This is a genomic window from Mesonia mobilis DSM 19841, from assembly GCF_000423405.1.
In the GTDB taxonomy this organism is placed as follows: domain Bacteria; phylum Bacteroidota; class Bacteroidia; order Flavobacteriales; family Flavobacteriaceae; genus Mesonia; species Mesonia mobilis.
The window spans coordinates 57,672-173,014 of record NZ_AUHX01000005.1 but is presented as its reverse complement, the minus strand read 5'-3'; the positions used below and the strand labels follow the sequence as shown (position 1 = coordinate 173,014).

General features: G+C 35.9%; 96 protein-coding genes, 2 tRNA genes and 2 pseudogenes (2 of these 100 cut by a window edge). 51 read left to right on the top strand and 49 right to left on the bottom strand.

Annotated elements, in window-relative coordinates:
- From G551_RS0105175 to G551_RS0105140, 7 genes are all read right to left on the bottom strand, one after another.
- Nucleotides 1–937, bottom strand: the beginning of a protein-coding gene (locus G551_RS0105175; RefSeq protein WP_027884551.1) for an alpha-ketoacid dehydrogenase subunit alpha/beta. Its footprint begins 1,475 nt before the window's first position; 937 of the gene's 2,412 nt are visible here — the first part of the coding sequence; the start codon lies at nt 935–937; its stop codon lies off the left edge, out of view.
- Between the two features lie 182 nt (nt 938–1,119).
- Nucleotides 1,120–3,870 (bottom strand): gluzincin family metallopeptidase, encoded by a 2,751-nt coding sequence (locus G551_RS0105170; protein ID WP_229797314.1) that lies wholly within the window; start codon nt 3,868–3,870, stop codon nt 1,120–1,122.
- 146 nt (nt 3,871–4,016) lie between these two features.
- A complete protein-coding gene (locus G551_RS0105165) occupies nt 4,017–4,712 on the bottom strand; it encodes an LOG family protein (protein ID WP_027884549.1) in 696 nt (231 codons plus the stop codon).
- Between the two features lie 21 nt (nt 4,713–4,733).
- Complete coding sequence (gene uvrA / locus G551_RS0105160) at nt 4,734–7,565, bottom strand: excinuclease ABC subunit UvrA (RefSeq protein ID WP_027884548.1); 2,832 nt, start codon at nt 7,563–7,565, stop codon at nt 4,734–4,736.
- Between the two features lie 104 nt (nt 7,566–7,669).
- Nucleotides 7,670–8,263: an acyl carrier protein phosphodiesterase gene (locus tag G551_RS0105155; RefSeq protein WP_027884547.1), complete on the bottom strand. Its 594-nt coding sequence runs from the start codon at nt 8,261–8,263 to the stop codon at nt 7,670–7,672.
- 1,435 nt (nt 8,264–9,698) lie between these two features.
- A complete protein-coding gene (locus G551_RS0105145) occupies nt 9,699–10,796 on the bottom strand; it encodes a transposase (RefSeq protein WP_027884546.1) in 1,098 nt (365 codons plus the stop codon).
- A 1-nt stretch (nt 10,797) separates the two neighbouring features.
- Entirely contained in the window at nt 10,798–11,589 is a 792-nt protein-coding gene (locus G551_RS0105140) for an RNA polymerase sigma factor (protein WP_036243400.1), read from the bottom strand.
- A 164-nt stretch (nt 11,590–11,753) separates the two neighbouring features.
- On the opposite strand from G551_RS0105140, the gene G551_RS0105135 reads away from it, so the two are divergent.
- The 6 genes from G551_RS0105135 (at nt 11,754) to G551_RS0105110 (ending at nt 18,832) form a co-directional block, all read left to right on the top strand.
- Complete coding sequence (locus G551_RS0105135; RefSeq protein WP_027884544.1) at nt 11,754–11,969, top strand: helix-turn-helix domain-containing protein; 216 nt, start codon at nt 11,754–11,756, stop codon at nt 11,967–11,969.
- A 274-nt stretch (nt 11,970–12,243) separates the two neighbouring features.
- Nucleotides 12,244–12,678, top strand: coding sequence for a hypothetical protein (locus G551_RS0105130; protein ID WP_156876757.1), 435 nt, complete (start codon nt 12,244–12,246; stop codon nt 12,676–12,678).
- A 207-nt stretch (nt 12,679–12,885) separates the two neighbouring features.
- On the top strand, nt 12,886–14,511 hold the full coding sequence (locus tag G551_RS0105125) for a S41 family peptidase (protein WP_027884542.1): 1,626 nt from the start codon (nt 12,886–12,888) through the stop codon (nt 14,509–14,511).
- Nucleotides 14,512–14,642: 131 nt separating this feature from the next.
- Entirely contained in the window at nt 14,643–15,257 is a 615-nt protein-coding gene (locus G551_RS15460) for a hypothetical protein (RefSeq protein ID WP_051191278.1), read from the top strand.
- 363 nt (nt 15,258–15,620) lie between these two features.
- Nucleotides 15,621–17,540, top strand: a complete 1,920-nt coding sequence (locus G551_RS16825) for an AAA family ATPase (protein ID WP_027884541.1) — start codon at nt 15,621–15,623, stop codon at nt 17,538–17,540.
- Nucleotides 17,537–18,832 carry a 5-methylcytosine restriction system specificity protein McrC gene (locus G551_RS0105110; RefSeq protein WP_051191276.1) on the top strand — a complete coding sequence of 432 codons (1,296 nt, stop codon included), beginning with the start codon at nt 17,537–17,539 and terminating at the stop codon, nt 18,830–18,832. Before G551_RS16825 ends, G551_RS0105110 begins: the two co-directional genes overlap by 4 nt.
- A 25-nt stretch (nt 18,833–18,857) precedes the next feature.
- Here G551_RS0105110 and G551_RS16935 read toward each other — a convergent pair.
- The 11 genes and pseudogenes from G551_RS16935 to G551_RS0105050 all read right to left on the bottom strand — a co-directional run.
- A pseudogene (locus G551_RS16935) lies at nt 18,858–19,361 on the bottom strand (reverse transcriptase domain-containing protein); the annotation flags it as partial.
- A gap of 24 nt (nt 19,362–19,385) precedes the next feature.
- Entirely contained in the window at nt 19,386–19,892 is a 507-nt protein-coding gene (locus G551_RS16930) for a reverse transcriptase domain-containing protein (protein WP_051191271.1), read from the bottom strand.
- A gap of 188 nt (nt 19,893–20,080) precedes the next feature.
- A complete protein-coding gene (locus G551_RS0105100; protein ID WP_027884539.1) occupies nt 20,081–20,362 on the bottom strand; it encodes a hypothetical protein in 282 nt (93 codons plus the stop codon).
- Nucleotides 20,363–20,365: 3 nt separating this feature from the next.
- Nucleotides 20,366–21,316 carry a phosphoribosyltransferase-like protein gene (locus G551_RS0105095; protein ID WP_027884538.1) on the bottom strand — a complete coding sequence of 317 codons (951 nt, stop codon included), beginning with the start codon at nt 21,314–21,316 and terminating at the stop codon, nt 20,366–20,368.
- Nucleotides 21,317–21,330: 14 nt separating this feature from the next.
- Nucleotides 21,331–22,569, bottom strand: coding sequence for a restriction endonuclease subunit S (locus G551_RS15450; protein WP_262492855.1), 1,239 nt, complete (start codon nt 22,567–22,569; stop codon nt 21,331–21,333).
- Nucleotides 22,570–22,572: 3 nt separating this feature from the next.
- The gene (locus tag G551_RS16180) at nt 22,573–22,881 is read right to left on the bottom strand and encodes a restriction endonuclease subunit S domain-containing protein (protein ID WP_156876756.1); all 309 of its coding nucleotides are present in this window, start codon (nt 22,879–22,881) and stop codon (nt 22,573–22,575) included.
- Nucleotides 22,872–23,159, bottom strand: a complete 288-nt coding sequence (locus G551_RS15440; protein ID WP_036243357.1) for a hypothetical protein — start codon at nt 23,157–23,159, stop codon at nt 22,872–22,874. Before G551_RS15440 ends, G551_RS16180 begins: the two co-directional genes overlap by 10 nt.
- Nucleotides 23,160–24,590, bottom strand: coding sequence for a class I SAM-dependent DNA methyltransferase (locus tag G551_RS0105075; RefSeq protein ID WP_027884536.1), 1,431 nt, complete (start codon nt 24,588–24,590; stop codon nt 23,160–23,162).
- The gene (locus tag G551_RS0105070) at nt 24,591–26,087 is read right to left on the bottom strand and encodes an RNA-binding domain-containing protein (protein WP_027884535.1); all 1,497 of its coding nucleotides are present in this window, start codon (nt 26,085–26,087) and stop codon (nt 24,591–24,593) included.
- Nucleotides 26,088–28,463: pseudogene (hsdR, locus tag G551_RS16925) on the bottom strand (EcoAI/FtnUII family type I restriction enzme subunit R). It lies immediately after the preceding gene.
- Between the two features lie 1,478 nt (nt 28,464–29,941).
- A tRNA-Ser gene (locus G551_RS0105050) sits at nt 29,942–30,026 on the bottom strand.
- A 157-nt stretch (nt 30,027–30,183) separates the two neighbouring features.
- Between G551_RS0105050 and G551_RS0105045 the strand changes: the two genes are divergently transcribed.
- Nucleotides 30,184–31,194: a M28 family metallopeptidase gene (locus G551_RS0105045; protein WP_084626381.1), complete on the top strand. Its 1,011-nt coding sequence runs from the start codon at nt 30,184–30,186 to the stop codon at nt 31,192–31,194.
- A gap of 89 nt (nt 31,195–31,283) precedes the next feature.
- Here the strand turns inward: G551_RS0105045 and G551_RS0105040 are convergent, their stop codons facing one another.
- From G551_RS0105040 to nhaC, 4 genes are all read right to left on the bottom strand, one after another.
- Nucleotides 31,284–32,384 (bottom strand): hypothetical protein, encoded by a 1,101-nt coding sequence (locus G551_RS0105040; protein ID WP_027884532.1) that lies wholly within the window; start codon nt 32,382–32,384, stop codon nt 31,284–31,286.
- Between the two features lie 129 nt (nt 32,385–32,513).
- A tRNA-His gene (locus G551_RS0105035) sits at nt 32,514–32,589 on the bottom strand.
- 92 nt (nt 32,590–32,681) lie between these two features.
- A complete protein-coding gene (bshB1, locus tag G551_RS0105030; RefSeq protein WP_027884531.1) occupies nt 32,682–33,398 on the bottom strand; it encodes a bacillithiol biosynthesis deacetylase BshB1 in 717 nt (238 codons plus the stop codon).
- A gap of 74 nt (nt 33,399–33,472) precedes the next feature.
- Nucleotides 33,473–34,963: a Na+/H+ antiporter NhaC gene (gene nhaC, locus G551_RS0105025; RefSeq protein WP_027884530.1), complete on the bottom strand. Its 1,491-nt coding sequence runs from the start codon at nt 34,961–34,963 to the stop codon at nt 33,473–33,475.
- Nucleotides 34,964–35,204: 241 nt separating this feature from the next.
- Between nhaC and G551_RS0105020 the strand changes: the two genes are divergently transcribed.
- A complete protein-coding gene (locus G551_RS0105020; protein WP_027884529.1) occupies nt 35,205–36,689 on the top strand; it encodes an autotransporter outer membrane beta-barrel domain-containing protein in 1,485 nt (494 codons plus the stop codon).
- Nucleotides 36,690–36,833: 144 nt separating this feature from the next.
- Nucleotides 36,834–38,213: a hypothetical protein gene (locus tag G551_RS0105015; protein WP_027884528.1), complete on the top strand. Its 1,380-nt coding sequence runs from the start codon at nt 36,834–36,836 to the stop codon at nt 38,211–38,213.
- Nucleotides 38,214–38,262: 49 nt separating this feature from the next.
- On the opposite strand, the gene G551_RS0105010 is transcribed toward G551_RS0105015, so the two are convergent.
- Nucleotides 38,263–39,462 (bottom strand): aminotransferase class I/II-fold pyridoxal phosphate-dependent enzyme, encoded by a 1,200-nt coding sequence (locus G551_RS0105010; RefSeq protein WP_027884527.1) that lies wholly within the window; start codon nt 39,460–39,462, stop codon nt 38,263–38,265.
- 159 nt (nt 39,463–39,621) lie between these two features.
- On the opposite strand from G551_RS0105010, the gene G551_RS0105005 reads away from it, so the two are divergent.
- From G551_RS0105005 to G551_RS0104980, 6 genes are all read left to right on the top strand, one after another.
- Complete coding sequence (locus G551_RS0105005) at nt 39,622–40,083, top strand: Lrp/AsnC family transcriptional regulator (protein WP_027884526.1); 462 nt, start codon at nt 39,622–39,624, stop codon at nt 40,081–40,083.
- An 89-nt stretch (nt 40,084–40,172) separates the two neighbouring features.
- On the top strand, nt 40,173–41,573 hold the full coding sequence (gene lpdA / locus G551_RS0105000) for a dihydrolipoyl dehydrogenase (RefSeq protein WP_027884525.1): 1,401 nt from the start codon (nt 40,173–40,175) through the stop codon (nt 41,571–41,573).
- 72 nt (nt 41,574–41,645) lie between these two features.
- Nucleotides 41,646–42,188 carry an NADPH-dependent FMN reductase gene (locus G551_RS0104995; protein ID WP_027884524.1) on the top strand — a complete coding sequence of 181 codons (543 nt, stop codon included), beginning with the start codon at nt 41,646–41,648 and terminating at the stop codon, nt 42,186–42,188.
- Nucleotides 42,189–42,314: 126 nt separating this feature from the next.
- Nucleotides 42,315–43,610 (top strand): aminodeoxychorismate synthase component I, encoded by a 1,296-nt coding sequence (gene pabB, locus G551_RS0104990; protein WP_027884523.1) that lies wholly within the window; start codon nt 42,315–42,317, stop codon nt 43,608–43,610.
- Nucleotides 43,611–43,777: 167 nt separating this feature from the next.
- Nucleotides 43,778–45,094 (top strand): tRNA lysidine(34) synthetase TilS, encoded by a 1,317-nt coding sequence (tilS, locus tag G551_RS0104985; RefSeq protein WP_027884522.1) that lies wholly within the window; start codon nt 43,778–43,780, stop codon nt 45,092–45,094.
- Nucleotides 45,084–47,126, top strand: a complete 2,043-nt coding sequence (locus G551_RS0104980; RefSeq protein WP_027884521.1) for a protein-disulfide reductase DsbD family protein — start codon at nt 45,084–45,086, stop codon at nt 47,124–47,126. Before tilS ends, G551_RS0104980 begins: the two co-directional genes overlap by 11 nt.
- A gap of 2 nt (nt 47,127–47,128) precedes the next feature.
- Here G551_RS0104980 and G551_RS0104975 read toward each other — a convergent pair whose 3' ends face one another.
- From G551_RS0104975 to G551_RS0104965, 3 genes are read right to left on the bottom strand one after another with little or no spacing between them, the layout of a single operon-like run.
- Nucleotides 47,129–47,521 carry a hypothetical protein gene (locus tag G551_RS0104975; protein ID WP_027884520.1) on the bottom strand — a complete coding sequence of 131 codons (393 nt, stop codon included), beginning with the start codon at nt 47,519–47,521 and terminating at the stop codon, nt 47,129–47,131.
- Nucleotides 47,522–47,523: 2 nt separating this feature from the next.
- Nucleotides 47,524–49,011, bottom strand: a complete 1,488-nt coding sequence (locus tag G551_RS15430; protein ID WP_051191267.1) for a COG3014 family protein — start codon at nt 49,009–49,011, stop codon at nt 47,524–47,526.
- A gap of 11 nt (nt 49,012–49,022) precedes the next feature.
- Nucleotides 49,023–49,610, bottom strand: coding sequence for a penicillin-binding protein activator LpoB (locus G551_RS0104965; protein ID WP_027884519.1), 588 nt, complete (start codon nt 49,608–49,610; stop codon nt 49,023–49,025).
- 182 nt (nt 49,611–49,792) lie between these two features.
- Here G551_RS0104965 and G551_RS0104960 point away from each other — a divergent pair, with 182 nt between their 5' ends.
- Together G551_RS0104960 and G551_RS0104955 are read left to right on the top strand one after the other, a co-directional pair.
- Nucleotides 49,793–51,649, top strand: a complete 1,857-nt coding sequence (locus G551_RS0104960) for a CocE/NonD family hydrolase (RefSeq protein WP_027884518.1) — start codon at nt 49,793–49,795, stop codon at nt 51,647–51,649.
- Between the two features lie 6 nt (nt 51,650–51,655).
- Entirely contained in the window at nt 51,656–53,494 is a 1,839-nt protein-coding gene (locus G551_RS0104955) for a DUF885 domain-containing protein (protein WP_027884517.1), read from the top strand.
- A 76-nt stretch (nt 53,495–53,570) separates the two neighbouring features.
- Here the strand turns inward: G551_RS0104955 and G551_RS0104950 are convergent, their stop codons facing one another.
- The 4 genes from G551_RS0104950 to G551_RS0104935 form a co-directional block, all read right to left on the bottom strand.
- Nucleotides 53,571–56,378, bottom strand: coding sequence for an alpha-amylase family glycosyl hydrolase (locus G551_RS0104950; RefSeq protein ID WP_027884516.1), 2,808 nt, complete (start codon nt 56,376–56,378; stop codon nt 53,571–53,573).
- Nucleotides 56,379–56,511: 133 nt separating this feature from the next.
- A complete protein-coding gene (locus G551_RS0104945; RefSeq protein ID WP_027884515.1) occupies nt 56,512–57,576 on the bottom strand; it encodes a SusE domain-containing protein in 1,065 nt (354 codons plus the stop codon).
- A gap of 12 nt (nt 57,577–57,588) precedes the next feature.
- The gene (locus tag G551_RS0104940) at nt 57,589–59,214 is read right to left on the bottom strand and encodes a RagB/SusD family nutrient uptake outer membrane protein (RefSeq protein WP_027884514.1); all 1,626 of its coding nucleotides are present in this window, start codon (nt 59,212–59,214) and stop codon (nt 57,589–57,591) included.
- 10 nt (nt 59,215–59,224) lie between these two features.
- Nucleotides 59,225–62,155 (bottom strand): SusC/RagA family TonB-linked outer membrane protein, encoded by a 2,931-nt coding sequence (locus G551_RS0104935; protein ID WP_027884513.1) that lies wholly within the window; start codon nt 62,153–62,155, stop codon nt 59,225–59,227.
- A gap of 229 nt (nt 62,156–62,384) precedes the next feature.
- Between G551_RS0104935 and G551_RS0104930 the strand changes: the two genes are divergently transcribed.
- The 11 genes from G551_RS0104930 (at nt 62,385) to pgi (ending at nt 78,436) form a co-directional block, all read left to right on the top strand.
- Entirely contained in the window at nt 62,385–63,404 is a 1,020-nt protein-coding gene (locus G551_RS0104930) for a LacI family DNA-binding transcriptional regulator (RefSeq protein ID WP_027884512.1), read from the top strand.
- Between the two features lie 223 nt (nt 63,405–63,627).
- A complete protein-coding gene (locus G551_RS0104925) occupies nt 63,628–65,151 on the top strand; it encodes an MFS transporter (RefSeq protein WP_027884511.1) in 1,524 nt (507 codons plus the stop codon).
- Entirely contained in the window at nt 65,135–65,797 is a 663-nt protein-coding gene (gene pgmB / locus G551_RS0104920) for a beta-phosphoglucomutase (RefSeq protein WP_036243352.1), read from the top strand. The genes G551_RS0104925 and pgmB overlap by 17 nt, the downstream gene beginning before the upstream one ends.
- 4 nt (nt 65,798–65,801) lie before the next feature.
- Nucleotides 65,802–68,102, top strand: a complete 2,301-nt coding sequence (locus tag G551_RS0104915) for a glycoside hydrolase family 65 protein (RefSeq protein ID WP_027884509.1) — start codon at nt 65,802–65,804, stop codon at nt 68,100–68,102.
- An 18-nt stretch (nt 68,103–68,120) separates the two neighbouring features.
- A complete protein-coding gene (locus G551_RS0104910; protein ID WP_027884508.1) occupies nt 68,121–70,232 on the top strand; it encodes a glycoside hydrolase family 97 protein in 2,112 nt (703 codons plus the stop codon).
- Nucleotides 70,233–70,505: 273 nt separating this feature from the next.
- Entirely contained in the window at nt 70,506–72,371 is a 1,866-nt protein-coding gene (locus G551_RS0104905) for a glycoside hydrolase family 13 protein (RefSeq protein WP_051191265.1), read from the top strand.
- An 11-nt stretch (nt 72,372–72,382) separates the two neighbouring features.
- Nucleotides 72,383–73,837, top strand: coding sequence for an alpha-amylase family glycosyl hydrolase (locus G551_RS0104900; RefSeq protein ID WP_027884506.1), 1,455 nt, complete (start codon nt 72,383–72,385; stop codon nt 73,835–73,837).
- A gap of 128 nt (nt 73,838–73,965) precedes the next feature.
- A complete protein-coding gene (pfkA, locus tag G551_RS0104895; RefSeq protein ID WP_027884505.1) occupies nt 73,966–74,952 on the top strand; it encodes a 6-phosphofructokinase in 987 nt (328 codons plus the stop codon).
- Nucleotides 74,953–74,964: 12 nt separating this feature from the next.
- Entirely contained in the window at nt 74,965–75,972 is a 1,008-nt protein-coding gene (gene gap / locus G551_RS0104890; RefSeq protein ID WP_027884504.1) for a type I glyceraldehyde-3-phosphate dehydrogenase, read from the top strand.
- A 6-nt stretch (nt 75,973–75,978) separates the two neighbouring features.
- Nucleotides 75,979–76,842: an N-acetylglucosamine kinase gene (locus G551_RS0104885; protein ID WP_027884503.1), complete on the top strand. Its 864-nt coding sequence runs from the start codon at nt 75,979–75,981 to the stop codon at nt 76,840–76,842.
- Nucleotides 76,832–78,436, top strand: a complete 1,605-nt coding sequence (pgi, locus tag G551_RS0104880) for a glucose-6-phosphate isomerase (protein ID WP_027884502.1) — start codon at nt 76,832–76,834, stop codon at nt 78,434–78,436. The genes G551_RS0104885 and pgi overlap by 11 nt, the downstream gene beginning before the upstream one ends.
- Before the next feature lie 231 nt (nt 78,437–78,667).
- Here pgi and G551_RS0104875 read toward each other — a convergent pair whose 3' ends face one another.
- Together G551_RS0104875 and mqo are read right to left on the bottom strand one after the other, a co-directional pair.
- Entirely contained in the window at nt 78,668–79,486 is an 819-nt protein-coding gene (locus G551_RS0104875; protein WP_027884501.1) for an alpha/beta hydrolase, read from the bottom strand.
- 193 nt (nt 79,487–79,679) lie between these two features.
- Nucleotides 79,680–81,176, bottom strand: coding sequence for a malate dehydrogenase (quinone) (mqo, locus tag G551_RS0104870; RefSeq protein WP_027884500.1), 1,497 nt, complete (start codon nt 81,174–81,176; stop codon nt 79,680–79,682).
- A 271-nt stretch (nt 81,177–81,447) separates the two neighbouring features.
- Between mqo and G551_RS0104865 the strand changes: the two genes are divergently transcribed.
- Genes G551_RS0104865 through G551_RS0104840 form a run of 6 tightly spaced genes read left to right on the top strand, consistent with a single transcriptional unit; the run spans nt 81,448 to nt 87,142 of the window.
- On the top strand, nt 81,448–82,986 hold the full coding sequence (locus tag G551_RS0104865) for a YifB family Mg chelatase-like AAA ATPase (RefSeq protein WP_027884499.1): 1,539 nt from the start codon (nt 81,448–81,450) through the stop codon (nt 82,984–82,986).
- Nucleotides 82,987–82,996: 10 nt separating this feature from the next.
- Nucleotides 82,997–84,148 (top strand): DUF2891 domain-containing protein, encoded by a 1,152-nt coding sequence (locus tag G551_RS0104860; protein WP_027884498.1) that lies wholly within the window; start codon nt 82,997–82,999, stop codon nt 84,146–84,148.
- 10 nt (nt 84,149–84,158) lie between these two features.
- On the top strand, nt 84,159–84,890 hold the full coding sequence (pxpA, locus tag G551_RS0104855) for a 5-oxoprolinase subunit PxpA (protein ID WP_027884497.1): 732 nt from the start codon (nt 84,159–84,161) through the stop codon (nt 84,888–84,890).
- Nucleotides 84,891–84,893: 3 nt separating this feature from the next.
- Nucleotides 84,894–85,628, top strand: coding sequence for a 5-oxoprolinase subunit PxpB (gene pxpB / locus G551_RS0104850; RefSeq protein WP_027884496.1), 735 nt, complete (start codon nt 84,894–84,896; stop codon nt 85,626–85,628).
- Nucleotides 85,618–86,478 carry a 5-oxoprolinase subunit C family protein gene (locus G551_RS0104845; protein ID WP_027884495.1) on the top strand — a complete coding sequence of 287 codons (861 nt, stop codon included), beginning with the start codon at nt 85,618–85,620 and terminating at the stop codon, nt 86,476–86,478. The genes pxpB and G551_RS0104845 overlap by 11 nt, the downstream gene beginning before the upstream one ends.
- A complete protein-coding gene (locus tag G551_RS0104840) occupies nt 86,468–87,142 on the top strand; it encodes an SGNH/GDSL hydrolase family protein (RefSeq protein WP_027884494.1) in 675 nt (224 codons plus the stop codon). Before G551_RS0104845 ends, G551_RS0104840 begins: the two co-directional genes overlap by 11 nt.
- Nucleotides 87,143–87,145: 3 nt before the next feature.
- Here the strand turns inward: G551_RS0104840 and G551_RS0104835 are convergent, their stop codons facing one another.
- Genes G551_RS0104835 through panB form a run of 4 tightly spaced genes read right to left on the bottom strand, consistent with a single transcriptional unit; the run spans nt 87,146 to nt 89,514 of the window.
- A complete protein-coding gene (locus G551_RS0104835) occupies nt 87,146–87,841 on the bottom strand; it encodes an RluA family pseudouridine synthase (protein ID WP_027884493.1) in 696 nt (231 codons plus the stop codon).
- A gap of 1 nt (nt 87,842) precedes the next feature.
- A complete protein-coding gene (locus tag G551_RS0104830) occupies nt 87,843–88,193 on the bottom strand; it encodes an SdpI family protein (protein ID WP_027884492.1) in 351 nt (116 codons plus the stop codon).
- The gene (locus G551_RS0104825; RefSeq protein WP_027884491.1) at nt 88,193–88,696 is read right to left on the bottom strand and encodes a cupin domain-containing protein; all 504 of its coding nucleotides are present in this window, start codon (nt 88,694–88,696) and stop codon (nt 88,193–88,195) included. The genes G551_RS0104830 and G551_RS0104825 overlap by 1 nt, the downstream gene beginning before the upstream one ends.
- Nucleotides 88,696–89,514, bottom strand: coding sequence for a 3-methyl-2-oxobutanoate hydroxymethyltransferase (gene panB, locus G551_RS0104820; protein ID WP_027884490.1), 819 nt, complete (start codon nt 89,512–89,514; stop codon nt 88,696–88,698). The genes G551_RS0104825 and panB overlap by 1 nt, the downstream gene beginning before the upstream one ends.
- Before the next feature lie 63 nt (nt 89,515–89,577).
- Here panB and G551_RS0104815 point away from each other — a divergent pair, with 63 nt between their 5' ends.
- Together G551_RS0104815 and G551_RS0104810 are read left to right on the top strand one after the other, a co-directional pair.
- Nucleotides 89,578–90,033, top strand: a complete 456-nt coding sequence (locus tag G551_RS0104815; RefSeq protein ID WP_027884489.1) for a hypothetical protein — start codon at nt 89,578–89,580, stop codon at nt 90,031–90,033.
- 43 nt (nt 90,034–90,076) lie between these two features.
- The gene (locus G551_RS0104810; RefSeq protein WP_027884488.1) at nt 90,077–91,249 is read left to right on the top strand and encodes a GlmU family protein; all 1,173 of its coding nucleotides are present in this window, start codon (nt 90,077–90,079) and stop codon (nt 91,247–91,249) included.
- Here G551_RS0104810 and G551_RS0104805 read toward each other — a convergent pair whose 3' ends face one another.
- Both G551_RS0104805 and purB read right to left on the bottom strand, forming a co-directional pair.
- Nucleotides 91,250–91,813 (bottom strand): pentapeptide repeat-containing protein, encoded by a 564-nt coding sequence (locus G551_RS0104805; protein WP_027884487.1) that lies wholly within the window; start codon nt 91,811–91,813, stop codon nt 91,250–91,252.
- 69 nt (nt 91,814–91,882) lie between these two features.
- Nucleotides 91,883–93,217, bottom strand: coding sequence for an adenylosuccinate lyase (gene purB, locus G551_RS0104800; RefSeq protein ID WP_027884486.1), 1,335 nt, complete (start codon nt 93,215–93,217; stop codon nt 91,883–91,885).
- A 162-nt stretch (nt 93,218–93,379) separates the two neighbouring features.
- Between purB and G551_RS0104795 the strand changes: the two genes are divergently transcribed.
- A complete protein-coding gene (locus G551_RS0104795; RefSeq protein WP_027884485.1) occupies nt 93,380–93,565 on the top strand; it encodes a hypothetical protein in 186 nt (61 codons plus the stop codon).
- Between the two features lies 1 nt (nt 93,566).
- On the opposite strand, the gene G551_RS0104790 is transcribed toward G551_RS0104795, so the two are convergent.
- Together G551_RS0104790 and G551_RS0104785 are read right to left on the bottom strand one after the other, a co-directional pair.
- The gene (locus tag G551_RS0104790) at nt 93,567–94,115 is read right to left on the bottom strand and encodes a hypothetical protein (RefSeq protein ID WP_027884484.1); all 549 of its coding nucleotides are present in this window, start codon (nt 94,113–94,115) and stop codon (nt 93,567–93,569) included.
- A gap of 15 nt (nt 94,116–94,130) precedes the next feature.
- A complete protein-coding gene (locus G551_RS0104785; protein WP_027884483.1) occupies nt 94,131–94,814 on the bottom strand; it encodes an SIR2 family NAD-dependent protein deacylase in 684 nt (227 codons plus the stop codon).
- A gap of 114 nt (nt 94,815–94,928) precedes the next feature.
- Between G551_RS0104785 and G551_RS0104780 the strand changes: the two genes are divergently transcribed.
- Together G551_RS0104780 and G551_RS0104775 are read left to right on the top strand one after the other, a co-directional pair.
- Nucleotides 94,929–96,140, top strand: coding sequence for a CHRD domain-containing protein (locus G551_RS0104780; RefSeq protein ID WP_229797312.1), 1,212 nt, complete (start codon nt 94,929–94,931; stop codon nt 96,138–96,140).
- Nucleotides 96,141–96,203: 63 nt separating this feature from the next.
- Nucleotides 96,204–96,863, top strand: coding sequence for a TrmH family RNA methyltransferase (locus G551_RS0104775; RefSeq protein WP_027884481.1), 660 nt, complete (start codon nt 96,204–96,206; stop codon nt 96,861–96,863).
- On the opposite strand, the gene G551_RS0104770 is transcribed toward G551_RS0104775, so the two are convergent.
- The 6 genes from G551_RS0104770 to G551_RS0104745 all read right to left on the bottom strand — a co-directional run bounded on the left by G551_RS0104770 (nt 96,842) and on the right by G551_RS0104745 (nt 102,424).
- Nucleotides 96,842–97,705 (bottom strand): SdiA-regulated domain-containing protein, encoded by an 864-nt coding sequence (locus G551_RS0104770; RefSeq protein WP_027884480.1) that lies wholly within the window; start codon nt 97,703–97,705, stop codon nt 96,842–96,844. The genes G551_RS0104775 and G551_RS0104770 overlap by 22 nt on opposite strands.
- Nucleotides 97,706–97,751: 46 nt before the next feature.
- A complete protein-coding gene (locus tag G551_RS0104765) occupies nt 97,752–98,525 on the bottom strand; it encodes a carboxypeptidase-like regulatory domain-containing protein (protein WP_027884479.1) in 774 nt (257 codons plus the stop codon).
- 76 nt (nt 98,526–98,601) lie between these two features.
- Complete coding sequence (locus G551_RS0104760; RefSeq protein ID WP_027884478.1) at nt 98,602–100,389, bottom strand: DEAD/DEAH box helicase; 1,788 nt, start codon at nt 100,387–100,389, stop codon at nt 98,602–98,604.
- Between the two features lie 75 nt (nt 100,390–100,464).
- The gene (locus tag G551_RS0104755) at nt 100,465–101,037 is read right to left on the bottom strand and encodes a non-canonical purine NTP diphosphatase (RefSeq protein WP_027884477.1); all 573 of its coding nucleotides are present in this window, start codon (nt 101,035–101,037) and stop codon (nt 100,465–100,467) included.
- A 62-nt stretch (nt 101,038–101,099) separates the two neighbouring features.
- Nucleotides 101,100–101,573 carry a 23S rRNA (pseudouridine(1915)-N(3))-methyltransferase RlmH gene (rlmH, locus tag G551_RS0104750; RefSeq protein ID WP_027884476.1) on the bottom strand — a complete coding sequence of 158 codons (474 nt, stop codon included), beginning with the start codon at nt 101,571–101,573 and terminating at the stop codon, nt 101,100–101,102.
- Entirely contained in the window at nt 101,573–102,424 is an 852-nt protein-coding gene (locus G551_RS0104745; protein ID WP_027884475.1) for a hypothetical protein, read from the bottom strand. The genes rlmH and G551_RS0104745 overlap by 1 nt, the downstream gene beginning before the upstream one ends.
- 42 nt (nt 102,425–102,466) lie before the next feature.
- Here G551_RS0104745 and nadC point away from each other — a divergent pair, with 42 nt between their 5' ends.
- Genes nadC through G551_RS0104725 form a run of 4 tightly spaced genes read left to right on the top strand, consistent with a single transcriptional unit; the run spans nt 102,467 to nt 105,265 of the window.
- Nucleotides 102,467–103,324, top strand: coding sequence for a carboxylating nicotinate-nucleotide diphosphorylase (gene nadC / locus G551_RS0104740; protein ID WP_027884474.1), 858 nt, complete (start codon nt 102,467–102,469; stop codon nt 103,322–103,324).
- Nucleotides 103,325–104,245: a YihY/virulence factor BrkB family protein gene (locus G551_RS0104735; protein ID WP_027884473.1), complete on the top strand. Its 921-nt coding sequence runs from the start codon at nt 103,325–103,327 to the stop codon at nt 104,243–104,245.
- Between the two features lie 28 nt (nt 104,246–104,273).
- A complete protein-coding gene (locus tag G551_RS0104730) occupies nt 104,274–104,837 on the top strand; it encodes a chalcone isomerase family protein (protein WP_027884472.1) in 564 nt (187 codons plus the stop codon).
- Nucleotides 104,838–104,842: 5 nt separating this feature from the next.
- Nucleotides 104,843–105,265, top strand: coding sequence for a DUF2147 domain-containing protein (locus tag G551_RS0104725; RefSeq protein WP_036243348.1), 423 nt, complete (start codon nt 104,843–104,845; stop codon nt 105,263–105,265).
- A 52-nt stretch (nt 105,266–105,317) separates the two neighbouring features.
- Here G551_RS0104725 and G551_RS0104720 read toward each other — a convergent pair whose 3' ends face one another.
- Complete coding sequence (locus G551_RS0104720; RefSeq protein ID WP_027884470.1) at nt 105,318–105,728, bottom strand: OsmC family protein; 411 nt, start codon at nt 105,726–105,728, stop codon at nt 105,318–105,320.
- Between the two features lie 134 nt (nt 105,729–105,862).
- On the opposite strand from G551_RS0104720, the gene priA reads away from it, so the two are divergent.
- Nucleotides 105,863–108,313, top strand: coding sequence for a replication restart helicase PriA (priA, locus tag G551_RS0104715; RefSeq protein WP_027884469.1), 2,451 nt, complete (start codon nt 105,863–105,865; stop codon nt 108,311–108,313).
- A 23-nt stretch (nt 108,314–108,336) separates the two neighbouring features.
- Here the strand turns inward: priA and G551_RS0104710 are convergent, their stop codons facing one another.
- The gene (locus G551_RS0104710) at nt 108,337–109,050 is read right to left on the bottom strand and encodes a LytR/AlgR family response regulator transcription factor (RefSeq protein WP_036243344.1); all 714 of its coding nucleotides are present in this window, start codon (nt 109,048–109,050) and stop codon (nt 108,337–108,339) included.
- 157 nt (nt 109,051–109,207) lie between these two features.
- Between G551_RS0104710 and rpsF the strand changes: the two genes are divergently transcribed.
- The 4 genes from rpsF (at nt 109,208) to G551_RS0104690 (ending at nt 110,862) form a co-directional block, all read left to right on the top strand.
- Entirely contained in the window at nt 109,208–109,546 is a 339-nt protein-coding gene (gene rpsF / locus G551_RS0104705; protein ID WP_027884467.1) for a 30S ribosomal protein S6, read from the top strand.
- A 5-nt stretch (nt 109,547–109,551) separates the two neighbouring features.
- Nucleotides 109,552–109,848: a 30S ribosomal protein S18 gene (gene rpsR / locus G551_RS0104700; protein ID WP_027884466.1), complete on the top strand. Its 297-nt coding sequence runs from the start codon at nt 109,552–109,554 to the stop codon at nt 109,846–109,848.
- Between the two features lie 13 nt (nt 109,849–109,861).
- Complete coding sequence (gene rplI / locus G551_RS0104695; RefSeq protein ID WP_027884465.1) at nt 109,862–110,311, top strand: 50S ribosomal protein L9; 450 nt, start codon at nt 109,862–109,864, stop codon at nt 110,309–110,311.
- Nucleotides 110,312–110,382: 71 nt separating this feature from the next.
- Nucleotides 110,383–110,862 (top strand): DUF6495 family protein, encoded by a 480-nt coding sequence (locus G551_RS0104690; RefSeq protein ID WP_027884464.1) that lies wholly within the window; start codon nt 110,383–110,385, stop codon nt 110,860–110,862.
- 4 nt (nt 110,863–110,866) lie between these two features.
- Here G551_RS0104690 and G551_RS0104685 read toward each other — a convergent pair whose 3' ends face one another.
- Nucleotides 110,867–112,108: an ABC transporter permease gene (locus tag G551_RS0104685; protein ID WP_027884463.1), complete on the bottom strand. Its 1,242-nt coding sequence runs from the start codon at nt 112,106–112,108 to the stop codon at nt 110,867–110,869.
- 98 nt (nt 112,109–112,206) lie between these two features.
- Here G551_RS0104685 and hisS point away from each other — a divergent pair, with 98 nt between their 5' ends.
- The 3 genes from hisS to G551_RS0104670 form a co-directional block, all read left to right on the top strand.
- Nucleotides 112,207–113,577, top strand: a complete 1,371-nt coding sequence (gene hisS / locus G551_RS0104680; protein WP_027884462.1) for a histidine--tRNA ligase — start codon at nt 112,207–112,209, stop codon at nt 113,575–113,577.
- A 59-nt stretch (nt 113,578–113,636) separates the two neighbouring features.
- A complete protein-coding gene (locus tag G551_RS0104675; RefSeq protein WP_027884461.1) occupies nt 113,637–114,632 on the top strand; it encodes a 2-hydroxyacid dehydrogenase in 996 nt (331 codons plus the stop codon).
- 286 nt (nt 114,633–114,918) lie between these two features.
- On the top strand, nt 114,919–115,343 hold the start of the coding sequence (locus G551_RS0104670; protein WP_027884460.1) for a tyrosine-type recombinase/integrase. 907 nt of this gene lie beyond the right edge of the window; 425 of the gene's 1,332 nt are visible here — the first part of the coding sequence; its start codon is at nt 114,919–114,921; its stop codon lies beyond the right edge, outside the window.

The following is a 115,343-nucleotide window of genomic DNA, read 5'->3' as shown; positions in this document are numbered from 1 at the left end:
CCTTTTCCCACTGCAAACGCGCTTCAGATTTGTAACGCTCGTGAGAACCGGAAGTAGAATGCCCTTGCGGTTGCGTAAGCTCGATCACGTGAATTAATACCGGAATATGTTGCTCTCTAGAGATTTGTCCGGCTTTTTGGTAAGCTTCCATCAATTCTGGATAGTTCCAACCTTTTACAACGATAATTTCGTAACCGTCATTTTCTTCATCACGCTGAAATCCTTTTAAGATCTCAGAGATATTTTCTTTGGTAGTTTGGTATTTTGCAGGAACAGAAATTCCGTATTCATCATCCCAAACGCTAATCACCATCGGTACTTGCATAACCCCGGCGGCATTGATGGTTTCCCAAAACAAACCTTCGCTGGTACTCGCATTACCAATGGTACCCCAAGCAACTTCGTTACCGCTTACAGAAAAATTTTCAGCAGCGATACCTTCTACATTTCTATAAATTTTAGAAGCTTGTGCCAGTCCTAATAATCTCGGCATTTGTCCTGCAGTAGGAGAGATGTCTGCACTAGAGTTGGGTTGTTGGGTAAGGTTTTTCCAGGTGCCATCTTCATTTAAACTATGCGTTCCGAAGTGACCACCCATTTGGCGACCTCCCGCCATCGGTTCTTTTTCAATATCGGTATTGGCATAAAGTCCGGCAAAAAACTCTTCCACAGAAAGTAAGTCTAACGCCATCATAAAGGTTTGATCGCGATAGTAACCTGAACGAAAATCTCCGTTCTTAAAAGCTTTTGCCATCGCAAGTTGAGGGACTTCTTTCCCGTCCCCAAAGATTCCGAATTTAGCTTTACCGGTTAATACTTCACGACGACCTAGCAAACTACATTCTCTACTTACAACAGCAGTGGTGTAATCTTTAATTACTTGTGCTTTAAATTCTGCAAAAGAAATATCAGTTTTTTCTAAGACCTTTTCTTCCATACTCGATTTTTTAATAGGTCACGAATATAGTAAAAATTAAGGAGAAAATCAATTTCAAAAAATGCCTAAAATTATGAAATCGTGACTATTTTCCAATTTTAATGAAAATTACATAATTTAACGTTAAATTATTAGATATAATTTAAAAATATGTAATAAATAATAAGATAGTGATTTTGAGGTTAATACCATCTTCTGGTGAATAGTTTGATTAAAGTATTAAAATCCAGCGATACAATAAATCTAATTTTTTGATCGTAATTATCTTGTGCAGGTTCCCAACCTAAACTGGAATACATAGGGAAGAAAATTTCAAAATAATCTTGTACTAGATTTACCCGAATCCCAGAATCGTATAAAAACTCAGGGTTTTGCCCAGCATTTTTCACGACTCCGGCATCACCATAGGCGTGAATCCAGTTCCAGATCGTAAAACTTCCGTTGAGCGTAGAAATAAATTGATTGGCAAAAGCGGGCTGTAATTTCGATTTAAATCCACCTTCAGCTTCGATAAATTGCTGACTAAATAAACCGGTAGATTCACTTCTTCCGTAGTAATTATAGTCAAACAGGTAATCGGTCGGGCGGTCTAAAGCAAAGCTGAAATAGTCTGAATTTTTACTGTCGTTAAATAAAAATAATCCGGTAAATGCTCTCAACTCGATCTGGCGATTGTTCAGAAATAATTTACGCCATTTAGTGGTCACCGAAACCTTACTGAATTGTTTGGCAATTTGATAATCGACATTCGTCGTGAAATAATCTCTAAAATTTCGATCGCTATAATTATACTGAATATCGACCACGCTATAATCTGGGTCGTCTATAGGATTGGCAGGTGCGCGATCACGGAATACATTTACGCTACGAATACCAATGGCTTGACTTTCATTACTTCTTAAATACTTATTTCTGAAGTAAATATTGAAGTAAGGCGTTAGTCGATGATAAAATAAATCTTCTGCATACGAATAGCGATTGGCAGAAACTCCATAAGTGACTTGATGAAGCTTTTCATTTTGAAATTGATGCGTATTCGAAGCAGAAACCGAACCGATGAAAGCCTGACTTCGTAAACCTAAACGCGGAGCAATTCTAAAATTAAAATTACGGCGTAAAATGGTATTGTTATAAAGTTTAGGACCTATGATAAACCCATCGTAAAGATTATAATCAAACTCGGGGATTAAAAATAGCTGGTTGTATCTTGGGTCTTCAATATCTTCTAATAACCGAAATTGTATAGGCTTGTTTAATAAAGTGGTGACGCTTTTATAATTATTTCGCTGGTTATATTCTGGGATTATGGCTTCATAATTTAAAGCTAAACGCTCAATATCATCTCTGGGGATGGTGATCGTCGCTAACGAATCTGGCGTTTCTACCCAATATTTCGAAATGGCTTGTTTGTCTTTTAATCCGTAAAGAGAAACTGGCATATGGTTGTTCTCTTTATTTTCGATCGTTACAGTGAGTGAATCCTTAGATTTTTCAACTTTTTTAATGCTGAAGTCGATTCGAGCATTGGTGTTTACGTAATCTTCAAAAAACCAGTCGAGATCTTTTTCGGCATTTTCCTCAATTAAATTTTTAAAATCATCCACCTCGACATCATCGTCAAGTTGGTATTGTGAATAAAAAGATTTTAAAGCTTGATAAGTGGTTTTCTTTTCACCTAAATAATCGTTGATATACGCTAAACCTACACCGGCTTTATAAGGATTCGCAATATTTTTGTTGAATTTAATTAACGAATCTTGACTGGCGCTTAACCGCTCGTCTAAATTTAACCGAGACATGTTTAAGGCAAAAAAAGGATAGCGGTCATTAAATTTTAAATCGGCCGCGTGAAACCATCGAATCCCGATAAACTCACTAAAACCACCCAAAAGTTTGGTATTTGGGTAATAGGCATCTACATATTCCATCATTAAATATACCAAAATGGCATCTTTAAGCCAAGCTTCTTTCCTCGGGTTGAGCAGTAAGGTATTATCTAAATAATTTTTAGTGATGCTTTTAAACGATTTAATGTCGTACTGAAAACCATCGGGAAAAGGTCGAATAAAAGACGGCAATTGATTTAAACCGTAAATAGGATTGTCAAGATATTCATCTTGGGTCACCATTAAATTTTCTAACGGATATTCCCCTAACCGATAATTTAAAAACTGAACAATACGATCGATCGTTAAAGCTTTAATTTGCGGCGTAACATCATCATCTTCAAGATTGGTAATGATCTTTACCTGATCGGTTTTGATCGTTCTAAATTCATTTTCTTTCAGCAAATAAATTTTTTGATCGATATAATTTTTGCCGCTAAGCTGCGTAGTTCTTAAAGAATCATTTTCAGTTTTAATGATGGTATTTAACGGAGAAACTAGTTGGTAAGTTTTAGGATGGGTAAATTCAATCTCCACATCAACTAACGGAGAAAATAGATCGTTTAGGTTTTTATTGCTGTAAATTTCCCAGCCCTTATCAGTGTAAACTGAAGGAACCAGCATCCAGTATTTCAGCTTAAATTTCTGATCGCTATAACCATAACGGGTAAACTTGTCGTTAGGAAGTTTTACCTGATAATTAAGCTGAAGGGTATAAGCTTCGCCTGGAAGTAGATTTTCCTTTAATGGAATTTGGATAATATCGGGAAAGCCTTCCGGCCGCTTCCAAGCCAGATCTTTCTTTTGTAGATTTTGAAGATTTCGAATAATAGTTCCACCACGCTCATAATCGGGAGCGTAGTGAAATTTTCTAGAAAATTCTTCAGCAAAGCGTTTGGCGAGCGGAGTCGTTTTACTGCTAAAACTATTGGCCCAATCTGATAAGTAAATTTCTTGTAAAGTATCTTTACTCGTGTTTTGATATACGATTTCTTGTTGAATATCGATCAACCTTTTTTTATCATCTAAAGATGCCTTTACATTCATAGTTGTTTGAGCAATATGAAGCAAAGGCAGACATAAAAATATAGATAATAAAAGTCGTTTTATAATCAATCTACTTTAAATTTTAATTTAGAATATGGGGTTGGGCAGTAATTATATAACGTTTTTTTTGATTTGTATTGTATAAATTAAAAGTTCGGACTTAAGTTATATTGGTTATAGAACTTATTAAGAATATCGATCACTTCATCTGCAGAATCTACAACTTGTACCAAATCCATATCGCCAGCACTAATGTTTTTAAAACTGTCTAATAATGTAGTTTTTACCCAATCTAATAACCCATCCCAAAATTCGTGACCTACCAAGATAATTGGGAATTTGTCGATCTTATGGGTTTGTATTAAGGTAATCGCTTCAAACAATTCATCTAAAGTTCCAAAACCTCCTGGCATTACTACAAAACCTTGAGAATATTTTACAAACATCACTTTACGAACAAAAAAGTAATCAAAGTCTAAGCTTTTGTCTTTATCGATATACGGGTTGTCGTGTTGCTCAAAAGGAAGATCGATATTTAAGCCTACCGAAGTTCCGCCGGCTAAATGCGCTCCTTTATTACCGGCTTCCATAATCCCGGGACCGCCGCCAGTAATTACTCCGTAACCGTGTTCAACAATTTTTTCAGCAACCTCTGTAGCTAGTTTATAATATTTATGTTCAGGATTTGTTCTTGCTGAACCAAAGATAGAAACACAAGGCCCAATGGCACTCATACGTTCGTAACCGTGCACAAATTCGCTCATAATTTTGAAGAGCGCCCAGCTATCGTTAATTTTTATCTCGTTCCAGCTTTTATGATTGCTATTTCTTAATGTACTCATAGTTTAAAATTTTAAGGGTGGCTAATTTAGTTCTTTTCTTAAAAACTTAGCCGTAAAACTTTTTTTGTGTTTAGCTACTTCTTCCGGAGTCCCTTTAGTGATCACTTGACCACCATTTTTACCACCTTCGTAACCAATGTCGATAATATGATCGGCAAGTTTGATCACATCTAAATTATGCTCGATAATTAAAACCGTATTGCCTTTATCGGCTAATTTATTCAAGACTTCCATCAAGACACGAATATCTTCAAAATGAAGTCCAGTGGTAGGTTCATCTAAAATATAGAACGTATTTCCGGTATCGCGTTTAGAAAGTTCGGTGGCTAATTTTATGCGTTGCGCCTCACCTCCCGAAAGTGTAGTGCTTTGTTGCCCAAGCGTAATATAACCCAGTCCCACATCTTGAATGGTTTTTAACTTACGATAAATCTTTGGAATCGGTTCAAAAAACTCGGTCGCTTCATCTATCGTCATCTCTAACACATCGCTAATCGATTTACCTTTATAGCGAATTTCTAAGGTTTCTCGATTAAAGCGTTTACCCTGGCATGTTTCACACTCCACATAAACGTCGGGTAAAAAGTTCATTTCGATTACTCGAAGTCCGCCACCTTTACAGGTTTCACATCTTCCGCCTTTTACGTTGAAACTAAACCTTCCCGGTTTATAGCCTCTAATTTGGGCTTCGGCAGTTTTAGCAAACAAGTTTCGAATCTCAGAAAATACGCCGGTATACGTAGCCGGGTTAGAACGTGGCGTTCTTCCGATAGGTGATTGGTTAATATCGATCACTTTATCGCAATGATCTAAACCTTTAATGCTTTTGTAAGGCATCGGTTCTTTTACGCCATTAAAATAATGCGCGTTCATGATCGGGTAGAGGGTTTCGTTGATCAACGTAGATTTTCCACTACCGGAAACGCCGGTCACCAAGATCATTTTTCCTAACGGAAATTTCACCGAAACATTCTTTAAATTATTTCCTGTAGCACCTTTTAGTTCGATAAACTTTCCGTTGCCTTCGCGTCGTTGCTCGGGGACTTTAATTTCTTTCTTTCCATTTAAGTAAGAAGCGGTTAAGGTGTCGTGTTTTTTGATTTCTTCCGGTGTTCCTTCACTAATAATTTCACCACCATGTTTACCGGCAAACGGACCAATATCGATCACGTGATCGGCACGTTCGATCATATCTTTATCGTGTTCCACCACAATCACAGAATTCCCTACATCACGTAAAGATTCTAGAGAATTGATCAGTTTCTCATTATCACGCTGATGCAATCCAATACTCGGTTCATCTAAAATATAAAGCACACCCACCAATTGAGAACCAATTTGGGTCGCCAATCGAATACGTTGCGCTTCTCCTCCCGAAAGTGATTTAGAACCGCGATTCAGCGATAAATAAGTCAAGCCTACATCCACTAGAAACTGTAGGCGAGTGGTAATTTCTTTTACGATTTCTTCAGCGATCTTCCACTGGTTTTTGCTGAGTTTCTTCGGAAGTTTTTCAAACCAATCGGTAAGTTCGAGAATATCTTTTTCTGCTAACTCGGCAATATTTTGCTCGTTAACTTTAAAGTAAAGCGATTCTTTTTGTAATCGGCTGCCTTCACAGGTCGGGCATTTTACCTTATCCATATAGGCTTTTGCCCAACGTTTTAACGAAGAAGAATCGTTGTTGTTATAGGTGTTTTCGATAAACGTAGCGACTCCTTCAAAATCGATTTTGTAAGAACGGGTCACGCCCAATTCTTTCGATTGAATGTTGAATTTTTCCTTTCCGCCGTGCAAGATCATCTCTAATCCTTCTTTCGGGATGTCTTTGATCGGGTCTGAAAGTTTAAAGTCGAAACGTTGTGCAATCAATTCCATCTGTTTAAACGCCCAGTTTTTCTTTTGTGCGCCGTGAGGTTCTAAACCACCATTTTTGATCGATTTCGTATCGTCAGGAATTATTTTTTTCAAATTCACCTCATACAAAGAGCCAATCCCATTACATTTTGGGCAAGCGCCTTTAGGTGAATTAAATGAGAAATTATTAGGTTCAGGATTTGGGTAAGAAATTCCGCTGGTAGGGCACATTAAATTCCTACTAAAATACCGAATCTCCTCAGAATCTTGATCAAGAATCATCAACACATTATCTCCTTGATTCATCGCGGTATTGATGCTTTGCGATAAGCGTTTGTCGATTTTTTCGTCATCGCTCACCTTCATTCGGTCGATCACGATCTCAATATCGTGTGTTTTGTAACGATCGAGTTTCATTCCCTTTTCGATATCACGCACTTCACCATCGGTTCTTACTTTTAAGAAACCTTGCTTGGCAATTTGCTCGAATAACTCGCGGTAATGACCTTTTCGGGAGCGGATCACCGGAGAAAGAATATTGATACGTTTACCGGTAAAATCTTTTTTGATGAGGTCTTTTATCTGCTCATCGCTATAGCTTACCATTTTCTCTCCCGTCTTATAGCTGTAAGCATCGCTGGCGCGCGCAAACAGAAGACGCAAAAAGTCATACACTTCGGTAATCGTTCCCACGGTACTACGCGGACTTTTACTCGTCGTTTTTTGCTCAATCGCAATGACGGGAGAAAGCCCATCGATCTTATCGACATCGGGCCGTTCTAAACCGCCTAAAAATTGACGAGCGTAAGCGGAAAAAGTTTCTATATAGCGGCGTTGCCCTTCCGCATAAATCGTATCAAACGCCAAAGAAGACTTTCCGGAGCCCGAAAGCCCGGTAATCACTACTAATTTTTCTCTGGGAATGGTAACATCTATATCTTTTAGGTTGTGCACACGGGCACCCAGTACTTCTATGTTTTCGTCGAAATTTGCCATAATTTTCTGCAAGATTGCGAAGTTACTCAAAGTCTTGAAATTAAGAAAGAACCTCTCTTAAAGCTTTGGTAAAATTAACCGGAAATAGAAAGTGAAAAGTAAAGTTAAATTAGCAGCTCTTTTTTCTTCTGTGCAGCAAAAGCTTCAAGTTCTTTAAAAAAAGTAACGAACTCCTGTTCAAAATCTTCATAATACTGCTCTAATTCTACAATCGCATCTTGTAACTTTACTTTGCCACGAACACGACTGCTCATTTGGCTAAGAATTTTATGAAGTCCATCTAGATCGGCATAACTTAATAACCAATTGTCACTCACCATATACGGATAAAAATTCTGAACCCGTTTCGGGAGAAGTTCAAAATTATACTTCAGCAGTAAATAAAAATCTTCCACATAAACGGGAAGTTGGGTAGAGTGGTAGTCTTGCCAGTTTTTAGCTAAAAAATGATCGTAAAACATATCGACGATCACCGAAGAATAATGCCGGTATTTTTTGAAGAGACGATGTTTACTTTCAAAAACAATCGGGTGTGTATCGGTAAAAGTATCGATCTCACGATGCAGTAAAATTCCCTGCTGTAGGGTCTGCGGAAATTTTTTATAAGCTTTCCCTTTAATCGAATCGGCAGCAAAATTTCCAATTTTTAATAAAGGGAGATCATCCCCCGAGAGGTAAATATGGGCAAGGTAATTCATAACCTCTAAAGTACGTTGAATAATAAGTTTGTACAAGAAGGGGAGAAGTAAAAGTTTAGAATTCGACTTCAACTTCCTCAAAAAGCTCCCATCCTTTCGAAGGAGGGGGCCCGATAAGGCGGGGTGGATGTCAAAAAGTCTAGGTTCTAGTCTCTATATTCTATGCTCTAAATTGTCATCCTGAGCCCGCCGAAGGGCATAACCCTTACCGTCATGCTGAACTTGATTCAGCATCTCATCCTGCACTTCCCGCTTCTACAGTATACATGCTACAATCTATAAACCCTCAACTGAAAATTGCCTACCGAACACTCCTTACAGAACAATGCCTACTGAACACTACAACCTCACCACTCACCTCTAAAAACTCCCAACTCCCAACTTCCCCCTAAAAAAGTCTATGCTCTAACCTCTAACTTCTATTCTCTAAATTGTCACCCTGAGCTTGTCGAAGGGCAAACCCGCATCCTCAAATACCTCTCATAAGTGTACCCGCGCGTTGCAGATGAGCAAAGCTCACTTAGTGAGTGCAACAAAGACCTCACCTTACGGGTGTGCAAGCACCCTCGTTTTTTATATAAACTTCCAAATCCCAAATTTCACCCTGAGCTTGTCGAAGGGCAGTCAAGCTGAACTCGCTTCAGCATCTCATCCTACTATAATAAACTGCCTACTGAGCACTGAACACCGCCAATTCCTGAGCCTGCCGAAGGATCATCTCCCAACTTCTACAGTCTACAATCTACAATTTATACTCTACAACCTCACCACTCACCTCTAAAATCTCCCCACTACAAGCTGTCATTCCGACGCAAGGAGGAATCTCTCAGTTTCAGTTTCAATTTCGACTTCAACTTCAATTTCAACTTCAATTCATGTTCTTTTCTTTTGCATCGCCCAAAAGAAACAAAAGTCTAGGCTTACGAAGCTTCCTCTAAATTTATCGTTCGACACCTAAATTTCAGGAACTCGCTATCGCTCAAACAGCCTGAAATTTTACGGTATTTTCACTTCAAATTTAACGACTCATCTTCGATAGGCCGGATGTTATTCAAAATTCAACTTCTGAATACCAACCGTCATGCTCAACTTGCTTCAGCACCGCATCCTGCACTTCTCACTTCTACAGTATACATGCTACAATCTACAACCCCTCAACTAAAAACTGACCACTGTCATCCTGAGCCTGCCGAAGGATCAACTTCTCCCTAAAAAAGTCTATGCTCTAACCTCTATATTCTATACTCTAAAAGTCATCCTGAGCCTGTCGAAGGAAACATTCCCAACCTTTACAACCTACAGTATACACACTACAATCTACACCCTCACCACTGCCTACTAAACACTGCTTACTGAACACTCCCAACTCCCCACCAAAAAGTCTAACCTCTAAAAACTCCCCATTTCCTACCACCTAAAACCCACCACCTAAAACCTACCCAACCACCACCTCAATCCCCGCTTTCGCAGCCTTATATTGGATCAACGTCAGCAATTCATCATAGCTCCAATTCCGAAGCACAAACTCCTCCTGCTTAGCGATCCCAATTTTATCCGCTTGCTCTAGCAGTAGCAAAGTACCCGCCTGGTGCTTGAGGCAAAAATCAATCAAACGCCGGCTGTACAGGTGTAGGCGAGAGCGCACATAATTCCGTTCCGTTTCCTTTAATTTGGCAACCGCTTTCAGTTTCCGTCGGCGCCCTTTTCCCGATTTTGCATAGGTAACCCCTTGCTGCGCACGCTTTCGTGCCGCTTGTATCGCTAGGCGTCGGTATAAAAATTCTTCCTTCGTTCCAATCGTTAATCGGTGTTTACCCACCTTCACCACCAGTGGGTATGCTAACGAGAACGAAGCCTCAGCCACCACTCCCGGTTGTAGAGGAGGGCTAGTTTTTTCCAATTCAAAAACAGGCAGCCAATAGATCTTTTTGTTTTTCAGCTGAAGTTTAGACGTACAAAGAGGGAGTTCCCCTTGGGCTAGCTGTTGCAGTAGCCGACGTTTATCACTAAAATCCCTACCCAAATAGGTCTTGAGCGGAATCCCAAACAGCCTAAAACAAAAAGCTTTTTGTGCAGGCACATAGGCAAATTGGCGCAGCTCTTCCCGACTAAAGGGAAAAGGCATATCCTTCCTAAAATTAGGCAGTGAGCGTTCCCCGAGTCGGTAGGCCGCTCGAGATTTGGTAAACTCACTATACAGGCTTCCTTTCAGGCAAGAGATAATATTGGTAGGCATCTCACCTTTAAAGCGGCGGGAAGCCACCTGATAAATTGTATTCATCCGCGAGGTAATAAAAATCCCGGCAGGATCTTTACGCTCATCCCATAACTTCACCCGGGTGCCTTCGCTCAAATAGAAAAAATCTTCCATCATTTCCTGCGCATACAGGTGCGAGACCATCAGGTTCGCCGTTCGGTAACAGCAGGTCTGCCAGTGGTACAGCTTTCCGATCTCTGCCTGGCGCTCTTCTGCCGTTGGCAAATCGCCCACTAGCTGAATTTTTCGTGTAAGTTTCATCGTCTTCTTCTTCATCTTAGTGCTTTTGGGATGGAGTGTGCTGCGTGTGCTGCGTGTGCTGCAGCAACAGATAGGCCTTCATAAATTCCTGCTGCGCTTCTTGCGGCGAGCAATCTAGGGCTTTCGCAATACGGGCAAAAGAGTAGGCTTCTTCGCAACGCAAGGAAAATACCTTCGCTTGAGCGGGCGTAAGTTCGCGAGGCTTGCTTTTTGTTACAGGCGCTGCTTCCAAATCAAGATTGGGGTCTTGCTGTAGCAGGCGTTGCAGCTCAGCGATGCTACGTTTCACTTCGTTAGCGGTTTCCGTCATTCCTTTCCCCAGTGCTTGTGCAATGGGGAGGTAACGAAAGCCATAGCGAAGGCAAAGCTCGATCAGCCGCCGCCGCTCGGCACTCAATAACGGCAAGACCTGTTGCACCTGTTCAAAGGCGTGTTGCTGCGCAGCATGCTTCGCGAGGTGTTCCTCGTGCATCGATCGATCGTCTTGGAGTAAGTAATCGTTATAATTCTCGTACTGCTCCAAGCGGTGAAGGCTTCGGTTAAACTGTTGCTGGGCTTGGGTAAAGTGCGAAATACAACCGCGCTTCATCACCAAACGTAGAAAAAAGAAAATATGTTGCGTACTCTCCAGCGTCTCCCGCTGCTGCCACAACTTGATAAAACAGTCTTGTACTAGGTTTTCCACTACAAAATGATCCTTCAGCCAGCGCCGTCCGAAATAGAAGAGCATCTGCTGGTATCGATCATACCAATAAGCCAAGGCTTCCGAAGAGCCGAGTTGTAACTGGGTATAGAAATGAGTTTGCATAGGTGACATTTTAAGAAATTGACTAATAGTTAACAGATTAGAAAACTTAAGTAACATTATAAATGTTAAATTGTCGTATTATTATATGACAAATATATAAAATTATTTTGAGTGTCAATTTAAAATATGACAAAACTGTAGTGTATTTGATTGACATTTGTTATATGACAAAGGATCAATTGAAAAAGAAAGTTGGTAATCGGATTATCGAATTGCGTTTGAAAAAAGGCTGGAATCAATCTGATTTAGCACGAGAATGCGGTAAAGATCGGCAAGCAATTGAGAAACTAGAAAATGGCAAAGTTAATCCTACCGTCTATTCTTTGTATGAAATTTCAAAAGCATTGAAAGTTGACTTCTACCAACTTTTAAAATTTTAAATCATAGCTGTAGGCTAGTTAGATTTATATTTCTTTTTTAGGCTTAGCAAAAGGTTTAGAAATACATTCAAAAAAGCATTTAATTTTCTGGTTCTTAATTTGAATACTTAATAAATATCTGTTTTACAGATACTCGTAAAGCAGATATGCTAAATAATACTTAAATTTAGGGGCATAGACCTTCTTTTGAAGATGACTAATCCTCAAAATAGTGGGATAATACAACGTTTACAAAATCTACACAATGAATGTTAATCTGACGATACTTATATTTTTGATAACGATAAATGTGGTAGGGCAAAATGATTCCGATTTAAAAAATTATGGCGTAGATAAATATGATTGGGAACAACTAAAACAGGTAACCATCAACAATGATGACAATACCAGGTATGATGCTGATGAAATAATGATCGCAGACTTAGAAAATAAAGCTAAACAGGTCGTTTGCGGTAACATACAAAAATGGAAATTAGCATTTGCAACATTGCCTTTGGGGCCTAACAAAGACATTAGAAATGAAAAAACCTATATACTGCTTTGTGAATTCCAAGGCGGACATAAAATACCATTCCGGTATTTTCCCGAACAGTATGCTATTTATGATATGCGCAAAGAATTTCATTACTTTTATGCATTTCCTGAATTCAATAAAAGAATGAAAATTGTGGCAAGCGAATGTATCCATTCGTTGGAGAATTTACGTTAATCAAGGAATTGATAGCGAGTTAAATAGGGGTAAACCTATAAAAATAGAAGCGGAGTAGGTAAAAGTGGCTGTAATACAACTCGAGTTTTATAGTCTTTAGATCAACAAGTATAGATAGAAAACAACTATAAACGATGAGAAATCCCTAAATGAACCGAGATCTACATCTTAAAATGTCTAGCAGAAATAGGGGGAAAACGATAAAAAATGATAAAAAAAGCAATTCTTTCGATCCTGCTAATCTTGGGTTATACTGCTGGGATCACGGCGCAACAGTCAATTTCAGAAACAGAAAAATTAGCTTCCCTGGGGAAGATCTATGGCTTTCTCAAGTATTACCACCCCGAAGTTGCCAAAGGAGAATTCGATTGGGATCAACAATGCATAGCACAACTTCCAAAGGTGCTCAAAGCGACAGACAAAAATGCCCTTTCAAAGGTGTATAGCGATTGGATTCAAAGCTTAGGCAAAATTAAAAAATGCAGAAAATGTGATACTCAGGAAGACTATTTCGATAAAAATTTCGACCTGTCTTGGACGCAAGACCCAAGGCTTTTTACGACTGAACTTTCCGAAACACTAACATATATCGAGAACAATAGAAATCAAAAAAAGAGTTTCTACGCTGCTAAAGAACGGGTCGGTAAAATAAAAATCACTAACGAACCAAATTATAAAAATTTTGAATATCCGGAAGAAGCCTATCGCTTATTAGGCCTATTCAAATATTGGAACATCATCGAATATTTCTATCCTTATAAATACCTTACCGATCAAAATTGGGACGCTGTCTTAATCGAAATGATCCCAAAAATCAAAGAGGCCGCAAATAAAGAGGCTTATCAATTAGCCATCAAAGAACTGATTGCCAAATTAGACGATGCGCACGCGTGGGTCAATTTTTCGAATCAAAGTCAAAAATACCTGCCCCTACAACTATCGCACCTAGAAAATAAAGCGGTAGTGTCAGGTTTCTACAACGATTCACTGGCAAAGCTGAATAAACTAAAATTAGGAGACGTTATCCTAAAAGTGAATGGGAAAGACTTCGCTAAAGAAGCAGAGAAAAACCTAAAGTATGTTTCGGGTTCCAATACCAATAATAAAATTAAAAGAGCCTACATCTATACCTTAAATGGCTCAGAAGATCAGGTGGTATTAACCATCGAAAGAGAAGGAAAGCGGCAACAACTGCCCGTGAATAGATACGATTTTAGAGATTTTGAGTATTGGAACACTCCACAAGTAAAATCAAAATCATTTGATGAGAACGTAGGCTACATCAATATGGCAAGGCTTAAAGGGGAAGACGTCGAAGCGGTATTTGAATCTTTTGAAAATAAGAAGGCCATCATCATCGACCTAAGAAATTATCCGGCCTTTATTTATAAACGTTGTACCAGGTATTTAAATTCAGAAAAAAGAGATTTTACTAAAATTTATACACCAAGTTTAGGGTATCCGTCTAGGTTTCAATTCAAAAAGCCTTTACAGACCAACAGCAGCAATAAAGCGTTTAAAGGTAAAATTATTGTATTGGTGAACGAAAGTACGATGAGCAGGGCAGAGTTTACCGCCATGGCTTTTCAAACGGCAGATAACGTAGTAACCGTAGGAAATCAAACTGCCGGAGCAGATGGCGATGTGGTAAGATTCGAATATCTAGGAGGTTTTCAAACGGCCATGTCGGGCAACGGCGTAGTATATCCAGACGGTACCGAAAGCCAAAGAAACGGAGTGAAAATTGACATAGAAGTAAAACCCACCATCGACGGCTTACGAGCAGGGAGAGATGAGGTCTTAGAAAAAGCCTTAGAGATCGCAAAGCAATAAAAAGACAGTTGAAATCATTTGTAATAATTACAGTTTCCTACTTGGCGAACATAAACTAAGTTAAAAGTCAGTAATTTGAACTAGCTTAGAGAAACTAACATACACCGAACAGCAAAAACCTTGAGCAGCCGATGAAAAAATGGATACGATACTTAGTCGCAATCATAGCCTTAACAATAATTTTTTCTTGTAAATCGAATTCGTATACCACCGAACTTCGTGCAAATTTCACAAAACAAGAAATAGCCGATTTAAAAAAGATCACCGAGTTCTTTAAAACAGAAATGTGTGTACAGCGAGATACCGATTTTAAAACCTGCTACGAGCAAATCCCTCACGAAAGTTTAATGGCAGCAGGGAATCCGTTTTGGTTAAGGATCGATTTTGAAAAACAAAAAGAACTGTATAAGCATATTTCTCCATCGACTTTTAACAAAATTTGGAGTTTTGGGAAAACCACATACCCCGATAGTGAGGTGGTCTATAAAAGTATTGGAGCCGTATATAACGGAGCCTACCAAAAGTTTTTAAGCGATATAGGGAAAACCAACGACCCTATCAATAAATACGCGATTAAAATTGCCGAAACGGGAGATGTTAACTTCCTCTATTTAAATTATGGAATCATTTTAAGACACAAAAAAAAGTTCAACTTAGAGAACCCCCATATTCAATTAATCCTCGCCATTCATTACTTATCCTTAAACGACGAGGCAAAAAGAAAAGAGAAGTGGGAAGCGGAATAAGATACGCTACACAACAAGACATAACGAATAGCTAGCTTTTATATAAATTCTTGCCCGGTGAACTGACATCGAAATTTAAAGTCAAGATGCTTGGGGTTCATTACAAAACGCTGACTATTTTGCTGATAGTCGTTGGTTTTATGGAGTAAATCATACAACTTCTTCAGAAATAAAACCTACTCTACATAATCTTCAAAGTCTTGATCTTTGGTAAAGGAATCTTTGTTGTAGTTGTGTCCCATAAAGGCTATTGTTTCAGTATAGGTATAAAGAATAATAATAAAATGATTAAAAATGCGGGATTCCTCATTAAAAAGTTTTTTAATATCTGTAGTTTTAAGTTTTCACTTAATCAAATAAGTTATGAACTATTGGCATATGATGCTTCACCCAAGTGATGAAGAAACTGTAAATCGAAGTGTGGTAACAGAAATTTTGATGAACCATCAAATTATAGGGATGGGTGAATCTTGGGATAATGACAGAGGACAACCTCAGAAGTTCAAAAATGACGTCAAAATAGGAGATATCGTTCTAGTCAGAAGTGGTGGTCCTTTAGCTTTAGTTCAAATAACTGGTTCAAGTGAGCCAAACACTAATAAGGATATCTGGTTTGATATTAAGCGAGATATCAAAATAATCTCAATGGAAGGAGATAAATATAAAGAAGAATATAAATCATTAGCTCAGAAATGGAATGATAGCTTATACCTTCCCACAACTTTAGAAAGTGCAAATAATTCTGAATTTATCAATTTTTGGTACACAACAATAAAATCAAAATTAATGTTAGAAAGTATCCAAACTGTATTAAATTACAAAAAACAAATTATCCTTCAAGGGCCTCCCGGTACCGGAAAGACCTATCTAGCAAAGAAAATTGCTGATGCACTAACAAAAGATACCGTAAAATTTAATCCACTAGATAAGATTGACGTTTTCTTTAAGAATTACAAAGTTAATGATGATATTCTTGAACATCGTAATTTTGTTAACGGGCTTAATAAGACGTTTTTAAACAGATTTGAAAAACAAGAATTATCAAATTTGAAACTAGATGATTATGTATTGGGAATTGAAAGTAATGATACTTTTTGCTATTGGATTGAATATAAATTAGTAGACACTGGAAAGTATGCTGGTAGAGCTACTAAAGGTAAAATTTATTGGGATGCTAAAAATGAAGAATATAAAAAGAATGGTTTTATACGTGATATTGAAGACAATTCAGAGGCTATGAAAAAAGTAGCAAAATTGTTAGAGGATATTGTTTTTGAAAACATTTACGACTATCCCATAGGTAAAGGTTTTGTGCTAAAAGTACTTTATCAATATCATCCAGACAAGTATTTCCCTATTAATAGTGAATCTTGTTTAAATAACGTTTTAAGGTTAATTAAACAAGAATACAAGAATCTTAACTATATAGAAAAAAATAAAAAAGTCCAGCAGTTCTTTTTAGATTTGAAACATAAATATAATTCCGATATTACGAATTATGAGTTTATGTATTTTTTGTTTGAAAATTTTGATTTAAAAGGAAAGTTAATATTAGAGAATGATGAAATTGTTACTAAAGGCGATAAGAAAATAATTCAATTTCATCCTTCCTATACCTATGAAGATTTTGTAAGAGGTATTACAATTAAGACTAATGAAAATGGAGCTCTCGAATATGAACCTGAAAATAAATCACTAGCGAAATTTGCAGAAAGTGCGTTGAATAATAAAACAGCAAATTATGTTCTCATCATCGACGAAATCAACCGAGCAAATTTACCAAGTGTAATGGGGGAGTTAATATATGCCTTAGAATACCGCGGGGAGGCTGTAGAGAGTATGTATTCGATCGATGAAGATTCTAAAATTACAATCCCACCTAATTTATATATCATCGGAACGATGAACACCGCTGACCGCAGTGTGGGGCATATTGATTATGCTATCCGCAGACGTTTTGCTTTTGTAGACGTATTACCCGATGAAGGTGTTATTTCGAATGCAAAGGCAAAAGATTTATTCAGTAAAGTATCCGAACTTTTTGTAGAAGCTGTAGATGGTAAGCAACAAAACTCCAAATACCTTACAGCAGATTTTGATTACAAGGATATACACTTAGGACATAGTTACTTTCTTCTTAAATCTGGTTCTGAAGATGAACAGCGGAAAGAATTAGAGCTGCGTTTGGAATATGAAATCAAACCAATACTGCTAGAATACGTAAAAGATGGTATTCTGCAAGAAGATGTGAAGAAACATATTGAAGATCTTAAAGTCGTATGATGCTTCAATTTTCAGAACACGAAGGTTTTAAGGAAATCGCTCCCGTTACTCACGAATTTCTTAATGCAATAGAAGGGAAGTCCTTTTTTAAAACTTTTAAAAAAACACACCGAAACAGAGAGCAGTTGGAGCGTTGCTATGAAATTAATTGTATTGATCAAGAGCTTGGAGAGTATGCCATTAAGACTAATTATTACATCGGTGTAGATTGGGTTATACAAAATAAATTACCAATACAGATATCTCCAAAGATTGATAAAGATACCGACAAGCAGACCGATTACTTGAAGATGCTGCTGCACTGTATGAAGCACCCTGAGGTTACTCAGGAGATAAAGGAGCTTGTTGAGGTAAAGTGGGAAGAGCCAAAAATTGAAATAGAACAGCATCAGGACTTTTTGACTCCCTTTTTGATTATCGAATTCTTAGGTATTTTAAGACGTATCGTAAAAAAAGGCCTTAAAAAGTCATATTATAAAGTTGAACATAATTTACAGAGCCGAGTAAAAGGTAAAGTACTGGTATCAAAAACAATCAAACATAACCTAGCTCAAAATAAAAACTTACATACCTATTGTCAATTTGAGGAATTTGGTGTGAACACCCCTGAAAATAAACTCCTGAATAAGGCTTTTGAATTATCGAAAGCTTATTTACCGACTTTTAATAAACTTACCGAGGCCAAGGGGCTAAAGGATTTGTATAATTATATTAATCCTGCTTTTAATCAGGTTGCTACTCAGGTAAGCCTTAAAGAGATGCCTCAAGGAAAATCTAGAAGTTTATTTAAAGAATATGATGAGGCTTTAACATTAGCTAGCTATATTATCAAGCGCTATGGCTATAGCATTAAATCGCAAACTAAAGAGAAAGTAGAAACCCCACCTTTTTGGATAGATATGAGTAAGCTTTTTGAACTCTATACACTTAGTTTGCTCAAAGAACATTTTGGAACAGCTGTTTTTTTTCAATTTAAAAATAGGGGTAGTGAGCTTGATTATTTGCTAAATACGGAGACGTATAAAATGGTGATTGATGCGAAATATAAACCTAGCTATTTAAATGGCAGAAATAATCGAGATATGCGCCAAGTGAGTGGTTACGCTCGTCTTAAAAAAGTTTATGATGTACTTTATAATGATAAAGAATATAATAAGCTTATAGACTGTTTAATTATTTACCCTGATCAGAAAACAGGTTTAAAAAAAATAACTGGGAATGATCTAAAGCAAAACCTTATACCCGATTATATGAATATTTATAAATTGGGTGTTGTTCTGCCGACTGTTTAATATTTTTTGTCCTCAATTCATAAAGTTATTCTTGATTAGTTTGTAATGCTTCATTGTACATCCAATTTATTTTCTTGATAGTATTACTTACATATTGATTTTCTGGTTCAATCTGTTTCCAATAACTTAATCTACCAAGTATCCTATCAATATAGAAAATGTCGTTATATCTTTTAACTTGATCTAATATTCCAAATTTTAAAATAAAGTGAGCTTGTTGTTTGACTTCGCGTCTAAAATCTTTTGGAAGCCTTATTGAGTCTTTTTTTACGACAATTCCAGTTATAAGCTTTCTCTGGTTTGCTGAGTATTCTATTGTTTTATCAGGATTTGCTAAAAAACCTTCATCCTCGATATTCATCATAACTAAAGTACTGAAATCGTGAGGAATTGATTTGTCTGAAAAAATTAAATCGTCTGCATACCGGGTATAAGTTATATTATTATTTGAAGAGAATTTCGCTAATCTTTTGTCCAGATTGAATAGAATTATATTGCTAATAACAGGACTGGTAGCGGCTCCTTGTGGTAATTGATCTTTTAAGCAACAGAGTTAACTTAGATAATAGGTGACCTCTTTACTATAACCTAATCTTTTAAAAAGCTCTCGTACTCTTGGTATTTTTATTGAAGGAAAAAAATCTTTTAGATCAATTTTCAACATCTCTTTAGACCCAATGTGTGACTTAGCATTTTGAGCGATATTTTTTCCTTTTACATAAGCATAAGCTGAAGGATGTATATCAAAACTAGAGAGTATATGTTTAGCTATCCATTGTTGCACTTCTAATAATGAAGTATACGGTGTTACGATATCACGATAGCCGCCTTTTCTTTTGGGTATTTTAAACTCTCTATAAAAACTTGATGGAGCTTGTACCATATTATTTAATACTCCTAATTTTAGACCAAGTAATTTAGAAAGGTGCTGTGTGTCAATAATGACTGGAACATTATTTTTGAAAGCGCTTTTGACATACTGCATTCTTTTAACCCTCTCAATCTCGGAGAGATTTGAAGTATCGATAGCCTTTTCCCAATCATGTATAGTATAGCTCAAAACTTTAATTTAAAGAGAAGAAGAATTACACAATAATTCATAAAATAGAGATCCATTTTAATATAATGAATTATTGTACCTGAAATCATTTTTCTGATTTCAGTTCCAACAAATCATCATAATGGATAAAACAGCCTTAACTGTCCTGAGGCGACTTCGCCTCATTTACTAATCCTTCTTCCCTTTTTTTACATATATGGTTTATTAATTTCGGTTTGATCTGCCTTCATATATGAAGGCTTTTCACTTTTTTTTCTTTTTAACTTATTTTTTGAAATAAGAATCTTTTCTACATCTAATTTTTTAATTATTAACTTTTTATCCCAATCAACCTCAACTATTCCTGTCTCACTAAGTGAATCTAATATCTCTGCCAAATCTTTAGGATTAAAAAGTTCTTTAAAATAAGAAATACGAAATGATGTTTCTTCTGTTGCTAAAAGATACGTTGTGAAATCTCTCCTCTCCATAGTCTATTGCATTCTATTAAAAAGAGGTTTTCTCGATTTACCATTACTATATCGATTCCACCAAAATATTGGAGAATTATTATTTGGTAAATTGAATCTATTCCAAGCATAGATAGCCTCTGACTTACCATAACCAAGACTGAATTTTTCAAGTTGTTCGGGTTCGACTCCTTCATAAAGAATTTTTTCCATATTGATTATTCTTTTTTTTATCTTCTTTCTTTCATAAAATGGCCAGATAGTTTTAGTAGCTTTTTCTAACTTATAACAAGTGGACATTGGAACTTTTAAAGGTTCTAAAGTTTTTATTCCAGATTTCATAGCAGCTAGGGAAAACAAGTTCAAAGTAAAGTCTTTTTGTTTATCATTTATTAATTTTTGAATATGTTCAATATTTTTTTTTGCCGTTCCACCTGTACCAATAAAATCATCAACTATAACAATCTGTTTCAAGTTCAAGCCATCCCTCGGAAAGCCATCTTTTTTGATTCGATCAATACCATAATGAAAATTAGGTAATAAATTATGTTCTTTCCAAAGAGGGTTTATTTCTGTAAGAATAGACTTCATAAAATTCAAAATAATTTGTGAACCATCTGGATATTTGTGTTTTTGAAAACCTATAAAGAGTGTAGTTTCAGGACTCAATTGCCAATTCTTAATACATTTCCTTAAAGTATTTCTCACATATAAAGAAGCATCTTCTTGTATTACATATTTAAAATTATTAATTAAAGAAGCTATTATTTGCTTACTATTAATATCATCATATTCTAACCATAAATTCTTTAAACCTTCGCTATTCGCTTCCTGACGTAACCATTTATTTTTATAATAAAGTTCGCAAAGAGATTCATAATCAAAGTCTGTGTACTCAATTGTTTCTTCCGTGGTATTCTTGCTCGCTGCTTCATTGGATTTTTTAGCAAATATTTTGGTTAGCCAGTTTAACATTCTGTTTAGACCTATTAGTTTTTATACTCATAATTATTCTCCGGCTCCGCAGCCATAGGTAAAGTATCTTGCTTGTCTTCTTGCCTACCCTCAAAAACCTCCCTCAACACACTCTCCATCAATTGCTCTAGTTGTTCTTCACCAGTTTGTACCTCCTGTTCTAATGCATCACAAAGACCCATCAAAACATTTACTTTTTCTACAATGGCTTTTTGTTCTTCTAGTGGTGGAAGACATACTATTATATCTCTAATAGTTCCCATAGAAAGACTTGGTTGCGCTGTGGATTTAATATGCTTGAAAAGTTCTTTTCGACCAATTGGGGAAAGTAAATAAAACAATAAGTAATCAATTTCTAGATTATGATTAAACTCATTGAAAGGTTCTAATTTAGCAACATTAGGTGCTAAGTGCCATCTTTTCTTTTTTCTAAACACAGCTACTTCACCAATTCCAGCACCAATGAACGTAATTAGCAATGATTCTTTAACTAACTCACAACGACTCAACAATTTTGATGTTTCTAAATCAATATATTTTAATTTAGTTTCGTCAATTCTGTTTGGTTTTACATTTTGAGCTCTAATAACAGGAACTTCTCCTACATCTTGAAGATTTATATATTTAGAATACTCAAAACCAGCAAGTTTTGTGATAAAGCCTAAATCGACTGTTTTAGCTTTTGTCCAAGAATCTGGCAAATCCAAATTAAATTCGTCTTCTAAAATATTACCTTTTTCCCTTGTTTTCTTTAATTTCTTTTCTGCTATTAATTTATTTCTTTCTGATTTTATACGTTTTAAAAGCTCACTTGCGTGATGTTCTCCAGAAACAAGCTTAGGGTGACGGGCGCGCCAATCTGCAGTGAGTTTACCTTGTACGGCCAATTGTAAAATAGTTTCCCGTAGTTTTTTAATGTTGGTGACATCATCAAAAAAAGTTGAGAAGTGCGGAGTCAACTCTTGCCAGGCTGTTTGCGTGCTTTGAGTGGCCAAATGATGTAAAGCCGAAGCAACATAATCTTGTTTAAGTTGAATACGCTTGTGTGTGAGAGTTTCCAATTGCTCCACTTCTTTAAAAAGGATTTCGACAACTCGAACAATTTCTTTTTGTTCTTCTAAAGAAGGCAAAGGAACAGCAATATCACAAAATCTTGATATTGAAACTCCACCAATTATTCCAGTCATTTGAGACTGAAACTGTTCAAAAAATTTAGGGGTTAGATATAGCGATAGGAGAAAGGTAGGTTCGATGTTTTAAAATGGCTCAATAGCATATAACTTATTCCCAAAGCATACATCTTTATTTACAATACCACATTTCTTTCCTGCGCTTCCGCCTTCAGAACAAATTAGCACAGCACCTTTATGAGCGACTTTAAATTTATCTTCATTTTTGGGTATTTTTACTCCATTTTCATAGTTTATAGACTCAAAACCATAACCAATATCTTTAGTTCCTAAATATGGATAGCCATTATCAAGGCCTTCATACTTAGCTTGCTTAACGCTTTTATTTACACTGTTGCCATTAAATATAGCTCCAAGCTCTCCTATTATATCCATTCCCAATTTTCAGGTGTATCTATGTAATAGTCATTTTTTCTAAAAGCAGATGTTTTAATATTTCTAATTAATTTCTTTTTAATTAGTGTTATTTTTTCAGCCTTAATCGATTTTTTAAGCCTTTCAGCTGAGTTCAAACCGCTGATAAGTTCTGGATTTTCTTTTCTCCAGTCTGCTGTTAATTTTCCTTGTACCGCTAACTGGAGAATCAGCCCTTTAAGGGCATTGGCATTTTTAGGATGAATGCTGAGCTTATGAAAGTGTTTGAGTAACTGCATCTATTGTAAAGCTTCGGTTAGTACTTTAACAATCTCATCCTGTATGCTAGTAATTTTAGCTTCCGTTTTACGGTACTTTTCTAGAATTACCTTTGGTGCCTCTAAAGAATCTACTTCTTCATGCGGGTTTTTAAAATCTAGGTTATAGTTTTTCGCCTTGATCTCATCTAAGGTAATTTTCCACGCAAGTGGTGAACCTTTTCGCTTTTTCCACCAGTCTTTTTCAGCGTCAAATTCCTTGATGTTAATAGGCTTGGTTTTATTATAACTCTTTACGCCTTCGGGATAGGGATGCTCATAATACCAAATCTCCTTAGTAGGTCTACCTTTTTCAAAGAATAACAAGTTGGTATTGATACCGGTATAGGGATTAAAAACCCCGTTAGGCAAACGCACAATAGTATGCAGATTACACTTCGCCAACAGTTCTTCTTTAACCCGCGTTTTTACACCTTCACCAAATAAGGTTCCGTCAGGTAAAACCACTGCCGCGCGCCCACCGTCTTTAAGCAATCGTATAATTAAAGCTAAGAATAAGTCCGCGGTTTCTTTGGTTCTAAACTTTTGAGGGAAGTTGGTTTCGGTACCGTCTTCTTCAACACCGCCAAAAGGGGGATTGCTCAAGATGATATCTACTTTATCTTTGGCTCCCCAATCGCTATAGGGTTTACTCAGTAAGTTATCCCTACGAACTGCGGGCAAGTCAAAACCGTGTAACATCAGGTTGGTCGTACACAGTAAATGGGGTAGGGGTTTCTTCTCAATACCACGAATCGAGTTTTGCAATTTGTCACGGTCTTGTGGGGTATTCACCTGCTTACGGATATGATCAATACTACATGTCAAAAAACCACCAGTACCACAAGCGGGGTCTAGAATGGTCTCACCCAGTTGAGGATCTATCATATCTACCATAAATTGGGTTACAGCACGGGGGGTATAATATTCCCCAGAAGAACCGGCAGACTGTAGCTCTTTTAAAATGGTCTCGTAAATATCATTAAAAAGGTGGCGGTCTGTAGAGCTGTTAAAGTCAATCTGATTAATGGTATTGATCACCTGACGGAACAGGGTTCCGTTTTTCATATAATTATAGGTGTCCTCAAATACCGAACGAATGATATTAGCCTGTGGGCTAATGGTAATATCCAGATCTTTAAGAACGGGAAACAGCTCATTATCGATAAAGTCCATCAACTGGTCTCCAGTCAACCCTTCTTCATCAGCTGCCCAGTTTTGCCATTTAAGCTTTTCCGGAATAGGGCTTTCGTAGTTATCAATTGTAATTTCCCATTCTTCTTCCTTATCGGCAAAAATCTTCATAAAAAGCATCCATACCATTTGTGAAATACGCTGTGCGTCACCGTCAACACCGGTGTCTTTACGCATAATATCGCGGATGGATTTTATATTTGAAGTGATGTTACTCATTTATTTATTTTTATTAAGCAGTTGCAAAAATACAATTCCTTTCTCTGTTATTTTATATTGTTGTTTAGAACTACTAGGCTTATCAGGTATTGTCCGTTCTATTAATAGGTCTTCAATTAGTTTATTAGAAATAATATTCAATTGACTGGATATTGATTTTTGATTTAACGTAACAGAGATTTCTTTCTTTGAAGATGTTTTTTCTTTTAGAATTAGCAATATTTTAGTATACAAGGACTCTTGCTGTAACTCTTGCTGTAACTCTTGCTGTAACTCTTGCTGTAACTCTTGCTGTAACTCTTGCTGTAACTCCTGCTGTAACTCCTGCTCTTGTTGATAATTTGCTTTTATAAAAGACACTCGGAACGCTATGCCGGGTTCTTTCCATTGGAGGTCTATTTCAGGGTACCGTTTTAAATCATCAGCTATTAATTGTAGGCCATTACCCCATTGTTCAATAATTCCTAAACGTTTAAATACAGGGGCTAAGACTTTATTTCTCACATCAGATTGTCCGGCGTCCATGTCGTCAAAATCAATCGTGGATAATAATTTTCCGGGGCTCGTTATTTCTAACTTATCATCAAAAATAGCAATTTTAATATCTTTTCCTGTAAGCGAGTAATCTCTATGGATCACAGCGTTTCTAATAACTTCTCTAATAGCAACTATAGGGTATTCCCAACGATCGTTTCTATATACTCCCTCATAATCTTTGGTGCCTTGGGAGATATGACGCAAGATGAATTGATAAGCTAATTCTGGCTGTAAAGCGATACTAGTTTGAATAGATTTTTGGTCTATAAAAGTACCGGGAACCACCCCTTTAAAAAGCGCACACTCAATTTTAGCATTAGGGAAAAATTGTTCACGAGCTTGATCTTCGGCTAGTAAAAGTAAGGCATGCGTAGGCAATAATTGCCCTTGTTCTTGTTTCACAAGAGCTAATTTTTTTAGAATTTGAAGCCTCAAATTTTCACCCGTCTTTTCCTTGAAAAACTCCTTAAAGGTCTCTATACGTAACTCTTGATAACTTTTTTTAAAATACACTTCTGAATCAAAAGATATTTGTTGCCCCTGTCTTTCTAATTCTTGTAGTATTTGATTATTGGCGACTCTATTGGAAGAGCCAACTCTAATATAAGTGCCATTTTCTTTTCCTTTGGAAGCAATAAAATAGGGAGGTTGGTTTCCTTTATGGATATAAACTCTAAGAATATAGGTGTCATGATGTTCAATAAAATCTATTTCAGGTAGAATAGTAGGCCGACATTGATCATGAATAATATTACTAATTTGGTTTTCAATGGTATCTAATTGGGTTTGTTGAAATCCTGTAATTTTTCTAGGATTGTTCTTTACACCAATAAATAATTCACCCCCGGCATCGTTTGCAAACGAAATAATTGTTTTTGCAAATTCGGCTTTAGTGGGCATCACTTCTTTAAGTTCAAGACGTCTCCCTTCAGGCTGTGCTATTTTATGAAGAATATTCAATTAAGCAATATTATAAATTTCTTTTTCTAATTCTTGAATGGCTTTTTCAAAGTCTTTGTGATTTCCAAAAGCACGCACTAACTCTACAGGAGAGCCCAATTCATTTAGGGGCTTTACTTTGAGTACAGAACCTTGTTCTATAGAGGTGATACCTTCATATTCATATTTTACGAGAAGACTATCTAACACTTGTTGAGCAATACCTGAATATTTTGCGAAATAGTTACGCTTACGTACATTATCTGCTCGCTCTCTTCGAGTTAATGGTGGTTGATCAAAAGCGATGTGGCATATAAGGTCAAAATCATCCAGATCTTTACCTACCTCCTCACGCAAGGCTTCCAAAAGCACCCCATGCTCTGCTAATTCCCTGAATAATTCGTCTTTCTTTTCGGTACTGTTCCAGCGGAGTAAAAAATCATCAAGAGAAGCAAATTGTTTGGTTAGGTTTTCTTTGGTGTAATCTTTTAAAGACTCAGTGATTAGCTTACCATCTTTGCCGTAGTATTGAACCCGTTCGTGCGCTACACTTACTTTTACGTTGTTTACATAAAACTTCTTAGGAGTATCAGGTATACCGTCGATATCAATATCAGGCGGGTCTCCTGCAGGATAATCGGGCTCATCAATATCTGGCCAATCCCCGTCTATAATGGGGGTATCCTCATCATCTGGCGGTACAATAGGGGCATCAGGTTCTGGTTCGTAGATTTGTACAGGATCACCATCGAAGTCAGGATCTGCAAAATGATTGGTCGCTTTTCTAAAATCCATAATCGAAAAAAAGACTTTGCCCTCAGCCTCCCGAATATGTGTACCCCGACCGATGATCTGTTTAAATTCGGTCATCGAACCTATATTAGCTTCAAGTACTACCACCTTAACCATTTTGGTATCTATACCGGTGGTCAGCATTTTTGAGGTGGTGGCAATAACGGGAAAGCGTTCTTCAACATCAGTAAAGTTGTCGAGCTCGCGCTTACCTATTTCATCATCTCCTGTAATTTTTACTACATAATGTTGATGCTTAGCGACCAAATCTGCATTCTCATTAATAAGCGCTATGCGCATTCGGTTGGCGTGATCGATATCGGTACAGAAAACTATGGTTTTTGCAAAACGATCAGTTCCTTTAAGATATTCGGTAATTTTTTGAGCAACTAACTGGGTTCGTTCGTCAATAGCCAACGTACGGTCGTAGTCCTTAAGGTTATATATGCGATCTTCAATCTCATTGCCGTATTTATCTTTTAAGCCTTGGGTAGGTCGCCAGCCTTCATCAACGGTAGTGCTGATTCGTATTACTTTGTAAGGAGCCAGAAAGCCATCATCAATACCTTGTTTCAGCGAATAGGTGTAAACGGGTTCTCCAAAATAGGCGATGTTGGAAATATCTTTTGTCTCTTTAGGCGTAGCAGTTAAACCTATTTAAGTAGCAGCACTAAAATAATCAAGTACCTCCCGCCACGCAGAAGCCTCTGAAGCACTACCACGGTGACATTCGTCTATAACCACAAGGTCGAAGAAATCACGACTAAATTCTTTATAAGCGTTTTTAGATTCTTCATTACCCGTCAATCCTTGATAAAGGGCAAAGTAAATTTGATAGGATTTATCAATTTTTCGATTCTTGATGATGTGCATAATTTCACTTCCAAAAGGGGAGAAATCTCCATTTTTGGTTTGGGTCAATAATGCATTTCTATCAGCAAGAAAAAGAATACGTTTTTTAATCTGTCCTTTCCAGAGCCGCCAAATAATATTAAAAGCGGTATAAGTTTTACCCGTACCGGTAGCCATAACTAATAAAATACGATCCTGTTTTTTTGCAATGGCCTCAACGGTTCTGTTCACGGCATTTTGTTGATAATAGCGCGGACTCATTCCGCTGATGTCTACATAATAATCCTGTTCTACAACCTCTAAAGCCTCTGGGGTATCAATATTTTTATACTTCAGATAAAGTTCCCATAAGAATTCCGGAGAAGGGAATTCATCCATTGGGAGTTCGGTTTCCACGTTACCGTATAAACCAGTTTTATCGTGAAAAACAAACGAATCGCCATTAGAGGTAAACACAAACGGAATCTGTAAAATATCAGCATATTCTAAAGCTTGTTGCATCCCGGCTCCGACGGGACTATTATTATCTTTAGCCTCAATAATTGCAAGTGGGGTATTGGGCTTATGATATAAAATATAATCTGCTCGTTTTCTTTTACCGCGAGTATGTAAATTTCCCTGTACGATAATACGTCAGTCAGTAAAAAAGACCTCTTCCCGTACTTGTTTACGAATGTCCCAGCCTGCTTTCTGTATAGCTGGATTAATAAATTTGGTACAGATATCCCTTTCGGTAAGGTCTTTTTTATTCATGAAGTTTTTGGTATCTTCTCTAGGAAATGAAATTTAGTTTCAACTTATAAATTGTAAATATAAAAAAATAGGTCTTTAAAATCTAACTGTAATTGATATGTACTGTAATTTTTATATTTGTAGTATAAAATTAAATTTAGCAGATCAAGTTTTCTTTACGAAAGGAATAGTTGAAGTTGTAAGCTTATAGGTATTTATAATGAAAAAGAAAACATTATTAATATTTTGAAACCATTAAAGGCCAAGAAACCCATCACCAATGTGGATGAGCATGGGTCAACCTGATAAAAGGTGGGAAACTCAATCAAGAAATAGGAGTGGAGCTAAGCCAAAAGCTAGGCTTAGAAACAAAACCAAGCGAGCCTCAACAGGAAAATAGTCGGGAAGAGCAGACACAAATTAAATCATAGAACAAATGAATCATCATTTTATTAGTTTTTTTTTCAATTTTATAGGAGGCACCACCCGTTGGCTATAGGGCACTTTGTGGCGATCGATTGCCAGACGCAAAAAATATACCTTCAAAGAATACCTCCATGGTCCCAACCCTCCCGAACCCGGATATGAAAACCACGACATCATTAATTTTTTTATAGGCATAGTCGTCTTCTTCTTCATCATCGCTCCCCTCCTCAAAAAACTCTAACCGTACAGTCTACAATCTACAAACTCCCCACTGTCACCCTGAGCTTGTCGAAGGATCAACTTCATCCTGTCTCGTGTTTCTTGCTTCCTGCTTCTAAAAGTCACCCTGAGCCTGCCGAAGGACAACTCCCAACCACTACATTTTACAGTCTACATTATACTCTCTACAACCTAACCACTAAAAATTCCCCACTACAAGCTGTCATTCCGACGAAGGAGGAATCTCTCAATTTCGATTTCGAATTCAGTTTCGACTTCAACTTCATCAAACTCCCCACTTCCCACTGTCACCCTGAGCTTGCCGAAGGATCATCTCCCAACCACTACAACCTACAATCTACAATCTACAACCTAAACCCTGCCTACTGAACACTGAACACCGCCAAGTCTTGAGCCCGCCGAAGGATCAACGAAAGACTGTCATTCCGACGAAGGAGGAATCTCTCAATTTCAATTTCGAATTCAGTTTCGACTTCAACTTCATCAAACTCCCCACTAAACCCTGCCCACTGCCCACTGCCAACTGAACACTAAACCCTTCCAACTCCCAACCACTACAATATACATGCTACATTTTACAACCTACAACCTAAACCCTGCCAACTGAACACTAAAAACTAAAAACCTCCCCAACACCTAACACCTACAACCTACAACCTAAAAACCCCTAATCAACCCCCACGATACTCCCTAGATACCTCCATGAAACACACTTTATCGATAACATAGAAAATGCGATAAACGGCAGGGCAAAGGAGTAAAAGAAAAATAAAGGAAAAGTAGAGGAAAAAGGCAGGTATAAAAAAAGCTACAACAAATGTTGTAGCTTTTTGCGGAGAAAGAGGGATTCGAACCCCCGGAGGTGTGACCCTCGCCGGTTTTCAAGACCGGTGCATTCGACCACTCTGCCATTTCTCCTTGAGTGTCTCATCAGGTATTCCCTGAACGCGGATGCAAATATAAGAGCTTTTTTCAATTCTCAAAAATAAATTTTAAGAAATTTTTTAGCAGTTACTCCTTAGAGCATCTCTAGATTTTTTGATATCTTGGCTACCAAATAATTAAGCGCAAACCAATGATAAAAAAAATTTTAGTAATGGCTGTTTTTTCGATGGCCTTAGCTTGTAAAATCCAAAAAAACAAGCCTATTTCAGAAGCCAATGTCGAAGAATACGCAAGTACCATTACCGCAGCAGAACTTAAAGATCACCTCTACACCTTCGCTTCCGATGAATTTCAAGGAAGAGATACCGGAAAACCCGGACAAAAAAAAGCGGCCAATTACCTAAAAGATAATTATATGAAAATGGAAATCGCTTCTCCACTCGGCGGCGAAGACTATTTTCAAGACATACCTTCTAGTTTTTTCAACAATAAATACAACGATTCAGAAAATGTAGTGGCCTTTATCAAAGGCAGCGAATTTCCAGAAGAGATCGTGGTGATCTCGGCACATTACGATCATGTGGGAATGGATGCCGAAGGGAATATCTATAACGGAGCCGACGATGATGGTTCGGGTACGGTTTCTATCTTAGAAATTGCCGAAGCTTTTAAAGAAGCACAAGACGACGGTTATCAACCTAGAAGATCCATCTTGTTCCTGCACGTTACCGGCGAAGAAAAAGGTCTATTGGGGTCCGACTATTACACCAAAAATCCAATCTTCCCATTAGAAAATACAGTTACCGATCTTAATACCGATATGATTGGGCGCATCGACCCGAAACACGAAGACAACCCCAATTACATCTACTTAATAGGGAGCGATAAGCTAAGTACCCAGTTGCACGAACTCTCAGAAGAAGTGAACAACAAATACACGCAATTCGACTTAGATTATACCTACAACGACGAGAACGATCCCAACCGTTTCTATTACCGTAGCGATCACTACAACTTTGCAAAGCACAACATTCCGGTGATCTTTTATTTCAACGGAACGCACGCCGATTACCACCAACCTACCGATACCCCAGATAAAATCGAGTACGATCTCATGGCACGTCGCGCGCAACTTATATTTTACACCGCTTGGGAGGTCGCGAATCGTGATGAACGTTTAGTGGTCGATAAGGCGCAATAAATTTTTTAGGCGTCCTTCAAACACAAAAGCAGCTTGAGAAAGCTGCTTTTGTGTTTGAATCGGGCTATCCGCTACAATTCCTCATTCCGCTAGCGCTCCACTGCGGGATTTTCACTGCTATCCCTGGCCGAAATACCATCAAGAAAAGTATTCAAAGCTTCTAAAGAAGTTTTTTTCATACCGATGAGGTAGCGATTGCGTTCTCCTAAGGTAATTTGTTGCGAATAGATTTCTTGGTCGGCAGTAAGTTGTACCAATAATAACTGCGTTTTCCCTTTAATAAGGAGTTGTGCCAAACTGATTTCATCTTTTGCTTCGTAATAAGGATAAGTTATAAAAGAGTCCAGGTCTTCATATAAAACATAGATCGTAAAATAGTCGGCAAGCTTTTCATTGGCAAGCAAAACATCTTTAAAACCGTCAGGTGCTACTACGCGATCAACATTAATCCAATCGAGTTGCTGTAAATTAATCTTTGCGGGATCGATGATAGGTTGGTAATTCGAGGTAGAGTTGCTGTTTTTATTATCAGCGATGTCATACACATTAAAAGATTCATTCATCTCCAAATAATAATCCAAAGAATCGCGAGGCACTTTAATAGACATATATTGATCTACTCCATACATTCTGCTATATTGATAATTGAGTACGGTAGTATCGACCAAAGAGGTATCTTTTTTCCATTGCATAATTCCTTCTTCGTTACGTGCGCCGTAATAGATATCGTTGTTATGAATTCGGTGATCGGGGAAGGTGACTGGTAAAGTAGCGTTTTCTTTTAGCGAGATTTCTTGAGTACCATCGGTCACTTCAAGATAGATCACCCCAGAAGAGCTTAAAAGTTTCCCGTCTACCGTTTCGGTAGAAAGCTGGTGCGTCACCAAATCTTTAAACTGGTAATACTCTTCCAGTTCTAAAGTAAGTGGAGTAGTGGCATCTACTTCAAAACGATCGCGTTCAAAATAGATCAACGTTCCGTCTTTGCCTTTGAGTAAACTATCGGTGACTAAGCCCAAATCAAAGACCTGCGTCTCCACGTTGGTTAAATCTACTAAAGGATTCTCGAGCGTTTTAGTAGTTTTGATCTCACGATCGATTTCCAAAGGAAAAGTAGTAGAGGTTTTTTCATCTTCCACACAAGAAAGAGCACTTAAAACAAGAATGAATCCAAGTAATGATTTTTTCATAATAAATAAATTAGTTATAAAAAGTCAATTCCAAGGATCATGCCAAAATAATATAGAAGGGAGTTACCTGCGGCAAACTTCAAGTTAAAGCATAAAAAAGTCCTTACACGAATGCAAGGACTTGAAAAAGGGTGGAAGATCGGTTTCGAACCGACGACCTCCTGAACCACAATCAGGCGCTCTAACCAGCTGAGCTACAACCACCATTTGTTTTGAAGAACGTTTACTAAAATATCAATTAGTAAATGCGGATGCAAATTTAGTGTAAATACTCAATTCTGCAAAATATTTTTTTAATTAAATTAAATCAAATATAGAATCGACTGCAGGACAGCGTTCTACCGTGAAACCTTCAGCATATTCGGTACCAATCAATCGGCCTAAATTGCGAGCGCGATAGGTAACACTATCTAAAAAGTTACCGCTAGAGATCGGGGTGGTAGGTTCTTTGCTATCGGGATCAAAAAATTGAGAGCGATAGGCTTTAACGGCTTCTACTTTTTTATCGATAAACCCGGAAATATCTACCGCAACATCGGGTTGTAGGTCTTTCCACTGAATATAGTGATACACAAACTTGGGTCGCCAGGCTTTTTGCTTGTTTTCATCACAGTAGGTTTCAATCTTACGCAAGCCACTTAAAAAACAAGCGTCACTGGCTAACTGACTCCCTTTTGGGTGATCGATATGGCGATCGTCTACCGCGTTGCAAAAAACAACTTCCGGACGGTATTTACGAATCACTTTAATAATTTCTAGTTGGTGTGCAGTGTTGTTAACGAAAAACGCGTCACTAAAACCTAAGTTTTTACGCATCGCTAAGCCTAAAATCTCAGCAGCGTCTTTAGCTTCTTGGTCACGAATTTCAGCTGAACCTCGCGTACCTAATTCGCCACGGGTTAAGTCTAAAACACCTACTTTTTTTCCGTTCGCAACTTCTTTTGCTAAAGTACCGGCGCAACTGAGTTCTATATCATCGGGATGGGCGCCAATGGCAAGTATATCTAATTTCATGAAGATTATTTTTTCTGAAGTGCAAAGATAACAACTCAGCCGGTAATCGACGCTTTTCGCTTCTTATACAATTCTTAAAGTTGAGCTGCTTCAGGTTCTTTTTGCGTTAACTGTCTAATCTTAATATGAAAAGCAGCAAATACTAAAGTAGTAAACGGACTCAAATAATTAAACATTGCATACATCAAGTAGCTCGCCACCGGAACTCCTAAAACTCCGCTATGGTATGCACCACAAGTATTCCAAGGAATTAAAACAGAAGTTACCGTACCAGAATCTTCGAGTGTTCTACTTAAATTCTCAGGAGCTAAGCCTTTATCTTTATAAGCTTTGGCAAACATTTTACCGGGTACTACAATCGCTAAATATTGATCAGATGCTGTGGCATTTAAAGCTAAACAGCTAATCACCGTACTGCTAAATAACCCGAAAGTACTGTGGAAAAGATTCAATAAAGCACGGCTTATTCTTGAAAGTGCGCCAATGGCATCCATAATTCCACCGAAAACCATCGCACAAATAATTAACCAGATCGTACCCAGCATTCCGGCCATTCCCCCAGAAGAAAATAGATCATTCAGCGATTCATTAGAAGTTTCAATAGCGGTATCGACGGTAATTGCATTTAAAATTCCTTTATACCCCGAAAAGAAGTTAAGGCTTTCGCTATCGCCTAACTTAGCAATAATTTCAGGTTGAAAGATAAGAGCAAAAATAGCACCTAATAATGTTCCGAGTAATAAGGCAATTAAAGGCGGCGTCTTTTTAACGATCAAGAAAATAACCACTACCGGAACAATAAATAGCCAAGGCGTAATATAGAATGACTCTTCAATGGAGGCTAATATCGAATCGGTATCGGCAACACCGGTGGTTTCAATATTTAAACCGATGATTATAAAAACAATAAGGGTAACCAATATCGTAGGCACTGTGGTGTACAACATATACCTGATGTGGGTAAATAAGTCGGTACCTGCCATCGCCGGAGCTAGGTTGGTCGTATCACTCAGTGGCGAAAGTTTATCTCCAAAATAAGCCCCCGATAAAATGGCTCCTGCCGTCATCCCTAAAGAGATCCCCAAGGCATTGGCAATCCCAATCAATGCAATACCAACGGTAGCAGAGGTGGTCCAACTACTTCCGGTCGCAATAGAAATCACCGAACAGATCACAACGCAAGCCGCAAGAAATATAGTCGGGTTGAGTATTTGTAAGCCATAATAGATCATCGTAGGAATAATACCACTCACCAGCCAAGTTCCGGCTAAAGCGCCTACCATCAATAGTATTAAAATAGGACCTGTCGTCGATTTAATATTTTGAGCAACTTCTTCAACCATCGAAGCATAAGGCACTTTATTAAAATGACCAACAATTGCTGCCACAGCTGCACCCATCAATAAAATAAACTGATTAGAACCATTTAAGGCATCGTCTTCAAAAACATATACATTGTAAGTTAACATTCCAATTAAAGCAAAAACGGGAATCAAAGCTTGAAAGATGCTTAAATTATTTTCAATTACTTTTTGGCTATTAGGATCGGTAGTTTGGCTATCCATTAATTTATTTTTAAAAGATCAAGTTGTAATTTTACAATTTTTTAACTTGAAGAGCAAATTGCTAAAAAATAAACTTCACATATACCGATAATCTATGAAATTTGCACTTTATGGAAAATATTGATTCATAAGACTTAAGCTCTATAGATGCTAAGAAAAATATATTTTTTTTAAGATTTTTGATGATATATATTTATATATTTGCCGCGTTACCCCTTTTAAATTTTAATAATTAAATGTTATGAAAAAAAGGTACACTCTTTTTATTTTAGTTTTATTATCTATTCGATTTTCTGCCTTTGCGCAAGTAGGGGTAAATACCACCGATCCTCAAGCATCTTTAGATATAAGAGCGAGCAATCCTTCGTCGCCTTCAAATTCTGACGGGCTTTTAATCCCTAGAATAAGTGCTTTTCCAAGTACGAACCCAACGGCTTCTCAAGATGGAATGATTGTTTATTTAACCACTACAGTAGGTACTAACACTCCTGGTTTTTATTATTGGGATAATGTAGAAAGTGATTGGGTAAGTTTTGGAAGTGGAGGTTCTTCAAACAATAGTTGGAATGTTTCTGGAAATGTAGGAACAGATAGTGATAATGATTTTATAGGGACAACAGATGCAGAAGCTTTGGTGTTTGCTACAAATAATTCACCAAAATTAAGAATAACAACGAAAGGTCAACTGGAAGTTTTAAACACGGGGAGATCTGTTTTTTTAGGTCGTTTTGCTGGTCAGAATGATGATTTAACTGATAATTATAATATCTTTATTGGTTATGCTGCTGGACAATTTAATGTTGGAGGTGAAAAAAATATTGGTTTAGGTTATAATTCATTAAAGTTAAATAACTCGGGTTCCTTTAACACGGCTGTAGGCGACTCATCATTAAGAAATAACGAATCAGGGATTAGAAATTCTGCATTTGGAGAGTATTCTTTAGCATTTTTATTAACAGGTAATTATAATACGGCATTCGGTGTTAGGTCATTAATGTATAATGAAGGCGGTCAGTTTAATACCGCAATTGGAGTACAAGCCTTAAGAGATAATCTTTCGAGTTATAATACATCTTTAGGAGGACGTTCTTTTTGGTCTAATGAGAGTGGTGGTAATAATGTAGGCTTAGGTTATGGTACATTTTTTACAAATCAAAGTGGTTCTGGAAATGTTGGGATTGGATATAGAGCTGGTGCTTACGAAACCGGAAGCGATAAATTATATATTGAAAACTCTTCAAGCGACACACCATTAATAGGTGGTGACTTTTCTATCAATAGATTAGGGATTAATGTAGACATGTCTGACGTAAACAATCTTACCCATACATTAACTGTTGGAGGAGATTTGTATGCAGATGAGATCTATACCTCTGGAGGTGAGTTATTGCCAGATTATGTTTTCGAAAAATATTTTAACGGAGAATCAAAAATATTACCTTCATACCATTTTAATAGTTTAGCCTTTGCTGAACAATTCGTAAAAGAAAATGGACACTTACCAGGAGTAGTTTCTTATGAAGACCTCAAAAACAAAAATTTTAAATATAATTTGTCAGATTTTTCAAGAATCAATCTCGAGAAAATAGAAGAGTCTTTTCTCTACATAATAGAGTTAAATGCTAAGATTGAAGCTCAAGAAAAAGAATTGAAAGAAAAAGATGAACAAATAAAATCTTTAGAAGAAAGATTGAATAAAATTGAAAAATTGTTGATTCAAAAATAAAATTAACATACACTTAAAATCCTAGTAAAGATACCTTAAAAGGGTATCTTTTTTTATTTTATCGTTTTTTTTTACTACTTAGCGAATATATTTCTATGCTAAGTGCTTTAGTTATTTTTTTGCATCGAATTTAAAATATTAGATGTGAAATCGTTCAGACTACTTATTCAAAAAACATTAATATTATTTTTATTATTTAATTTCTTTAATATCTCTGCTCAAGTAGGTATTGGAACTACTGAGCCTGATGAGTCTAGTATTCTCGATATTAAGTCTTCAAATAAAGGTGTTTTACTTCCAAGAATAGATTTAGGAGTAACTGCTATAGAAAATCCAGCTAAAGGTTTAATTGTTTGGAATACAGATTTAGCTAATGGAGAATTAAATACAGGTTTGTTTTATTTTAATGGTTCTACTTGGTTAAATTTAGTATCGAATGAAAAATTAGATGCAGAAATAAGTAACTTACAATCTAGTTCTGGTACAGAAGCTGGCTCTGGCGGTTGGGCAGATGGCGGTAATCAAGCTAGTGAAGGTGATTTTATTGGAACAACAAACTATATTCCCTTAGAATTTAAAGTCAATAATCAAAGGGTTGGTTATTTACAACCTAATGGAGGGATGTCTCTAGGTAGAAATGCAAATGCTAATGCTAATACTAATAAAAGTATTGCTATAGGTGATGCTGCAGAGAGTACTACAAGTAATGAAGCAATAGCTGTTGGTTCTAATGCAAATGCCTCGGGTTACAAATCGATTGCAATTGGAGCTTCAACTTCTTCTTCAACAAATAATTCAATAGCTTTAGGTACTTCATCTTCGGCATCAGGGCAAAATAGTTCTGCTATTGGTAGTAATTCTAGCGCAAGTGGTCAAAATGCTGTGGCTATAGGTTACAATTCTTCTGCAAATGAAGCAAATACAATTATTTTAGGAAATAATGAATCAACTGGGTGGAGTGCAACAAAAGTAGGTATCGGTACTTCAAGCCCTTCAGCAAAATTAGAAGTAAATGGTTCAATAAAAATTACTGATGGAACTCAAGGTGCAGGAAAAGTATTAACCTCTGATGCTAACGGAAAAGCAAGTTGGGTGGCACCACCAGATGTGAAGTATTTTGCTGAAATTAGAAAATCTTCAACAACAAATCTAGATCAATACAATTATATTCCTTTTGGTACAACAGACTTTCAGCATGGAATTACTGCCGGAAGTAATAATTTTCAGATTCAAAATCAACCCGGTATTTACAGAGTTAGTTTTAAATTAATGATTCAAAAAACCGGCGGTAACTCACAAAACATTAAATTTTTTCTAGCAAAAGGTTATTCAAGTACTAATTTAGTTGCCGGTAGTGAAGTTTATGCTAATGTGAGTAACGGTGAAATAATTACGATTTCCGGAGAAAAATTAGTTCAGCTTAACGCTTGGGAATCTATTGGTATCTTTTCAGATACTTCAAGTAGTAATGTTCAAGTTTTAGCGAGCGGTTCTAGCTTTAATATCGAAATGATTAGTCAATAAATCAATTCAATATAAAATTAAAAACTCCGCAAGTAGCGGAGTTTTTTGTTTATAGAATCCCAACTTCTTGCATACATTCTTTCATGCGTTCAAAAGTTCTGTCGATATGATTATCTAAACCAATAGAAAAACGAATTAATCCGTCACTTAATCCCATTTCGGCTTGTTCTTCTTCAGGAATTTCAGAGGAAGTTGAAGTTCCCGGAGCGCTAAATAAAGTTTTATAAAATCCTAAACTTACCGCTAAATAACCTAAATTTTTCTCCTGCATTAATTCCATTAAAGTATTGGCTTTTTCTAAAGAACCTACATCGATGGTAAGCATTCCACCAAAACCATATTCATCATTCATCATTTGCTTGAAAGTTTCGTGACCGGGATGATTTTCTAAACCGGGATAAACCGTTTTTAAACCTAGTTCTTGAAATTTTTCAGCTAAATACATTGCATTTTCACTGTGTTTATGCATTCGAATATGAAGTGTTCTCAAGTTTTTTAAAATGGAAGCCGATCGAAAACTATCCATCGTTGCGCCCAAAAGCATACACGCGCCATCATTTACACTGCGCAATTGATTAATAAATTCTAACGAACCACAGATCACGCCGCCAACCGTATCGCTACTTCCGTTGATGAATTTTGTAAGCGAATGAATCGTAATATCGGCTCCTATTTCTTTTGGGGTAATAGAAAGTGGAGAAAACGTATTATCGACCACCAATTGTAAATTGTGCTTTTTTGCAAGTTTTGCCAATGCCGGTAAGTTGGCAATTTCCAATAGTGGATTACTAACCGTTTCACAAAAAATAACTTTGGTTTTGGGAGTAATCGCAGCTTCAACTTCTTCTAATTTGGTAATATTTACAAAAGAGGTAGCAATATTTAGCTTCGGAAGAAAATTCTTCATAAACGCATAAGTTCCGCCGTAAATCGTTCGACTAGAGATCATATGGTCGCCGGCATCACAGAGTTGTAAAATCACCGGTGTAATGGCTCCCATTCCGCTGGCAGTAACGGTTGCAGCTTCGGTCGCTTCCATCGCCGCTAAAGCTTCTCCTAAATAAAGGTTGCTAGGGCTGGAGTGTCGAGAATATAAATAACAACCTTCGGCATTTCCTTCAAACGTGTCGAACATCGTTTTTGCTGAAAGAAAAGTATAGGTAGAAGAATCTGAAATCGATGGATTTACGCCGCCAAACTCTCCAAAATATTGAAGATCCTGTATTTTATCTGAAGGATTATATTTCATTTGAATTCGTTTTAATATTTCTATCAAAATTGAATTAATTCAGAAATAAAATCAATAGATTTAAATCAACTTAGAAAATAATTCATTTAAAAGATATATTTATAGATTTAAATTTTAAAAATTGTTTTTTGAATTCTTTAATGCTGAAAATTTTTCGTTATGAAATTGGATGAAATCGATAAAAAACTTCTGAATATCCTTCAACAAAATGCAAAACTTACGACCAAAGAAATTGCCTTTCGGTTAGAGATGTCAAATACCGCGATTCACGAACGGATCAAAAGATTAGAGCGGGAAGAAGTGATCTCAAAATATGTAGCGTTGATCGATACAGAAAAGATCAATAAGAACTTTTTAGTCTTTTGTCACGTAAAATTAATTCAGCATAACAAAGAGCATATCACCAAATTCGAAAAAGAAATTTTAAAGCTCGATGAAGTTTTAGAATGTATTCATGTTAGCGGTGATTACGATTATATTTTAAAAATTTATGTGAGTAATATGAAAGAATACCGAAGTTTTCTAATTAATAAACTCACGACCATTAAAGTAATTGCAAGTACACAAAGCACATTTATGATCAATCAGGTGAAAAATAATACATCGATTTCGCTTTTGTAATTTATAACCGCTTTTTGCCTTCTAAATCTTGTTGATTGAATTACTTATCGTATTTTTGTTATCGTTTTAAAAATCAACAAAACTAAATTATGAGCACTTACGACGTTGCAGTCATTGGTTCTGGTCCCGGAGGTTACGTAGCCGCTATTCGTTGCGCGCAACTTGGGATGAAAACCGCAATCATAGAAAAATATTCAACCAAAGGAGGTACTTGTCTAAATGTAGGCTGTATCCCGTCTAAAGCTTTATTAGATTCTTCTCACCACTACGAAGATGCAGTAAAGCATTTTGAAGAACACGGTATAGAACTTACTGGCGATATTAAATTGAACCTTGAAAAAATGATGGAGCGTAAAGCTTCTGTGGTTGAACAAACTACGAAAGGGATCGATTTTTTAATGGATAAAAATAAAATCGATTCTTATCAAGGGGTTGGTTCTTTTGAAGATAAAACACACATTAAGATCGAAGGTGAAGAAACAGTTACGATCGAAGCAAAACATACCATTATTGCTACGGGTAGTAAACCGGCGAGTCTTCCGTTTATCGATATCGATAAAGAAAGAATCATCACTTCTACCGAAGCTTTAAAACTTAAAGAAGTACCAAAACACTTAGTGATTATTGGTGGTGGAGTTATTGGTTTAGAGCTTGGTCAAGTTTATAAAAGATTAGGAGCAGAGGTTACCGTAGTAGAATACTTAGATCGTATTATCCCAACGATGGATAAAGCGCAAAGTAAAGAGTTAACCAAAGTGATGAAAAAGCAAAAAGTTAATTTTGCAGTTTCTCACAAAGTTACTTCTGTTGAAAATACCGGTGACGAGGTGGTGATCAAAGCGACCGATAAAAAAGATAAAGAAGTAGAATTTAAAGGCGACTATTGTTTAGTTTCTGTAGGAAGAAAGCCATTTACCGATGGGTTAAATGCTGAAGCTGCCGGCGTGAAAATGAATGATCGCGGACAAGTAGAAGTAGACAAGCACTTAAAAACTTCTGCCGATAATATTTACGCAATCGGTGATGTGGTAAAAGGAGCCATGTTAGCGCATAAAGCCGAAGAAGAAGGTGTTTTTGTTGCTGAAACAATTGCCGGTCAAAAACCACATATCGATTATAATTTAATTCCTGGAGTAGTTTACACTTGGCCAGAAGTTGCTTCTGTTGGTAAAACTGAAGAGCAATTAAAAGAAGATAAAGTTGAATATAAGAGTGGGCAATTCCCGATGAGAGCTTTAGGTCGTTCTCGTGCAAGTGGCGATACCGACGGTTTTGTAAAGATTTTATCAGATAAAGAAACAGATGAAGTTCTTGGTGTTCATATCGTAGGAGCTCGTGCAGCAGATTTAATTGCTGAAGCGGTTACAGCGATGGAGTTTAGAGCAAGTGCAGAAGATATCGCTCGTATGAGTCACGCACACCCAACCTATTCTGAAGCTGTGAAAGAAGCTGCTTTAGCTGCAACAGAAGATAGACCTTTGCATACTTAAGAAAAAGTAAATAAGCATGATAAAAAACCTCACAATTTTATAAATTCGTGAGGTTTTTAATTTTAAAGTAAGATGAAAAAAATACTTGCCTTTGCCGGTTCTAACAGTAAAAACTCGATCAATAAAAAGTTGTTGAATTATGTAGTGGGACGCATCGAAAATCACGAAGTAAAAGTCTTAGAGCTTAACGATTATGAGTTTCCGATGTTTGGTGTAGATCACGAAAATGAAAAAGGATATCCGGCAGATATTCAGGTTTTAAAAATGCTTATAAAAGAAGTTGATGCTTTAGTGATCGCGGTAAACGAACATAATGGCGGACCTTCAGCTTACTTCAAAAACATAACCGATTGGCTTTCCCGAATGGAGCTCAAGTTTCTACAAGACAAAAAAGTATTGTTAATGAGTACTTCTCCCGGAAAACGCGGCGCGGCATCTTCTTTAGAATACTATAAAAATGTTTTACCACGCTTCGGTGCAGAAGTCGTTGAGAGTTTTAGTCTGCCTTCGTTCAATGAAAATTTTGATGTTGAAAATCATAAAATCACCGACGAAATTTTACTACTCGGTCTAAATGATGTGGTTTCAAATTTTGAACAAGAATTGAAAGAATAAATTTTTAATTTATTAATAATTTAGATTTTTGCCAACTGCCAACTGCCAACTGCCAACTGCCAACTGCCAACTGAATACTGAACACTGCCAACTAAACACTGCTAACTAACCACTCCTAACTAAAAAATGCGTACCCAAAAAAAAATCTCTTTTTCACTTACAGAAAAATTCAAAAATCAACTATTTAAATGGGCAAATCAATTTGAAGAAGTCGTTTGGTTAGATTCGAATAGCTATGAATTTTCAAGTGTAGAATATGAGGCAATTTTGGCGGTGGAAGCGTTTACAGCTTTAAAAACCGATTATGTTAACGCATTCGACAAACTACAAGAATACCAGCAAACCACCAAAGACTGGATTTTTGGTTATTTGACTTACGATCTCAAAAATGATGTAGAAGCATTATCTTCTAAAAATTTTGACGGATTAAGTTTTCCTGATCTTTATTTTTTTCAACCTAAAAAAATCTTTTTATTGAAAAAAGACGAGGTTGAAATGCATTATCTCGGGATGGTCGATGACGAATTGGAAGAAGACTGGCAAGACATTTTAAACACTTCTACAATTTATCAAACTGAAAAAGAAAATACTTCAGCAACTATAAACGCTAGATTAACTAAAGATGAATATATAGCAAGAGTTGAAAAAATGTTAGTGCATATTCATCGAGGCGATATTTATGAAGCTAATTTTTGTCAAGAATTTTATGCTGAAAAATTTCTACTTCAACCATTATTCACCTATTTTGATCTTAATACGATCTCAAAACCGCCATTTGCTGCTTATGTAAAATTAGAAGAATTTCATTTGCTTTCGGCCAGTCCTGAACGTTACTTAAAGAAAACCGGAAGTAAAGTTATTTCTCAGCCTATTAAAGGTACCGCCAAGCGTTTACAAGATCCTGCGGAAGATGAAGCTTTAAAAGAAAGTTTAAAAAACGATCCTAAAGAAATTTCAGAAAATGTGATGATCGTCGATTTGGTGCGTAACGATTTGTCCAGAACAGCTAAAAAAGGAAGTGTTGAAGTAGAAGAACTTTGTAAATTGTATAGTTTTCAGCAAGTGCATCAACTAATTTCAACCGTTACTGCAGAAGTAGCTGAAGGCATTCCGCCGGTTGAAGTATTACGAAGCACTTTCCCGATGGGAAGTATGACGGGAGCTCCAAAAATTTCAGCGATGAAAATTATTGAAGAACTCGAAGCCACAAAACGCGGTTTATACAGTGGTTGCGTGGGTTATATGAGTCCGCAAGGCGATTTCGATTTTAATGTCATTATTCGAAGTATTTTATATAATTCTACAAATAAATACCTTTCTTTTTCCGTCGGAAGCGCAATTACCGCCAAATCTGATCCTGAAAAAGAATATGAAGAATGCCTAACCAAAGCCGCCGCAATGCATCGGGTGTTAGAAAAATAATGTAAACTTCCTGCAAGGTTTTCAAAACCTTGTAGGTTTTAAACGATTTAAAAAATATACCTACAAGGTCAAAAAAAGACCTTGCAGGATTAATAAAATATCAATTCCTAATTCTGTAATTTAAGTTACTTAATTATCGTTAAGAACTTGCTATCTTTGAGGGCAAGATGCTTCAAGAATTTCAGCAACATATTAAGGCTAAGTTTCCGTTTTTACTTCAAGGAAAATGTTTGTTAACCATTAGCGGTGGGATTGACAGTGTAGTGTTAGCTCATTTATGTAAAGCATCCAGAATTAATTTTAGTTTAGCGCATTGTAACTTTAACCTTCGCGGTGAAGAAAGTGAACAAGATGAAGTGTTTATAAAAGATTTAGCTGAACAATTACAAGTTGAAGTGTTTACGCAATCATTTCAAACCGAATTATACGCTAAAGATTATCAACTTTCAACTCAATTAGCCGCGCGAGAATTGCGCTACCGTTGGTTTGAAGAGTTAGCTGAAAAACACCAATTCAATTATATTTTAACGGCGCATCATGCAAACGATAGCCTAGAAACGTATTTAATCAATACGACTCGTGGCACGGGTTTAAACGGTTTAACAGGGATTCCGCAACAAAATGGTAAAATTGTACGTCCGTTATTGTCGTTTAGTCGGGAGCAAATTCAGCAGTACGCGAAAGAGCAAAAAATCGAATGGCGAGAAGACAGCTCGAATGCTTCCGATAAATATGTACGCAATGAAATTCGGCATCATATCATTCCACAGTTAACAGAAGAAAATCCTAATTTGTTGGAAAGTTTTCAGCAAACACAGCAAAATTTACAAGACGCGGCAAATTTGTTAGAAGATTACACGACGATCTTGTTTAGCCGATTGGTGGAAGAAATAAACGGGAAATATTTTTTAAACGTTCAAGATTTAAAGCAAACACCACATACGAAAGCAGTTTTATTTCAGTTATTAAATTCATTTGGATTTACCGAATGGAACGATGTTTATAATCTTTTAGAAGCCCAAACCGGCAAACAGGTATTCTCTAAAACCCATCGTTTAATAAGAGATCGTGAAGTTTTGATTTTGAGTGCGATTAAAGATCAAGAAGATCAACTTATAAAAATTGAAGAAAATCAAGCTGAAATTAAATGGGATCAAAAGCAACTTTCCCTAGAAAATGTTAACGAAATGGGAGCGTTTAGCCAAAACATTGCTTATCTTCCCGCGCAAAAAATAAAGTTTCCTTTAACCTTAAGAAAATGGCAAGCGGGAGATCGTTTTCAGCCGTTTGGGATGAAAGGAAAAAAGAAGCTGAGCGACTTTCTAAAAGATGAAAAATTGTCGCCGCTAGAAAAAGAAAATACCTGGGTGTTAATTTCCGATGAAAAAATTGCCTGGGTCGTTGGTTATCGAACTGATAATCGTTTTAAAATTGAACCGAACACAACAACTATATTAAAACTTACCCTAACTTATGAGAAATAGTATTTTACTTGCATTTCTTGTTTTATTTACATTTTCTACACAAGCTCAATTCGGTGCCCCCGAAGTCGTAAATCCGGTAGAATGGAGTGGAAGCATCGAAAAAAAATCTGATAATTCTTACCAATTTATTTTAGAAGCTGAAATTGAAGAAGATTGGCACGTATATTCTCAAGATACGCCCGAAGGCGGACCTTTACCTTTATGGTTTAATTATTTAGAGGAAGGAAATGGTTACGAGTTAGACGGGAAAACCACCGAAAGTGAATCTGAAACAGAATACAGTGAAATTTTTGGCGTAGATGAAATTTTCTTTGCTGAAGAAGCTACTTTTAAACAAAACATTACTTTAACCGATGAGCAACTTTCAGTTGTAAAAATGGAACTGAAATATCAGGTTTGTAAAGAAAGTTGTATTGGTGAAGAGTATTACGTGGTATTTGATCTGAAAGAGAATGAAGTGAAATTCCTTCAAAATTATGATGAATTTCAAGCTTACGGAGCCACAGCAGAAAAATCTTCTGGAGCAGAAAAAGAAGAAGTTTCAGAAGCGAGCCAAGTTCAGCAATCGGGTAAAAATGTAGATGAAAATGTTGACGAAGAAGAAGATAAAAGCACACTTACCATTTTCTTTTTAGCTTTCTTTTCTGGGTTTTTAGCCTTGTTAACTCCGTGCGTTTTCCCAATGATCCCAATGACGGTTGGTTTTTTTACCAAACAAAGTAAAACCAGAAGTAAAGGCATTAAAAATGCGTTATTATACGGTTTCTTTATCGTTGTGATTTATGTTTTATTAGGGACGTTAGTCGTAGGTATTTTTGGTGCCGATTCGTTAAACGCGCTATCGACCAATGCGACTTTCAACATTATTTTCTTCATTTTATTAGTCATTTTTGCAATTTCATTTTTAGGAGCATTCGAAATTATGTTGCCTAATTCTTGGGCTAATAAAGTAGATCGCCAAGCCGATCGTGGTGGTGTTGTCGGTATTTTCTTTATGGCGTTAGCCTTAGCGATCGTATCGTTTAGTTGTACTGGTCCGATTGTAGGGACGTTACTGGTTCAAGCTGCTTCAAAAGGTGGTTTAGCACCGGTGATCGGGATGCTTGGTTTCTCGTTAGCGATTGCTATTCCGTTTGGTTTATTTGCTTTATTCCCGGCTTGGATGAATAGTTTACCGCGTTCCGGAGGTTGGTTAAATACCGTGAAAGTATTTTTAGGATTTTTAGAATTGGCCTTAGCTTTTAAATTCTTATCGAATGCCGATCTTATTTTGCAAACTCACGTTTTAGAAAGAGAGATTTTCTTAGCAATTTGGATCGCTATTTTCGGAACTTTAGCGTATTATCTCTTCGGAAAAATGAAACTTCCGCACGATTCTGAATTACCACATATCTCTGTCGGAAGACTTTTATTAGGTTTATTAACCTTAGCGTTTACGGTTTATTTAATTCCCGGACTTTGGGGCGCGCCATTAAAAATTTTAAGCGGTGTAACTCCGCCGATGAATTATAGTGAATCTCCGTATGGAGTAGGTTATAAAAAATTAGGTTCTGGCGGTGCTAGCAACGATGAGTTTCCTGAAGATGCTTATTTAGGCCCAAACGATATCGTGATGTTTAAAGATTATGATAAAGGAATGAAATACGCGAAAAAGAAAGATTTACCGGTTTTACTCGATTTTACCGGACTTGTATGTGCTAATTGTAGAAAAATGGAAGAACGCGTGTGGAGTGAACCGCAAGTGTTAGGAAAATTGAAAAACGATGTGGTGTTAATTTCATTATATGTCGATGTGAAAGATGCATTGCCGGAAGACGAGCAATATACCAGCAAAACCACCGGAAAACGTATAAGAACCGTTGGTAATAAGTGGAGCGATTTTCAGATTGAGCATTATGGCGTAAATGCTCAACCTTATTACATTTTATTAGATCACGAAGAAAATATGCTGAATAAACCTGTTGCGTACACACCAGATGTTGAAGAATACGCTGCTTGGTTACAAGAAGGAATCGATAAATTTAAAAACTAAATTTATTCGGTATCACAAGGTTCGGTCGGATGGCCGCTAACTTCAAAACTTAAGCCGTCTACCAATACATAAAATTTTTGCTGATCGGTATAAATCTCTACAGGTTCACTCGTTTGGTGAGCCTGTAATGTTTTACGTTGGTTGGTTAAGAAGTTATTTTCTTCTTCAGTAATTCCGTAATTAAAGGTCACTAATTGATGATAATTATTTTTAAACTGAAGTTTCCAACGAAAACGCTTACCTTTTTTACCGTCTTGCACTAATCGATACTGAATGTTTTTGTAGCAGTTGGTAGAAGTCCAGTTTTTAGCAAGCGTACTAAAATTAGAATAAGCGATAAACCCTAAGAATAAAATGGCGCTTACCATCAATAAATCGCGTAATTTTAACTTCATACTTATTTAATTTTTTGTGTTGAAGTAGAATCTTTGGCTGTTACCGCTTTCTTTTCAACTTCATCTTGTTGAACTTTAAATTGAGGTTTTACATAATTCATTGTTGCTTTTCCTACATCAAAATAACTTACGAGTTGCAAACCTTTTTTATACGGAATTGAAATAGTATCACTATCGGTAGCCATTCCGTATTTTTCAATAATAAAAGTATTGTTTTCCTTTTCAGTTAAAGGAACTCGCGCATAACTAATCGTTGCCGGTAAAGTTTGCCAATTTCGCGTATCTGCTTTTTCGGTGGCGGCACCGGCAATATCTGCTCCGGCTTTAACGATACCTTCTGCATCATCGCCTAAAAGTTCTTTTGCAATCGCACCTAAACCTGCGCTGGTAGCTTTTTTTGCGCCGAGTCGTAAAGCAATATCTACCGCTTCTCGTAACATTCTATCGTGCAAAGTTTGCTTTGCAATAGGATAAAAATCTTCTACTAACTGAAAGTTGGTTTGTTGGTTATTAAACTTTAATCGAGCACCTTTATAAAAACTTTCTCGTTGTACATATTTTGGGATGGCAATAGAAGTTATACCCAAATTTGTTCCCGGTGGGATGGGAATAAAAATTGAATTTTCAGCATCATCGACCGCTACAAAAGCTCCATCTACCGCAGTAATTTGAGTTTGATCTTTTGCAGGTCCTAAACCGTTTTCCCAGAAAATAACTGCTTCGGCAGGATGCGAAGTAATTTCTTCCGCAGTTAAATTAAATTGTTTGCTATAGGTTTGGTATTCTTGTGTAAAACCTAATTGTTTAGCAGTTCTAACTAAATCTTTTTGTAATTGAAGCGGAATTTGCACTCCGTAATAAGAATTATCGTTTCCAGCATATAATTTTTCAGCATTACGGTAAGCGATAAAAGCATTATTAATATCGCCGGTCGCTTCATATAAAAGTCCTTGAAGTATTTGCGCAAAAGCGTCTTCGGTATATTTATTTTTGTTCTTCTTATATTTTTGGTTGAGTTCAAGCAGTTTAATATTGATACGTTTTGCTTCCACCAAAGCTTCATTAGGCATTCCTAATTGAAAATAATTGAGCGCCATATAGTAATGAATCATTACTTTTTCAAAATCTTCACCTTTATAAGGCGCTGCCATTGGGTTGGTGAGTTTGGCTGCAACTGCCTGGCCGGCATTGGTGTTAATTCTGTCGTCAATTAAAATATAGGCTTCTTCGAAGAGATGATTACTTTCTTTATAATTACCGTTCATATGTTCTACTTTTCCCTTTTCCATCAGGTAGAGTAGGCGGTTTCTTTTTATAGAAAGAAATTTATTGTCTTCGATCAATGTGGCCGCTTTCCCGAAATTTCGATAATAAACCTCATTTTGAAATTCGTAAGAACGATCGTTATAAGTGATTCCGCAGGAATTTAAACAAAAGATAAAAACTCCTACGGAAAGACTTTGAAACCAAATTTTGGTTGGTATGCGCATAAAAATTAGGCTTAGTTAACTAGCTTCTTGATTTTTTTATCACCAATCCAAACTTTTTCGTTGGTCTCTAAATTAGTTAATTCTAAATCTACTTGGTAGTAAATGGTTTTATCTTTTTTGTATTGATCGACGATCGAATTGATCGTACCTTGTAACATAAAGTCTGCTCCTTGCTCTAAACCAAAACTTTTCATACTAGAAGCTGAAGAGTAATTTTGCTGGTCTGCACGTTCTGCTCTAATTTCTTCACGCATTGCTCCGGCTTGTACCAAGCGCATTCTACTGCTATTAATTACGGCTTTCTCAATGTCTTTAGAAAAAGTTTCGGTAGCAATATGTTCGTGCGATTTATTGGTGATCATCCCAACAATAAGTACAGGCACTTCGCCACCGTTTTGAGAAATATACGTGTTGTACCAAGGGTGAGCCATCATCTCACTGGTAATTTCTTCTGCAGTAAGACGAGAATCGGTGTCGTTCCATCTACCGCTAAGATCGGTAACGGTATCTTCACTCACACGAGTAACTTTTTGTCCGCAGCTTAACACGGCAAAAGAAATTAAAATTAAAAAAGCATAAAGCGAAAAAGATTTTTTCATAATGATCGTTTATTATTGATTTTAACACTTCTAAATTAGTTAATATTTTATAAAAAATAAGTACTAATATTAAATTTTAATCATTTTAAAATGAATTGGTTAACGCTTACCACTCTAAACAAGGGATTTTTTGTGAATCTAATTTGTACTATCTTTAAGCGATTTCTAAAAAAATAAATTGAATGAACACCCACTTAAAAAATTTTACCCTAGTATTTATTGCCTTTTTTTCACTTCAGTTAGTTGCTCAAAGTGACTATAAAGTAGAAGATCATTATACCAAACAAGAAGTCGATATCGAGATGCGCGACGGTATAAAATTACATACCACCATTTATTCACCAAAAGATACTTCGCAAGAATATCCGATCATAATGCAGCGAACGCCTTATAGTTCGCGACCTTATGGTGAAGGAGAATTTCGCTCGAAAATTGGTCCGAACGAGTTTTTAATGAAAGAAGGAAACATTATAGTTTATCAAGATGTTCGTGGTCGTTGGATGAGTGAAGGCGATTATGATAATATGCGACCATTTATTCCGAAAAAAAAAGGAAAAGAGATCGATGAAGCCAGCGATACTTATGATACGATCGAATGGTTAATCAATAATGTAGAAAACAATAATGGTAACGTAGGAACTTGGGGAATTTCTTATCCTGGTTTTTACACGTCATACTCGTTACTTTCTGGTCACCCGGCCTTGAAAGCCGCTTCACCACAAGCAAGTATTTCAGATTTCTTTTTTGACGATTTTCATCACAACGGTGCGTATTTATTAAGTTATTTTATGGCAACGGCTTTGTTTGGTAATCAAACTGAAGCACCAACTACAGAATCTTGGTACACGTTCCCAAAACTACCTAGTAAAGATCAATACCAATTCTTTTTAGATCATACGCCGATCAATCAATTAGATGAATATTATCCCGATAACTTTTTTTGGGATCAGTTAAGCGATCATCCTAATTACGATAAGTTTTGGCAAGACCGTGGACTTATTCAGCATTTAAAGAATGAAAAAATTAAAACTGCTGTAATGTACGTTGGTGGTTTTTTTGATGCGGAAGATCTATACGGTCCATTCCAAAGTTATAAAGCGATTGAAGAAAATAGCAACAATTACAACACGATCGTTTACGGACCTTGGAGTCACGGCGATTGGGCAAGAACTTCTAAGCGACAAGCCGTTGGTAACGTTTATTTTGGTGACGATCTTTCTGAAAATTACCAAAAAGATGTAGAAACAGTTTTCTTTAATTACTTTCTGAAAGAAGAAGGAAAACCGAAAAACTCGCCACTACCGGAAGCGATGATGTTCGATACCGGAAGTCACGAATGGGCATCTTTTGAAGCTTGGCCACCAAAAGCCACTAAAAAGAAAACTTACTATTTAGGAGAAAATCAGCAATTAAAATCTTTACCGAATAAGGCTTTCGAAAACAAATTTGTGAGCGATCCCAAAAAACCGGTTCCATATTCAGAAGATATTAAAATTGTATTTACGCCAAGAAAATACATGACTGACGACCAACGTTTTGCGGCCAGAAGACCCGATGTTTTGGTTTTTGAGACTGAAGTGTTGGAAGAAGATATCACGATGGCCGGCGAGATCGAAGCGAAGTTAAATGTTGCTACCACAGGAACCGATGCAGATTGGGTCGTGAAAGTAGTCGATGTTTATCCTGCCGATGCAGAAGATACGGAAGAAGTACAAGACCATTTAAAAATGTCGAATTATCACATGATGGTGCGTAGCGAAGTTTTACCGGCAAGATTTAGAAACGGATTCGAAAAAGCGGAAGCGAGTGTCCCAAATCAAAAAACAGATATCGATTTCACTTTACAGGGAATTTATCATACTTTTAAAAAAGGACATAAAATCCAAATACAAGTACAGAGTACGTGGTTTCCTTTAATCAATTTGAACCCGCAGACGTTTGTACCGAATATTTTTAATGCTGAAAAAAGCGATTATAAAAAACAAACCCATACCGTTTTTGGAGATTCTTCTATAGAATTTACGGTCTTGGAAAAATAATATCAAATGAAACTGAAGCTAAAACTTATCTTATTTTTTGCTGTTTTTGGGCTGCTGATCTCTTGTAAAGAAAAGCCCAAAAAAAGTGAAATGAATACTGCAGAAATTGAGCAAGAGTCTCAACAGTTACAGGCTTTTTTCGATAAAGTTTATCAAGAAGATCTAGAAGACTCACCTATGATGCAAACCCAAATTGGTTTAAAAACCGATTATGGACAATGGGACGATTTTTCGCATACTAAATATCCAAAAGATCTAGAAAAAGCGAAAAAGCGCTTAACGTACTTAAAAGATAGTATTAATGTAAATGCACTTTCTAAGTCAGAAAAGTTGAGCTATCAACTCATGCGTCGAGAATTAGAAACAGAAATTAACGATTATAAATTCCGTTTTTACGATTATCCTATTAACCAGATGGGCGGTTATCATTCGAGTCTTCCGGCGTTTCTAATCAATCAACATCGAATCGATTCTGTAGCAGATGCAACCGCTTATATTGAGCGTTTAAAAGGGATGCAAAAGGTTTTTGAAGATATTATTAAAACCATGCAAATACGAGAGAAAAATGGAGTTTTGCCTCCAAAATTCGTATTTACCAAAGTTTTAGAAGATTCTAAAAACGTGATTACCGGTAAACCTTTTAGCGATTCAAAAGAGAATAGTGTGTTGCTACAAGATTTTTCAGATAAAATAACTGCGCTAGAAATTTCAAAAGAAAAGAAAAAAGAATTATTAGCGCAAGCCAAGAAAGTATTGAAAGAAAATGTACAGCCGGCTTACGAAAGTTTAATACAAACTTTATTAGATGAAGATCAGCGCGCGACGGCAGATCACGGGGTTTGGAAATTCCCAAAAGGAGATGAGTATTACCAAAACCGATTAAACTATTACACGACTACGCATCTTTCTGCAGATGAAATTCATAAAGTAGGTTTAGAAGAAGTCGATCGTATTCATAAAGAGATGGAAACGATCATGAAAAAAGTAGATTTTGAAGGATCGCTGCAAGATTTTTTCAAGTTTATGAAAGAAGACGAGCAGTTTTACTACGAGCAAAGTGAAAACGGAAAAGCCGCTTATTTAAAAAAGGCAACTTCGATTATTGACAAGATGCGTTCTAATTTAGATGAATTATTTATCACGCAACCCGAAGCAGAATTAGTGGTGAAACCGGTCGAAGCTTTTCGAGAAAAAAGTGCAGGAATTGCTTTTTACCAGCGTCCCGCATTAGATGGTTCTCGCCCAGGAACGTATTATGTAAATCTTTACGATATGAAAGCCGTTTCTAAATACCAAATGGAAGCTTTGGCTTATCACGAAGGGATTCCCGGGCATCATATGCAAATTGCTATTGCGCAAGAGTTAGAGAGTATGCCAGAATTTAGAAAACATTTATTTTATGGCGCTTATATTGAAGGTTGGGGTTTGTATAGCGAATTATTACCAAAAGAGATCGGGTATTACAAAGATCCTTATTCAGATTTTGGTAGGTTAACCGCAGAACTTTGGCGCGCTTGCCGTTTGGTAGTCGATACCGGTATTCACGCCAAAAAATGGACACGCGAACAAGCAATTCAGTTTTATAAAGATAATACGCCAAACGCAGAAAGTGATTGTATAAAAATGGTTGACCGCCATATTGTATTACCGGGACAAGCGACATCTTATAAAATAGGAATGATCAAAATTTTAAGTTTACGCGCAAAAGCCAAAAAAGCCTTAGGAGAAGATTTTGATATCCGAGAATTTCACGATGTTATTTTAACCAATGGAGTAGTGCCACTCGATGTGTTAGAAAAACTGGTAGAAGATTATATTGAAGCGAAAAATGCTTCCGCAGCATAAACTTTAGAAAAAATATATATAAATAAAAAGGAGAAGCTTTTTGAACTTCTCCTTTTTTTGGCTAACATCTGTTAACTTAGTTGACCACTAATTTCTTTTGGATTGTATTTCCGTTTTGTTCTAATTGAACAAGGTAAATTCCTTTATGGAAAGCTGAAACATCGATCGCTTGGTTAGGGCGAATGTTTTCTTTAGTAAGAATTTGCTTACCGGTAATATCGTAAATATGAATACTGTTTACTTCTTCAGATAAATAAATACTTCCGTTTGCTGGGTTAGGGTAAAGGCTAATCGTTGAGGCTTCAAAAGAAGTGTTACTTAAATTAGCTTCTTCATTACCATAGATAAAATATTCACCCGGCGCTAAAGAAATAGTACTGTTGGTATTATTTACTTGATAAGTATTACCAGTCATTAGATTATACCAAGTTCCTGTTTCTTGAAATGCAGGATCTATACTTTGCGTGGTTACTCCAAAATTACCAATAATGGTTACGTATTGAAGTTCTGTTCCTGTTGCGCTTGTATTTTCTAGGTGAATAGATTTAAGTCCGTTGCTATTCCCAACATTCATATCGATGCTTCCGGTTGCAAAAATTTCATTTGATTTTTTCAAAGCGATCATTTGCGCATAAGCATCATAAAGATCTGTACGATCGGTTTCTGTTAAGAAATCCCAACCGTCTGGTTTTTCAGAAAGTTTACAACTGTCATCATTAGGAATAGTACCATCGGTACACGTAAAAATACTCGTATCGTAACCTAATTCTCCAAACTGCCAAATCATTTTAGGACCCGGAACGGTAAAGAAAAATGCTCCGGCAGTTTCCATACGATCCAATGCGGTAGAAAGATCGGTAACATCGTAAGACCCATCGCTATTACCATAAGCTAAGTTTTTGAACATTAGGCGCTCTTCATCGTGACTTTCCATATAACCTACGTTCATTGGTTGTGCAAGCCCAATATTTTCATAAGAAATATCTGAGAAATTAGATGAATTATGATATCCCATTGTAGCTTCATTATAAGGTTCTGTTTGTTTATTCCAGAACATAATTCCTTTTCCTTCGCTTAAACGATAGTTAGACCACTCGATTTCTTCATCTCTAGAAGTACCATTTCCTAAATGTTCGAAAATGATCATAAAGTCTGAATCTACTGCCCATTGTGTATCGGCATAATCTTTTAAAACCTGCACACGATCTGCTTGGTAACTATTGGTACAACTTTCGTTTCCACTACAGTTTTGGGTGAAGCCTTTGGTTAAATCCCAACGGTAACCGTCGATATGAAATTCTTCAATCCAATATTCAGCAGTTTTATTTACATAATCTTTAGTTGCTTGAGATTGGTGATTAAAATCGTTAAAAACGCTGTAGGTATGTGTAGCAGAAACATTAAAGTATGGAGAATCTGTAGCAACGATTCCACCAGTGCAACCGTCACAATTGTTATACATTCTGTAAAGCGGACTTTGACCTGTAGCGTGATTATAAACAACATCTAGAATTACCGCGATCCCACGAGAGTGACATTCATCTACAAACTCTTTAAACATTTCTGGGCTACCGTAATATTTATCTAATGCCATATGAAATGCAGGATTGTATCCCCAGCTTAAGTTTCCGTCAAATTCTGAAACCGGCATTAATTCAATAGCATTTACTCCTAAATCTTCTAAGTAATCTAATCTGTTTTTAACTGCATCGAAATTTTGTACATCGTCAAAATCACGAATTAATAGCTCATAAATCACTAAGTCTTCTTTTGCCGGTGGCGTAAAATTGGTGTTTTGCCAAGTATAAGAAGGAGCATTTCTTCTGATCCAAGAAATAGCTTCGGTCGTCATTCCGGTAGGATATGCAGGAATGTTTGCAAAAGTACTTTGCGAAATAAAAGGATCGTCGTAAGGAGATAAAATTAAAGTCGAGTAGGGGTCTGCAACATTAATTTCACCATCGATTAAATATTGAAATAAAATATCGTCACCGGTTTGGTCTAAGTTATTTAAAGTTATCCAATACTTTTCTTGAGCAGCATCGTAATTCATTAAATAATCACTGTCTATACTCCAGTTATTGAAGTTGCCAATTACGTGAACAAAATCTTTGTCGGGTGCGTAAAGTACTAAAGTAGCCGTGTTCGGGTTGTTGGCGTCGAAGTTGATCCCGTCTTCCATTCCTGCAGGAACTGCAGCCTGAGTTGGGTTAGGTGTTACAATTCCTTGAAAAGTAGCCGTTAAACTACTTGATGTTGAAGGATCTGTAGCTACCAATTCAAAATTAGTGTCTTGTGTTAGCGTGTAATTGTAAGTGTATGATTGTTGATTGTTTTGTGTATCGATACTTGTACCATTGGCAAATAATTCGAAATTGGCATTTACGGTAGTCGATGCGTCAATGTTTAACGTATTTCCGCTATTTAAAATGGTAACATTATCGGTAGGACTGTTTAAATTAAATTGAAAAACACCCACTTCAACAAAATGGTCTTGTGTTTTTTTATCGCCACTACCATCTTTAGCTTTTGCTAACATCCCAATACTACCAATATTAGAAGTACCGTAAAGGTTTTGCGGAATGAAAGTAAACGAATAAGTTCCGTTACCATTGTCGGTGAATTTTTGCGCTTCATCTGAATTTCCCCAGCTTCCATTAGTAGGAGAATCTTGCTGATTTTGATCGTTTAGATCGTAAAACCACGTCCATAAATAAAGATCTGAAACACCCCAAGTTGATAAATTAACTCCGGAAACCGTAATCGTCACCTGATCGTCCGGGTTAAATTGTGCCGGAGTGAGCGTAAAGGTTGCATTTTGCTGCTGTGCAAATATAAAGCTTGCAAAGAGCATAAATACGACCGAAAGTATTTTATTTTTCATAAATAATAATTTAATTGTTTAAAAAAAGCCCTGAATACTTCAATATCATTAAAAACGATGTGATTTGTATTCAGGGCTTTGATGTAAATTGGTTGAAAGTTACTCTTACAGAGAAAGAGTTGTTTTCAAAATATTATTCGATGGTATAGGTTCCGTTTTCGAAATCTACGATAATGGTGTAAGTTCCTGCAGTTACAGGGATATTATCAGATCCTAATTGTCCATCATTTCCTCCGTAATCATCACCCCAAGCGTTGTTTAATCTAAATTTGATTTCACCATCGGTTAAAGTTACATTTTCTACCATCCAAGTATTATTTTCTCCATTGTATGATAATTGAACATCTGGTCCATCCCAACCATTAGGAGTAGCATCACCAACAATACCCCAAGAGTATTCTTCTAAGCTATAGGTTAATTCATCAGGGTTTAAATCTATGGTAATTTTGTATGTTCCTTCAGTAACTTCAATATTATCCCCACCTGCAACCAATTGGCCATCGGCACCGCCGTAATCGTTACCCCAAGCTTCATTTTCTCTGAATTTAATCTCTCCATCAGTTAGGGTAGTATAGGCAACGTAAACAAGATTATCTACACCGGTTATATCTGATTTCCACATCGGTACATCAGGAGCATCCCATCCAAATTCTGTTGCACCACCAGTTACACCCCAAGTGGTACTTAAATCTACTTCTTCTGAAGTATTTTCGACTAATTCAACGTTTAAGGTTAGCATATCTGAGAATTGCTCAACAACATTTCCTGCATCTGCACCAACGTAAGCTCTTACTCTAAAAAAAAGCATGCCTGTGTTTGGAGCTTCTTCTGTATCTGGATCGTTATCTAAACCAGCTTCATTTGCTAAACTTAACATACTGCTTACAGTCACTGAGTAATCTGTTCCTGTAATGTCTGCTAAAGTAGTAGGGTTGTTGAAATCTTCAGTTACTGCTCCTTGTAATTCGTAATTTACCGGAGTTTGCACATCAAAATCTGCTTCATTCCAAACAAATCTTTCAGCAGGATTATCGGCTACTAAAGGACTTAGCAAATAATTATCTGAAATTGAATTGGTAAATGTGAAATCTGCGGTTTGCTCTGGGCTTGCGATAAATGTAAATTCATCTTCTTCTTCACAAGCGATAAAACTTAATGCGATAAAGCATAAAGCGAATATGTTTATTAACTTTTTCATGATGTTACGATTTTAGTATCCTGGATTTTGAGTTAAATTAGTGTTGATTAAAATATTGTTACTTGGTAGCGGGAATAAGTTTCTAAATTCTGAAACTGCAGTTCCCCCTTGTGCACCACCTTTAAAAGGCCATAAGTAACTTCCTGTAGTAAAGTCTCCAAAACGAATTAAGTCTGTTCTTCGTTGACCTTCCCAATACAATTCTCTAGCTCTTTCATCGATAATGAAATCTAAATCTAAATCGCCACTTGTAATATTTCCGTTATTGTTACCAAAGGCTCTTTGTCTTAATTCATTGATATAAGCAGTTGCGGTTTGAAGGTCACCGCCGCTACCGTTACGTAAAACAGCTTCAGCATAATTAAGGTAAACTTCAGCTAAACGAATTAATGGTAAATCGGTGTCTACAAAATCTCCACCTTCATCGACTCCGGGATTACCTTCAGAATCTACATTGGTGAATTTTGTAATGGCATAACCATCGGTAAATGTGTTAGCTATTGTATTGATCTCTAAGTTTTGTCCATCAGTATAGAACATTGCTCTACCGTCTGCCCATTCAATAGGATCACCATCTTCTGAGTTAGTTACCGCGTAGTTAAATTTATTGACTAATGCACTGGTAGTTCTTAAACCTTCCCAACCACCGTTAATACCGGCAGCAGCAGGATCCATAGAACCACCTCTAGAAGCGTGAACTAAGAAAGTTGTCCCTCCATAAGTTCTAGAAGAATTACCGTCGAAGTTAATCGCAAAAATAAATTCGTTTTGTGCTCCGTTGGTATCGTTATCAGCTTTAAATAATTCATCATAAGCAGAACCATCACCGTTTTCATCGTTAACATTAATAGAATAGGTTGAATTAATGGCTAATTGAGAATAGGTAATTGCATCTGTATAACGAGCTTCACCTATCCATACCTCTGCATTTAAATATAATTTAGATAATAAAGCCCAAGCCGCAACACGATCTACACGACCATATTCGTTAGCTCCACTTTCTTTTAAAAGGTCTTGAATTTCTAATAATTCTGTTTCGATAAATCCGAAAATCTCTTCTCTTGAATTTTGCTCAGGTACGTTAGTAGAGACTTGAGTTACTAAAGGAACATCTGCATATAGATCGATTAAATTGTAGTATGCGAAAGCTCTTAAAAATCTAGCTTCTGCAACAAAAGCATCAACTTCATCTGAATTAGTTAAAGATTGCGCGTTATCGATAAAAGAGTTACAAAACGAAACCTCTTGTGCTAAACGGTTATACATCGCAGTGGTAAAATCGTTACTTGCTCCCCAGCTCATTGCATGAAGATCTGGTAGTCCGGGATCTCCCCAACCTACTACAGCATTATCTGTTGTAAGTTCATTTAAGCTGAATAACATTCTTGAGTATTGAGAAGTACCTTCGTCAATTCCAGAAATATCGGGTTGTCCGGCAGGACCTTCTTGTCCGGTTAAAGCTAAACTTGCATAAAGTTTTGCCAATGCACTTTTTGCTTCTGTTTCATTTGCAAAAACATTTTCTTCTGTAAAACTATCAGGATCGATGGTAGGATCTACATCTAAATCGTTATGACAAGAGAAGAGTACCATTGCCGGAACGATGAAGAAAAGTTTATTTATAAAATTCATTTTCATAATTCTTTTTTTAAAAGTTTAAATTAACTCCGATACTATATAATCTCGGTCTTGGGTAGAAGTTATTATCTATACCACCGTAAATTTCTGGATCTAGACCGTCATAGTCAGTGATCACTAATACGTTTTGAGCAGAACCAAAGATTCTTAAGTTGCTGTCTTTACTAAACACATTAGGAATAGTATAACCCAAAGTAATGTTATCTAATTTGAAGAAAGATGCATCTTGTAAGTAATAATCGCTTTGTAGATTACCATCGGTTAGGTTTTGGAACCCTGAGTTATACGTATCTGCATGTAAATTGGTTAAAATACTATTTTCTGTCGCTCTTAACTGGTAAGATTTAGCAGAAGCCATATTGTTATAGTTATAATTACCTAAACTTACTCTAGATACTACAGCAAAATCCCAGTTTTTATAATTCAAGTTAGTATTTAATCCCATGGTAATATCTGCATAAGGATCTTCAGCTAAATATTTGTCATCGTCATTAATGATATTATCACCATTTCTATCTACATAAGCACCTTCGATTGGTCGACCATTTTCATCATAAATTTGCTTGTAAACCCAATATGTGCTTGGTGAATGACCTTCTTTATGCAATTGAATGTTATTTCCCGTACCACCATTAATACCACCGGTTTCTACTTGATCTGGAAGGTTTGTAATTTCATTATCGTTAAGTGCGATATTGTAACCGATTCTCCAAGTAAAATCTTCGGTTTGAATTGGTGTAGCATTAATTTCAAATTCGATACCTCTATTTTCCATATCACCAATGTTAGCATTAAGTCCGTTAGAGAAATTCGTAAAAGGTGAAACAGTTACGTAAGAAATAAGGTCTTCAGTTTTGTTAATGTATGCATTTACAGAACCAGAGATTCTACTATCGAATAAGGCGTAATCTAAACCAACATTTAGAGTTTGACCAATTTCCCAGCGTAAATTCTCGTTAATTGCTTCTGGTCTATAGGTTTGTATAAAGTTTGGATTATTGTCGATATAACCAAATTGGTAATTAGCATTGGTTCTACTTCTAGTATATCTAGTTAAGAATAAATAGTTTCCTAAACCATTAACATTACCAATTTCTCCATAACCAACTCTTAATTTAAGTTGATCGATTACGTTAGATTTAAAGAAATCTTCATTATTAATATTCCAAGCTAATGCCGCAGAAGGGAAGTAGCCCCAACGATCATCCGGATTAAGTCTTGAAGAGGCATCTGCTCTTAACGAAGCAGTTACTAAATAACGATCATCAAAGTTATAATTTAAACGTCCAAAATAAGAAAGCAATACGTGCTCATATTTATCGATAAATTCAAATTCATTTCCTTCTTGTTCAGCTTCGCTATCATAACTAAAGTTATCGTTATAAAAACTTTGGTACGAATGACCTAAAACTGCAGTAATCGAATGGTCATTAATATCTTTATCGTAAGTTAAATAGGCATCAAATAATTTATTCGTAGATTCATTTTCATAAAATGAGTATGATCCATCCCAGTCTAATTGCGTAGACGGTAAAGCTTGAGAGACAGCAGTTCTACCGTGACTATTTGTTTTGTCTAAACCTAAATTAACGGTTGCAGTAAGATCTGGAAAGAAATGTAATTTGTAATCTACTTTTGCATTTCCTATAAATCTTCTTACTTCAGCAGTATCATCAACTTCATTTAATAAAGCTACCGGATTGGTAGGAGCTAGGTTATACTGTGCATTACCTTCAGAATTTAACCAGGTAAAATAAGGTGAATACGTAGAATTAGGATTGTAAACCGATTGTGTTGGGTCAAAGTCGACAGCAGATCCAATGGCTCCACGATTACCAAATGTATTTTCATTATACATACCGCGACCATTTAATTCAAATTTTAAATGACCATCAAAGAAACTTGGCTTTAAGTTGATTGCTGCTGTAGTTCTTGTAAAGTTATCATTTTTTAAAATACCATCTTGATCAGAATAACCTAAAGAAGCTCTTACCGGCATAAAACCACCGATGTTTCCGGTTGTACTAAAATTGTGTTCAGATCCAAAAGCATCTCTGTAAATTAAGTCTTGCCAGTTGGTATTAGCCGTTCCTAATCTTCCGATAGCCGCATCGTTACCTACTTCATTTACTAAAGCTCTAAATTGATCTCCGTCTAAAACATCTACATAATCTGTAGGTGTGTAAAGCGTAGTAGTAGATGAGTAATTGAATTTAAAATCTAAACCTTTTCCTTTTTTAGTAGTAATTAAAATAACACCGTTCGCTGCTCTCGAACCATAAATAGCGGTAGCAGAAGCATCTTTTAAAACGGTAATACTTTCAATATCGTTAGGGTTAATAAAATCTAATGGGTTTCTAGAACCACCAACAGCATCGTTAGATATAGGGAAACCATCTACTACGTAAAGTGGACTATTGTTTAATTGTAAAGATCCTAGACCACGAATAGTAATATTACTACCATCTCCAGGAGCTCCACCAGTAGTTACATTTACACCGGCAATTTTACCAGTGATTAATTGACTTGCGGTGTTTTGTTGCCCTTTATTGAAATCTTCAGTAGAAATTTGGTTCACTGCTCCGGTTAAATCTTTCTTTGCAGTCGTACCATAACCTACAACGACAACTTCATCTAAGGTAGAAGAATCTTCTTCTAAAGTTACGTTTATCGTACTTTGATTAACGAAAACGATTTCTTGTGTAGTGAAACCAATATAAGAGTAAACAAGTGTGTCATTTTTTTGGACATTATTAATGGTGTAATTACCATCAAAATCTGTCACTGCACCTTTGCTAGTGTTTTTTACAACGACGTTTACACCAGGGATTGGCATTCCGGTTGATTCGGTTACGGTACCACTAACTGATGATTCCTGAGCATAAATACTCGAAGGGATCGCAATTAATAAGACCAGTAACGCTTTGTACAATGTTCTCATAGATTATTGAATAATAGTTTTAAATTTGTGTTTGTAACTTATGTTTTCACTTTCCAATGTTAAAACAATGTAAAATTGGTGTTAGTTTTTCATATAAGAAAATTCTAAAACCGACTATAACGTTTTCGTGTTGAAAACTTGTTAAATTTTAACATATTGAAAACTTATAGGGCTTATAATTAAGGAATTAAAAATTTTAACCCCATTAACTGATTATATATAAATAATTATGAAAAGAAAAATCACATTAAAGCAAATTGCGAAAGAACTAGATGTCTCAGTTTCAACGGTTTCTAAAGCTCTAAAAGATAGTGCAGAGATAAGTGTAGATACCAAAGAGAAAATTAAAGCTTTCGCTAAACTTTATAATTACAAGCCTAATAACATTGCCTTAAGCCTAAAAAACAGAAAAACTAAAACTATAGGTATTATTATCCCGGAAATCGTGCATCATTTCTTTACGACAGTTATTCGCGGTATTGAGCACGTGGCGAACGAAAAAGGTTATAACGTTATTATTTGTTTATCGAACAACTCTTTCGATAAAGAAGTCTTAAACCTTGAATTTTTAGCCAATGGAAGCACCGATGGTTTTATTATGTCTGTTGCTAAAGAAACTCAACAAAAAGAAGATTACCATCATATTAAAGAAGTAATAAGCCAGGGAATGCCAGTAGTGATGTTTGATCGAGTGATCGATGAAGTAATTTGTGATAAAGTGGTGATTAGTGATAAGCATGGTGCTTTTGAGGCAGTTCAATACCTAATTGATTTGCAATGCAAAAAAATTGCACTTATTTCAACGGTTGATTATGTAAGTGTTGGTAAATTGAGAACTGCAGGCTACAAAGAAGCATTAACCACTAACGATTTAGAAGTAAATGAGGATCTTATCTTAAAAATTGAAGATGTAGATCATTCTCAAGAAAAAATAGAAGAATTTTTAAAAGGAAAAGACATCGACGCAGTTTTCGCGGTAAATGAACAATTTGCAGTAAATGCCATTAAAGCGCTAACTAAATTAGGAAAAAAAGTTCCTAACGATGTTTCTGTGATCGGTTTTACCGATGGAGTAGTTTCTAAAAGTTTTATACCAAGTCTTTCTACCGTAAATCAACATGGGGAAGATATGGGAGCAAAAGCTGCTCATTTATTAATTGAGCGTTTAGAAAGTGAAACAGAGGAACAAATCTTTCAAACCACTGTGTTAGATACGAGTTTAATTATTAGAGATTCAGTAAAAAAATAAATGTGTTTTTGAGTTGTTTAGTTTTTTTTGATTTTTTCGTTTCATACCGTTTACATCTAATCTCTAACCTCTCAAATCTAACCACTAAAAATAAGATTTAACATTACAATTTCAATTTAATCTTTATATTTGTAGCTGATTATCATTACTTATGTTTTCACTTTCCACTTAAAGTAATGATAAGTCATCGTGCTTATCGTGTTATTAATCAATAAATTACGATATGCAAAAGCGCAAGCTAAGTTTCTGGGAAATTTGGAACATGAGTTTCGGTTTCTTAGGAATACAATTTGGGTTCGCACTTCAAAATGCCAATACCTCCAGAATTTTTGAAACACTTGGTGCAAGTGTAGAAGATATTCCTATTTTATGGATTGCCGCGCCGGTTACCGGTTTAGTGGTTCAACCTATTATTGGTTATTTTTCAGATAAAACTTGGACAAAATTAGGCCGCAGAAAACCTTATTTTTTAATCGGAGCTATACTTTCTTCGATCTGTCTGTTTTTAATGCCTAATTCACCAACGCTTTGGATTGCTGCGGGAACTCTTTGGATTATGGATGCTTCCATTAATATTTCGATGGAACCTTTTCGGGCTTTTGTAGGTGATAATTTAGATGAACATCAGCGTACGCAAGGTTTTGCGATGCAAAGTTTTTTTATTGGTTTGGGCGCGGTTCTAGGATCGTTACTTCCGTATTTATTTACCAATGTCTTCGGAATTTCAAACACCGCGGCAGAAGGTTTAATTCCAGATTCGGTAAAATGGTCTTTTTACGTAGGGGGAATTGTTTTTATTTCTGCAGTATTATGGACTGTTTTTAATTCTAAAGAATACTCTCCGGAAGAATTAGCAGCTATAGAAGCGAAAGACAAAGAGAAAGAGCCACAACGCGTAGAAGTTGTCGATAAATCTAAAAATATCGCCAAGCAAATGCGAGTTGGTTTTTTTATGCTTTTGCTGGGGGCAATTGTTACCTACCTTATCTTTATTAATGGTTTAACCAAAGAATTATACATTCTGTTCGTTGGTTTAATTATCGCCGGTCTGTTATTTATTTCGGTGGCATTATTAAGAAAACGAAATGTAAGAAACGGTTATACCATTATTATTACCGATATGCTGAATATGCCTTTGGCAATGAAGCAATTGGCTTGGGTGCAGTTCTTTTCTTGGTTTGCACTTTTCAGTATGTGGATTTATACTACACAAGCCGTTACCGGTCACGTATTTAATACCTTCGATCCTAAATCTCAAGCCTATAATGATGCGGCAGATTGGGTTCCCGTGATGTTTGCGGTTTATAATGGTGTTGCAGCAGCGGTATCATTTTTACTTCCGGTCTTAGCGAAGAGAACCAGTAATAAAATAACTCATATGTTAGCCTTGTTTTTTGGAGGCCTCGGACTTATTTCTGTCTATTTTTTAAGTGATAAAACCGGACTTTTATTAGCAATGGTTGGCGTTGGTATTGCTTGGGCAAGTATTTTATCGATTCCTTACGCGATGCTTTCTAATAGTTTGCCTTCTTCCAAAATGGGTTACTATATGGGGATTTTCAACTTTTTTGTTGTACTTCCTCAAATTGTAGCAGCAACCATATTAGGCTTTATCGTAAAAGAATTTTTTAATAACGAACCGGTTTACGCATTGATCGTAGGCGGTTTTGCAATGATCTTATCGGGTTTACTCACCTTACGAGTAAAAACAAAACACAAAATTGTAATTGATGAAAACCAAAACTAAAGCATTTATTTTCGATTTAGATGGCGTGATTGTAGACACGGCTAAATTTCATTTTCAAGCGTGGAAACGATTAGCCAACGGGCTAGGCATCGATTTCGATCACGAGCAAAACGAACAATTAAAAGGAGTGAGTAGAGTAAATTCACTTAAAAAAATATTAGAGTGGGGCAATACTTCGGTTTCAGAAGAAGAATTTATTCAGTTAATGGATAAAAAAAATGAAGATTACCTCACCTACGTAGATGCGATGGATGAATCTGAAATTCTTCCGCAGGTAAAAGAAAAATTACAATTATTAAAAGACAATAACATTCCTATTGCGCTGGGTTCTGCCAGTAAAAATGCACGTAGGATTTTAGATAAAATAAATTTAACTCCGTTTTTCGACGAGATTGTCGATGGTACGAACGTAACCAAAGCCAAACCAGACCCGGAAGTTTTCTTGGTCGGTGCCGAAAAATTAGGAGCAGATCCAAAAGATTGTGTGGTGTTTGAAGACTCGATTGCAGGTATTCAAGCGGCCAATAATGCACAAATGACGAGTATTGGTATTGGTGAGCAAGCGGTTTTACACGAAGCCGATCATACCTTTCAGGATTTCACAGAAATAAGTGACGAATTTTTAATCAAGTTAGCAAGAATTTAAACAGATGAATCAAGATTATATACAAGCTGCAGATTGGTCGATTATCGAAAAAGGTTTCGATGCAGACCGCGTAAAATCTTCAGAAAGCCTTTTTAGTTTAGGGAACGGTGCCATGGGGCAACGCAATAATTTTGAAGAATATTACTCAGGTCCAACCTTTCAAGGAAGCTACATTGGTGGCGTTTATTACCCAGATAAAACCCGCGTAGGTTGGTGGAAAAATGGTTATCCGGAGTATTTCGCCAAAGTACTTAACTCTCCAAGTTGGATCGGTATAAACGTAAAGATTAACGGAGAACAACTCGATCTTTTCACTTGTAAAAAGGTAGAAAACTTTCAGCGAGAATTAAATATGAAAGAAGGTTGGTATATGCGTTCTTTTGTAGCTACAATGCCCAATGATATTGAGGTTGAAGTAAAAGCTACACGTTTTCTAAGTTTGGTAAAAGACGAATTAGGAGTAATTAATTATGAAGTTACGCCTTTAAATGCAAATGTTGAAGTTGAATTTTCTCCGTATCTTGATAGCGGGATCACCAATGAAGATACCAACTGGGAAGATCAATTCTGGGAAACTTTAGAAGTTGAAGCAGTAAATAATCGTGGCTTTATCACTTCAAAAACATTAAAAACAGAATTTCACGTATGTACGTTTATGCATACGGAACTGTTGCTGAATAACGAAAAGCAAAACGTAGATTTTTCTACTGAAAAAGAAGCGCAAAAAGTAACTTTTACCTATAATTTCTCTGTAAATAAAGGAGAAAAAGTTACACTGAAAAAATTAGGCGGTTACGTAAAAGGGATGAATCATCCTAACGGAAATCTAATTGAAGCGACACAAGATCTGTTGAATGAAGTTGAATCTCATTCTGTAGAAGAATTATTACAAGAACAAGCCGATGCTTGGGCACAAGTCTGGAAAATGTCAGACATTACCATTGAAGGCGATGTAAAAGCACAGCAAGGTATTCGTTTCAATATTTTTCAGCTCAATCAAACCTATTCTGGGAAAGATGCCCGTTTAAATATTGGTCCGAAAGGATTTACCGGAGAAAAATATGGCGGAAGTACCTATTGGGATACCGAAGCTTATTGTCTTCCGTTTTATATGGCGACCAAAGATCAAGAGATCGCCAAAAATCTATTAGCATATCGTTACAATCAATTAGATAAAGCGATCGAAAATGCCGAAAAATTAGGTTTTACCAAGGGCGCGGCACTTTACCCAATGGTAACGATGAACGGTGAAGAAAGCCATAACGAGTGGGAAATCACTTTTGAAGAAATTCACCGAAACGGAGCCATTGCTTATGCGATTTTCAATTACCATCGTTTCACCGGAGATTTTTCTTACATTCCAGAGAAAGGTTTAGAAGTATTGATCGGGATCGCTCGTTTTTGGCAACAAAGAGCAACTTTTTCGACACAAAAAAATAAATACGTAATTCTTGGTGTTACAGGACCAAATGAATACGAAAATAACGTCAATAATAACTGGTATACCAATTACATCGCGAAATGGTGTATCGATTATGCGTTAGAAAATATTGATAAAGTTAAAACTGAATTTTCTTCAGATTACGAACGTATTTCAGCAAAAACTAACATCACTTCAGAAGAATTAGAAAAATGGAAAGCTGTTGCAGATCAAATGTATTTCCCTTATTCTGAAGAACACGGCGTTTTCTTGCAACAAGATGGTTTTTTAGATAAAGAGCAAACTACCGTTGCAGATTTACCAAAAGCTTTACGACCAATTAATCAGCATTGGAGTTGGGATCGTATTTTACGTTCGCCATTTATCAAACAAGCCGATACCTTACAAGGTTTTTATTTTTTCGAAGAGCATTTCAGCAAAGAAGAATTAGAAAAGCATTTCGATTTTTATGAGCCATTTACGGTTCACGAATCTTCACTTTCGCCTTGTGTTCACAGTATTCAAGCTGCGGTTTTGGGTAGAATGGAGCAAGCTTACGAGTTTTATTTACGTACCTCTCGTTTAGATCTAGACGATTATAATAAAGAGGTGGAAGAAGGTTGCCACATTACCAGCATGGCCGGTACGTGGATGAGTATTGTAGAAGGTTTTGCAGGAATGCGCGTTCGTGACGGAAAACTTTCTTTCGCACCGCAATTACCAAAAGAGTGGAAAGGTTATTCGTTCAAAATTAACTTTAGAAATCAAATTCTGAAGGTTGAAGTAACCGAAGATAATACCAATTTCACTTTAGATGGTAACGGATCGATGACGGTACTTTTAAATGAAAAAGAAGTTGAAGTAAATTCAGCAGTAAAAATATAATTCAATAAAACCAAAAACATGAAATATACATTTGCCCTAATTGGTATTTGGTTGTTAAGTTTTTCAAGCCTTGCGCAGGAGTTAACTTCTCCGAATCAAGACCTTAAAATGAAGTTTTCTTTAAATGAAGACGGAACGCCGGTTTACCAATTAACCTACAAAGATCAAGAAGTTATCAAACCGAGTACATTAGGTTTAGAACTTAAAAATGACGATTTATCGTTAATGAATAATTTTGAGATCGTCGATACCAAAACTTCAACTTTCGACGAAACCTGGGAACCGGTTTGGGGAGAACAGTCAGAAATTAGAAACCATTATAATGAGTTGGCGGTAACTTTAAACCAGCCGGAAAAAGATCGCCATATCATTATCCGTTTTCGAATGTTTGATGAAGGTTTAGGTTTTCGTTACGAATTTCCAGAGCAAAAAAACTTAGTTTATTTTGTGATTAAAGAAGAGCATACGCAATTTGCTATGACCGGCGATCACACAGCTTTCTGGATTCCGGGCGATTACGATACGCAGGAATACGATTATACGACTTCAAAATTATCTGAGATCAGTGCCAAGTTTGACGGAGCACTTTCACAAAACGAATCGCAAGAACAATTTTCTAAAAGTGCGGTACAAACTTCGTTAATGATGAAAAGTGAAAATGGTTTATACATTAACCTTCACGAAGCAGCATTAAAAGAGTATTCGCTAATGAACCTTAACTTGGATGAAGAAAATTTAGTTTTTGAATCTTGGTTAACGCCAGATGCTTTAGGAAACAAAGGTTTCTTGCAAGCGCCAACCACTTCACCGTGGAGAACAATTATGGTTAGCGACGATGCAACCGATATTTTAGCGTCTAATATGACGTTGAATTTAAATGAACCAAATGTTATTGAAGATACATCCTACATTAAACCAATTAAATATGTTGGAGTTTGGTGGGAAATGATTACCGGTAAAAGCGCTTGGAACTATACCGACGATCTTCCTTCAGTAAAAATTGGAGAAACAGATTTTACCAAAGCTAAACCCAACGGAAGACACGCTGCAAACACCGAACACGTAAAAGAATACATCGATTTTGCTTCAGAACACGGTTTTGATGCCGTTTTAGTTGAAGGTTGGAACCAAGGTTGGGAAGATTGGTACGGCCATTCTAAAGATTTTGTTTTCGATTTTGTAACGCCGTACCCAGATTTTGATGTAGAAGAAATTCACGATTATGCAGCGTCTAAAAACGTAAAAATGATGATGCACCACGAAACTTCGGGAGCTATTCGTAATTACGAACGCCATATGGATACTGCTTATGCTTTTATGAACAAGTACGACTACCCGGCGGTTAAAAGTGGTTATGTAGGTAACATTATTCCGCGTGGAGAGCATCATTACGGTCAATGGGCGATTAATCATTTCTTATATGCGGTACAAAAAGCAGCAGATTACAACATTATGGTCAATGCTCACGAAGCTGTGAGACCAACAGGTTTACGCAGAACTTACCCGAACTTAATTGGGAACGAATCTGCAAGAGGAACCGAGTTTCAAGCTTTTGGCGGTAACAAACCAAATCACGTAACTATTTTACCATTTACACGTTTAATTGGCGGCCCGATGGATTATACTCCGGGTATTTTTGAAATGGATATTAGTAAATTAAATCCTGGTAACAACTCCCATGTAAATTCAACCTTAGCCAATCAATTAGCTTTATATGTGACAATGTACAGTCCGTTGCAAATGGCAGCAGATTTACCTGAAAATTATATGCGTTTCCCGGATGCATTTCAGTTTATTAAAGACGTTGCAGTAGATTGGGAAGAGAGTGAATATTTAGAAGCAGAACCGGGACAATACATTACCGTAGCTCGTAAAGCTAAAGGAACTAACAATTGGTTTGTAGGGAATGTAAACGGTGTAACACCAAGAATAACCAAAATCAAATTAGATTTCTTAGAGAAAGGTAAAAAATATACGGCAACGATTTATGCCGATGCCGAAGATGCGCATTACAAAACGAATCCGCAAGCTTATAAAATTACGACCAAAACGGTAACTAGCAGAACCAAATTAAAATTAGATTCTGCTCCGGCCGGTGGCTTTGCCATTAGTATTATCGAGAAGAAATAATTATTAAATTCTTGTCAGTTCGAGCGGAGTCGAAAACTTTTATACTTTCATTTTAAGAACCTGTGAGGTCTAAATGTAAAAAGTAAAATAGAACTTTCCTGCAAGGTCTTTAAGACCTTGTAGGTATTGTAAGTCAGTATAAAAATACCTACAAGGTTTTTTGAAACCTTGCAGGATAACAAAGGTTGGATCCTTTTAAGAATCAAGAAGACCTAATTTAATATGTTGTCACCTCGAGCGTAGTCGAGAGGTTTTTAACCCCTAAAACTAAATATGAAAACCAATTCATTTTTTCAAAAAGCTTCTGTCGTGTTCAGTTTATTTGTATTGCTGAATGTTTTTTCTACGGAAGTAAATGCGCAAATAGAACGCGTAGAACCGCCTTTTTGGTGGGCAGAGATGGAAACTTCAGAAATTGAAATTCTTTTCTACGGAAAAGATATCGCAGAATATTCAGTTTCAACTCAAGAAGAAGTTGTGATTAACGGCGTTCTAAAAACCGAAAATCCTAATTATCTGTTTGTAACTATTGAAACCAAAAATCTTCAACCGCAAACATTACATTTCAACTTTTCAAAAAAGAAACGTGTAAAATTTACACAGGAATATGAGTTGAAAGAACGCAAAGAAAATTCAGCATTAAGAGAAGGTTTTTCTAGTGCCGACGTCATGTATTTATTAATGCCCGATCGTTTTGCTAACGGAAATCCAGACAACGATTCTGTAAAAGGTTTAGCCGATAAATTAAACAGAGAAGCAGAAGGAGGAAGACACGGTGGCGATATTCAGGGAATCATCGATCATTTAGATTATATTGAAGATTTAGGAGCGACTGCCATTTGGAGCACGCCATTATTAGAAGATAACGATAAGGGCTATTCTTACCATACTTACGCACAAAGTGATGTGTATAAGATCGATCCGCGTTACGGAAGTAATGAAGATTACCGACGTTTAGCTGAAGAAATGCATGAGCGCGATATGAAGCTCATTATGGATTATGTGACCAACCACTGGGGAGCAGAACATTGGATGATTAAAGATTTACCAACTTATGATTGGATTCATCAGTTTCCTGGTTACGCCAATTCTAATTACAGAATGGAAACTCAATACGATCCGCACGCTTCCGCAATCGATGCGAAATATTGTGAAAAAGGGTGGTTTGTTAGAACAATGCCCGATTTAAACCAAAGTAATCCGTTAGTGCTTCAATATCTTATTCAGAATGCGATATGGTGGATCGAGTTTGCCGATTTAGATGGTTTTCGCGTAGATACTTATAGTTACAACGATAAAGAAGGCATCTCGAAATGGACCAAAGCAATTATGGATGAATATCCTAATTTCAACATCGTAGGAGAAGTTTGGTTACACAATCAGGCGCAAATTTCTTATTGGCAAAAAGACAGTGAGATTGGTGCGTTACAAGATTTTAATTCGTACTGTCCATCGGTGATGGATTTTACTTTGCACGATGCGCTGGGCAATATGTTTAAAGAAAAAGCAGGTTGGGGTAGCGGTATGCAAAAAGCTTACGGTAATTTTGTGAACGACTTTTTGTACCCAAATACCAATAATCTTTTAGTGTTTCTAGAAAATCACGATACCGGAAGGTTCAATGAGATTTACGATCAAGATTTCAATAGCTATCAATTAGGGTTGACTTTAATTGCAACGACTCGCGGAATTCCTCAATTGTATTACGGATCAGAAATTGCGATGCGTGGCGATAAAGGAAAAGGCGATGGAGATATTCGTCGAGATTTTCCCGGTGGTTGGGAAAGTGATAAGCAAAATGCTTTTCAGGCTTCAGAGCGAACAGAACTGCAAGAAAGCTTCCACAGTTTTACGAAGAAGTTGCTGAATTTCAGAAAAAATTCAAAAGCGATTCACGAAGGAGAATTAACACATTACTTGCCGGAAAATAATGTTTACGTGTATTTCCGTGAATTAGCAGACGATAAAGTGATGGTGATTTTGAATAATAATGAAGAAGAGCAAAACTTAGATTTAAACCGTTTTCAAGAAAATTTAAACGGTATTTCAACCGGAAAAGAAGTATTAAGCGGAAAACAACTTCAGCTAAAAGAAAAATTAAGCATTGCCGGTAAAACGCCAATGGTGATTCAATTATAAGATTTATTAAAATGAAAAAATATTTTATTCTAGCGAGTGCGTTGGCTTTATTCATAAGCTGTAAAGACAACAAGCAAGCAACTTCAACAGAAGAAGCTTCAGTAGCGACAGAAGAAGTTCAGGATAGCATTGCGCCATTTCAAGATGAAATGATGGAGAATGCAGTGATTTATGAAGCTAATATTCGTCAATATTCACCCGAAGGAAGTTTTGAAGCCTTCACCAAAGATATTCCGAAGTTAAAGGAGATGGGTGTGAAAATTCTTTGGGTGATGCCAATTTATCCTATTTCTCAGGTGAAAAAGAAATCTGCTGACGGGAAGTTTGCAGAAGATATCGAAGATCCAAAAGAGCGTGAAAAGATCTTAGGGAGCTACTACGCGATTTCAGATTATACCGAAGTAAATCCGGAATTTGGAACCAAAGAAGATTTTAGAAAATTAGTGAAAACCGCTCACGAAAATGATATTTATGTCATTTTAGATTGGGTACCCAATCACACGGGTTGGGATCACGTTTGGATAGAAGAACATCCCGATTATTACACGCAAAATGAAAATGGGGAAATTATCGATCCTATAAATCCGGAAACTGGAGAAGCTTGGGGTTGGGATGATGTAGCCGATTTAAATTACGACAATCAAGAAATGCGTAAAGAAATGATCGCAGATATGTTGTATTGGATCAAAGATGAGCATATCGATGGTTTTCGATGTGATGTAGCGAGCAACGTACCGACCGATTTTTGGGAGCAAGCTATACCTCAATTACGCGAAGAAAAAAACGTATTTATGTTAGCCGAAGCTTGGCAACCGGAGTTAATGGAGAATAATTTATTCGATATGGTTTACGGTTGGGATTTTCATCACGAGATGAATAAAATAGCGCAAGGCGAATTAACTGCCGAAGCTTGGGAAGAGAAAATGCAAGAAATGCAAGAAAAGTATAAGACTGAACATATTTTAATGAATTTTACTTCTAACCACGATGAAAATTCTTGGTCTGGTACGGTAAAAGAGCGATTAAATGGCGGAGTAGAAACTTTTGCCGCTTTAAGTTTTACCGCTCCGGGAATGCCATTAATTTATTCAGGTCAAGAATATGATATGGATAAACGACTTCGTTTCTTCGAAAAAGACACTATTTCTAAAGAAACCAATCATATGTTTTCTGTGTATAAAAAATTAGGTCAGCTAAAAAATGAAAATGTAGCTTTAAACGGTGGTCAACAACCGGCAAGTTATGAACCTTTAGAAAATTCAGCACCCAAACAGGTGATCGCCTTTAAAAGAATGAAGGATGGAAATGAAATAATTTACTTGGCAAACGTTACCAATAAAGAGGTAGAAGTTGAAGTAAATCTGGAAGGTGATTTTCAAGATTACATGAATAATAACAAAACCTTAACCATTAAGAAAAATCAAAAAATCAAGATGTTACCATGGGAATATCACATTTTGAAATAGCCAAAATTTTGATATCATAAAAAAAAGCCCCATTTGTTGGGGCTTTTTTAATATAGTTATTAACAGAAAACGTTTTAGACGTTTCATTTATTAGGTTTTATGATAAAATTCAAATATTTTTGAATCATATGGAACAAAAAATTAAGAATATTGGTGTTCTTACTTCAGGAGGAGACTCTCCGGGAATGAATGCCGGGATACGCGCGGTAGTTCGTGCTTGTGCTTACCATAAAATAAAATGTACCGGAATTTACAGAGGTTACCAAGGTTTAATTGAAAAAGACTTCGAAGAATTAAACGCAAGGTCTGTAAGAAACGTAATCAACAGAGGAGGTACATTCTTAAAATCTGCCAGGTCAAGAAGATTTATGACTGTTGAAGGTAGAGTTACTGCTCACGAAAATTTAATTTCAGAAAAAATAGATGCACTCGTAGTTATTGGAGGTGATGGTACTTTCACAGGAGCTTCTGTTTTTAAGAAAGAGCATAATTTTCCGATAATTGGTATTCCGGGAACTATCGATAACGATATACGTGGTACAGATTATACCATAGGTTACGACACTGCATTAAATACAGTAGTCGAGGCTATCGACAAAATTAGAGATACTGCAAATTCTCATAATCGCTTATTTTTAGTTGAAGTAATGGGAAGAGACGCCGGTGATATTGCCTTAAATGCGGGAATCGGTGCAGGAGCAGAAGAAATTTTAATACCAGAAGAAAACTTAGGAACAGAAAGACTTTTAGAATCTTTAAAAAGAAGTAAAAAGTCCGGAAAAACTTCAAGTATCATTGTGGTTGCTGAAGGCGATCAAATTGGTAAAAACATCTTTGAATTAGCAGAATTTATAGAAACTAACTTAGAAGATTATGAAGTACGTGTTACCGTTCTAGGGCATATTCAACGAGGAGGTTCTCCAAGTTGTTATGATCGTGTACTTGCCAGCCGTTTAGGGATTGGCGCAGTAGACGCATTACTAGAAGGTAAAAGTGATATGATGGTAGGGATAAAAGACAAAAAATTAACATATGTGCCTTTCGATCTGGCAATTTCAGGAGAAAATGAAATTGATATCGATCTAAGAAGGGTTGCAGATATAACTTCAATTTAAAAATTAAAACTTATGAGTAAAGTAAATGTAGCTATCAACGGTTTTGGTCGTATTGGTAGAATTGCTTTTAGAATAGCAAACGAAAATCCGAATATTAATATAGTAGGAATTAACGATTTATTAGAAGTAGATCACTTAGCATATATGTTAAGATATGATTCTACACACGGTAAATTTAACGGAGAAGTAGAAGTTAAAGATGGTAATTTAGTTGTAGATGGTAACGAAATCCGTGTTTCTGCAGAAAAAAATCCTGCAGACCTTAAGTGGGATGCTCTAAATGTAGACGTAGTTTTAGAATGTACAGGTATTTTTAAAACTCAAGAAACAGCAAAAGGACACCTTGATGCTGGAGCTAAGAAAGTAGTAATTTCTGCACCAACCAAAGAAGACGTTCCTATGTTCGTAATGGGTGTAAACCACGAAAAAGCGACAGCAGAAGACAAAATTGTTTCTAACGCTTCTTGTACTACAAACTGTTTAGCTCCTTTAGCTAAAGTTATTGATGATGAATTTGGTATCGTAGAAGGTTTAATGACAACCGTACACGCGAGTACTTCAACTCAATTCACTGTAGATTCTCCATCTAGAAAAAACTTTAGATTAGGACGTAGCGCTATTTCTAACATTATCCCAACCTCTACAGGAGCTGCAAAAGCGGTAGGAGTGGTAATTCCTGAATTAGACGGAAAACTTACCGGGATGGCATTTAGAGTACCAACTGCAGATGTATCTGTTGTAGATCTTACTGTTAGAACAAAAAAAGAAGCTTCTTTAGAAGACATTAAAAAAGCATTAAAAACTGCTGCAGACGGTAATTTAAAAGGAATTTTAGGTTATACTGAAGAAGAAGTAGTTTCACAAGATTTCGTAGGTGAAGGTCAAACAAGTGTTTTCGATGCAGGTTCTAGTATCGCACTTAACGATAACTTCTTTAAATTGATCTCTTGGTATGATAACGAGTGGGGTTATTCAACAAAGTTAATTGACCTTGCGTTACACGTAAATTCACTTAAATAATCGTCTATGTTATTAATAGCAGATGGCGGTTCTACCAAGTGCGATTGGATACTTTTAGACGATAACGGCGAAAAAGTATTTAAAACACGCACAAAAGGATTAAACCCGGCGGTTTTCAAGACACCAGTTCTTGAAAGCCGTTTACGGGAAAATGAAGACCTTGCTCAAGTAAAAGATAAAATTACCCAAGTAGGTTTTTTTGGCGCCGGTTGTGGTACAAAAAGACCAACAGAGAACCTTAAAAGAATTATTGGGGAATATTTTACGAATGCAGAAGTAGATGTTCGCGAAGATATGGTTGCGGCCTCTTATGCAGTGACTTCAGAACCGGGTATTGTTTGTATTTTAGGTACAGGTTCTAACAGTTGTTTTTTCGATGGTAAAGATGTAAGAATGGCAGTAGATTCATTAGGTTATATCTTAATGGATGAAGCCAGCGGAAATTACTTCGGAAAACGTTTAATTAGAGATTACTACTATAAGAGAATGCCGGTAGTTCTTGCAAAAGAATTTGAAGAGCGTTTTAACTTAGATGCAGACGAGATTAAACGTAACTTATACCAAGAAGACAATCCAAATACTTACCTTGCACATTTTGCAGAATTCATTTTTACAAGTGAAGAAGTAAATGGCTATTTCTATAAACTCATTTCTGAAGGAATGAAAAAGTTTATCGAAAACCGTGTACTTTGCTTTAGAGAATCTCAAAATGTACCAATTCACTTCGTAGGCTCAATAGCGCATTTTTCAAAAGAAATTATTGAAGACGCTTTAAAACCTTACAGTTTAGAATTAGGTAACATTGTAAGAAGACCAATCGATGGTTTAATAGAACATTATAGAAAAAACGTAATCAACAATGCCTCTTAAAACAATAAATCCAACAGCTACTAAAGCTTGGGAAAAGTTAGCTAAACATTATCAAGAAATAAAAGATCAAAAATTAGTAGATCTTTTTGCTGAAGATGCTTCTAGAGCAGAAAAATTTCAGTTGAAATGGAATAACTTTTTTGTAGACTATTCTAAAAACAGAATAAATACTACTACCAAAGATTTATTATTAGAATTGGCAAACGAAGTTGAATTGAAAGATGCGATAGAAAAGCAATTCAACGGAGATAAAATTAATCAAACCGAAGGGAGAGCTGTACTTCACACCGCACTTCGTGGAAACGAAAAGCCGGAAGAAGTAAAAGAAACCCTTCAAAAAATGAAAGACTTCTCGCAAGAAGTTATTTCAGGAGAATGGAAAGGTTATACCGGTAAAGCCATTACAGATGTCGTAAACATTGGTATTGGTGGTAGTGATCTAGGACCACAAATGATCGTAGATTCTTTACAATACTACAGAAATCATTTAGGCGTTCACTTCATTTCAAATGTAGATGGAGATCACGTGATGGAAACCATTCAGGATCTAGATCCAGAAACTACACTTTTTATTATTGTTTCTAAGAGTTTTACCACTCAAGAAACGATTACAAACGCAAACACAGTAAGAAATTGGTTCTTAAAAACTGCTGCTAAAGAAAATGTTGCAAAACACTTCGTAGCCGTTTCAACCAACTTAGAAAGTGTAAAAGAATTTGGTATCGCAGATCAAAACATTTTCCCAATGTGGAATTGGGTTGGTGGTCGTTTTTCACTCTGGAGCGCGGTAGGTTTATCTATTGCTTGCGCGGTAGGTTTTGAAAATTATCAAAGCTTATTAGACGGAGCCGGAAAAATGGACGAGCATTTTCAAACAACCGATTTTAAAGACAATATTCCCGTAACGTTAGCGCTTTTAAGTATTTGGTACAATAACTTTTTTGATGCCGAAACAGAAGCTATTATTCCTTATTCACAATATTTACACAAACTAGTACCTTACTTACAGCAAGGTATTATGGAAAGCAACGGAAAAAGTGTTTCTCGCGACGGAAATAAAATACCTTATCAAACCGGAACCATTGTTTGGGGAGAACCGGGAACCAATTCTCAACACGCATTTTTTCAATTAATACATCAAGGTACTAAATTAATACCGTGTGATTTTATTGGCTTTAAAAAGTCGTTACACGGTAATAAAGAACACCAAGATAAATTAATGGCTAACTTTTTTGCTCAAACTGAAGCTTTGCTGAAAGGTAAAACTCCGGCACAAGTAGAAGAAGAGTTAAAAGATATGGATGCTGAAAAGGCTTCAACCTTAAAACCTTTTAAAGTTTTTGAGGGTAACAAGCCAACCAACACTTTATTGATCGATAAATTAACTCCGGAAACCTTAGGAAGTTTAGTAGCTTTATACGAGCATAAACTATTTGTACAAGGTGTGATTTGGAATATTTTTAGCTATGACCAATGGGGAGTTGAATTAGGTAAACAATTAGCCAACGGAATTTTAAAACAGATGGAAACGAAAGATTTTTCTCAACCACAAGATGCTTCAACGCAAAGTCTGGTAAAAGAATACCTTTCGTAAAAACAAATTTACCCCACAAAAAAGCCGAGTTAGAAACTCGGCTTTTTTTATAGATAAAATCAGATGATTCACAATTTGTAAGAATGTGTTTTCATCATTCCGGACTTGATCCGGAATCTCATACTGCTTTGCAAACAATTTAATAAGAGCAAGTCTAAAATCAACACTTCGACTCCGCTCAGTGTGACAAAAAGTATAACACTTTTATATTTTCAACAGAACATTCAAAAATTATTTCTGCTTCATTTTAGTAATTCTTTCAATTTCGTTGAGTAACAAGGGGAAAGCCGGATGCGTCATTCCGTGGCCGTAACCATCCATTTCATATAAAGTCGTTTCGGTGTGCCCAATTACTTTCATCATTCGCATCATATAAGCGTTCTCTTCATAGCGGCCTAACATTTCTTTTTCGCGATCTCCGGTGATTAAAAGTAGAGGCGGAGCGTCTTTACGAACGTGAAAAAGCGGAGCCAAACTATCGATGATCGGAGTTTTGCCGTCAATACCTCGCTCTTTTCTAACAGTAAAATGCGTGATGGTATGTCCGCTAAACGGGATTAATCCTGCAATATCGTTGGCATCAATATCAAATTCTTTTAAATATTTTTTATCTAACCCGATCATACTCGCTAAATATCCTCCGGCAGAATGACCTGAAACAAAAATTAACGATTTATCGCCACCATAATCTTCAATATTTTTAAATGCCCAAGCTACTGCCGCTGCGGCATCTTCAATATAAGTAGGGGCGGTAACTTTGGGATGTAATCGATAATTTACACCAATTACTGCAATGCCTTTTTCCTTTAATAACTGCGGAATTTCTTTTTCACCACCACTTAAACCACCACCGTGAAACCAAACCACTGTTGCAAAATTCTCTTTATTGGTAGGGTAATAAATATCTAATACACATCGATCGGCTTTGTAGTTATCACCTTTGATTTGTTTTTTGGTGTAGTACGAAATATTCTCTTTGGTTTCGTAAGTAGTCTGTGCTTGAATGCTAAATGTTGAAATAAATAAGCACAGAAAAAATAAGTTTTTCATAAATGTTAGTTTTTATTTTGATTATCCGTTATTTATAATAATTAATTTCTGCGTCATTCTGAATTTATTTCAGAATCTCATATAATGCTAAAAATCAAAGCTTATCAGATGAGACCCTGAATCAAGTTTAGGGTGACGAAACATTTTATGATGCATTACGGACATTCAATTTTGATTTCTTCAAAGATAAATGCTAATCGTTAAGCTGAAGAATTTCCATACATTTTTGTTGAATTTCTTTAAACTCTTCTTGATGTTGTGTTAAATCTCTATTCCAAAACGGGATCATTGCTGAAAGTTTTTCTGCTTTATCTTTTTGCTGAAGTAACTCAGGGAAAGCTAATTGAATAATATCGATCATAATATGAACCGCGGTTGAAGCTCCCGGTGAAGCGCCTAAAAGTGCAGTGATGCTTCCTTCTTGATTGTGTACGATATCGGTACCAAATTCTAAACTTCCACCTTTTTTTTCGTCTTTTTTAATAATTTGAACACGTTGCCCCGCAACTTTAAGTTCCCAATCTTCAGACTTTGCATCTTTTACAAACTCACGCAGATCGTTCATTCGGTCTTCGTGATCTTTACTAACTTGACTAATTAAATATTCGGTTAGCGGAAGGTTGTGCCAAAATGCGCCTAACATCGACGAGATATTATCTAATTTAATAGATTTGATTAAATCTGTATAACTCCCTTCTTTTAAAAATTTGGTGTTGAATCCCGCAAACGGACCAAACATCAATTCTTTTTTACCATTAATATAGCGAGTATCTAAATGCGGAGTTGACATTGGTGGCGCGTCGGGTCCTGCTTTACTATAAACTTTCGCATCGTGTTTCTCGATCACTTCTCGGTTTTTGCAAACCAGCCATTGCCCGCTCACAGGAAAACCACCATAACCTTTTTTCTCTTCAATTTCAACTTTTTGAAGTAAAGGTAATGCTCCACCGCCGGCACCAATAAATACGTGATCGGCATCGTAATATTTTTTCTGTTCGTTTTTTAGATCTTTAACTTCGACCAACCAATCTTCTTGATCGGGATCTACATCGAGTACATCGTGATTTCTAAAAACCGGAGTATCAAATTTCTCTTCTAAAATGCTGAAGAATTGCTCCGTAATATTCCCGAAGTTGACTTCGGTTCCTAATTCCATTCTTGTGGCTGCCATTGGTTCAGAAGAATGATCTCTGTTTTTCATAATGAGCGGAAACCATTCTATTAAGGTTGAATAATCTTCTGAAAACTCCATTTCTCTGAATGCAAATTCTTTACTCATCTTCTCGAAACGTTTCTTTAAAAATTCAACGTTATCTTTTCCGGTCACCCAACTATGGTGTGGCGCTTTATGAATGAATTGTTTCGGGTTTTTAACTAAATTTTGCTCTACTAAATACGCCCAGAATTGTTTCGATTTTTCAAACTGGTCAAAAATCTGAATGGCTTTAGAAATGTCGATACCTCCATCTTCTTTTTCCGGAGTATAATTAAGTTCGCAAAAGGCCGAATGTCCGGTTCCGCTATTGTTCCAAGCTTCAGAACTTTCTTGGGCAACTTTGTCTAAACGTTCAAAAATGGCAATTTTTACAGAAGAATCGATGAGTTTAAGCATTAAGGCTAAGGTGGCGCTCATAATCCCGCCGCCTACGCAAATGAGGTCGTATTTTTCTGCTATTGGTTTCTTGTTCATCGTTCGTTGTTTTTTCTTTAAAGTTAACCTATATGAAGTTGTTTATGGAGGTTCTAAAAAGACTTTGACGTTATTTTAAGACTTGCACCAGGGATTGAACGGCGTGTTTGAGCTCTTTTTAAATTTTAATGAGAAATTTAAAAAAGCGAGTAGTGAAAGCCCGACCCAGAGGGTGGTGCCCTCATCAAATTTTCAGGAATTTTCTTAATACTTTAATAAGAAAGAAGTTGGTTAAAAATAAATTTCTATTTTTAAGAAAATTACTTGATTCATGTTGGTTAAAGTTTTTGGTAGTGCGGTTTTTGGGGTAGAAGCTACGACCATAACGGTAGAGGTAAATGTCGATAAAGGCATTGGCTACCATTTGGTGGGCTTGCCCGATAATGCTATTCGAGAGAGTAGTTATCGCATTGCGGCTGCTTTACAAAACAACAAATATAAATTACCTGGAAAGAAGATTACCATTAATATGGCGCCGGCAGATCTACGTAAAGAAGGTTCTGCTTACGATCTTACTTTAGCCTTAGGGATTTTAAGTGCTTCTTCACAAATTAAAGCTGAAAATATTAGTGATTATCTTATTATGGGTGAACTTTCTTTAGATGGAAGTTTGCAACCTATAAAAGGCGCTTTGCCTATTGCGATTAAAGCGAAAGAAGAAGGTTTTAAAGGTTTTATTTTACCGAAACAAAATGCTACAGAAGCTGCTATCGTGAACGGCTTGGAAGTTTATGGAGTTGAAAATATTACAGAAGTAATTAATTTTTTTGATAAGGGAGAAGCTTTAACAAGAACCGAAATTGATACCCGAAAGCAATTTTACGAGAATTTAGAACATCCTGAATTCGATTTTGCCGATGTGAAAGGACAAGAATCGATCAAACGTTGTATGGAAATTGCTGCTGCCGGAGGTCATAATATTATTTTAATTGGTCCGCCGGGATCGGGAAAAACGATGCTCGCCAAGCGATTGCCGAGTATTTTACCACCGATGACGTTGCACGAAGCTCTAGAAACCACAAAGATTCATAGTGTTGTTGGGAGAACTTCTAATTTAGGCGGATTAATGGCAGAACGCCCTTTTCGTAGTCCACATCATACGATTTCTGATGTGGCGCTAGTCGGCGGCGGTCAATATCCGCAACCGGGAGAAATATCGATGTCGCATAATGGCGTTTTGTTTTTAGATGAATTACCCGAATTTAAGCGTTCGGTGTTAGAGGTAATGCGACAACCGCTGGAAGATCGAGAAGTCACGATTTCTAGAGCCAAATTTACGGTGACTTATCCGTCAAGTTTTATGTTGGTCGCGAGTATGAATCCGAGTCCTGGTGGTTATTTTAACGATCCCGATGCGCCGGTTACTTCTTCACCTGCAGAAATGCAACGCTATTTAAGCAAGATTAGCGGACCGCTTTTAGATCGTATCGATATTCATATAGAAGTGACTCCGGTGCCATTCGATAAGCTTAGCGAAGAACGAAAAGGTGAAAGTAGTGTAGTGATTAGAGAGCGAGTAACTAAAGCCAGGCAGTTACAAACCAATAGGTTTAAAAACTTAAAAAATGTACATTACAATGCGCAAATGGGGGTGAAGCAAATACGAGAGTTTTGTAAGTTAGATGAAGCTTCTAAGCAGTTATTAAAAACCGCAATGGAGCGTTTAAACCTTTCTGCTAGAGCTTACGATCGTATTTTGAAAGTTTCACGAACGATTGCCGATTTAGAAAATTCAGAAAAAATTACAGGAAAACATATAAGTGAAGCCATCCAATACCGGAGTTTAGATCGCGACGGATGGTTAGGATAAGAAAAAAACGATGAAAAAGATTATACTTTTAAGTTTAGGATTAGCTTTTATTGCTTGCAAAAATGAGCAAGAAAATAACATACAACCTGCAAACGAGATCACAGAAGAAGACACCAGTATTGTAGAAGATATTAAGGGAGAATTGATGCCTTTAGAAGATATTCAGCTTACTTTAAGTAAGGCTAATAAATTGGTAGAGCTTCCTTTAGAATGTATAAGTACCAAATATCCTTACAAACCGGGTTATACGTTAACTTCTGAACAAGATTTACAAACGCCAGATACGATTCATCCGGCATTTTATGGTTGTTTCGATTGGCATTCTGCGGTTCACGCGCATTGGTCGTTAGTGAATTTATTAAAACAATTTCCAGATTTAGAAGAAGCCGATGCGATTAAAGAACAGCTTCAGTTACATCTTTCTGAAGAGAATATTCAACAAGAATTAAAGTATTTCAAGAAGAAAGAGAACAAATCGTTTGAACGTACTTATGGTTGGGCTTGGTTGCTTAAACTCTCGGAAGAATTACATACCTGGAACGATTCTATTGCGAAGCCTTTACAGCAAAACCTTCAGCCTTTAGCAGATCAAGTGGTAGAAAATTATATGGAATTTCTACCTAAATTAAACTACCCAATTCGCGTAGGAGAACACGAAAACACCGCTTTTGGGATGACTTTTGCTTACGATTATGCAAAAACCACAGAAAATGAAAAACTAGTTGATCTTATCACTTCTCGAGCAAAAGATTTTTACTTAGGTGACGATAACTGCCCGATGGGTTGGGAGCCAAGTGGTTTCGACTTTCTTTCGCCTTGTTTAGAAGAAGTAGATTTAATGCAACGCGTTTTGGCAGAACAGACTTTTAAAATGTGGTTAAAAGACTTTATGCCCGGTTTAATGCAAAAAGATTTTGAATTAACACCCGGTGAAGTTTCCGATAGAACCGATGGAAAACTAGTGCATTTAGACGGTTTAAATTACAGTCGTGCTTGGGTGTTTTATAATTTAGCGAACAAGTATGAAGACGATTTTAAACACTTAAAATTAATCGGTGATCAGCACGTTTCTCACTCCTTCAAAGACCTTTTTGGTGACTCTTACGAAGGTGGGCACTGGTTAGGTACTTTCTCAATTTATGCTTTAAGTCAGCGTAAATAAATTATTATTTATGAAACATATAGATTTAAATTGTGACTTGGCAGAAGGCGGAGCGTTCGATGCTGCACTAATGCCATTAATCTCTTCTTGTAATATTGCTTGCGGCGGTCATTTTGGTAATGATAAAACGATTACTGAAGCTGTTCGTTTAGCTTTAAAACATCAGGTAAATATTGGTGCACATCCTTCATATCCCGATCCTGAAAACTTCGGAAGGAAAAAGCTGGATATTGAATTAGACAAGCTGAAAAACACGCTTAAAACTCAAATTTTAGCGGTTAAAACAATTACCGAAAGGCTAGGAGGGAAGCTGCATCACGTAAAACCGCACGGAGCACTTTATAATGAAATTGCTAAAGATGAAGAAAAAGCTCGCTTGGTCGTAGATGCTGTAAAGGAGATCGACGAACAATTAATACTTTTTGTACCGCCGAATTCTGTGGTAGAAGCAATCGCTAAAACAAAATTAAACACTTGGAAAGAAGGTTTTGCAGACCGAAATTATGAGGCCGATTTTAGTTTGGTTTCACGCTCAAAAAACAAGGCTGTTTTACATGAAAAAGAAGCTGTATTTCAGCACGTATTTTTAATGGTTTCTGAAGGAAAAATTCAGCTTGAAAATGATGCGTTTTTAGAAGCAAATTTTGATACCATTTGTGTGCATAGCGACACTCAGAATTCAGTTGAAATTTTTAAGTATTTGCGAGAACAATTAGCATTGAAAAATATTAAAATAGGATAGAAGATGAAGTACCAAAAACCAAGTATTCAAGCATTCGGTAATCAAGCTATTTTATTGTCTTGGGAAGAAATAATTGAAGAAGATTTACTATATTACTTGCTTCAGGTGAAGAAAAATATTCAAAATTATTATATTGAAGTTAAGGTTGAAATAACAAACACATATAATTCATTATTAGTGAATTATATATCAACTATAAATAATATTTATGATGAAATTTCAGTAGTTGAGAAGCTAATTTTGGTCGATAGTGAGCAGCAAAAACTTCAACTCCATCAGTTTACGCTTCCGGTATGTTACGATGAAAAATTTGGTTTAGATCTAGCTTTGCTAAGAAAGCAGAATAACTTAGAAATTTCAGAAATAATTCAACTTCATACCCAACCTAATTATACGATTTTCTTTACCGGTTTTTTACCCGGATTTTTATACCTCGGCGGGCTCGATAAAAAGCTTCATATTTCACGTAAAAAATCACCCCGTTTAAAGGTTGAAAAAGGAGCGGTTGGCATCGGTGAAAAACAAACCGGAATTTACCCGCAAATTTCTGCCGGCGGATGGCAACTTATTGGTAATTGTCCGGTTTCAATTTTTGACGTAGAAAACGAAAAACCTTCTCCGTTTCAAGCGGGCGATAAACTTAAATTTGAGTCGGTAAGTTTAGAAGCATATCAAGAGATCAAAAATCAAGTCGAAGAAGGAAACTATCAATTGAAAAAAGAAGTTTATGAGCATTAAAGTGAAACAACCGGGATTGTTAACCAGCGTTCAAGATTTTGGGAGAACCGGTTTTGCGAGTTACGGAGTTCCGCAAAGTGGTGTGATGGATCGCTACTCTGCCAAAATTGCAAATCTTTTGGTGGGAAATACCGAATACGAAGCCGTTCTAGAAATCACGATGATGGGGCCAACCTTAGTTTTTGAAGAAGAAATGTTAGTGGCACTTTCAGGTTTAGAAGCCGTAGTAACTTTAAATGATAAGAAAATAGAGCTTTTAAGACCTTTTGAAGTTAAAAATGGAGATGTACTTCAAATAAAGCAGATCACGAAAGGAATACGTTTATATTTGGCTATGAACGGAGGGTTTCAAACTGAAATGAAGTTGAAAAGCAGAAGTATGTACGAACCTATTACGAAAACTAGCGCTTTACAAAAAGGCGATCAACTCCAGATTGCTGAATATCGTGATACCAAAGAGAAAACTTTTGCACATTTAAAATACGAAGCCGAAAAGTATGCTTCTGAAGCTATTGAAGTTTATCCCGGTCCTGAATTTGATTTTCTTACCGATGCGATGATCGATAAATTACTTCAGCAAACATTCAGCGTTTCAAAAAATAATAGCCGAATGGCTTATCAATTAGAAGAGAAAATCGAAAATAACTTGAAACCCATTTTAACACAACCTGTTTTGCCGGGAACAGTTCAATTTACGCCGGGAGGTAATCTCATTATTTTGATGCGTGATGCGCAAACAACAGGCGGTTATCCGAGAATATTTCAGCTAACCGAAGAAAGTATTAATTTATTAGCGCAAAAAAAGCAAGGCGATGCTATTCAGTTTCAATTAAAAAATTATGAACGGTAAGATTTTATTCATTTTAGTTTTTATTTGCAGTATGGCAAACGCACAACAAAAAGATTGGGCTAATCTTAGATTTTATGAGAAAGAAAATCTAGCATTAGCAGAAGAAATTCCGTTAGAAGATCACATTATTTTTATGGGAAATTCGATCACACAGTTTTGGAAGCCAACAAGGCCGGAGTTTTTCGATAAAAATCCATATCTCGATCGTGGAATTAGCGGGCAAACGACTTCGCAAATGTTATTGCGTTTTCGAGAAGATGTGATCGATCTGCAACCGAAAGCTGTAGTGATTTTAGCCGGTATTAACGATATCGCAGAAAATACCGGTCCTATTAAAGTAGAAAACATTTTTGGGAATATTGTTTCGATGGTAGAATTGGCCAAAGCTAATGATATTGAGGTGATCTTATGTTCGGTATTGCCGGCAGCAGCATTCCCTTGGAACGCCAAGATCGACCCGAAACAGAAAATCATTCAACTTAATAACTTACTTTCAGCCTACGCTACAAAGCATGATATTTCTTACGTAGATTATTACGATGGCATGGTGATGGAAGATTTATCATTAAATCCGGAATATGCAGAAGACGGTGTTCATCCTAATAAAAAAGGTTATTCGGTGATGGAACCTTTGGTTGAACAAGCGATTGAAAATTTAAAATAATTACTACTCGCAAGCTTTCCAAAGCGGCTCGTTGGGTAACGGAGCGACAAAAGACATTTCTTCTTTTTGAACCGGATGAGTTAATGTAAGTTTTCTGGCGTGTAAATGAATGCTGGCGTCTTTGTTGCTGCGATCAAATCCATATTTTAAATCGCCTTTAATTGGGCACCCAATGGCCGATAACTGACTACGAATCTGGTGATGCCTTCCCGTTTCTAGATCGATTTCCAGCAGAAAGTAATTATCTAGCTTTTTTATGATTTTATAATGAAGAATCGCTTTTTTACTATCGGGAACTTCATTTTTATGCGCGTAAGATTTATTTTGTTTTGGGTTTCGCTTTAAATAATGAACGAGCGTATCTTGTTTTTTAGGCGGTTCATTTTTTACCAACGCCCAATAGGTTTTCGCTGTCTTCTTTTCAGCAAAAAGTTTGTTCAAGCGTGGTAAAGCTTTAGAAGTTCTAGCAAATAAAACAATCCCTGTTGTTGGTCGGTCTAAACGATGCACAACTCCTAAATATACATTGCCGGGTTTATTGTATTTTTCTTTTAAATAAGATTTTACAACTTCACTTAGAGGTTTATCTCCGGTTTTATCGCCTTGTACAATATCGCCGGCGCGTTTATTGACGACGATCAAGTGATTGTCTTCGTAAACGACTTTTAAATTGTCTTTATGAGAATGTTCTTTTTTCAAATTACTTAAACTTATTTTTAATAGCTTTTTCAGTTTTATAAAATAAGATCGCCACCGGAATAAGCAAAACTACAATTGCAGAGATCGATAAAACGGCTGCATCTACGCCTGTTAGAAACGGACCAATAAGCGAAATCAATATCATACCAATGCCGCATTTAAGCATCATAATGGAAGAATAGCGTTGTGCAAAATCCCATTGCTCTTGCGTTTCCATAGAAGTAGAAGTGCGATAACCGTAAAACGAATTGATTTCTTTCGGTGGAAACTTCAACAACAATAAACTCACGATCACGAAAATGATTCCGCTTAATAATAATGGAGTCGTAAATGCATTGAAAAGATTTTCCATTAGTTATGCGTGAGTTGAGTGATCACTTTTTCGTGCTGCGGAAATTTTTCTAATAATTCAGCGCTACTCGGTAAAGTGAAATCTCTAAAATCGAAACCCGGTGAAACGGTGCAACCTACCAAAGCATAAGATTCTGGTTGAATTATTCTTGCGGCAAACCAATAATTTTTAGGAACCACAAATTGCGGAACTTCGCCATTTTCTAGGTTGTTGCCAATAATCACTTCAGAAAGTTTTCCTTCTTCAGAAATCATAAAAAGCTGAATGGCGCTTCCTTTATAAAAATGCCAAAATTCGTCTTGATTAATTTTATGAAATGCTGAAAAGGTTTCAGAAGTCAGTAGAAAATAAATACAAGTAGAAAAATTACGATCTCCGTCAAACACATCGGGAAGTTGATTTTCTAAAATTTTACCTTCACTACGGTAAGTTTCTTTAAAATAACCACCTTCCGGATGCGGTTCAAGTTCAAGTCGCTGAATTATTTTTTCGGCTTCCGTCATTAATATTGCTCGTTCTCGTTCGGGAAATCACCCGATTTCACATCTTTATGATAAGCTGCAAAAGCATTGGTCATTTCGGTATGTAAATCTAAATAACGACGTAAAAAACGCGGATTAAATTCGTGCGTCATCCCTAGCATATCGTGAACTACTAATACCTGACCATCAACTCCGTTACCGGCGCCAATCCCAATGACAGGAATCGAGATACTTTCGGCTACTTCTTTAGCAAGTTTTGCGGGTACTTTTTCTAAAACTACTGCAAAACAGCCTATTTTCTCTAGCATTTTAGCATCGGCTTTGAGCTTTTCGGCTTCAGCTTCTTCTTTCGCTCTAACGGTATACGTTCCAAATTTATAGATCGATTGTGGCGTTAATCCTAAATGTCCCATGACAGGAATACCGGCATTTAAAATTCGTTTAATCGAATCTTTAATTTCTTTACCACCTTCAAGTTTTAAAGCGTGTGCGCCACTTTCTTTCATAATTCTAATCGCAGAACGCAAAGCTTCTTTTGGATCACTTTGGTAAGAACCAAATGGTAAATCTACCACTACTAACGATCGATTAATCCCTCTAATTACAGAAGAAGCGTGGTAAATCATTTGGTCAAGCGTTATCGGTAAAGTGGTTTCGTGACCGGCCATCGTATTGGCTGCAGAATCTCCTACTAAAATCACATCGATCCCGGCACCATCTACAATACTCGCCATCGTGAAATCGTAAGCTGTAAGCATCGAAATTTTTTCTTTGTTGGCTTTCATTTCTACCAACGATTTTACCGTAACTCTTTTATATTGTTTTTTTGCAACAGACATTTTCTTGTTTTTTGTTGAAGTAAAAGTACTAAATTAGTACACGAACATCAAAACATTAACGCTATGCGATTTTTCACTTTTATCCTGTTGTTTTTTATAGGTTTTAGCAGTTTTTCTCAACCTTCAGAAGCGGCTGCAAAGCATATGGTTCAAGAGTTTTTTAAAGCTTTTCACGATCAAGACAGTGTAAAACTGAAAACTTTTGCTTTTGAAAAAGTTCAACTAAAATCTATCGGAAAAAAAGAAAACGGAAAAATGGTGGTGAATACCGATAGTTACGAAAAATTCGTAAGTTCAATTTCTTCTATTCCTGCGGAAGTTAATTTTGAAGAACGACTAGGGAATTTAACAGTGAATACCGATGGTTATTTGGCAAATGTTTGGATGCCTTACGAGTTTTACATCAATAATGAATTAAGCCATTGTGGCGTAAATAACTTTCAACTTATTTATATCGACAAAGCCTGGAAAATACTCTCGATTGTCGATACTCGAAAAAAACAAGCTTGTAAAGACTAATCTTGTAGATTACTTTTTAAATTCGCTACCAAAACACAATCTTATGAATTATATACTCTTTGACGGAGATGCCAGAAATAAATTATTGCCTTTCACTTTTACACGACCGGTTGCCGATATTCGTGTAGGTATTTTAACCATTCGTGAAAAGTGGGAACTTTTGCTAGAAAGTACAACGACTACCGTTACTGAAGCTTATTTATCTGAAAAATGGCCAATGGTGGAGTTAGAACAGAACGTGATGATTAATGGAGCGTATTTTCCTTCAGAAAGTTTATTGCAGCAAATAGAAAATCTAAAGGCTAATCAAGTGATCGTTCATCAAGATACTTATGTCGCTTTTCTAACTGCGGAAGATGAAGAAATAGATCTAGAAAGTTTTGATACCATAGAAGTAGAAGAAGAACCTTTGTTTATCGAAAATACTTGGGATATTTTTTCTAAGAACGGCGATGCTATCGAAAGAGATTTTTACTGGTTAACCAAAGATCGAGAATCTGCAGAAATTCCTGAATCTGTTTTCTGTATAAATAAAGAACGCATTTTTGTAGAAGAAGGTGCAAAATTAACCATTGCTAGTTTAAACGCGAGTAACGGACCAATTTACATCGGTAAAGATGCTGAAGTGATGGAAGCTTGTAGCGTACGCGGTCCGTTTGCACTTTGCGAGCATTCAACTTTAAAAATGGGTGCAAAAATTTATGGACCAACCACCGTTGGACCGCATAGTAAAGTTGGAGGAGAGGTAAATAATTCAGTAATATTTGGTTATTCTAATAAAGGGCACGACGGCTTTTTAGGAAATGCTGTTTTAGGTGAATGGTGCAATTTAGGAGCCGATACCAATAATTCTAACTTGAAGAATAATTATGCTGAGGTAAGATTGTGGAGTTACGAAACCGAAGGTTTTGCCAAAACCGGATTACAATTTTGCGGATTAATGATGGGAGATCATTCTAAATGCGGAATTAACACGATGTTTAATACAGGAACAGTAGTTGGTGTAAGTTCTAATATTTTTGGTGCCGGTTTCCCTAGAAATTTTGTACCGAGTTTTAGTTGGGGCGGCAGTAGCGGAACAACCACCTATAAAACCAATAAAGCTTTTGAAGTTGCTGAAAAAGTAATGGAAAGACGCAGCATTTCTTTTTCAGACCAGGACAAGGCAATTTTAGAACACGTTTTTGAAGAGACTTCTAAATTTAGAAGAGGATAATTATTTAATCATTATTCCATAATTTAAAAGCAGTCCGCTAAGATTTTCTTTTGAAAAGTGGGCTGCTTTTATGTTGTTTATTTCCGGGTTGATGTTGAAGTTTTGCGCAGTCGTAAAATTGCTTTTTACTATGTTACTGCGTTCAAATACAGCTCCGCTTAACAAGCTTTCGTGAAAGTTGCTCCCTTCAAGATCGGCTTCTGTAAAATCTACTTCTTTTAAACTGCAATTTTCAAAATTGGTTTTCTTCATCTTACATTGGTAGAACGAAGAAAAATCAAGCTGACAGTCTTTAAAATTCACCTGAAATAAAAATGGGTTGCAAAGGTCGAAGCGTAAGCCTAAGAGTTTACAAGCTTCAAAATTACAATCGTTAAGACTGCAAGAACTTAAGTTGGCAGCGCTAAAATCGCAGGTATGAAACTCACATTCTATAAAATTGAAGTTGAGTAACTTCATTCCGGTAAATTGACAATTTTGAAAGCTACAATTGTCAAATTCGACAATTTCTTTTTCAGTTGAAAAATCTACGTTTTTAAAAGTTTCGTCTTGGTAATATTTCATCTTAAAATTAAAAAGCCCGAAGTTAAATAAACTTCGAGCTTTTCTATAGTATTCAGCAATTTAAAAATTTTAAATACCGGTATAATTTTGCGGAGTAATCACTTTTAATTCAGCTTTTATTTCTTCAGAAACCTCTAGCGTTTCAATAAAATCTGCAATACTTTTTGCAGTGATTTTCTCGTTGGTTCTGGTTAAACCTTTTAAAGCTTCATAAGGATTTGGGTAAGCTTCGCGACGTAAGATAGTTTGTATCGCTTCGGCAACAACAGCCCAGTTTTTCTCTAGATCTTCGTGAAGTTTATCTTCATTCAGCAATAATTTATTCAATCCTTTTAAAGTAGATTGTAAAGCGATTAACGTATGTCCCATTGGCATTCCAATCGTTCTTAACACCGTACTATCGGTAAGGTCTCGTTGTAAACGGCTTACCGGTAATTTTGCTGCTAAATGCTCAAATAAAGCGTTGGCGATCCCTAAATTACCTTCGCTATTTTCAAAATCGATCGGGTTTACTTTATGTGGCATCGCAGAAGAACCTACTTCACCTTTTTTAATTTTTTGCTTAAAATAATCCATCGAAACGTACGTCCAGATATCACGATCTAGATCGATCAAAATGGTATTGATACGTTTTAAAGCATCGAAAGTTGCCGCCATATAATCGTAATGCTCGATTTGAGTGGTCGGGAAGGAGTGCTTCATCCCTAAGCTTTCTACGAATTCGGTTCCAAATTTTTTCCAGTCGATAGTTGGGTAAGCAACTTTGTGTGCGTTGTAATTACCGGTTGCGCCACCAAATTTTGCTGCTGTCGGGGTTTGCGCTAAGGTTTTTATTTGCTCTTCGATACGCGTAATAAACACATCAATTTCTTTACCTAAACGAGTAGGAGAGGCAGGTTGCCCGTGAGTTCTGGCAAGTAGCGGAATTTCTTTCCAGTCTTCTGCCATTTCTTTTAGTTTATCTAAAACCTCGTTTAAAACCGGATAATAAACTTGCTCGATCGCATCTTTTAAACTTAATGGTACCGAGGTGTTATTAATATCTTGAGAAGTTAAACCAAAATGAATAAATTCTTTAGATTCGGTTAAACCTAGCTCATCCATTTCTTTTTTGATGAAATATTCAACCGCTTTTACATCGTGATTGGTCACCGATTCTATATCTTTTACCGCTTGCGCATCTTCCACAGAAAAATTTTCATAGATCTCACGAAGTTTAGGAAAATAAGAAGCGTCTACTTTTTGTAGTTGAGGTAAAGGTAATTCACAAAGTGCGATAAAATATTCGATCTCTACTTTTACTCGATACTTGATTAGCGCTTCTTCGCTAAAATAAGAAACTAGATCTTTGGTTTTGGAAGCATATCTCCCGTCGATTGGTGAAATTGCCTGAAGCGGATTCATAGGTTTGCTTTAAAAATTTAAAGCGGTAAATATAAAACTTAAGGTTCAGCAAAAAAATAGATTAACTAAGTAATTTTTATGGCAATGTAAATTGTTAATTATCAAAAATTTAAATTATTCAGTAGAAATTAATTGTAATTTAGAATTCTCATATTTTACAAAATGATAAGTAAAAAGGTTTTACAACGAGAATTAGAAAATTTTCCCGATCATTTTACCATCGATGAGCTAGTTGGTAAACTTATAGTTTTAGAGAAAAGACAGCGTGAAAATACTTATACTAGTGGTATTGGTCATATTTCAGTAAAAGAATTAGATGCAGAAATAGAGAAGTGGTTTAAAATGTAAGCTAACCTATTTCAGTTAAAATTTTTCTGGCGCGCGCTTTATATCCTGAAGTGCCTCGAGCATAATTTTGCTCTAAAATAAGCTTTAATTCCGGGTGAATCCACGCTGTTTTTGTGCCTAATAAATACAAAGTTTGCATACTGTAAGCTTGTGGTGCCACTTTTTGCGGACTAATTAACCAATCGAAACAAATCGTAGTAATTTTCTCTTGATCTTTAGTTTGAAGTTGAATCGTAGGATTTTTACTGAAATGATCGAGCGTCCATAATTCAAAAATTTTAGCCAAAGGTCTAATCACATCATCTTGTTTTGCTATTGAAGCGATTTTAAACAATTTCTTTTTATGCTGAAATATTAAAGCAGCATCTTTTTGACAAACCAATTCTAAAGCGCGAGCTGCTTTACCTGAAACATCTTTATGCTCATCTAGAATAAATACAGGAACTACTTCAATCAATTGTGGTGATACTAATAATTTTTGGGTGAAAAACTTTCGGTTTTCGGGAGTTGTGTTTAGTTGAAGTAGGTCTGTTAAAAGTTTATCTTTCACGATTCTAAACTATAATTAATTATTTGCCAATAACCGATCCACTAATTCAACTACACCGACAGAAGCTTTCTCGGCAATCACTTCAATTTTATTAGTAGAATTGATCGACGGATTGGGGTCTATAAAATAAACCGGCGTATGTTCTGGAGCGTAATGCATTAAACTCGCTGCGGGATAAACTTGCATCGAAGTGCCAACGATAATAAGTAAATCTGCTTTTTCAACTAAACTTACGGCAACTTCTAACATGGGTACTTGCTCTCCAAACCAAACAACGTGAGGGCGTAATTGAGAATTGTGTTCACAGAAATCACCTAGGTTTAAATCGTCTTTCCAATCGAGAATTAAATCTTCATTAAAGGTACTTCTAACTTTAAATAGTTCTCCGTGAAGATGTGTAACCTGGGAGCTTCCGGCGCGTTCGTGTAAATCATCTACGTTTTGAGTAATGATATTTACGTGATACTTTTCTTCTAACTTAACCAGCGCTTCGTGAGCAGGATTAGGTTTTACTGTTTTTAATTGTCTTCTACGTTTGTTATAAAAATCTAAAACGAGTTCTTGGTTATTTTCCCAGCCCTGTGGCGAGGCAACTTCCATCACATCGTGACCTTCCCAAAGTCCGTTATCATCTCTAAAAGTTTTTATTCCGCTTTCGGCGCTAATTCCTGCACCTGATAATACTACAACGTTTTCCATTATTAAATTATTAACAAAATCAATTAAATTTTATGTAATGTTTAATAATTGTTCAGATTACTATTAAAAAATAAAATTCAACCTTTGAATTACTAATAATCAAAATAAGCATAAATGATGAAAAAATTATCCAAACTTTTACTTTTTATTTCAATTCCTACACTTATTATGAGTTGTAGTGATGATGACGACAGTTTCGACAATCCTATTTTTGAAGGAGAAAGCGTTACTTACGATTTAAGATCGGTTGCAGATCCTTCAATTTCTGGTGAAGCGACTTTTGTTGAACAGGAAGATGGTTCAACTATTATAGAGTTGAATATTATGGGAACTCCAGACGGTGGTATGCATCCGGCACATATTCACGAAAACACTGCTGCTGAAGGTGGTGACATTGCAATTTCTTTAGATCCTGTAGATGGTAGTACCGGTATGAGTACAACTATTGTTTCTGCAGATGATAATGGTAATGCCGTAACTTTTGAAGAATTAACAAGTTATGATGGTTACATTAATGTGCATTTAGGCGCAGAAGAATTAGGTACAATTGTCGCACAAGGTGATATCGGGCAAAATGCGTTAACCGGAGAATCACTTTCTTATGATTTAGATGAAAGAGCTGTTGACGGTATTTCTGGAACAGTAATGTTCGAAGAACGTATGAATGGTGAAGCTTTAGCAACCATTATGTTAAATGGTACACCGGCCGGCGGAATGCACCCTGCACATATTCATATGAATACTGCAGCAGAAAGCGGAGCAATCGCTTTTACGTTTAATCCTGTAAACGGAGATACTGGAATGAGTATGACCAACGTAAGTGAATTAGACGATGAAGAAACTGCTTTTATGTATAGTGATATTATGGATTATGATGGTTATGTGAATGTTCACTTGAGTGCTACCGATTTAGGAACAATCGTAGCTCAAGGAGATATCGGTCAAAATGCGTTAACTGGAGAATCACTTACCTATACTTTAAATGAAGTTGATATTGCTGGTATTTCTGGAACAGTAATGTTCGAAGAACGTTTGAACGGTGAAGCTTTAGCAACTATTATGTTAGATGATACACCGGCTGGTGGTGAACATCCTGCACACATACATATGGGAGCTGTAGGAGATTCTGGAGCAATTGCTTTTAGTTTTAATCCAGTAGATGGAGATACTGGAATGAGTATGACGAACGTAAGCGAATTTGATGATGATACTGCTTTTATGTATAGTGACATTATGGACTATGACGGTTATGTAAATGTACACGCAAGTGCAACAGATTTAGCTACTTTAGCTGCTCAAGGTAATATTGGTGCAAACGCTCAATAATTAGCCAAAATATAATTAAGAGGAAACCCGACATGTTTGTCGGGTTTTTTTATTTTTAGCACTATGAGAGATCAAGCACTTTTAACGTATTTAGAAAGTTATTTAACTCCCAGAAGAATAGCTTTATTTGATAAAGTATTAGCAGAGAGAACAAATCATTTTACCGTTGCGACAGAAGATGTTTATCAACTTCATAATACAAGCGCGGTGATTAGAAGTTGTGATGTTTTTGGTGTGCAAAATGTGCATATTACCGAAGAAAGAAATGTACGTAAGATCGATCGTGAAATTGCAATGGGTGCGCAAAAGTGGGTAAATGTAAATCGTTACCACACCGTAGAAGATTCTGTAAATAGCTTGAAAGAAAAAGGTTACCAAATTATAGCGACAACTCCGCATAATGATGCTTGTTTGCTTGATGATTTTGATATTTCTCGACCTTCTGCTATTTTCTTCGGAACAGAAAAACAAGGTCTTAGCGATGAGTTGATGCAAAGAGCAGACGGATTTCTTAAAATACCTATGGTTGGTTTTACAGAAAGTTTGAATATTTCGGTTTCCGCAGCGATCATTCTTCAAAATCTAACCTCTCGACTTAAACGAAGTGAAATTGATTGGCGCTTATCTGATGATGAAAGATTTGATACCAGGATGAATTGGGCGACCAGTTGTATAAAAAGTAGCGACCAAATAATTGAACGTTACTTTAAAGAAAACTCATAAAGATTTCTTCCTTTTTTCTTACTTTCTTGCTCATCTGCAATGTAAACCGTGTTTTTATCCTTAAAACAAATACTTTCTTTCTGAGTAGATTTTCCGGGTAATTCGTACTGCGCAATTTTTCCGTTGAAGAAATTGTTAGTCGTAAAATCGGTTAACTTCCAAACATATTTTTCGCTAAGTAAGACGATGCTTTTTTCATCTTCAGAAATGCTTGCCGCAGTGATCCAGCATTCGTGACTACCGGAATCACAAGTTTGATAACTACCAATTTTCTTTGCTTTGTATTTACCGGCTTTAGCAGGAATTTGATATAAATTTACAGTACCATCGGGGTTTTTACTTCTGTTTTTTGTAAATAAGTATAAATTGCCGTCTTTATACATAAATGCTTCTGAACCAAAATTTCTATTATCTTTTTTTGCAGGAAAATTCTCTTGGTCTTCAAAAGAGAATTCTATTTTTTCTGCTTGAGCTTTTTCCCCTTGATCTAAGAAATCTTTTACAATGTAAATGGCTAGATCTTCACGATCACTCTCATTATTACCAAAATCACCTATGTATAAAGTTCCTTTCTTATCGATGGCCAGATCTTCCCAATCGATATTATGCACGTCTTCAATTTCAACTTCTTTTACAATTTCTCCGTCAGTAGTAAAGCCGTAAACCACACTAGAATTTCCGGAATCATTAATAGCCCAAATTAGGGGAGAACCTTCTAAAATCTCAATTCCGCTAATTTCTTGTAAATGTTCGGGTAAGTGCGCTAAAGTTTTAAGCGTATTTTCTTGAGCGTAGGTTAAGGTTGAAAGGAAAAATAATAGAATTAAACTCAACTTTTTCATTACGTTACTTTTTTTATAATGAAGGGCTCAAAGTTTATACCGAAATTTAATTTTTCTTCTTTAAAACTCGATACTCTTCGTAACAGCCGCTAATCGCATCAAGTATTTGAAGATCGTTTGCAGATTTTATAAAACTTTCTGAATAGTTACAGTTGCGCAAAATTTCATCAATATCTACACGGGTAACTTGTAATAAAGCCGCTAAAGTCTCTCGGTTGAATTTTTTTGCGAGAAGATTTCTAATTTCATCATCTTCTTTCATTTTGCGCAGTTTGCGCATTTGTTTTGGTTTTTTACCAAAGACATTGTAGAGAAAATCAACCGGATTAAAAATAGATTCCATCGCTCGGGTAAAAGCTCCGGGTTGGCTGTCACCGGCTTCATAACCATAATTAAGTCCTGAAATACTGTAACGATTATTCTCGTATATAGGGATGTTTTTGGCGTCGATCTCTAGGTAACCGGTAAGTTTTAATGGTTTTACGGTTACTTCTTCTAAAGCAATACCGATCTCGGTCATTTTAATTTTTACTTCACCAAACTTCTTCCAGTCGTTGGTTACTCTTACCTCGATCGATTTGTAGCCGAGGTAAGAGAAGAACAACGTATCGTTAATGGCTGCTTTAATTTTAAATTCTCCCTTATCGTTGGTAACTGTACCAATAACTTCGTTAAGGTTAACGATGTTTACATCTTCTAATGGCAGATCGTCTGCGGCATTTAAAACTCTACCCTTTACATATAAAGTAGAATCTGTTTCTTGACCAAAAGTGGCAAAACCGAAACATAAAAATAGGGTATAGAAGAAAATTTTTTGCATCATTAAATTCTTGAAAAAGGAAAATAAAAATTATTTAATCAAAAGACCTAACTAATTTTCAAAAATTACACCAATTTTAAGATTTTTTCTTTTTTCTACGGTTAATAGAGCTTTTGATGTTCGATCTTCTTCCACCGCTGCTATTATCTGAGCTACTTCTTCGAGATGATCTTCTACCGCCACCAGAATTTTTATTAGAAAAAGCTTTACTTCTGCGACCACCGCCTTTATTACCGCCACCGCGTTTTCTGCCACGACCGCGACTTCTACCATCACTATTTTTAGTAATCTCTACATTTATAGACCGACCATCGTGCTGATAATTTTCAAAAGCAGCTAATACTTTTTCACGTTCGCTAGTATCTGTGTTGAAGAACGAGAAACTATCTTTTACATCTACTCTAGAAACACCGTCTCTACCTAAGTCTAAATGTTCTTTTAAGAAGTCTTTTAACGACATCCAATCAAAACCATCTTTTGCTCCTACATTTATAAAATAGCGAGTAGAATTACCACCATCATCAAAACTATCGTTCTGTGCTTTGGCATTAAGATCTGTAGCATCTTTGTAGTAGTTGAAGAAACGTGTAAACTCAACCGAGAAGAATTTTTTAATTAATTCTTCTTTACTAAAATCTTCTAGAATTTCTTCTAACTGCGGAAGAAATTGATCGATCTCGTGATTAATTTTAGTTTCTTTAATATCGTTTGCTAAATGAAAAAGTTGCACTTGGCAGATCTCTTCTCCGCTCGGAATATCTTTCTGCTCGAAAGATTGTTTAATGATCTTCTCGATACTACGAATTTTTCTAACCTCGCTTTTAGAAACGATCACCATCGAAACTCCACTTTTTCCTGCACGACCGGTACGACCGCTTCGGTGCGTATATGTTTCAATTTCGTCTGGTAATTGGTAGTTAATTACGTGTGTAATATCATCTACATCGATACCACGGGCCGCAACATCTGTAGCGACCAACATTTGTATTTGGCGAGATCTAAAACTCTTCATTACCAAATCACGTTGGTTCTGGCTCAAATCTCCGTGAATTGCAGCTGCGCTGTAACCATCTTCAATTAATTTTTCAGCAACCTTTTGTGTATCACGTTTTGTTCTACAGAAAATAACCGAGAAAATATCTGGATTAGCATCTGCTAAACGTTTTAAAGCTTGATAACGATCTCTCCCGGGACTAATATAGTATTCGTGAGAAACGTTTTTAGAACCTTCATTTTTAGAACCAACTGTAATTTCTACAGGGTTCGACATAAACTTTTTAGCGATACTTGCCACTTCTTTAGGCATCGTAGCACTAAACAACCAAGTTTTCTTTTCTTTTGGCGTGTGCGATAAAATATCGGTAATGTCTTCGTAGAAGCCCATATTCAACATTTCATCGGCTTCATCTAACACACAATAATCAATTTCAGAAATATCGATCATTCTGCGGCCGACCATATCTTTCATACGGCCGGGAGTTGCTACAATAATCTGCGCTCCTCTTTTTATTTGCTTTTCTTGTTCAGAAATACTTGCACCACCATAAATGGCTACTACATTTAACTGCTTTAAGTATTTAGAATAGTTTTTAAGTTCGTTTGCAATTTGTAAACAAAGTTCTCGGGTAGGAGATAAGATTAAACCTTGTGTTTGTTTACTATCAACATTAATCTTTTGGATTAACGGAAAACCAAAAGCAGCGGTTTTTCCGGTTCCGGTTTGGGCCAAGGCAACAAGATCTGTCTCTTGGTCCAATAAAATAGGTATCGCTTGCGCTTGTACTTCACTAGGAGCTTCAAACCCCATATCATTTACGGCATTCACGATTTCGGCTTGTAAGCCTAATTGTTCAAATTTGTTCATATTAAAAATAAAATAAGCTGCAAAGGTAATCAATCCTTTACAGCTTATGCGATAAATACTTAAGTATTAATTTTTTTATTCTGAAAGATAATCAGTGAGTTGGGTAAATGCACGTGCACGATGACTAATCGTACTTTTTTCTGAAAGGCTCATTTGTGCAAAAGTTTGCTCATAACCATCTGGCTGAAAAATGGGGTCGTAACCAAAACCTTCGTCGCCTTTTTTCTTTTCAATAATATTACCTTCGCAGATACCGGTAAATAAGGTTTCTTTACCATTTAGCGTTAGTGCGATCACGGTTTTAAAACGAGCTCTTCTGTTTTCTTTTCCTTCGAGGTTTTTAAGAAGTTTATTCATATTAGCATCGCTATCTTTTTCTTCACCCGCATAACGTGCAGAGTAAACTCCGGGCTCGCCACCTAATTCATCTACTTCTAAACCGGTATCGTCGGCAAAACAATCGTAATCGTAATTAAGCTTTACATATTTTGCTTTGATGATCGCATTTTCGTCGATTGTGGTTCCGGTTTCTTCAATATCTTCGGTGCAACCAATATCGTCTAGCGAAAGTAACTGAATGTAATTGGGCAATAAGCTTTCAATTTCTTTAAACTTATTTTTATTGTGAGTGGCAAAGACTAATTTCATAGGTTAATTTTTAAGATTGAAATTTATAAAAGTTTTCTTGTAGCGAGAAGAACTTTCATAAATTATTGATGGTGGTAAGGTTCATTCTTTAAAATGGTAAACGCTCGGTAGATTTGTTCCGTGAAAAATAGTCGAACCATTTGATGAGAAAATGTCATTTTAGATAGGGATATTTTCTGGTTAGCACGTTGGTAAACTTCATCTGAAAAACCATACGGACCGCCAATTACAAAGATAAGTTGCTTCATACCGGTATTCATCTGTTTTTGCAACCAAGTAGAAAAACCTACCGAAGAGAAATTTTTACCATTTTCATCTAATAAAACCAAAATGTCTGAAGCTTGTGTTTTAGCTAAAATAAGTTCACCTTCTTTTTGTTTCTGAAGGTTTTCGTCCATTTTTTTCGACTTTTTTATATCCGGAATAATTTCAATTTTAAACTTACCATAGTGTTTTAAGCGTTTAACATATTGGTCTATAAGTTTTTGAAGGTCTTTATCGTCGGTTTTGCCTACAGCGAGTAATTTGATGGTCATTAGAAACAGTGCTTTTTATGATAATAACTCTTATCTCTTTTGAATATTCCTTTGCCGTCGGGATTTTTGGGATCTAAAGATTTTTGAAAATCTTCTTTAAATTTACTCCAATCTTTATGACTAAGTAGTTTTTTTAAATATCTATCTATAAAATGTGATCCAGATAAAAAATATTCTCCATCGGGTTTTATAATTAGTAAATCATGTACGTTATTACTTTTAAAAAATAATCGTTTAATAACACCTCTATCTTTAACCCAAGAAAAATCGTCATAAACATTTTCAAAATTTATATTATCTTCATGTAAAAAAATTACTTTTGTATTAAATTTTCGTTCAAACTTATCAATACATTTTTGGTTTTGTTTAATCCAAGAATTCAAATTTTTTTCAAAAATTTCTTTATTGAAGTCATGTTCGTGAAAATGGTGTTTTTCATAGCCTAAACTATCATTTATAGCCTTATATTCTTTATATTTTTTTTCGTGAATTTTATGAAGTTTAACCTCTCTATTGTAATTCCATAAACTATCAATTTTTTTAATTATGATGATATCATTTTCTCCAATTTTATATTCACCGTCTTTTATAAGTAATTTTCGAATTTGTTGAAATTCCTCAACATTCAGTTTGCCAAATTGATACTTAAAAAAAACTTTATTTACAACTAAAGTGTCTGTAGGATAAGATATACATTTGTATATATAGTTAGAATTACATTTTTTTTCAAATTCAGCTTTATTAATTTGGTTAGAGGCTTCATCAAAGTAAAACTCTTCTTGAGCTGTTAATTGATGAGTTAGAATAAATAAAAATAAGAAGGTTAATAGAGGATTTAATGATTTTGTCATAAGATGTTAAGAATAATTTAGCATTACTAAAATAGAAAATATATGATTACTCAAGAACAATTTCAAAAAGAAGTAGATCTTATAATAAAAAATGCCATTCGTGAAGATGTTGGCGATGGCGACCATAGTTCATTAGCTTGTATTCCTGCTCACGCTTCTGGTAAAGCCAAGTTATTGGTGAAAGATAATGGTATTTTAGCCGGAGTAAACTTTGCATATCAAGTATTTCAATATGTAGATAAAAATCTAATTGTTGAAAAATTTATAGACGATGGTGAGCAAATTGTCAATGGTGATGTTGCCCTTTATGTTTCGGGTAATAGTCAATCTATTCTAAAAGCAGAACGTTTGGTCTTAAACGCAATGCAGCGTATGAGTGCGATCGCAACTAAAACTCACGAATTTGCTAAGATTTTAAAAGGCACTAACACCAAAATTCTAGATACCCGTAAAACCACTCCCGGTTTGCGAGCCTTAGAAAAATGGGCGGTAAAAATTGGCGGAGGTGAAAATCATCGTTTTGCTTTGTACGATATGATTATGCTAAAAGACAACCATATCGATTTTGCCGGCGGAATTACAAAAGCGATCGATAAAACAAAGCAGTATTTAAAAGAAAAAGATCTAGATCTTAAAATTATTGTTGAAGCCAGAAATTTAGATGAAATTGAAGAAATTTTGAGTAATTCTGGCGTGCATCGCATTTTAATCGATAACTTTAACTACGAAGACACCAGAAAAGCTGTAAAAATGATTAATGGTAAATGCCAAACAGAATCGAGTGGTGGTATTACGCTAGAAACAGCTAAACATTATGCCAATTGCGGTGTAGATTTTATTTCTAGCGGAGCGCTAACACATTCGGTTTACAATTTAGATTTGAGCTTAAAGGCAGTATAAATGTCTGAAGAGGTAGAAAAAGAACTTAAAAAAATCCCCGGTCTTAGCTGGTTAATTAAACAAGCTAAGAAAATTATCTTACCCGGTTTAGAAGGTTTGTCTTTGTACGACCTGTGGGAAATTTATTCCGTTGGGATCATAAAAGGTACTTTTTCTACAAGAGCAGGATCGATCGCTTTTAGCTTTTTTATGGCCATCTTTCCTTTTTTGTTGTTTATTCTGAATTTAATTCCGTACGTGTGGTTTATCGACGATTTTCAGTTAGAAGTATTAGCCTTTATGGATACGCTTTTACCACCGCAGACTTCAGAATTTTTTAATGAGATTTTTGCCGACATTGTAAATAACCCGAGAGGTGGCTTACTCTCCATAACCTTTATTTTGTCTATTTTTTTAATGACCAATGGGATCAATGCGATCTTCACCGGTTTCGAATTTTCGTATCATACCACGATTAATCGTTCTATAATAAGACAATATTTGGTTGCCTTGGGAACCTCGATCATTATTGCGCTAATGTTGCTTTTTTCGGTCATTGCTTTTGTATATTTAACGTATATAATTGAAGATCTTAAAGCAATTGGCATATTTTCTGATAACTTATATTGGGCGCAAATAGGAAGATACTTGGTTTTCGTGCTTTTAATTTACAATGCAGTAGCTACCTTGTATTACTTTGGGACCAAAGAAGGAAAAAATTCTCGCTATTTTTCTGTGGGAGCTTTCTTTACCACGCTTCTTATTATGCTCACCACGTTCTTGTTTTCGATTTATATTGAAAACTTTAGTACGTATAATAAACTTTACGGTTCTATTGGAGCTTTATTGATTTTGATGGTTTACATCTGGATAAATGCTAATATTTTGTTATTAGGTTTTGAATTAAATGCATCAATTAACCGTTTGAAACAAAATTTTTAATAATTTAAGGGTCTAAATATTATCAATTATGAAAAAAATACTGGGAATTGTTATGATTTTCTGTGTAGTAACTGCGAGTTACGCGCAAAAAAAAGTAGGCGGAGTCACTTTACCTGCTTCTGAAACTTACGGTGAATACACCGTTAAATTGAATGGTGCCGGAGTTCGAGAAAAACTTTGGATCGATCTTTATGCCGGAGGTTTATACTTAACAACTTCATCTAAAGATGCAGATCAAGTGATGAATGCAGATGAAGCGATGGCTGTAAAACTTCAAATAGTTTCAAAATTAATTAGTAGCGATAAAATGATCGAAGCAGTTGAAGAAGGTTTTGAAAACGCTACCAACGGAAATACTTCAGCATTAGATAGTAGAATTAAAAAATTTATCGGTTTCTTTAAAGAAGAAATATCTAAAGGTGATGTGTTCGATATTACTTATCAACCGGGTAAAGGCGTAGTTGCTTATAAAAACGGAAAAGAAAAAGGTACTATTGAAGGAATGGATTTTAAAAAAGCACTTTTTGGTATTTGGTTGTCTAACGATCCTGCAGACGACGATTTAAAAGAAGCAATGCTTGGTTTAGACTAATTTATATGAATTTTAAAGCCTTAATTTTATTGTTGTGTTTTCCTGCATTAATGCAAAGTCAGGAAGTGATTGGTAAATGGAAAATTATCAAAGAAGAAACCGGCGAAGCCAGGTCGATCGTAAAGATCTATGAAGAAGATGGAGAAGTTTACGGACAGGTAATTCGAATTTTAAATGAAGCCAAGCGCGATAAACTTTGCACTAAATGTAAAGGTGAAGACAAAAACAAGCAAATAGAAGGCTTAATTTTAATGAAGCATTTTCATAAAGATGGCGAAGAATATGTAGACGGCACGATTATGAATCCCGATGATGGGAAAATATATAAGTCTAAAATGTGGTTAGATGAAGATAATCCCGACCTTTTAAATGTGAGAGGTTATGTGGGTATTTTCTATAAAACCGTACAATGGCAACGTTACGAATAACAAAAAAGTCCGGCAATTTTGCCGGACTTTTTCTTTTCTTTTCTGCTGAAAATTAATTCAACGTATAATCTAACGTAATTTCAGTGTCTAATAATTTTGAAACCGGGCAGCTTTCTTTTGCTTTCGTAGCGATTTCTTTAAATTTTTCTTCAGAAATATTAGGCACTTTAGCGGTTAATATTAAATGAGATTTGCTAATTGCGCCGTCTTCAAAAGTAACTTCAGATTTAGTTTCGAGTTTTTCAGCAGGAAAATCTTGTTCTGCTAAAAAAGCAGAAAGTTGCATCGTAAAACACCCAGAATGCGCTGCGCCAATTAATTCTTCAGGATTGGTACCGTTTCCGTTTTCAAAACGGGTTTTATAAGAATATTGTGTTTCATCTAAAATTTCACTTTCGGTAGATAAATTTCCTTTTCCTTCTTTTAAAGTTCCTTGCCAAACGGCTGTTGCTTTTCTAATCATAATTTTTTCTTTTAAAATTAATTAGACTTCCGCAGTCAAAAAAACTATTATTAAAAGCTTAACGAATTCAGTTTTAAAATAACTTGACGCTCTGCTAAAGAAAACTATTTTTGTAATAGAAATTTAGTTAACCAATGCCAGTATTTGCGAACGTAATTTTACCACTTCCGTTAGATCGTCTGTTTACCTACCAAGTGGCAGAAGAAGACATCGATGCGTTAAAAATAGGAATGCGTGTTGCAGTACCATTTGGTAAATCTAAAGTGTATACCGGAGTGGTTGCTAAAATTCATCAAGAAGAACCGCAACAATATGAAGCGAAACTTATTGAAGAAATTTTAGATGAAAAACCCACGGTCACAACGCATCAATTAAAATTTTGGGCTTGGATCGCATCCTATTATATGTGTGCTGAAGGCGAAGTGATGAAAGCTGCTTTACCAAGTGCCTTTTTATTAGAAAGTGAAACTGTTGTTGAACTTAATAAAAAAGGAGAGTTTGATGAAGATCAATTAAACGATCAAGAGTTTCTAATTGTTGAAGCATTGCAAAACCAATCTTTGTTGAAGATACAAGAAGTGATGCAGATTCTAGAAAAGAAAACGGTACTTCCTGTTTTAAATAGTTTGGTGGCTAAGAATGCGATTATCGTTAATCAAGAACTTTATAAGCAATACAAGCCTAAACTTATTAAATATGTTCGGTTAGCTAACAATTATCAGTCAGAACAAAAACTAAATACACTTTTAGAAGAATTAAGTAATGCTCCCAAACAGCGAGAACTTATTCTTCAGCTATTTTCTTTACAAGCAAAGCTGAAAAAGCCTATTGAAAAAAAGCAATTAGCGAAAGAAAGTGGCGCTTCGGCATCTTCCATCAAATCTTTAGTTACAAAAGGAGTTTTAGAAGAATATACACTTCAAAAAGATCGCGTAAATTATGAAGGAGAAGTAAACGATATTCAACTTCATTTTAATAATGAACAGGAACAAGCTTATTCAGAAATAAAAAAACATTTCGAAAATAACCAAGTCACGTTGTTACACGGTGTTACTTCTTCCGGGAAAACAGAAATTTACATCAAGCTTATTGAAGAAGTAATTTCTAAAGGAAAACAAGTTTTGTATTTGTTGCCAGAAATTGCGTTGACCACCCAGCTTATCGGGAGATTGAAAGCATATTTTGGTCAAGAAGTTTTGGTTTATCACAGTAAATATTCGGTTAACGAGCGAGTTGAGGTTTACAAACACGTTTTAAATAATACGAAAGGAAAGATTGTGATCGGAGCGCGATCGTCGATCTTTTTACCTTTTCAAGATTTAGGGTTGATTGTCGTAGATGAAGCTCACGAAGCTACGTTTAAACAATACGATCCTGCGCCAAGATATCAAGCGAGAGATGCTGCGGTGGTGTTGGCAAATTTCTTCGGAAGTCAATTATTGTTAGGTTCTGCCACTCCGAGTTTAGAAAGCTTTCATAATGCTGAATTGCATAAGTATGAATTGGTAAAGTTAACCAAGCGTTTTGGGAATGTGCTTCCGCCGGCCATAGAACTGGTAGATATTAAAGAAAAGCACAAAAAGCGTAAAATGACCGGTCATTTCTCTGACCGTTTGTTAGAAGAAATGAAAGAAACACTTGCGGAAGGAAAGCAAGTGATACTTTTTCAGAACAGAAGAGGTTTTTCGCCTATTTTAGAATGTAATACTTGTGGTCACTCTCCGCAATGTCCAAATTGTGATGTAAGTCTTACGTATCATCAACACAACAATTCGTTGCGTTGTCATTATTGTGGTTATCATATGGCGATGCAACAACAATGTATTGCTTGCGGAAGTTCAGAAATTACTACAAAAGGTTTTGGTACCGAGCAGGTAGAAACCGAATTAGAAGCACTTTTTCCCGATCATAAAACCGCCCGAATGGATTTAGATACCACGCGTGGAAAATATGGCTATGAAAAAATAATCACCGCTTTTGAACAGCAACAGATTGATATTTTAGTCGGCACACAAATGCTAACCAAAGGTTTAGATTTTAGAAATGTAGATTTGGTGGGAGTAATGAATGCCGATAGTTTATTAAATTTCCCAGATTTTCGGGCGCACGAACGTAGTTTTCAATTATTGTTACAAGTAGCCGGTAGGGCAGGGAGAACCAAAGATCGAGGGAAAGTACTTATACAAACTTATAATCCGTATCATCAAATACTTCAGCAAGTATCGTCTAATAATTATGCTGAAATGTATAAAGAGCAGATGGATGATCGTTATAATTTTAAATATCCGCCATACTACCGTTTGATTAAACTTACTTTAAAAAGTAGAGATTATAATTTGGTAAATGAAGCTTCTGCTTGGTTGGCAAAAGCTTTATCGCAAGCTTTTCATCCGCACGTTTTAGGACCAGAGTTTCCGCCGGTGGCTCGTATTCGAAATGAATATTACAAGAATATTGTAGTAAAGATTCCGCCTAAAAATTCTATCGGTAAAACAAAAGAATACATTAATCGGGTACTTAAAAGCTATCATTCCATAGCTAATTACCGAAAAGTGAGAGTGATTATAAATGTAGATCCTTATTAAAATAATAAGTTGAAGTAAATTAATTACGAAGCAATACCTTCAAGACTATCTTCTAGATCTTTCTTTCTATTTCTACTTAATGGTATTTCTTTATCTTCTAAATAAACTATTTTACTACTATAGTTCTTAATCCTGAAAAGATTTACAATGAAAGATTTATGAACTCTTAAAAATTGATCGCTTGGTAAACTATCGGCAAAACCTTTCATTGTAGAAAGTACCGTATAGGTTTCACCGTCCGTAACAATCTTCACATAATCACCAAAAGCTTCTACATACTTTACTTTATCTAGATAAAGACGATGCTTTTTTAAATTACTTTTAATGAAGATATAATTTTCGTCGAGGGTATTTAGCTTTTCATTTTTAACTAAATGAAAGTCTAAGGCTTTTTTTACAGCTACATCAAAACGATCTTTGGTGACCGGTTTTTGTAAATAATCGATAGCTTGGTAATTAAACGCTTGAAAAGCATATTGCGTTTTACCGGTTACGAAAATAATTTCTGGTTTTTCTTCTAGATTATCAAGTAAATCGAACCCGGAGAGAATAGGCATTTCGATATCTAAGAAGATTAAATCTACTTTAGAGCTTTCTAGTTCTCTTTTTGTATCTAACGCGTTGTTATGTTCTGCCACCAATACTAAGTTAGGATGATCTTTAACCATTTTGGTTATCGATAACCTTTGTAGGCTAGAATCGTCAACTACGATACATCTTAATTTATTGTGGGTCATCTTAATACTTAAAATATTAACAATTTTACGAATAAATTTTATTCAAAACAAGTTAAAAGAGTCTTAAAGCTATATTTACAAATATAAAGCGTAAATATAATTGTTAGATATAAAAAAAGTATTATTTTTGCAGCCAATTTAATTTAAATATTTTATTATGAATCATTATGAAACTGTTTTCATCTTGAATCCCGTTTTATCTGATGACCAGGTAAAGGAGACAGTTAAGAAATACGAAGATTTTCTTGATTCGAAAGGGGCTAAGATGGTTAACAAAGAGAATTGGGGCTTAAAAAAATTAGCGTATCCAATTCAGCACAAAAAAAGTGGGTTTTATCACTTATTTGAGTACCAAGTAGAAGGTGAAGTTATCGATCAGTTAGAATTATTATTTAGACGTGACGAGCGTATGATGAGATTCTTAACTGTGAAGTTAGATAAGCACGCAGTGGCTTGGGCAGAGAAAAGAGTTAAACGAAACAACCAAAAAGCGTAGTAGTTATGTCATCTATCGAGCAACAAGCAAAAGGAAAAAAAGACGGAGAAATTAGATATTTAACTCCGCTTAACATTGAGACTTCAAAACAGAAAAGATACTGTCGTTTTAAGAGATCAGGAATTAAGTATATCGATTACAAAGATCCAGATTTTTTAATGGCATTTGTTAACGAGCAAGGTAAAATTTTGCCACGTAGATTAACAGGAACTTCTTTAAAATACCAAAGAAAAGTAGCTGTAGCTGTAAAACGTGCGCGTCATTTAGCCTTAATGCCATACGTTGGTGATTTATTAAAATAAAAGAAACGACATTATGGAATTAATATTAAAGAAAGACGTAGATAATTTAGGGTTTGCAGATGATGTCGTAACTGTAAAAAATGGTTACGGGAGAAACTTTTTAATCCCTCAAGGCTTTGCAGAATTAGCAACTCCTTCAGCAAAAAAAGTGCTAGAAGAAACGCTTAAGCAAAGAGCATATAAAGAACAAAAACACATCGAAGAAGCTGAAAAGCAAGCAGAAAAACTTAATGGTTTAGACCTTAAAATTACTGCTAAAGCCGGTGCTGGAGATAAATTATTCGGAAGTATTACTTCTGCTAATTTAAGAGAAGCATTAGCTAAAGAAGGTGTAGATATTGACAAAAAATATATCTCTATTTTTGGAGGTAATATTAAAAGATTAGGTCAATACGAAGCAAAACTTCGTTTCCACAGAGAAGTAATTGCTAGCCTTACTTTTGATGTAGTAGGAGAAGCATAATCACTTCTTTATAAAATACATAACCTACCCAATTTGGGTAGGTTTTTTTGTAACCAAAAATTACGCTTATCATGAAATATACCCGATTAACTAAAGAACAACTAGAAGAGCTACACCAAGAATTTATTAACTTTTTAGCCACTCAATCAATTACAGCAGAAGAGTGGAACGATATTAAAAAGAATAAACCCGAAGTTGCAGAAGATGAGTTAGATGTTTTTAGTGACCTCGTTTGGGAAGGTGTCTTAAACCAAGCCAGATATCTTGAGCATTTCTCAAAGCAACAAATGTTTTTGTTCAGAATCGGTGAAGTAAAAATGACCTTGGTAGGAGTAAAAGTAGAAAACGAAACGATTGATATTCGTACCAAAGAAGGTTACCGTTGGTTACAAGATAATTTGTTGAACGAATCTGTACAGATCTATACTTCAACTAAAGTGATTTCTGAAGATCGTAACAAAGATATTTTCGCGTTAATCACACAAGGCGCAAATATTACGCAAGGTGAATTATTTCAATATTTTGAAAAGTTAATTGAAGTAGAAGAATAATTTTCTACTCGTATCTTAAGGATTCAATTGGGTCTTGTTTTGCCGCTTTTAAAGCCGGGAATAAGCCGGAAATTATAGCAATGACTAAAGAAACTGCGGTAGCTGTAAAAATGGCTAACCACGGAATGCTAAAACTTAATTCGGCCAGAGAAGCTACTAAATAGCCAATTAACATCCCGAAAATAATACCGCAAATACCACCAAGTTGCCCGATAATAATCGTTTCAGCAAAAAACTGAAAGGCAATCGTGTTTTTCTTAGCACCTAAAGCTTTTCTAACTCCAATTTCACGAGTTCTTTCGGTTACCGAAACCAGCATAATATTCATTAAAGCGATCGACGAACCTAAAATCGTGACAAAAGAAATCGCAAAAGCAGCAATGTTTAGATACTCGGTAATACTTAGTATTTGATTAATTAGACTGTCGCTTCTTCTAATTCCGAAGTTATTATCTTCTCTAGGCTGAAGTTTTCTAATATTTCTGAAAGTAAGAATGGCTTCGTCTTGCGCACCATCCATCATCTGCTTATCTTCAACCATCACGCTAATATTGTAATTTATATAAGCTTGGTTAAATAGCGAACGTCCAATTTGTATAGGGATAAGCACACGCAAATCTTCATTATTACCAAAGGTAGAACCTTTACTTTCTAAAATACCAATTACTTTAAATTTAGCACCACGAACACTAATAGTCTTGCCCACAGGATCCATTCCGTTAAAAAGTGCATCTTTAAAATCGGCACCCAAAATGCAGACATTTACGTTATTTTCAATATCAAAATAAGAGAAATTTCTTCCGCTTTCAATTTCTAGACCAGAGTTACCCAAAAAGTTTTCATTTACGCCAAGCACATTTACTTCGGGGTCGGTTTTTTCGGTTTTATATTTTACTTCAGCAGCAGAAGTTCCGGTAAAACTTATCGAAGTTTGTGTATACGGGAAGTTGTATTTTTCTTTAAATTCTTTCGCATCGCGGTAACTAATAATCGGGTTAACGATCTCACGTTCGCTGCTGCCTCGAGTTTGCAGCGTAAAATCGTAACGTTGTAAATTAAAAGTATTGGCGCCCATCGAAGCAAAATCGCTAGAAATCGTATTTTCTAAGGCATTAATTGCACTTAAAATACCTACCAAAGCGGTAATCCCGATCGTGATGATGATTACCGTTAAAATTGTTCTAAGTAGCTGACTCCTAATGCTACCTAATGCAATACGAATGTTTTCTTTGGCGAGTGAGAACATAAATTTTAGTTACAATTACTAATAAGACTATCGAGAAGCCTAAAAGTTACTTATAATTTGTATTTTCTTTAATTATCTTTGCACTTTCAAATAAAGTTATGGCACAAAAACCAAGTATCCCAAAAGGAACCCGAGATTTTTCTCCGGAAGAAGTAAATCGTAGAAACTATATTATTTCAACCATTAAAAAGCAATTTCAGCATTTTGGCTTTCAACCTATCGAAACGCCAAGTTTTGAAAATTCTTCGACCTTAATGGGGAAATATGGAGAAGAAGGTGACCGACTTATTTTTAAAATATTGAATAGTGGTGATTTTTTAAGTAAAGTAAAAGATGATTTATATGCTGAAAAAGATAGCTTAAAGATCACTTCAAAAATTTCAGAAAAAGCACTTCGTTATGATTTGACCGTTCCGTTTGCGCGTTATGTGGTGCAACATCAAAATGAAGTTGAATTTCCGTTCAAACGCTATCAAATTCAGCCTGTTTGGCGTGCCGATCGTCCGCAAAAAGGAAGATTTAGAGAATTTTACCAGTGTGATGCCGATGTGGTTGGTAGCGATAGCCTTTGGCAAGAAGTAGAATTTGTGCAATTGTACGATTCGGTTTTTACGGCTTTAAAATTAAGCGGAGTCACGATTAAGTTGAATAATCGAAAAATTCTTTCTGGTTTTGCTGAAGTAATCGGTGAAAGTGATAAGCTCATCGATTTTACTATAGCGCTAGATAAACTCGATAAAATCGGGAAAGATGGCGTGATAAAAGAAATGAAAGAAAAAGGAATTGCTGAAGCAGCCATCGAAAAAATAGATCCTATTTTTGAATTAAACGGAGATTTTTCAGCAAAGATCAACGGACTTAAATCTATTCTTTTTACTTCAGAAATCGGTAAAAAAGGAATTGAAGAATTAGAATTTATACAACGAGCCATTGCAGAAATGCCATTAAAAACCGCCACGCTAGATTTAGATGTAACCTTAGCGCGCGGACTCAATTATTACACGGGAGCAATTTTTGAAATCTCTGCTCCAGAAGGTGTGAAAATGGGATCGATTGGTGGTGGTGGTCGTTACGACGATCTTACCGGTATTTTTGGATTGAAAAATATGAGCGGGATTGGGATCTCTTTTGGTTTAGACCGAATTTATTTGGTGCTGGAAGAATTAGATCTTTTCCCCGAAGCGGTTGAAGAGAACACGAAGATCATTTTCATTAATTTTGGTGAAAAAGAAGCGTTGTACGCGATGAAAGCCGTGAGAGCTTTACGCGGTGCCGGGATCAACGCAGAAGTTTACCCAGATAGCGCAAAAATGAAAAAACAAATGACGCATGCCAATCGTCGTAATATTCCGTTTGTAGTTTTAGCAGGAACTCAAGAAATAGAAGCAGAACAATATACGATCAAACATATGGCAAGCGGTGAGCAAGAAACTATTTCTCTCGATAAAATTATTGAGAAACTGAGATAAATCATAACTCTCTAAAGGCAATTTTTATAATTTTAAGTGATTAAAACTCATTTAAGCTTATGAAAATTGCCTTTTTTAGTACCAAATCTTACGATAAAGAGTTTTTTGAAACCTATCAGGATCAGCAGGAAATTCATTTTAAATATTTTTCAGCTTCATTAAGTATAGATACCGTTGCCCTTGCAAGAGGTTATGATGGGGTTTGCGTTTTTGTGAACGATAAATTAGAGGAAGAAACCCTTCAGCAATTAGCAGCAGTAGGAGTGAAGCTGATCGTTTTACGTTGCGCCGGTTTTAATAACGTAAATATTGAAGCTGCTGAAAAATTAAATATGAAAGTTTATCGTGTTCCGGCGTATTCTCCGCAAGCTGTTGCAGAACACGCTTTAGCACTTATTCTAACATTAAACAGAAAAACACACAAAGCTTATAATCGCGTACGCGATGGTAATTTTTCGTTAGAAAGATTACAAGGATTCAATCTTCAACATAAAACGATCGGTGTGATCGGCACCGGGAAAATTGGGGCTTCTTTTTGTAAAATTATGCAAGGTTTCACCGATTCGATCTTAGCTTACGATAAATATGAAAACGAAACGGTAAAAGCTATGGGCGTAAAGTATGTAGATTTAGAATATTTGTTGGAAAATTCAGATATTATTTCGTTGCATTGCCCATTAACTCCCGAAACCAAATACTTAATTGATGCTACCAGTTTACAAAATCTTAAAAACGGCTGTATGCTTATAAATACGAGTCGTGGAGCATTAATACATACCGGCGATGCGATCGAAGCTCTAAAAGAAGGAAAATTGGGTTATTTAGGGATCGATGTTTATGAGCAAGAAGAGCATTTATTTTTTAGAGACCTTTCAGAAAATATAATTCAGGATGATCAAATCGCTAGATTAATTTCATTTCCGAATGTTTTGATCACCTCACATCAAGGTTTTTTAACCAAAGAAGCTTTGCAGGAAATTGCCAAGGTCACTTTTCAGAATATTTTAGATTTTCAGGCTGGTAAAGAAACAGAAAATAGGGTAGTAAGTAATTGATTGATTTTTAAAATAGAAGCATAAAAAAACCACTCTAAATTTAGAGTGGTTTTTTGTTGTAGCGAGACCGAGATTTGAACTCGGGACCTCCGGGTTATGAACCTACTCAAATAGCTATATAAAACAATGTAAAATATATTAAATTGTATGATTATCAGTTAATTATATGTTTTATGGTTTTATTTAAATAATGTTAAAATCAAATTATTCTGTACCTATTCTGTACCCATTTTGTACCCTTTTTTAAACTAATTATTTATATTTATGTAATTCTAATTAATTGAGTATGTCTAATATAAAAATTGTTTTGCGGAAAAATAAGATAAGAAAAGATGGAAGAATTCCTCTTGCATTGAGAATTTCTGAAAATTACAAAACTAATTATAAGTGGATTGGTCAATATGTTTTCGAAAAAGATTGGGATGAAAAAGCAGGAAAAGCGAAAAGAAGCCATCCAAATTCACAAAAGTTGAACAATTTTTTAATGAAGAAATTGAGTGAAGTGAATGACATATTTTTTGAATCTAAAGATCAGGTTAGCCCGAAACAGGTAAAGCAAAAATTAAAAGGAACCTACGGACAAAAATCTTTTTTTGAGCTAGCCGCAGAGCGTATAATGGAAAAATATGAAAGAGGAACATTTTCCGTCGCTAAAGCTGAATTATCTATTCTCTATAACCTGGAGGAATTTTTAAATCTAAAAAGGATTAA

Excerpts from the sequence above, each read along its gene's own strand:
- G551_RS0105125 (WP_027884542.1), top strand. The coding sequence starts at position 12,886 with ATGATAAAAAAAGCAATTCTTTCGATCCTGCTAATCTTGGGTTATACT.
- rpsF (WP_027884467.1), top strand. The coding sequence starts at position 109,208 with ATGAATCATTATGAAACTGTTTTCATCTTGAATCCCGTTTTATCTGAT.
- G551_RS0105145 (WP_027884546.1), bottom strand. The coding sequence starts at position 10,796 with ATGAAGAAGAAGACGATGAAACTTACACGAAAAATTCAGCTAGTGGGC.
- G551_RS0104685 (WP_027884463.1), bottom strand. The coding sequence starts at position 112,108 with ATGTTCTCACTCGCCAAAGAAAACATTCGTATTGCATTAGGTAGCATT.
- G551_RS0104760 (WP_027884478.1), bottom strand. The coding sequence starts at position 100,389 with ATGAACAAATTTGAACAATTAGGCTTACAAGCCGAAATCGTGAATGCC.
- G551_RS0104780 (WP_229797312.1), top strand. The coding sequence starts at position 94,929 with ATGATGAAAAAATTATCCAAACTTTTACTTTTTATTTCAATTCCTACA.
- G551_RS0105140 (WP_036243400.1), bottom strand. The coding sequence starts at position 11,589 with ATGCAAACTCATTTCTATACCCAGTTACAACTCGGCTCTTCGGAAGCC.
- rlmH (WP_027884476.1), bottom strand. The coding sequence starts at position 101,573 with ATGACCATCAAATTACTCGCTGTAGGCAAAACCGACGATAAAGACCTT.
- G551_RS0104765 (WP_027884479.1), bottom strand. The coding sequence starts at position 98,525 with ATGCAAAAAATTTTCTTCTATACCCTATTTTTATGTTTCGGTTTTGCC.
- G551_RS0104945 (WP_027884515.1), bottom strand. The coding sequence starts at position 57,576 with ATGAAAAAGTTAATAAACATATTCGCTTTATGCTTTATCGCATTAAGT.
- G551_RS0105010 (WP_027884527.1), bottom strand. The coding sequence starts at position 39,462 with ATGAAATATAATCCTTCAGATAAAATACAGGATCTTCAATATTTTGGA.
- G551_RS16180 (WP_156876756.1), bottom strand. The coding sequence starts at position 22,881 with ATGGATATAATAGGAGAGCTTGGAGCTATATTTAATGGCAACAGTGTA.
- rplI (WP_027884465.1), top strand. The coding sequence starts at position 109,862 with ATGGAATTAATATTAAAGAAAGACGTAGATAATTTAGGGTTTGCAGAT.
- G551_RS0104730 (WP_027884472.1), top strand. The coding sequence starts at position 104,274 with ATGAAAAAAATACTGGGAATTGTTATGATTTTCTGTGTAGTAACTGCG.
- G551_RS0104830 (WP_027884492.1), bottom strand. The coding sequence starts at position 88,193 with ATGGAAAATCTTTTCAATGCATTTACGACTCCATTATTATTAAGCGGA.
- pgmB (WP_036243352.1), top strand. The coding sequence starts at position 65,135 with ATGAAAACCAAAACTAAAGCATTTATTTTCGATTTAGATGGCGTGATT.
- G551_RS0105110 (WP_051191276.1), top strand. The coding sequence starts at position 17,537 with ATGATGCTTCAATTTTCAGAACACGAAGGTTTTAAGGAAATCGCTCCC.
- G551_RS0104875 (WP_027884501.1), bottom strand. The coding sequence starts at position 79,486 with ATGAAAAACTTATTTTTTCTGTGCTTATTTATTTCAACATTTAGCATT.
- G551_RS0104910 (WP_027884508.1), top strand. The coding sequence starts at position 68,121 with ATGAAATATACATTTGCCCTAATTGGTATTTGGTTGTTAAGTTTTTCA.
- G551_RS0104905 (WP_051191265.1), top strand. The coding sequence starts at position 70,506 with ATGAAAACCAATTCATTTTTTCAAAAAGCTTCTGTCGTGTTCAGTTTA.
- G551_RS0104725 (WP_036243348.1), top strand. The coding sequence starts at position 104,843 with ATGAATTTTAAAGCCTTAATTTTATTGTTGTGTTTTCCTGCATTAATG.
- G551_RS0104925 (WP_027884511.1), top strand. The coding sequence starts at position 63,628 with ATGCAAAAGCGCAAGCTAAGTTTCTGGGAAATTTGGAACATGAGTTTC.
- pgi (WP_027884502.1), top strand. The coding sequence starts at position 76,832 with ATGCCTCTTAAAACAATAAATCCAACAGCTACTAAAGCTTGGGAAAAG.
- G551_RS0105170 (WP_229797314.1), bottom strand. The coding sequence starts at position 3,870 with ATGAATGTAAAGGCATCTTTAGATGATAAAAAAAGGTTGATCGATATT.
- G551_RS0104960 (WP_027884518.1), top strand. The coding sequence starts at position 49,793 with ATGAACACCCACTTAAAAAATTTTACCCTAGTATTTATTGCCTTTTTT.
- G551_RS0104915 (WP_027884509.1), top strand. The coding sequence starts at position 65,802 with ATGAATCAAGATTATATACAAGCTGCAGATTGGTCGATTATCGAAAAA.
- G551_RS15430 (WP_051191267.1), bottom strand. The coding sequence starts at position 49,011 with ATGCGCATACCAACCAAAATTTGGTTTCAAAGTCTTTCCGTAGGAGTT.
- priA (WP_027884469.1), top strand. The coding sequence starts at position 105,863 with ATGCCAGTATTTGCGAACGTAATTTTACCACTTCCGTTAGATCGTCTG.
- G551_RS0104845 (WP_027884495.1), top strand. The coding sequence starts at position 85,618 with ATGAGCATTAAAGTGAAACAACCGGGATTGTTAACCAGCGTTCAAGAT.
- G551_RS0105155 (WP_027884547.1), bottom strand. The coding sequence starts at position 8,263 with ATGAATTACCTTGCCCATATTTACCTCTCGGGGGATGATCTCCCTTTA.
- G551_RS0105005 (WP_027884526.1), top strand. The coding sequence starts at position 39,622 with ATGAAATTGGATGAAATCGATAAAAAACTTCTGAATATCCTTCAACAA.
- G551_RS15460 (WP_051191278.1), top strand. The coding sequence starts at position 14,643 with ATGAAAAAATGGATACGATACTTAGTCGCAATCATAGCCTTAACAATA.
- G551_RS0104975 (WP_027884520.1), bottom strand. The coding sequence starts at position 47,521 with ATGAAGTTAAAATTACGCGATTTATTGATGGTAAGCGCCATTTTATTC.
- G551_RS0105075 (WP_027884536.1), bottom strand. The coding sequence starts at position 24,590 with ATGAGTAACATCACTTCAAATATAAAATCCATCCGCGATATTATGCGT.
- bshB1 (WP_027884531.1), bottom strand. The coding sequence starts at position 33,398 with ATGAAATTAGATATACTTGCCATTGGCGCCCATCCCGATGATATAGAA.
- gap (WP_027884504.1), top strand. The coding sequence starts at position 74,965 with ATGAGTAAAGTAAATGTAGCTATCAACGGTTTTGGTCGTATTGGTAGA.
- G551_RS0105165 (WP_027884549.1), bottom strand. The coding sequence starts at position 4,712 with ATGAGTACATTAAGAAATAGCAATCATAAAAGCTGGAACGAGATAAAA.
- mqo (WP_027884500.1), bottom strand. The coding sequence starts at position 81,176 with ATGAACAAGAAACCAATAGCAGAAAAATACGACCTCATTTGCGTAGGC.
- G551_RS0104980 (WP_027884521.1), top strand. The coding sequence starts at position 45,084 with ATGAGAAATAGTATTTTACTTGCATTTCTTGTTTTATTTACATTTTCT.
- G551_RS0104955 (WP_027884517.1), top strand. The coding sequence starts at position 51,656 with ATGAAACTGAAGCTAAAACTTATCTTATTTTTTGCTGTTTTTGGGCTG.
- uvrA (WP_027884548.1), bottom strand. The coding sequence starts at position 7,565 with ATGGCAAATTTCGACGAAAACATAGAAGTACTGGGTGCCCGTGTGCAC.
- G551_RS0105135 (WP_027884544.1), top strand. The coding sequence starts at position 11,754 with ATGACAAAGGATCAATTGAAAAAGAAAGTTGGTAATCGGATTATCGAA.
- pfkA (WP_027884505.1), top strand. The coding sequence starts at position 73,966 with ATGGAACAAAAAATTAAGAATATTGGTGTTCTTACTTCAGGAGGAGAC.
- G551_RS0105040 (WP_027884532.1), bottom strand. The coding sequence starts at position 32,384 with ATGAAAAAATCATTACTTGGATTCATTCTTGTTTTAAGTGCTCTTTCT.
- G551_RS0104720 (WP_027884470.1), bottom strand. The coding sequence starts at position 105,728 with ATGATTAGAAAAGCAACAGCCGTTTGGCAAGGAACTTTAAAAGAAGGA.
- G551_RS0104805 (WP_027884487.1), bottom strand. The coding sequence starts at position 91,813 with ATGAAATATTACCAAGACGAAACTTTTAAAAACGTAGATTTTTCAACT.
- G551_RS0105020 (WP_027884529.1), top strand. The coding sequence starts at position 35,205 with ATGAAAAAAAGGTACACTCTTTTTATTTTAGTTTTATTATCTATTCGA.
- G551_RS0104755 (WP_027884477.1), bottom strand. The coding sequence starts at position 101,037 with ATGAAATTAGTCTTTGCCACTCACAATAAAAATAAGTTTAAAGAAATT.
- G551_RS0104950 (WP_027884516.1), bottom strand. The coding sequence starts at position 56,378 with ATGAAAAATAAAATACTTTCGGTCGTATTTATGCTCTTTGCAAGCTTT.
- G551_RS0105100 (WP_027884539.1), bottom strand. The coding sequence starts at position 20,362 with ATGGAGAGGAGAGATTTCACAACGTATCTTTTAGCAACAGAAGAAACA.
- G551_RS0104815 (WP_027884489.1), top strand. The coding sequence starts at position 89,578 with ATGCGATTTTTCACTTTTATCCTGTTGTTTTTTATAGGTTTTAGCAGT.
- G551_RS0105095 (WP_027884538.1), bottom strand. The coding sequence starts at position 21,316 with ATGTTAAACTGGCTAACCAAAATATTTGCTAAAAAATCCAATGAAGCA.
- G551_RS0104840 (WP_027884494.1), top strand. The coding sequence starts at position 86,468 with ATGAACGGTAAGATTTTATTCATTTTAGTTTTTATTTGCAGTATGGCA.
- G551_RS0104770 (WP_027884480.1), bottom strand. The coding sequence starts at position 97,705 with ATGAAAAAGTTGAGTTTAATTCTATTATTTTTCCTTTCAACCTTAACC.
- G551_RS0104785 (WP_027884483.1), bottom strand. The coding sequence starts at position 94,814 with ATGGAAAACGTTGTAGTATTATCAGGTGCAGGAATTAGCGCCGAAAGC.
- G551_RS0104825 (WP_027884491.1), bottom strand. The coding sequence starts at position 88,696 with ATGACGGAAGCCGAAAAAATAATTCAGCGACTTGAACTTGAACCGCAT.
- hisS (WP_027884462.1), top strand. The coding sequence starts at position 112,207 with ATGGCACAAAAACCAAGTATCCCAAAAGGAACCCGAGATTTTTCTCCG.
- G551_RS16825 (WP_027884541.1), top strand. The coding sequence starts at position 15,621 with ATGAACTATTGGCATATGATGCTTCACCCAAGTGATGAAGAAACTGTA.
- G551_RS0104690 (WP_027884464.1), top strand. The coding sequence starts at position 110,383 with ATGAAATATACCCGATTAACTAAAGAACAACTAGAAGAGCTACACCAA.
- G551_RS0104930 (WP_027884512.1), top strand. The coding sequence starts at position 62,385 with ATGAAAAGAAAAATCACATTAAAGCAAATTGCGAAAGAACTAGATGTC.
- G551_RS0104865 (WP_027884499.1), top strand. The coding sequence starts at position 81,448 with ATGTTGGTTAAAGTTTTTGGTAGTGCGGTTTTTGGGGTAGAAGCTACG.
- lpdA (WP_027884525.1), top strand. The coding sequence starts at position 40,173 with ATGAGCACTTACGACGTTGCAGTCATTGGTTCTGGTCCCGGAGGTTAC.
- G551_RS0104860 (WP_027884498.1), top strand. The coding sequence starts at position 82,997 with ATGAAAAAGATTATACTTTTAAGTTTAGGATTAGCTTTTATTGCTTGC.
- tilS (WP_027884522.1), top strand. The coding sequence starts at position 43,778 with ATGCTTCAAGAATTTCAGCAACATATTAAGGCTAAGTTTCCGTTTTTA.
- nhaC (WP_027884530.1), bottom strand. The coding sequence starts at position 34,963 with ATGGATAGCCAAACTACCGATCCTAATAGCCAAAAAGTAATTGAAAAT.
- G551_RS0104935 (WP_027884513.1), bottom strand. The coding sequence starts at position 62,155 with ATGAGAACATTGTACAAAGCGTTACTGGTCTTATTAATTGCGATCCCT.
- G551_RS0104940 (WP_027884514.1), bottom strand. The coding sequence starts at position 59,214 with ATGAAAATGAATTTTATAAATAAACTTTTCTTCATCGTTCCGGCAATG.
- G551_RS0104810 (WP_027884488.1), top strand. The coding sequence starts at position 90,077 with ATGAATTATATACTCTTTGACGGAGATGCCAGAAATAAATTATTGCCT.
- rpsR (WP_027884466.1), top strand. The coding sequence starts at position 109,552 with ATGTCATCTATCGAGCAACAAGCAAAAGGAAAAAAAGACGGAGAAATT.
- G551_RS0104775 (WP_027884481.1), top strand. The coding sequence starts at position 96,204 with ATGAGAGATCAAGCACTTTTAACGTATTTAGAAAGTTATTTAACTCCC.
- G551_RS0104995 (WP_027884524.1), top strand. The coding sequence starts at position 41,646 with ATGAAAAAAATACTTGCCTTTGCCGGTTCTAACAGTAAAAACTCGATC.
- panB (WP_027884490.1), bottom strand. The coding sequence starts at position 89,514 with ATGTCTGTTGCAAAAAAACAATATAAAAGAGTTACGGTAAAATCGTTG.
- G551_RS0104885 (WP_027884503.1), top strand. The coding sequence starts at position 75,979 with ATGTTATTAATAGCAGATGGCGGTTCTACCAAGTGCGATTGGATACTT.
- G551_RS0105045 (WP_084626381.1), top strand. The coding sequence starts at position 30,184 with ATGATAAAAAAAATTTTAGTAATGGCTGTTTTTTCGATGGCCTTAGCT.
- G551_RS0104795 (WP_027884485.1), top strand. The coding sequence starts at position 93,380 with ATGATAAGTAAAAAGGTTTTACAACGAGAATTAGAAAATTTTCCCGAT.
- G551_RS0104710 (WP_036243344.1), bottom strand. The coding sequence starts at position 109,050 with ATGACCCACAATAAATTAAGATGTATCGTAGTTGACGATTCTAGCCTA.
- pxpB (WP_027884496.1), top strand. The coding sequence starts at position 84,894 with ATGAAGTACCAAAAACCAAGTATTCAAGCATTCGGTAATCAAGCTATT.
- G551_RS0104675 (WP_027884461.1), top strand. The coding sequence starts at position 113,637 with ATGAAAATTGCCTTTTTTAGTACCAAATCTTACGATAAAGAGTTTTTT.
- G551_RS15440 (WP_036243357.1), bottom strand. The coding sequence starts at position 23,159 with ATGCAGTTACTCAAACACTTTCATAAGCTCAGCATTCATCCTAAAAAT.
- pxpA (WP_027884497.1), top strand. The coding sequence starts at position 84,159 with ATGAAACATATAGATTTAAATTGTGACTTGGCAGAAGGCGGAGCGTTC.
- G551_RS0104735 (WP_027884473.1), top strand. The coding sequence starts at position 103,325 with ATGTCTGAAGAGGTAGAAAAAGAACTTAAAAAAATCCCCGGTCTTAGC.
- G551_RS0104900 (WP_027884506.1), top strand. The coding sequence starts at position 72,383 with ATGAAAAAATATTTTATTCTAGCGAGTGCGTTGGCTTTATTCATAAGC.
- G551_RS0104965 (WP_027884519.1), bottom strand. The coding sequence starts at position 49,610 with ATGAAAAAATCTTTTTCGCTTTATGCTTTTTTAATTTTAATTTCTTTT.
- G551_RS0104745 (WP_027884475.1), bottom strand. The coding sequence starts at position 102,424 with ATGACAAAATCATTAAATCCTCTATTAACCTTCTTATTTTTATTTATT.
- nadC (WP_027884474.1), top strand. The coding sequence starts at position 102,467 with ATGATTACTCAAGAACAATTTCAAAAAGAAGTAGATCTTATAATAAAA.
- purB (WP_027884486.1), bottom strand. The coding sequence starts at position 93,217 with ATGAATCCGCTTCAGGCAATTTCACCAATCGACGGGAGATATGCTTCC.
- pabB (WP_027884523.1), top strand. The coding sequence starts at position 42,315 with ATGCGTACCCAAAAAAAAATCTCTTTTTCACTTACAGAAAAATTCAAA.